119 protein-coding genes, 2 tRNA genes and 4 riboswitches (1 of these 125 running past the window's edge) are annotated in these 115,343 nt (G+C 38.7%); of the genes, 40 read left to right on the top strand and 81 right to left on the bottom strand.

The annotated features are described in order from the left end of the window. The 3 genes from A374_RS19485 to A374_RS07425 all read right to left on the bottom strand — a co-directional run. Nucleotides 1-201: YitT family protein (locus A374_RS19485; RefSeq protein WP_007201584.1), on the bottom strand; the 201-nt coding region annotated here is incomplete at its 3' end. A gap of 25 nt (nucleotides 202-226) precedes the next feature. Continuing rightward, nucleotides 227-526, bottom strand: a complete 300-nt coding sequence (locus A374_RS19490; RefSeq protein WP_007201585.1) for a YitT family protein — start codon at nucleotides 524-526, stop codon at nucleotides 227-229. Between the two features lie 114 nt (nucleotides 527-640). Beyond that, nucleotides 641-1,438: a hypothetical protein gene (locus A374_RS07425; protein WP_007201586.1), complete on the bottom strand. Its 798-nt coding sequence runs from the start codon at nucleotides 1,436-1,438 to the stop codon at nucleotides 641-643. A 153-nt stretch (nucleotides 1,439-1,591) separates the two neighbouring features. On the opposite strand from A374_RS07425, the gene A374_RS07430 reads away from it, so the two are divergent. From A374_RS07430 to A374_RS07455, 7 genes are all read left to right on the top strand, one after another. Beyond that, nucleotides 1,592-2,971 carry a DUF2254 domain-containing protein gene (locus tag A374_RS07430; RefSeq protein ID WP_007201587.1) on the top strand — a complete coding sequence of 460 codons (1,380 nt, stop codon included), beginning with the start codon at nucleotides 1,592-1,594 and terminating at the stop codon, nucleotides 2,969-2,971. Between the two features lie 118 nt (nucleotides 2,972-3,089). Further along, entirely contained in the window at nucleotides 3,090-3,260 is a 171-nt protein-coding gene (locus A374_RS20540; protein ID WP_156793169.1) for a hypothetical protein, read from the top strand. A 129-nt stretch (nucleotides 3,261-3,389) separates the two neighbouring features. Beyond that, on the top strand, nucleotides 3,390-4,289 hold the full coding sequence (locus A374_RS07435) for a VanW family protein (RefSeq protein WP_007201588.1): 900 nt from the start codon (nucleotides 3,390-3,392) through the stop codon (nucleotides 4,287-4,289). Nucleotides 4,290-4,393: 104 nt separating this feature from the next. Further along, a complete protein-coding gene (locus A374_RS07440; protein WP_007201589.1) occupies nucleotides 4,394-4,669 on the top strand; it encodes a hypothetical protein in 276 nt (91 codons plus the stop codon). Between the two features lie 169 nt (nucleotides 4,670-4,838). Continuing rightward, nucleotides 4,839-6,101: an MFS transporter gene (locus A374_RS07445; RefSeq protein ID WP_007201590.1), complete on the top strand. Its 1,263-nt coding sequence runs from the start codon at nucleotides 4,839-4,841 to the stop codon at nucleotides 6,099-6,101. Between the two features lie 73 nt (nucleotides 6,102-6,174). Beyond that, on the top strand, nucleotides 6,175-6,822 hold the full coding sequence (locus tag A374_RS19495) for a winged helix-turn-helix domain-containing protein (RefSeq protein ID WP_007201591.1): 648 nt from the start codon (nucleotides 6,175-6,177) through the stop codon (nucleotides 6,820-6,822). 460 nt (nucleotides 6,823-7,282) lie between these two features. Next, nucleotides 7,283-8,950 (top strand): M4 family metallopeptidase, encoded by a 1,668-nt coding sequence (locus tag A374_RS07455; protein ID WP_007201592.1) that lies wholly within the window; start codon nucleotides 7,283-7,285, stop codon nucleotides 8,948-8,950. 46 nt (nucleotides 8,951-8,996) lie between these two features. Here the strand turns inward: A374_RS07455 and yunB are convergent, their stop codons facing one another. The 5 genes from yunB to A374_RS07480 form a co-directional block, all read right to left on the bottom strand. Next, the gene (yunB, locus tag A374_RS07460) at nucleotides 8,997-9,704 is read right to left on the bottom strand and encodes a sporulation protein YunB (RefSeq protein WP_007201593.1); all 708 of its coding nucleotides are present in this window, start codon (nucleotides 9,702-9,704) and stop codon (nucleotides 8,997-8,999) included. 88 nt (nucleotides 9,705-9,792) lie between these two features. Further along, nucleotides 9,793-10,752, bottom strand: a complete 960-nt coding sequence (locus A374_RS07465) for a cation diffusion facilitator family transporter (protein ID WP_007201594.1) — start codon at nucleotides 10,750-10,752, stop codon at nucleotides 9,793-9,795. A 4-nt stretch (nucleotides 10,753-10,756) separates the two neighbouring features. Next, nucleotides 10,757-12,109, bottom strand: a complete 1,353-nt coding sequence (locus A374_RS07470; RefSeq protein WP_007201595.1) for an amino acid permease — start codon at nucleotides 12,107-12,109, stop codon at nucleotides 10,757-10,759. Nucleotides 12,110-12,250: 141 nt separating this feature from the next. After that, nucleotides 12,251-12,724, bottom strand: coding sequence for a hypothetical protein (locus tag A374_RS07475; RefSeq protein ID WP_007201596.1), 474 nt, complete (start codon nucleotides 12,722-12,724; stop codon nucleotides 12,251-12,253). Between the two features lie 66 nt (nucleotides 12,725-12,790). Next, nucleotides 12,791-14,254 carry a serine hydrolase domain-containing protein gene (locus A374_RS07480; RefSeq protein ID WP_007201597.1) on the bottom strand — a complete coding sequence of 488 codons (1,464 nt, stop codon included), beginning with the start codon at nucleotides 14,252-14,254 and terminating at the stop codon, nucleotides 12,791-12,793. A gap of 421 nt (nucleotides 14,255-14,675) precedes the next feature. Here A374_RS07480 and A374_RS07485 point away from each other — a divergent pair, with 421 nt between their 5' ends. Continuing rightward, on the top strand, nucleotides 14,676-16,319 hold the full coding sequence (locus tag A374_RS07485; protein WP_007201598.1) for a M4 family metallopeptidase: 1,644 nt from the start codon (nucleotides 14,676-14,678) through the stop codon (nucleotides 16,317-16,319). Nucleotides 16,320-16,368: 49 nt separating this feature from the next. Here A374_RS07485 and A374_RS07490 read toward each other — a convergent pair whose 3' ends face one another. Then, a complete protein-coding gene (locus A374_RS07490; RefSeq protein ID WP_007201599.1) occupies nucleotides 16,369-16,800 on the bottom strand; it encodes a MerR family transcriptional regulator in 432 nt (143 codons plus the stop codon). 177 nt (nucleotides 16,801-16,977) lie between these two features. On the opposite strand from A374_RS07490, the gene A374_RS07495 reads away from it, so the two are divergent. Beyond that, the gene (locus A374_RS07495; protein WP_007201600.1) at nucleotides 16,978-18,168 is read left to right on the top strand and encodes an MFS transporter; all 1,191 of its coding nucleotides are present in this window, start codon (nucleotides 16,978-16,980) and stop codon (nucleotides 18,166-18,168) included. A 26-nt stretch (nucleotides 18,169-18,194) separates the two neighbouring features. Continuing rightward, on the top strand, nucleotides 18,195-18,614 hold the full coding sequence (locus tag A374_RS07500) for a universal stress protein (protein ID WP_007201601.1): 420 nt from the start codon (nucleotides 18,195-18,197) through the stop codon (nucleotides 18,612-18,614). 48 nt (nucleotides 18,615-18,662) lie between these two features. Here the strand turns inward: A374_RS07500 and A374_RS07505 are convergent, their stop codons facing one another. After that, complete coding sequence (locus tag A374_RS07505; RefSeq protein WP_007201602.1) at nucleotides 18,663-18,866, bottom strand: hypothetical protein; 204 nt, start codon at nucleotides 18,864-18,866, stop codon at nucleotides 18,663-18,665. Between the two features lie 136 nt (nucleotides 18,867-19,002). Here A374_RS07505 and A374_RS07510 point away from each other — a divergent pair, with 136 nt between their 5' ends. Continuing rightward, nucleotides 19,003-20,979: a YhgE/Pip domain-containing protein gene (locus A374_RS07510; protein ID WP_007201603.1), complete on the top strand. Its 1,977-nt coding sequence runs from the start codon at nucleotides 19,003-19,005 to the stop codon at nucleotides 20,977-20,979. Between the two features lie 10 nt (nucleotides 20,980-20,989). Here A374_RS07510 and A374_RS07515 read toward each other — a convergent pair whose 3' ends face one another. The 3 genes from A374_RS07515 to A374_RS20545 all read right to left on the bottom strand — a co-directional run bounded on the left by A374_RS07515 (nucleotide 20,990) and on the right by A374_RS20545 (nucleotide 22,415). Continuing rightward, nucleotides 20,990-21,496, bottom strand: coding sequence for a DinB family protein (locus A374_RS07515; RefSeq protein ID WP_007201604.1), 507 nt, complete (start codon nucleotides 21,494-21,496; stop codon nucleotides 20,990-20,992). Between the two features lie 24 nt (nucleotides 21,497-21,520). Next, complete coding sequence (locus A374_RS07520) at nucleotides 21,521-22,162, bottom strand: pyridoxamine 5'-phosphate oxidase family protein (RefSeq protein ID WP_007201605.1); 642 nt, start codon at nucleotides 22,160-22,162, stop codon at nucleotides 21,521-21,523. A gap of 115 nt (nucleotides 22,163-22,277) precedes the next feature. Next, on the bottom strand, nucleotides 22,278-22,415 hold the full coding sequence (locus tag A374_RS20545) for a hypothetical protein (protein ID WP_156793170.1): 138 nt from the start codon (nucleotides 22,413-22,415) through the stop codon (nucleotides 22,278-22,280). Nucleotides 22,416-22,644: 229 nt separating this feature from the next. Here A374_RS20545 and A374_RS07525 point away from each other — a divergent pair, with 229 nt between their 5' ends. Further along, on the top strand, nucleotides 22,645-23,493 hold the full coding sequence (locus A374_RS07525; RefSeq protein WP_007201606.1) for a M15 family metallopeptidase: 849 nt from the start codon (nucleotides 22,645-22,647) through the stop codon (nucleotides 23,491-23,493). A 49-nt stretch (nucleotides 23,494-23,542) separates the two neighbouring features. Here A374_RS07525 and A374_RS07530 read toward each other — a convergent pair whose 3' ends face one another. The 5 genes from A374_RS07530 to A374_RS07550 all read right to left on the bottom strand — a co-directional run bounded on the left by A374_RS07530 (nucleotide 23,543) and on the right by A374_RS07550 (nucleotide 28,781). Continuing rightward, nucleotides 23,543-24,166, bottom strand: coding sequence for a nitroreductase family protein (locus tag A374_RS07530; protein WP_007201607.1), 624 nt, complete (start codon nucleotides 24,164-24,166; stop codon nucleotides 23,543-23,545). 172 nt (nucleotides 24,167-24,338) lie between these two features. After that, nucleotides 24,339-25,934, bottom strand: coding sequence for an APC family permease (locus A374_RS07535; RefSeq protein ID WP_007201608.1), 1,596 nt, complete (start codon nucleotides 25,932-25,934; stop codon nucleotides 24,339-24,341). Nucleotides 25,935-26,187: 253 nt separating this feature from the next. Then, complete coding sequence (locus A374_RS07540; RefSeq protein ID WP_007201609.1) at nucleotides 26,188-27,351, bottom strand: FtsW/RodA/SpoVE family cell cycle protein; 1,164 nt, start codon at nucleotides 27,349-27,351, stop codon at nucleotides 26,188-26,190. Between the two features lie 185 nt (nucleotides 27,352-27,536). Further along, nucleotides 27,537-28,175 carry a hypothetical protein gene (locus A374_RS21280; protein WP_007201610.1) on the bottom strand — a complete coding sequence of 213 codons (639 nt, stop codon included), beginning with the start codon at nucleotides 28,173-28,175 and terminating at the stop codon, nucleotides 27,537-27,539. A gap of 168 nt (nucleotides 28,176-28,343) precedes the next feature. After that, a complete protein-coding gene (locus A374_RS07550; RefSeq protein ID WP_007201611.1) occupies nucleotides 28,344-28,781 on the bottom strand; it encodes a MarR family winged helix-turn-helix transcriptional regulator in 438 nt (145 codons plus the stop codon). Between the two features lie 165 nt (nucleotides 28,782-28,946). Here A374_RS07550 and A374_RS07555 point away from each other — a divergent pair, with 165 nt between their 5' ends. Both A374_RS07555 and A374_RS07560 read left to right on the top strand, forming a co-directional pair. Continuing rightward, nucleotides 28,947-29,378 (top strand): organic hydroperoxide resistance protein, encoded by a 432-nt coding sequence (locus A374_RS07555; RefSeq protein ID WP_007201612.1) that lies wholly within the window; start codon nucleotides 28,947-28,949, stop codon nucleotides 29,376-29,378. Nucleotides 29,379-29,730: 352 nt separating this feature from the next. Beyond that, nucleotides 29,731-30,222 (top strand): cupin domain-containing protein, encoded by a 492-nt coding sequence (locus A374_RS07560; protein ID WP_007201613.1) that lies wholly within the window; start codon nucleotides 29,731-29,733, stop codon nucleotides 30,220-30,222. Between the two features lie 26 nt (nucleotides 30,223-30,248). Here the strand turns inward: A374_RS07560 and A374_RS07565 are convergent, their stop codons facing one another. The 8 genes from A374_RS07565 to A374_RS07600 all read right to left on the bottom strand — a co-directional run bounded on the left by A374_RS07565 (nucleotide 30,249) and on the right by A374_RS07600 (nucleotide 37,384). Next, nucleotides 30,249-30,806, bottom strand: a complete 558-nt coding sequence (locus tag A374_RS07565; RefSeq protein WP_007201614.1) for a DUF2238 domain-containing protein — start codon at nucleotides 30,804-30,806, stop codon at nucleotides 30,249-30,251. Between the two features lie 68 nt (nucleotides 30,807-30,874). Beyond that, nucleotides 30,875-31,315 (bottom strand): hypothetical protein, encoded by a 441-nt coding sequence (locus A374_RS07570; RefSeq protein WP_007201615.1) that lies wholly within the window; start codon nucleotides 31,313-31,315, stop codon nucleotides 30,875-30,877. A 325-nt stretch (nucleotides 31,316-31,640) separates the two neighbouring features. Beyond that, complete coding sequence (gene thiC, locus A374_RS07575) at nucleotides 31,641-33,392, bottom strand: phosphomethylpyrimidine synthase ThiC (RefSeq protein WP_007201616.1); 1,752 nt, start codon at nucleotides 33,390-33,392, stop codon at nucleotides 31,641-31,643. Between the two features lie 110 nt (nucleotides 33,393-33,502). Next, nucleotides 33,503-33,611, bottom strand: a riboswitch (TPP riboswitch). 66 nt (nucleotides 33,612-33,677) lie between these two features. After that, nucleotides 33,678-34,307, bottom strand: coding sequence for an SCO family protein (locus tag A374_RS07580; RefSeq protein WP_007201617.1), 630 nt, complete (start codon nucleotides 34,305-34,307; stop codon nucleotides 33,678-33,680). A gap of 400 nt (nucleotides 34,308-34,707) precedes the next feature. Beyond that, nucleotides 34,708-35,178, bottom strand: a complete 471-nt coding sequence (locus A374_RS07585) for a DinB family protein (protein ID WP_007201618.1) — start codon at nucleotides 35,176-35,178, stop codon at nucleotides 34,708-34,710. Nucleotides 35,179-35,256: 78 nt separating this feature from the next. Next, nucleotides 35,257-35,904 carry a sterol desaturase family protein gene (locus A374_RS07590; RefSeq protein WP_007201619.1) on the bottom strand — a complete coding sequence of 216 codons (648 nt, stop codon included), beginning with the start codon at nucleotides 35,902-35,904 and terminating at the stop codon, nucleotides 35,257-35,259. Next, nucleotides 35,894-36,586 carry a GntR family transcriptional regulator gene (locus tag A374_RS07595; RefSeq protein ID WP_007201620.1) on the bottom strand — a complete coding sequence of 231 codons (693 nt, stop codon included), beginning with the start codon at nucleotides 36,584-36,586 and terminating at the stop codon, nucleotides 35,894-35,896. The genes A374_RS07590 and A374_RS07595 overlap by 11 nt, the downstream gene beginning before the upstream one ends. 165 nt (nucleotides 36,587-36,751) lie before the next feature. Next, complete coding sequence (locus A374_RS07600; RefSeq protein WP_007201621.1) at nucleotides 36,752-37,384, bottom strand: SDR family oxidoreductase; 633 nt, start codon at nucleotides 37,382-37,384, stop codon at nucleotides 36,752-36,754. A 255-nt stretch (nucleotides 37,385-37,639) separates the two neighbouring features. On the opposite strand from A374_RS07600, the gene A374_RS21285 reads away from it, so the two are divergent. Together A374_RS21285 and A374_RS07605 are read left to right on the top strand one after the other, a co-directional pair. Continuing rightward, nucleotides 37,640-37,771, top strand: a complete 132-nt coding sequence (locus tag A374_RS21285; RefSeq protein ID WP_274517051.1) for a hypothetical protein — start codon at nucleotides 37,640-37,642, stop codon at nucleotides 37,769-37,771. A 350-nt stretch (nucleotides 37,772-38,121) separates the two neighbouring features. Beyond that, complete coding sequence (locus tag A374_RS07605) at nucleotides 38,122-39,492, top strand: alkaline phosphatase (protein WP_007201622.1); 1,371 nt, start codon at nucleotides 38,122-38,124, stop codon at nucleotides 39,490-39,492. A 339-nt stretch (nucleotides 39,493-39,831) separates the two neighbouring features. Here the strand turns inward: A374_RS07605 and A374_RS07610 are convergent, their stop codons facing one another. Next, on the bottom strand, nucleotides 39,832-40,359 hold the full coding sequence (locus tag A374_RS07610; RefSeq protein WP_007201623.1) for a GNAT family N-acetyltransferase: 528 nt from the start codon (nucleotides 40,357-40,359) through the stop codon (nucleotides 39,832-39,834). Between the two features lie 169 nt (nucleotides 40,360-40,528). On the opposite strand from A374_RS07610, the gene A374_RS07615 reads away from it, so the two are divergent. Continuing rightward, nucleotides 40,529-40,708 carry a hypothetical protein gene (locus tag A374_RS07615; protein WP_040340430.1) on the top strand — a complete coding sequence of 60 codons (180 nt, stop codon included), beginning with the start codon at nucleotides 40,529-40,531 and terminating at the stop codon, nucleotides 40,706-40,708. Between the two features lie 3 nt (nucleotides 40,709-40,711). Then, the gene (locus A374_RS07620; protein WP_007201625.1) at nucleotides 40,712-41,515 is read left to right on the top strand and encodes a serine/threonine protein kinase; all 804 of its coding nucleotides are present in this window, start codon (nucleotides 40,712-40,714) and stop codon (nucleotides 41,513-41,515) included. A gap of 14 nt (nucleotides 41,516-41,529) precedes the next feature. Here A374_RS07620 and A374_RS07625 read toward each other — a convergent pair whose 3' ends face one another. From A374_RS07625 to A374_RS07650, 6 genes are all read right to left on the bottom strand, one after another. Beyond that, complete coding sequence (locus A374_RS07625) at nucleotides 41,530-43,044, bottom strand: MDR family MFS transporter (protein ID WP_007201626.1); 1,515 nt, start codon at nucleotides 43,042-43,044, stop codon at nucleotides 41,530-41,532. An 847-nt stretch (nucleotides 43,045-43,891) separates the two neighbouring features. Further along, nucleotides 43,892-44,734, bottom strand: a complete 843-nt coding sequence (locus A374_RS07630; RefSeq protein WP_007201628.1) for an STAS domain-containing protein — start codon at nucleotides 44,732-44,734, stop codon at nucleotides 43,892-43,894. A gap of 218 nt (nucleotides 44,735-44,952) precedes the next feature. After that, nucleotides 44,953-46,143 carry a M20 metallopeptidase family protein gene (locus tag A374_RS07635; RefSeq protein WP_007201629.1) on the bottom strand — a complete coding sequence of 397 codons (1,191 nt, stop codon included), beginning with the start codon at nucleotides 46,141-46,143 and terminating at the stop codon, nucleotides 44,953-44,955. A gap of 225 nt (nucleotides 46,144-46,368) precedes the next feature. Continuing rightward, the gene (msrA, locus tag A374_RS07640; protein WP_007201630.1) at nucleotides 46,369-46,908 is read right to left on the bottom strand and encodes a peptide-methionine (S)-S-oxide reductase MsrA; all 540 of its coding nucleotides are present in this window, start codon (nucleotides 46,906-46,908) and stop codon (nucleotides 46,369-46,371) included. A 72-nt stretch (nucleotides 46,909-46,980) separates the two neighbouring features. Beyond that, entirely contained in the window at nucleotides 46,981-47,175 is a 195-nt protein-coding gene (locus A374_RS07645; protein ID WP_007201631.1) for a hypothetical protein, read from the bottom strand. Between the two features lie 59 nt (nucleotides 47,176-47,234). Then, nucleotides 47,235-48,041, bottom strand: coding sequence for an aldo/keto reductase family protein (locus A374_RS07650; RefSeq protein WP_007201632.1), 807 nt, complete (start codon nucleotides 48,039-48,041; stop codon nucleotides 47,235-47,237). Nucleotides 48,042-48,228: 187 nt separating this feature from the next. On the opposite strand from A374_RS07650, the gene A374_RS07655 reads away from it, so the two are divergent. From A374_RS07655 to A374_RS07670, 4 genes are all read left to right on the top strand, one after another. After that, nucleotides 48,229-48,795 (top strand): alpha-glucosyltransferase N-terminal domain-containing protein, encoded by a 567-nt coding sequence (locus A374_RS07655; RefSeq protein ID WP_040340431.1) that lies wholly within the window; start codon nucleotides 48,229-48,231, stop codon nucleotides 48,793-48,795. Between the two features lie 65 nt (nucleotides 48,796-48,860). Next, nucleotides 48,861-49,760 (top strand): glycosyltransferase, encoded by a 900-nt coding sequence (locus A374_RS07660; RefSeq protein WP_040340432.1) that lies wholly within the window; start codon nucleotides 48,861-48,863, stop codon nucleotides 49,758-49,760. A 198-nt stretch (nucleotides 49,761-49,958) separates the two neighbouring features. Continuing rightward, nucleotides 49,959-52,055 (top strand): DNA topoisomerase III, encoded by a 2,097-nt coding sequence (locus tag A374_RS07665; RefSeq protein ID WP_007201633.1) that lies wholly within the window; start codon nucleotides 49,959-49,961, stop codon nucleotides 52,053-52,055. Between the two features lie 88 nt (nucleotides 52,056-52,143). Then, nucleotides 52,144-52,434 (top strand): DUF3817 domain-containing protein, encoded by a 291-nt coding sequence (locus tag A374_RS07670; protein ID WP_007201634.1) that lies wholly within the window; start codon nucleotides 52,144-52,146, stop codon nucleotides 52,432-52,434. Nucleotides 52,435-52,510: 76 nt separating this feature from the next. Here the strand turns inward: A374_RS07670 and A374_RS07675 are convergent, their stop codons facing one another. The 3 genes from A374_RS07675 to A374_RS07685 form a co-directional block, all read right to left on the bottom strand. After that, entirely contained in the window at nucleotides 52,511-53,251 is a 741-nt protein-coding gene (locus tag A374_RS07675; protein ID WP_274517052.1) for an amino acid ABC transporter ATP-binding protein, read from the bottom strand. Beyond that, a complete protein-coding gene (locus A374_RS07680; protein ID WP_007201636.1) occupies nucleotides 53,208-53,924 on the bottom strand; it encodes an amino acid ABC transporter permease in 717 nt (238 codons plus the stop codon). The genes A374_RS07675 and A374_RS07680 overlap by 44 nt, the downstream gene beginning before the upstream one ends. Nucleotides 53,925-54,005: 81 nt before the next feature. Further along, a complete protein-coding gene (locus A374_RS07685) occupies nucleotides 54,006-54,788 on the bottom strand; it encodes a transporter substrate-binding domain-containing protein (RefSeq protein ID WP_007201637.1) in 783 nt (260 codons plus the stop codon). A gap of 206 nt (nucleotides 54,789-54,994) precedes the next feature. On the opposite strand from A374_RS07685, the gene A374_RS07690 reads away from it, so the two are divergent. Further along, entirely contained in the window at nucleotides 54,995-55,549 is a 555-nt protein-coding gene (locus A374_RS07690) for a hypothetical protein (RefSeq protein WP_007201638.1), read from the top strand. A gap of 73 nt (nucleotides 55,550-55,622) precedes the next feature. Here A374_RS07690 and ytvA read toward each other — a convergent pair whose 3' ends face one another. The 3 genes from ytvA to A374_RS07705 all read right to left on the bottom strand — a co-directional run bounded on the left by ytvA (nucleotide 55,623) and on the right by A374_RS07705 (nucleotide 57,642). After that, the gene (gene ytvA / locus A374_RS07695; protein WP_007201639.1) at nucleotides 55,623-56,414 is read right to left on the bottom strand and encodes a YtvA family blue-light photoreceptor; all 792 of its coding nucleotides are present in this window, start codon (nucleotides 56,412-56,414) and stop codon (nucleotides 55,623-55,625) included. A 216-nt stretch (nucleotides 56,415-56,630) separates the two neighbouring features. Next, complete coding sequence (locus A374_RS07700; protein WP_007201640.1) at nucleotides 56,631-56,864, bottom strand: hypothetical protein; 234 nt, start codon at nucleotides 56,862-56,864, stop codon at nucleotides 56,631-56,633. Between the two features lie 124 nt (nucleotides 56,865-56,988). Then, nucleotides 56,989-57,642 (bottom strand): type 1 glutamine amidotransferase domain-containing protein, encoded by a 654-nt coding sequence (locus tag A374_RS07705; RefSeq protein WP_007201641.1) that lies wholly within the window; start codon nucleotides 57,640-57,642, stop codon nucleotides 56,989-56,991. A 130-nt stretch (nucleotides 57,643-57,772) separates the two neighbouring features. Here A374_RS07705 and A374_RS07710 point away from each other — a divergent pair, with 130 nt between their 5' ends. Next, nucleotides 57,773-58,216 (top strand): hypothetical protein, encoded by a 444-nt coding sequence (locus A374_RS07710; protein WP_007201642.1) that lies wholly within the window; start codon nucleotides 57,773-57,775, stop codon nucleotides 58,214-58,216. 46 nt (nucleotides 58,217-58,262) lie between these two features. Here the strand turns inward: A374_RS07710 and A374_RS07715 are convergent, their stop codons facing one another. The 12 genes from A374_RS07715 to A374_RS07765 all read right to left on the bottom strand — a co-directional run bounded on the left by A374_RS07715 (nucleotide 58,263) and on the right by A374_RS07765 (nucleotide 71,609). Beyond that, on the bottom strand, nucleotides 58,263-58,499 hold the full coding sequence (locus A374_RS07715) for a DUF2164 domain-containing protein (protein ID WP_007201643.1): 237 nt from the start codon (nucleotides 58,497-58,499) through the stop codon (nucleotides 58,263-58,265). A 12-nt stretch (nucleotides 58,500-58,511) separates the two neighbouring features. After that, nucleotides 58,512-59,744, bottom strand: coding sequence for an ABC transporter permease (locus tag A374_RS07720; protein ID WP_007201644.1), 1,233 nt, complete (start codon nucleotides 59,742-59,744; stop codon nucleotides 58,512-58,514). Further along, nucleotides 59,745-60,629, bottom strand: a complete 885-nt coding sequence (locus tag A374_RS07725; protein WP_007201645.1) for an ABC transporter ATP-binding protein — start codon at nucleotides 60,627-60,629, stop codon at nucleotides 59,745-59,747. Between the two features lie 125 nt (nucleotides 60,630-60,754). Continuing rightward, complete coding sequence (locus A374_RS07730; RefSeq protein ID WP_007201646.1) at nucleotides 60,755-63,565, bottom strand: DEAD/DEAH box helicase; 2,811 nt, start codon at nucleotides 63,563-63,565, stop codon at nucleotides 60,755-60,757. 186 nt (nucleotides 63,566-63,751) lie between these two features. Beyond that, a complete protein-coding gene (gene aceA, locus A374_RS07735) occupies nucleotides 63,752-65,035 on the bottom strand; it encodes an isocitrate lyase (protein WP_007201647.1) in 1,284 nt (427 codons plus the stop codon). Continuing rightward, entirely contained in the window at nucleotides 65,022-66,620 is a 1,599-nt protein-coding gene (gene aceB / locus A374_RS07740) for a malate synthase A (protein WP_007201648.1), read from the bottom strand. The genes aceA and aceB overlap by 14 nt, the downstream gene beginning before the upstream one ends. Nucleotides 66,621-66,635: 15 nt before the next feature. Further along, nucleotides 66,636-66,785, bottom strand: a complete 150-nt coding sequence (locus A374_RS20550) for a hypothetical protein (protein WP_156793173.1) — start codon at nucleotides 66,783-66,785, stop codon at nucleotides 66,636-66,638. A 176-nt stretch (nucleotides 66,786-66,961) separates the two neighbouring features. Further along, nucleotides 66,962-67,786, bottom strand: coding sequence for an aldo/keto reductase (locus A374_RS07745; protein WP_007201649.1), 825 nt, complete (start codon nucleotides 67,784-67,786; stop codon nucleotides 66,962-66,964). A gap of 57 nt (nucleotides 67,787-67,843) precedes the next feature. After that, on the bottom strand, nucleotides 67,844-69,064 hold the full coding sequence (locus A374_RS07750; RefSeq protein WP_007201650.1) for a M20 family metallopeptidase: 1,221 nt from the start codon (nucleotides 69,062-69,064) through the stop codon (nucleotides 67,844-67,846). A gap of 18 nt (nucleotides 69,065-69,082) precedes the next feature. After that, the gene (locus A374_RS07755) at nucleotides 69,083-69,907 is read right to left on the bottom strand and encodes a MetQ/NlpA family ABC transporter substrate-binding protein (protein WP_007201651.1); all 825 of its coding nucleotides are present in this window, start codon (nucleotides 69,905-69,907) and stop codon (nucleotides 69,083-69,085) included. Nucleotides 69,908-69,925: 18 nt separating this feature from the next. Continuing rightward, nucleotides 69,926-70,588 (bottom strand): methionine ABC transporter permease, encoded by a 663-nt coding sequence (locus A374_RS07760; protein ID WP_007201652.1) that lies wholly within the window; start codon nucleotides 70,586-70,588, stop codon nucleotides 69,926-69,928. Continuing rightward, a complete protein-coding gene (locus A374_RS07765) occupies nucleotides 70,578-71,609 on the bottom strand; it encodes a methionine ABC transporter ATP-binding protein (protein WP_007201653.1) in 1,032 nt (343 codons plus the stop codon). Before A374_RS07765 ends, A374_RS07760 begins: the two co-directional genes overlap by 11 nt. Nucleotides 71,610-71,687: 78 nt before the next feature. Beyond that, nucleotides 71,688-71,800, bottom strand: a riboswitch (SAM riboswitch). A 62-nt stretch (nucleotides 71,801-71,862) separates the two neighbouring features. After that, nucleotides 71,863-71,970, bottom strand: a riboswitch (SAM riboswitch). 109 nt (nucleotides 71,971-72,079) lie between these two features. Here A374_RS07765 and A374_RS07770 point away from each other — a divergent pair. Further along, the gene (locus A374_RS07770) at nucleotides 72,080-73,012 is read left to right on the top strand and encodes a glycine-rich domain-containing protein (RefSeq protein ID WP_007201654.1); all 933 of its coding nucleotides are present in this window, start codon (nucleotides 72,080-72,082) and stop codon (nucleotides 73,010-73,012) included. A 45-nt stretch (nucleotides 73,013-73,057) separates the two neighbouring features. Here A374_RS07770 and A374_RS07775 read toward each other — a convergent pair whose 3' ends face one another. Both A374_RS07775 and A374_RS07780 read right to left on the bottom strand, forming a co-directional pair. Further along, entirely contained in the window at nucleotides 73,058-73,516 is a 459-nt protein-coding gene (locus A374_RS07775; RefSeq protein WP_007201655.1) for a YflT domain-containing protein, read from the bottom strand. Between the two features lie 71 nt (nucleotides 73,517-73,587). Further along, nucleotides 73,588-74,781, bottom strand: coding sequence for an ATP-grasp domain-containing protein (locus A374_RS07780; protein WP_007201656.1), 1,194 nt, complete (start codon nucleotides 74,779-74,781; stop codon nucleotides 73,588-73,590). Nucleotides 74,782-74,932: 151 nt separating this feature from the next. Between A374_RS07780 and A374_RS07785 the strand changes: the two genes are divergently transcribed. Next, nucleotides 74,933-75,577, top strand: coding sequence for a phosphatase PAP2 family protein (locus A374_RS07785; RefSeq protein ID WP_007201657.1), 645 nt, complete (start codon nucleotides 74,933-74,935; stop codon nucleotides 75,575-75,577). Between the two features lie 38 nt (nucleotides 75,578-75,615). Here the strand turns inward: A374_RS07785 and cyoE are convergent, their stop codons facing one another. From cyoE to A374_RS07800, 3 genes are all read right to left on the bottom strand, one after another. Further along, the gene (gene cyoE, locus A374_RS07790; RefSeq protein ID WP_040340434.1) at nucleotides 75,616-76,524 is read right to left on the bottom strand and encodes a heme o synthase; all 909 of its coding nucleotides are present in this window, start codon (nucleotides 76,522-76,524) and stop codon (nucleotides 75,616-75,618) included. 159 nt (nucleotides 76,525-76,683) lie between these two features. Further along, nucleotides 76,684-76,759, bottom strand: a tRNA-Arg gene (locus tag A374_RS07795). Between the two features lie 81 nt (nucleotides 76,760-76,840). Beyond that, nucleotides 76,841-76,916: transfer RNA gene (locus A374_RS07800), tRNA-Arg, on the bottom strand. A gap of 124 nt (nucleotides 76,917-77,040) precedes the next feature. Between A374_RS07800 and A374_RS07805 the strand changes: the two genes are divergently transcribed. Next, nucleotides 77,041-78,507, top strand: coding sequence for an aminoacyl-histidine dipeptidase (locus tag A374_RS07805; protein ID WP_007201659.1), 1,467 nt, complete (start codon nucleotides 77,041-77,043; stop codon nucleotides 78,505-78,507). Between the two features lie 47 nt (nucleotides 78,508-78,554). On the opposite strand, the gene A374_RS07810 is transcribed toward A374_RS07805, so the two are convergent. Further along, nucleotides 78,555-79,385 (bottom strand): aldo/keto reductase, encoded by an 831-nt coding sequence (locus A374_RS07810; RefSeq protein ID WP_040340435.1) that lies wholly within the window; start codon nucleotides 79,383-79,385, stop codon nucleotides 78,555-78,557. A gap of 194 nt (nucleotides 79,386-79,579) precedes the next feature. On the opposite strand from A374_RS07810, the gene A374_RS07815 reads away from it, so the two are divergent. Continuing rightward, complete coding sequence (locus tag A374_RS07815) at nucleotides 79,580-79,768, top strand: hypothetical protein (protein ID WP_007201661.1); 189 nt, start codon at nucleotides 79,580-79,582, stop codon at nucleotides 79,766-79,768. Here the strand turns inward: A374_RS07815 and A374_RS07820 are convergent. Both A374_RS07820 and A374_RS07830 read right to left on the bottom strand, forming a co-directional pair. Then, the gene (locus A374_RS07820) at nucleotides 79,765-79,935 is read right to left on the bottom strand and encodes an aspartyl-phosphate phosphatase Spo0E family protein (protein ID WP_007201662.1); all 171 of its coding nucleotides are present in this window, start codon (nucleotides 79,933-79,935) and stop codon (nucleotides 79,765-79,767) included. The two genes, A374_RS07815 and A374_RS07820, sit on opposite strands and share 4 nt — an antisense overlap. Before the next feature lie 334 nt (nucleotides 79,936-80,269). Continuing rightward, nucleotides 80,270-80,806 carry an NADPH-dependent FMN reductase gene (locus A374_RS07830; protein WP_007201663.1) on the bottom strand — a complete coding sequence of 179 codons (537 nt, stop codon included), beginning with the start codon at nucleotides 80,804-80,806 and terminating at the stop codon, nucleotides 80,270-80,272. A gap of 121 nt (nucleotides 80,807-80,927) precedes the next feature. On the opposite strand from A374_RS07830, the gene A374_RS07835 reads away from it, so the two are divergent. Next, nucleotides 80,928-81,266: a hypothetical protein gene (locus tag A374_RS07835; protein ID WP_007201664.1), complete on the top strand. Its 339-nt coding sequence runs from the start codon at nucleotides 80,928-80,930 to the stop codon at nucleotides 81,264-81,266. Nucleotides 81,267-81,355: 89 nt separating this feature from the next. Here the strand turns inward: A374_RS07835 and A374_RS07840 are convergent, their stop codons facing one another. After that, the gene (locus A374_RS07840; protein ID WP_007201665.1) at nucleotides 81,356-81,739 is read right to left on the bottom strand and encodes a hypothetical protein; all 384 of its coding nucleotides are present in this window, start codon (nucleotides 81,737-81,739) and stop codon (nucleotides 81,356-81,358) included. A gap of 255 nt (nucleotides 81,740-81,994) precedes the next feature. On the opposite strand from A374_RS07840, the gene A374_RS07845 reads away from it, so the two are divergent. The 5 genes from A374_RS07845 to A374_RS07865 all read left to right on the top strand — a co-directional run bounded on the left by A374_RS07845 (nucleotide 81,995) and on the right by A374_RS07865 (nucleotide 85,912). Continuing rightward, nucleotides 81,995-82,711, top strand: a complete 717-nt coding sequence (locus tag A374_RS07845) for a hypothetical protein (protein ID WP_007201666.1) — start codon at nucleotides 81,995-81,997, stop codon at nucleotides 82,709-82,711. Between the two features lie 93 nt (nucleotides 82,712-82,804). After that, entirely contained in the window at nucleotides 82,805-83,557 is a 753-nt protein-coding gene (locus tag A374_RS07850) for a TspO/MBR family protein (protein ID WP_007201667.1), read from the top strand. Between the two features lie 181 nt (nucleotides 83,558-83,738). Beyond that, nucleotides 83,739-84,908, top strand: a complete 1,170-nt coding sequence (locus tag A374_RS07855; RefSeq protein WP_007201668.1) for a tetracycline resistance MFS efflux pump — start codon at nucleotides 83,739-83,741, stop codon at nucleotides 84,906-84,908. A gap of 96 nt (nucleotides 84,909-85,004) precedes the next feature. Further along, on the top strand, nucleotides 85,005-85,487 hold the full coding sequence (locus A374_RS07860; protein ID WP_007201669.1) for a glutathione peroxidase: 483 nt from the start codon (nucleotides 85,005-85,007) through the stop codon (nucleotides 85,485-85,487). A 224-nt stretch (nucleotides 85,488-85,711) separates the two neighbouring features. Next, nucleotides 85,712-85,912 carry a YjcZ family sporulation protein gene (locus A374_RS07865; protein WP_050979728.1) on the top strand — a complete coding sequence of 67 codons (201 nt, stop codon included), beginning with the start codon at nucleotides 85,712-85,714 and terminating at the stop codon, nucleotides 85,910-85,912. A 118-nt stretch (nucleotides 85,913-86,030) separates the two neighbouring features. Here the strand turns inward: A374_RS07865 and A374_RS07870 are convergent, their stop codons facing one another. The 12 genes from A374_RS07870 to A374_RS07925 form a co-directional block, all read right to left on the bottom strand. Continuing rightward, the gene (locus A374_RS07870; RefSeq protein WP_007201671.1) at nucleotides 86,031-87,032 is read right to left on the bottom strand and encodes an ABC transporter substrate-binding protein; all 1,002 of its coding nucleotides are present in this window, start codon (nucleotides 87,030-87,032) and stop codon (nucleotides 86,031-86,033) included. Beyond that, nucleotides 87,016-87,807 carry an ABC transporter permease gene (locus tag A374_RS07875; protein WP_007201672.1) on the bottom strand — a complete coding sequence of 264 codons (792 nt, stop codon included), beginning with the start codon at nucleotides 87,805-87,807 and terminating at the stop codon, nucleotides 87,016-87,018. The genes A374_RS07870 and A374_RS07875 overlap by 17 nt, the downstream gene beginning before the upstream one ends. Beyond that, nucleotides 87,794-88,519: an ABC transporter ATP-binding protein gene (locus A374_RS07880; RefSeq protein ID WP_007201673.1), complete on the bottom strand. Its 726-nt coding sequence runs from the start codon at nucleotides 88,517-88,519 to the stop codon at nucleotides 87,794-87,796. Before A374_RS07880 ends, A374_RS07875 begins: the two co-directional genes overlap by 14 nt. 19 nt (nucleotides 88,520-88,538) lie before the next feature. After that, a complete protein-coding gene (gene tenA, locus A374_RS07885; RefSeq protein WP_007201674.1) occupies nucleotides 88,539-89,225 on the bottom strand; it encodes a thiaminase II in 687 nt (228 codons plus the stop codon). Between the two features lie 83 nt (nucleotides 89,226-89,308). Further along, a complete protein-coding gene (locus A374_RS07890; RefSeq protein ID WP_007201675.1) occupies nucleotides 89,309-90,328 on the bottom strand; it encodes a thiazole biosynthesis adenylyltransferase ThiF in 1,020 nt (339 codons plus the stop codon). Continuing rightward, on the bottom strand, nucleotides 90,329-91,093 hold the full coding sequence (locus A374_RS07895; protein WP_007201676.1) for a thiazole synthase: 765 nt from the start codon (nucleotides 91,091-91,093) through the stop codon (nucleotides 90,329-90,331). 4 nt (nucleotides 91,094-91,097) lie between these two features. Then, the gene (gene thiS / locus A374_RS07900) at nucleotides 91,098-91,298 is read right to left on the bottom strand and encodes a sulfur carrier protein ThiS (RefSeq protein ID WP_007201677.1); all 201 of its coding nucleotides are present in this window, start codon (nucleotides 91,296-91,298) and stop codon (nucleotides 91,098-91,100) included. A gap of 4 nt (nucleotides 91,299-91,302) precedes the next feature. Further along, nucleotides 91,303-92,439 carry a glycine oxidase ThiO gene (gene thiO / locus A374_RS07905; RefSeq protein WP_007201678.1) on the bottom strand — a complete coding sequence of 379 codons (1,137 nt, stop codon included), beginning with the start codon at nucleotides 92,437-92,439 and terminating at the stop codon, nucleotides 91,303-91,305. Next, complete coding sequence (locus tag A374_RS07910; RefSeq protein WP_007201679.1) at nucleotides 92,423-93,052, bottom strand: thiamine phosphate synthase; 630 nt, start codon at nucleotides 93,050-93,052, stop codon at nucleotides 92,423-92,425. The genes thiO and A374_RS07910 overlap by 17 nt, the downstream gene beginning before the upstream one ends. 92 nt (nucleotides 93,053-93,144) lie before the next feature. Then, nucleotides 93,145-93,247: riboswitch (TPP riboswitch) on the bottom strand. A 52-nt stretch (nucleotides 93,248-93,299) separates the two neighbouring features. Continuing rightward, on the bottom strand, nucleotides 93,300-94,682 hold the full coding sequence (locus tag A374_RS07915; RefSeq protein WP_007201680.1) for a glycine--tRNA ligase: 1,383 nt from the start codon (nucleotides 94,680-94,682) through the stop codon (nucleotides 93,300-93,302). Between the two features lie 399 nt (nucleotides 94,683-95,081). After that, the gene (locus tag A374_RS20965; RefSeq protein ID WP_007201681.1) at nucleotides 95,082-95,495 is read right to left on the bottom strand and encodes a hypothetical protein; all 414 of its coding nucleotides are present in this window, start codon (nucleotides 95,493-95,495) and stop codon (nucleotides 95,082-95,084) included. A 79-nt stretch (nucleotides 95,496-95,574) separates the two neighbouring features. Continuing rightward, nucleotides 95,575-97,971 (bottom strand): penicillin acylase family protein, encoded by a 2,397-nt coding sequence (locus A374_RS07925; protein ID WP_007201682.1) that lies wholly within the window; start codon nucleotides 97,969-97,971, stop codon nucleotides 95,575-95,577. A gap of 207 nt (nucleotides 97,972-98,178) precedes the next feature. Between A374_RS07925 and A374_RS07930 the strand changes: the two genes are divergently transcribed. Both A374_RS07930 and A374_RS07935 read left to right on the top strand, forming a co-directional pair. Further along, entirely contained in the window at nucleotides 98,179-99,006 is an 828-nt protein-coding gene (locus A374_RS07930) for a GDSL-type esterase/lipase family protein (protein ID WP_007201683.1), read from the top strand. A gap of 429 nt (nucleotides 99,007-99,435) precedes the next feature. Then, a complete protein-coding gene (locus A374_RS07935) occupies nucleotides 99,436-100,182 on the top strand; it encodes a CPBP family intramembrane glutamic endopeptidase (RefSeq protein WP_007201684.1) in 747 nt (248 codons plus the stop codon). 198 nt (nucleotides 100,183-100,380) lie between these two features. Here A374_RS07935 and A374_RS07940 read toward each other — a convergent pair whose 3' ends face one another. After that, nucleotides 100,381-100,644: a hypothetical protein gene (locus tag A374_RS07940; RefSeq protein ID WP_007201685.1), complete on the bottom strand. Its 264-nt coding sequence runs from the start codon at nucleotides 100,642-100,644 to the stop codon at nucleotides 100,381-100,383. A 318-nt stretch (nucleotides 100,645-100,962) separates the two neighbouring features. On the opposite strand from A374_RS07940, the gene A374_RS21445 reads away from it, so the two are divergent. Next, nucleotides 100,963-101,046, top strand: coding sequence for a putative holin-like toxin (locus A374_RS21445; RefSeq protein WP_353051312.1), 84 nt, complete (start codon nucleotides 100,963-100,965; stop codon nucleotides 101,044-101,046). 102 nt (nucleotides 101,047-101,148) lie between these two features. On the opposite strand, the gene A374_RS07945 is transcribed toward A374_RS21445, so the two are convergent. Continuing rightward, the gene (locus A374_RS07945; protein ID WP_007201686.1) at nucleotides 101,149-103,320 is read right to left on the bottom strand and encodes an ATP-dependent Clp protease ATP-binding subunit; all 2,172 of its coding nucleotides are present in this window, start codon (nucleotides 103,318-103,320) and stop codon (nucleotides 101,149-101,151) included. Between the two features lie 246 nt (nucleotides 103,321-103,566). Beyond that, nucleotides 103,567-104,076, bottom strand: a complete 510-nt coding sequence (locus tag A374_RS07950) for a BsuPI-related putative proteinase inhibitor (protein WP_007201687.1) — start codon at nucleotides 104,074-104,076, stop codon at nucleotides 103,567-103,569. Nucleotides 104,077-104,199: 123 nt separating this feature from the next. Here A374_RS07950 and A374_RS07955 point away from each other — a divergent pair, with 123 nt between their 5' ends. After that, the gene (locus tag A374_RS07955) at nucleotides 104,200-105,603 is read left to right on the top strand and encodes an FAD-binding oxidoreductase (protein WP_007201688.1); all 1,404 of its coding nucleotides are present in this window, start codon (nucleotides 104,200-104,202) and stop codon (nucleotides 105,601-105,603) included. A 94-nt stretch (nucleotides 105,604-105,697) separates the two neighbouring features. Here the strand turns inward: A374_RS07955 and A374_RS07960 are convergent, their stop codons facing one another. From A374_RS07960 to A374_RS07985, 6 genes are all read right to left on the bottom strand, one after another. Then, nucleotides 105,698-105,961, bottom strand: a complete 264-nt coding sequence (locus A374_RS07960) for a hypothetical protein (protein WP_007201689.1) — start codon at nucleotides 105,959-105,961, stop codon at nucleotides 105,698-105,700. 41 nt (nucleotides 105,962-106,002) lie between these two features. Further along, on the bottom strand, nucleotides 106,003-107,856 hold the full coding sequence (locus A374_RS19505) for a PAS domain S-box protein (protein WP_007201690.1): 1,854 nt from the start codon (nucleotides 107,854-107,856) through the stop codon (nucleotides 106,003-106,005). A 160-nt stretch (nucleotides 107,857-108,016) separates the two neighbouring features. Next, a complete protein-coding gene (locus tag A374_RS07970; RefSeq protein WP_007201691.1) occupies nucleotides 108,017-108,604 on the bottom strand; it encodes an SMI1/KNR4 family protein in 588 nt (195 codons plus the stop codon). 185 nt (nucleotides 108,605-108,789) lie between these two features. Continuing rightward, complete coding sequence (locus A374_RS07975) at nucleotides 108,790-109,068, bottom strand: HU family DNA-binding protein (protein ID WP_007201692.1); 279 nt, start codon at nucleotides 109,066-109,068, stop codon at nucleotides 108,790-108,792. A gap of 91 nt (nucleotides 109,069-109,159) precedes the next feature. Then, entirely contained in the window at nucleotides 109,160-111,931 is a 2,772-nt protein-coding gene (locus A374_RS07980) for a DEAD/DEAH box helicase (protein WP_007201693.1), read from the bottom strand. Continuing rightward, complete coding sequence (locus A374_RS07985; RefSeq protein ID WP_007201694.1) at nucleotides 111,924-113,564, bottom strand: SWIM zinc finger family protein; 1,641 nt, start codon at nucleotides 113,562-113,564, stop codon at nucleotides 111,924-111,926. The genes A374_RS07980 and A374_RS07985 overlap by 8 nt, the downstream gene beginning before the upstream one ends. A gap of 462 nt (nucleotides 113,565-114,026) precedes the next feature. Between A374_RS07985 and A374_RS19935 the strand changes: the two genes are divergently transcribed. After that, a complete protein-coding gene (locus tag A374_RS19935; RefSeq protein WP_083841985.1) occupies nucleotides 114,027-114,200 on the top strand; it encodes an aspartyl-phosphate phosphatase Spo0E family protein in 174 nt (57 codons plus the stop codon). A gap of 371 nt (nucleotides 114,201-114,571) precedes the next feature. Beyond that, nucleotides 114,572-115,343: the 5' portion of a peptidoglycan-binding protein gene (locus A374_RS21290; RefSeq protein WP_007201696.1), read on the top strand. The gene runs 185 nt beyond the window's last position; the window shows 772 of its 957 coding nt (coding positions 1-772); it begins with the start codon at nucleotides 114,572-114,574; its stop codon lies off the right edge, out of view.

Consider the following 115,343-nt stretch of genomic DNA (forward strand, 5'->3'; position numbering starts at 1 on the left):
CATAGCGGCTTGTACAGTGAAGAGAAGCGCAGAAATAGATATAATAATCATATTCATAATGAGGCCAAATCGAGCAATTGATACATTCTTATACTTGGCAATTATTCTTCCTAACACATCTAGTCCACCATTTGAACCACCAGCTCGAAGCATAATTGCTCCACCCGCAAAGGAAATAACGCCACCAAAGATTGCATTCAAGAGAATATTTTCCGTCCACATACTGTTAATAGGAATAACATGTAAGAAAAAAAGAATCACAAATCACCGCTATAACAGTATACAGAACAAACTTCCGTCCAAGATGAATATAAGCTAATACGAGCAACGGTATGTTAAAAAGAAAATATTGAACACCAACAGAGAGACCCGTAAGCTGATAAATTATCATACAAATCCCCATCAGCCCCCCTGCTAAAAGATGAGAAGGCAATAACAACGTATTAGAGCCAATGGCTACACAAATACTTCCTACAAGTATGAACCCCAACTCTTTTGTGATTTTTATATACATATGTTGTTTCATATTTCACCTCATCTTGGTAGACTACCTCCATTACCCCCTATTATTTTCCTGCTATCCATTAAACATACAAAAAAAGAAGACCTAGTTAAACATAGATCTTCCTGTCTTTCTCCCTTATAAAAGCTTGCTCACATGAATGACTTCTCGATAGCCTGCTCTTGTTAAATGATATTCCTCATCTAAATAGCCTTCTCGATAAAGCGCTTGAAGGGTTTCTAGCGGAATATTGTTTCGCATTTGATCTAATCTTTCATTTATTTCTTGAAGTGAAGCTGTCTCCACCACTTCAGGCGTCATTGCTCGAACAATTCCTTCTAATTTCGCATCACGCTTTTGAAATAATTGCGGCGTTTTAGTAATAGCTTGAGAAATTTTGGCACCAAACTGAATCATATCTTGTTTTAGTTTAGATGCTCGTTTCTCCTTTTCTTCGATTTGTTGCTCAAAAAATTTTTTCTCTTCTTCATTGAGGTCATCTCTCGTGTACAATTGTTGAAAAATTTGTGTTTTATCCATTTCAATTTGACGAAGTTCCTCTTCTTGTAAGCGAATCGTTTCCATTTCTTTTGCACTCGGTGTAAAAGTCACAGTAGGATCAATTCCTTCGAAAAGGTCATTCTTTTGGGTTTGTTCTTCGTTAGAGGATACGACAGAACGTTTTGACGGTTCTTGCTCACTTTGTGCTAGTTGATCTTTCACTTCTGTCATCAACACTAGTAGTTCCTTATACTTACGGTAATACATGAGTGAGACCGCGACAGCAAATAACGAAGCAAATAACGAAATAAAGTCTGAAAAGCGAAAAACAAATGACGAAACAGCAATTTTATATAACAATAGTAATACTACTGCTGCAATCACAATGACTTTAAGCCAACTTTCTCGGTTAGCTATTTGTTCACTTTTCTTCATAAATATGCACCCTTTCTACTGCTTTCTTTCATTAAAATAACGAAAAAGTGTTCTCATGTCCAATGATTATAAGAATAAAGATAATTTGACGTGTGAAAATTTTAAATTAAGGAATACATAGAAGACCCATTACTATAAGGAGTGTTTCTATAGATGCCATCACCATTTCGCCAATTTCATACTCATGTAAATCGTTATCGGCAAATGTCCAAACGAGAACGATTTCATCAATTACATACAAATCTTTGGTTTACTTCTTTACGATTTATCTTATATTCTTTATTTTTATTAACCCTTTCTTTTACACTCGATGATTATTTCACTATAGGGGAACGGTCGTTTTTTTACATTAGCTTCTCTCTCACTCATTCTCTTGTCAGTACATTAACGGCAGGACTATTAACATTAACGACCTTCACTTTTAACTTAGTTCTTGTTGTATTCACCACTTTTTCAAGTCAATTCTCACCACGAATACTTAAAAACTTCATTTCCAACCAAGCAACACAAAGAATTTTAGGTATTTTTTCAGGAAGCTTTCTTTACATGCTTTTTTCTTTTTTTAGTTTAAATACGCAATATACAAAAAAATTTTTAGCTGTTCCTTTAACAGCCGTACTATTAGCCACCTTATCCATGGCAACATTTGTATTTTTCATTCACCATGCGGTCGGTTGGCTCCAAGTAAATAAAATGACAGATGATATGAAAAACGAGTCACTTACCATTGTAGATGGTCCTCTACAAAATGAAATTCAAGCTTATTGTATCGACGATTGTGAACAGATTGAAGCACAGGCAGCACAACTATCAGGGGCAGACGGAACAACGATTACAGCACCTTCATCTGGTTATATTCAATTAATTGACTTCAAAAATATGATTAGCGAAGCACAACAAGATCAACTCATCCTATTACTTCATCAAGATGTAGGAGAATATGTGATACAAAATACGCCCATTATTACGTATTGGAAAAATGGTAGTGGCTATGTTAATAAAGAGAAATACACGGCATTATTCAGCATTGGTAACGCCCAAAAAGAAGTACAAGATATTGGATTCAGCATTAACAAATTAGTAGAGGTTGCGATTCGCTCGCTCGGAAATTACGATCCAAAAACAACCCAAAATGCTTTAAATCATCTTGCGGATCTCTTGGCTTATCTTTCTTCTGTAGCAACGTTCAATCCCTATCTTGTTGATGAAAATGAGCAACTTCGAATGATTACTCCAAAGAAAAATTTTAGTGATTATTTGTATAACAGCTTAGGTTATATTCGCCACTATGCTGGTGAAAATATCATTGTCGGGTTAGAAATTTTAAAGATTTTAAAATTAATTGCAAAAACAGCATCACCTAGAGATTTAGAAGCTATATGGAATTTTTCCGTCTATACAGTAACGGGTTATCAAAAGCTCTTTTTGTTTTCTCTGGATCGGCATAAATTTAATGAAATGCTTTATGAAATTGCTGTAGCAACCAATCATACTGATGATTTCACAAAAATCATTAACGGCAATGAACTATAGCTTCCCATTTTTCTAAAAAAAGGATTTTATTTTCTTCTGCAGAACTGTAATAAGAATACAAATCGTGTTAAAAATAGGTAGCATTCGGGTATAAATAGAGAGAAAGGAGGAAGAGTGAATGACCATTAAATATAAGGTGGTAGAAGCAAGTGGGCGCTTTACCTTTAATCCAGAAACCGTGCCAGAAGCAACTCGTCTTATGACAAAAGAAGAGGCCGAACGTCTTAAAGCTAAATTAGAGGAATGTGTACCTTTTCAGCTTGACATCATAAAAGTAGAAGTAAATTAAAAACAGCTTGAGCTTTTTTGCCCAAGCTGTTTTTTATTGGTTTCAAGGAATAACATGTTAAAATTTCAAAAAAGCTTCATACATATTCAAAAAAGCCTTTCCCAATACTACTTGTTGGGAGGTTACCATATGTTTATATCAACTGTTTTAAGCTTATTACTTGCTACTTCATCTGTTACGCAACCGAAACATCCAGTTCAACCCGTTCAAACGAAAGATAGCATTACCCTTGTTCAAAATGGCCAGACGATTGCCATTGTAGAAAGGCAAAAATTCTCACTTCCTCTTCCAGGAACGCCGATTGTTTCCTCAGAAAAGTATAATGCTTTCCTAAAACAACTGCGTGATCAGTTGTATATTGCTCCTAAAAATGCACGCATTGATGCGTATGGCCGTATTGTGCCAGGTGCCTATGGATCTACGCTGAATGCCCCTCTTTTTAAAGAGTATTTCTACCGTGCTTTCTTTGATCGCAATGCTTCAAAGGTGATTGTACCAACGAGGTTAACATACCCTAAAGTTGACAGTGAATTATTGAGTACGATTCGCAGTAATCAACTCGGTCGCTACATGACATACTTTAATCATTCGAATGCTTCACGAATCCATAATATTTCCTTAGCAGCCAAAGCAATTGATAACCATGTTGTTTTTCCTGGCGAAACATTTTCCTTCAATTCGGTTGTTGGAAAACGCACGAGTAAGCGTGGTTATGAAAAAGCACCCGTTATTATAAAAGGTGAGCTATCAGAAGGTGTAGGTGGTGGGATTTGTCAAGTTTCATCTACTCTTTTTAATGCAGCAGATGCAGCCGGCTTAACCATTGTTCAACGATTTTCTCATAGTCGGAGAGTACCGTACGTTCCTAAAGGACGTGATGCAACTGTAAGTTGGTACGGTCCAGATTTCCGTTTTTATAATCATTATGGACAACCGATTCTGATTCGAGCAAAAGCATACGGCAGCAGTATGGCAGTGTGGATTACTACTTCTGAAGCAGTAAAAAAGGTTCCACGGCGTAAAAAATAATGAGTTTGTGTCAACTTTGTTAACCATTGCACAAACCCATTCCACAAAGGAACGAACGGTGATAGAATACTGGTAGCAAATCATCTTTGGAAAGAAGTGATGATATGAAAAGTCTACCGTTTTTCTATACGCTGTATTTAATTAATGGTTTACTTCTTGCCGGTGGTCTCGTAAGTCCAGCATATTTAATGGCTGCTCGCTGGAGCATGATTTTTTTTAATGTTACTGCTCTTGCTGCCCTCATTTATTATAAAGAACGAAACAATAGAGAAGGTTGGAAACAATTAAAGACGCGAGGGCGATCCATTTGGTGGCTCTTTTTTCTCTTTAATATGGCTGCTGCCATCAATGAAGTACTACATTCAAATTTATTTTCTTAATACGAGTGAAGAAGTCGGGATGATCCGGCTTCTTTTTTTTTGTGAAGTGAGCTGATCGAGTTCCTAAGAACTATCATTTCATGTATTTTCCATAAAACCGTTTACAAAAATATAATTTATCGTTAAAATAAATTTTAACGATAAATTATATTTAAAAGGAGAAATTGCCATGTCCTCTGTCTCATTACCTTCTTTATCAAAAAAAGTGTTACCATCTCGTCCCCTTTTTAAAAACCGTGCCTTCATCTTCTTGCTAACAGCTGGTTTATTTGCTAATCTCGCCTTTTCGCTTTATATAATTAGCGAAACCTGGTATGTTCTTAACACACTACAACAACCTAAAAGATTAGGAACCATTCTTGTTTTTGCCACACTGCCAAGACTTCTACTAATGACATTCGCTGGTGTACTAGGGGATCGTTATTCTAGGCAACGCATTTTAACCGTCACACTTTTTGCACGTAGCCTTCTTTTACTTGGAATCCTGCCTGTATTTTATTACAACTATTTAAACTTTTCGGTTCTTTGTATCTTTACCGTTCTCTTTGGTGCTTTGGATGCTTTTTATTGGCCTATTAGTCAAACATTAATGACGGAACTTGTTTCTAAAGAACAACTTGTCCGTGCTAACTCTCTTAGCATGATGATTTATAATATCACCTCACTAACCGGTCCAATTCTAGCAGGCATTATTTTAACATTTTTCTCCTATGGTATCATTTTCCTGACAACCTCAATCATGCTCATCTTCAGTGCCCTTATTATATATTGTAGCGTGCAAACAAAAAGCGCTTCTCACGAACCACGAAAGGAACGCCAAGATTCATCATTTTTAATGGACTTCAAACAAGGGCTTACTTATGTAAAAAGTATTCCGTTTCTACTGATTATGATGTTTGCCTCCATCATTATAAATTTACTTATTGTTGGGCCACTATCCATCGGCATCCCATTTATCGCTAAACAAACACTACACGGTGACGTCCTGTCGCTCAGCTATATGGAAACTGCGTTTGCAGTCGGTCTTCTTGGTGGGGCTACACTTATTTCCATTACGCAATTACGACGCAAACGACCTCTCGTTCAAATGAGCAGCATCGGTTGCTTAGCACTATGCGTCTTACTTTTAAGCCAAGTTCATATGCTATGGCAGTGCCTCATACTACTTAGTGTGGCGGGAATATTCTTAGGAATCGTTAACAGCCTAGGCCCTGCGCTCGTTCAAGAACAAACCGATCCTATAATGATGAGTCGTGTACAAAGCATACTAGCTACTGGTTCTATGGGGTTTGTACCGTTATCTTTTGCTTTAATGTCCGTTTTACTATCCAGCTTTTCAATTCATACGATTTTACTTTATAGCGGTGCCGCCTTGTTTATTTTTATACTGTGTATTTGTATTAGTAGCCAATCCATTCGTACGATGAATTAATTGTTGCAACATTTCCCTCTTTTATTGGATGTATGGTATCCTTTTTACAAACAACGGTTGAGGTGGGATACTCGTGCAAGTAAAACCAAATTCTATTGAACTTATGAAAATCTTCAGCGACCCTAGACGATTACAAATTTTACATGCTGCTCTTGACGAACCGATTACAGTGAAACAACTTGCAATCGAGCTAAATGAACAACCGTCTAGATTGTATTATCATGTAAAAAAACTAGAAGAAGCTGACCTTCTCGAAGTGACAGAAACTAAGCAACTTGGTAATCTTACTGAAAAATATTATCAAACGGTAAATATGAAGGATACGCTATATCGTGGTAGCCCACAAATTCAAGCCGAACAGCCAGAAGTAACGCTATCACTTACCTATCAATTAATTCAGCCTGCGCTCACGTTATTAGAGAAATCATTAGAGGAGATTCGCAAAGCGAAAGAACAAAATATACATCATACGTCTCACCTCTATCAATTTGATATTAGTTCCGTGAGCGATCGATTAACCGCACAAGAATGGGCTGATTCGATCCCTAAAATAATACAAATGATAGCAAAGAAGGATGAAAACACGATCCCCCTTCCTTCCCGTACCTTTACTGAAGAGGAAGGAAAAGAACAAGGTACGTACCAATATGTTTTACTTAGCTATCGATTAGAAGATGTTGAACACGTGAAAAACGAAAATACGAAAAAACCACCTCTTTAAAATAATGGGGGGGTTTTTCGTGTCATATTCCCTCTAATGTCCTAGCCGACGTACTTTCTCCTCTAGAAGCCTGTGCAACTCCCATTCGATTTAGTAGCCGTTTTTATTACTGTGTAACTATATCCTCATTTTCATTAAACCTTCCTGTTCTCTTAAAAAATAAGGATTATGTTGAGAGGCGTTTCCAAAACAGCAATCTATATTTACCCTGATCATTTCTCAAGTTAATAACCATAAAAATACTTAAATTACACAATAATCAACTGTAAAAAAATAAATTAACAGAAAATTTTAACCTATGATTATACAACTTTTCTCCCATGTTTGCACTTGGGAAAAAATAAGTGCAGAATAGTTTGAATACTGTAATTAAATACTTTGATTTTCCCAATAAAACTTCTTTTACACTGTGATATAGTAATGTACAAGGGCGCCCCCTATAAAAATTCGGAGGGTTAAGATGAAAAAAGGATTAGTAGCAATCGTCTCAGCAACAGTATTATTTGGCTCAGCTTATCAAGCAGCTGCTGCATACGAACCAGGAACAAACGCACAAAAACTAGTAGTAATCGAAAATCATAACAAGAATGCAGCCAACCTACAAGTAACGAAAGAAGGTTACCAGTCTGCTCCCTCATTTATTTCAGGAAATATTTCAAAAGATACATATCTTTCAAAAGAAGATATCTTAACGTTTTTGAAAAATAATAATAAGTTATTTTCCTTTGATGCCAAGAAAAACGTAACGTTTGTTAGCGAAACAAAAGATTCTCTTGGCATGAAACATTACGTATTTAATCTTTCAATTAATGGAGTTCCAGTTGATGATGCACGACTGTTCGTGCATACAGATCAGCATGGTAAAATTACTGCAATTAACCATGACGTGCAAAGTAATCTCCCTACTGATGGGAAGGCTGCAAAAAAGCTAAGCAAAGAAACAGCCATTCAAAAAGCTTGGAAACATGTTGGAGAAGCACCAAAAAAAGAAGTAAAACCATTAGCCGTTAAAGGGGCAAGCCCAAATAGCCTTGGTGAAAAAGCAAAGCTTGTCATGGTGAAAGATGGCAATGATTATAAATTAGCTTATCGTGTTGCGTTGCAATATATTGCACCTACTCCAGCAAATTGGCAAGTATATGTAGATGCTACCGATGGTCATATCATCAAAAGCCGTAATGATATTATGGATGATGGAGCTGAAACCGGCTCAGGAAAAGGTGTCCTTGGCGATACGAAATCACTGAACACAACGTCTTCTAAAGGTAGCTATTATTTATCAGATGGAACAAAGGGTATGGGTGGCAATCATCGAATCGAAACATACGATGCAGCTAACGTTGATTACACAAGTGATCAACTTCCTGGAACATTAATGAAAGATTCTGATAATAAATGGACATCTTCTGAACAAGCAGCAGCTGTTGATGCTCACTTTTACGCAGGAAAGGTATATGATTATTACAAGAAAACATTCGGTCGCAACAGTTTTGACGGAAAAGGCTCATCATTAATTTCTTCCGTACATGTAGGTAGTGATTGGAATAATGCGGTTTGGAACGGTCAGCAAATGCTTTACGGAGATGGCGATGGCAGGGAGTTTGGAAGCCTTGCTGGGGCATTAGATGTAGTAGCTCATGAACTAACGCATGCTGTAACAGAGTACTCCGCTAACTTAAAATACGAAGGTCAATCTGGCGCATTAAATGAGTCAATGTCTGATGTATTTGGTTACTTCCTTGATCCAAGTGATTGGTGGGTGGGAGAAGATGTATACACACCAGGTAAATCTGGAGATGGGCTTCGCAACTTGCAAAAGCCTGAGCTCGGAGCGGATGGTGGTCAACCTTCACATATGAAAAATTATGTAAATACTTCTGAAGATGACGGTGGCGTTCATACAAACAGCGGTATTCCTAATAAAGCTGCTTACTTAACCATTTCTGCAATGGGTCAAGCAAAAGCTGAAAAAGTATACTATCGTGCTTTAACAACTTACATGACGTCTTCAACAAACTTTAGTGGCGCACGTGCTGCACTTTTAAGTGCTACTGCTGATTTATTTGGTAAAGATGGTACAGAATATAATGCTGTGAAGACAGCATGGTCAAATGTTGGTGTGAACTAATTTATTTTTCTTATTATAGGAAAGAGCGGGAATTCCCGCTCTTTTATTATTTTTTTGGTGCTGAAATACTCGGTTGAAAAGACCCACCACCATAATAGTCAGGTACGTCTTGAGGAATAATAAACTGACCGAGTTTTACTTTATTCTTTACCGTTACTTTTTCAGAAGAAAAAGGAACAACTACTTGCAAATGCACCGAAATCACTACATAAATCTCAACAGATGGATTATTGATCCCGACATTAATCGTTTTCGTTTCAAGCTCTGTATCGACATTGCCGATGACGCTCATTTCAACAGGAAGCTTCGGTCCAGCATCCGTCAATAAAGCATTACTAAAAATGGCCCCCATCGGTAAATCATAAACGACAGAATCTAACACTTTGCCATTTGCAATGGTTGATGAATGCTGATCTTTCCGAATTTCATGATGTATGCTTCGTGTAATGCTTACAAGAACTTCACTAAACATTTTATCATTTGGCATATAAACAGGTTTTCCACCTTTAGGTTGCTGTACAATCATTACTTTGTCATTATCAATTTTGCTCATATTGGCAGCAATTGCATCGTTAATTGCAACATCGGCAATATTTCTAACTTCAGATGAGGCAATGTTTTTTAATATTGGTTGGATTTTTTCATCGACAATCCAAAATGAAAAAAGAGTAAGCACAATAAGAATGATAAAAGAATAGAGAAGAACTTTCTTTAAAGGAAGTGGACCTTTTCGCAATTTCATTCGACCGCGCAACCATTATCCCCCCTCCCTTATAGCTACGCCCAAGCCTCCTTATTTATACATGCAAAAAAAGCCTCTTTAAGCAGAAGCTTCTTAATCGCTATGAAGGATTTTTCCAATTTGCCACACCGTCATCTTCATCAAATTGTATCGTAATATCCAGTACACCATGTTCCTTCGTAATTCTCTCAGAAAGACGATCCTTTATATCATCTGCTTCCGCTACCGTTAACGTTGGATCAATTTCCACTTCAAGCTCTGCGTGTAATGCCTCGCCTTCTTTAATAACTGTTACTGATACAATATCTTTCACATCAGGATCCTTCATAAGCAGCTGACTTATTCGTTCCTCCATGATGGAATCTGCTTCTCCTAATGCGCCCGCTGCATTTTCTAAAAAAACCTTTCCCACAACATAAAGCATCATCAGACCAATTATAATAGAAGCAAGTCCCTCCGCTTGATGAAAGGACGTTGCTTTACTAACAACAATTGCTATAATAGCTAGAATACCACCACCAGTAGCTACTAAATCTTCCATAAATACAAGTTTTGTTGCTGGTTTCGCTCGTGAAAGTGCACCAAAACTTTTTACAATGACACCTATACCATTTGTTGGTACATTGGCATCATGAAGCACTTCTTTCATCGCTTTATATAATACGAAAGATTCCAGTAACACACCGACAAAAAGAACGGCGAGATTAATCAGCACACCTTTAGAAGGTGTTGGGTGCAGAACGTGTGACCATCCTTCTTTTATTGTTTCAAAAGCCATAATCCCTACAATTAAAACGGCTCCTAATAATACTAAATGAACGAGGCGTCCAAAACCATTTGGAAATCGTTTTGTCGGGGATTTTTTGCTTAATGCCGAGCCAATATAAACGAAAAATTGATTAGCAGCATCCCCGAGGCTGTGCATCGTTTCTGCAAACATCGCTACATTTCCTGTTACAAAAAAGGCTGTACCTTTTATAAGAGCAATAATCGTATTTACAATAGCTGCTATGCGTGCTGATTTGCTGCCTTTTCTTAATAAAATTAAAAGCTCTTTCATGTCATCACCTCGTATTCTTTTTCCAAACACGATGCATCATAAAAGCTGCCACTCCAATTAAAAGTGCTAACAAAATGCTAATATAAAAGCCTGGTCGAGATTCTGGTTCTGCTAACGTTCCCGTGATGCTACCGACCACTAACGTAGCTGACAGCCATAAAATCCAACGATGCTTACGCTGTTTCTTTAACAGTTTTCGTGAAGAAAACAGGATAAATAACCAATTATATAGCAGGAGAATCCCTGCAGCTGTTGTAATATACTCATAAATCTTCCCAGGCATAATGAGTGCGGCTAGTACTGATACGACTAACCCTGCCGTCCCCAAGCCTAGTGATGCTATAGGTAAATTTCTCAGCTTCTTTACTTTTTTTGCAAAAAGAGCAGGTGCGTCGCGTTCTTCTCCCATCGTACAAAGTAAGTTTGTAACACCAAATAAAGAGGCGGCCATCGTAGAAAAACCAGCAATTATGATGGCTATATTAAAGATATGTGGGAAGAATGGTAAATGATAATCACTTAATGCTATAACAAATGGACTTTTTTTATCGTTAAATTCGTGATGAAATACCATAACGGCGACTAGTAACATTGATATGCCATAAATACCTGCCAAAACACTCAACATAACCTTGCCTGCCTTCGGACCGTCTTCTCGTTTTTTCAACTGTAATGCCATAATGCCAATAACTTCAACACCACCAAAGGCATAAAAAGCATAGATCAGCGAAGACCAAAAGCCCCGTGCTCCATCTGGGAAAAAACCATGCCACGTTGTTGGTAAGCCGGGATGAGTAACCTCTCCATTAAACATTCCAGACAGCGCTAACGTTGCAATAACAATAAACATAACAATTGCCGCTACTTTTATAACCGCAAATATATTTTCGATACGGTCGAAACCTTTCGAGCCCGCGATGACGACAAGAAGCGCCAAACTAGCATACCCTGCTGCAAAAACCCATAAAGGTACGTTAGCAAACCAAAAGCGCGTAAGAATAGATAACGCCGTCAATTGGCTTCCCATCACAAGAACATTAGAAATCCAATAATTCCATCCACACGAAAAACCAGCCCAGCGTCCAAACGCTTTATGTGCATACGCACAAAATGAACCTTTTTGAGGATCATGGACAGTCATTTCTGCTAAAACATGATAAACCCCATACGTTCCAACAGCTGCTAATAAAAAAGATAAAATAATCGACGGACCCGTAATCATTATTCCAATAGATGAGCCTAAAAAATAACCGGTTCCGATTGTACAGCCTATCCCCATTAAAGATAACTGCCACCAAGCTAAATGACCTTTTTGTTGACCGGGATTAGAAGACGTACATCCCTTTGCTTTCGTCATCTCCTACACCCCCTTGTTTTATGAGTTTCTAGAATTAGTGTCTCAAAAAACATAGTGATTATGTATGTAAGTAGCATGGATCAATATGTGGTAGAACGAAAAAAAGTACCGTGTCTCCTAATGTGACAGGGTACTTTAACTTTATTCTTTCTTAAATCCTTCTTCGTCTAAATACTCGGTTGCTTCTTTATAGGATTCAAAAGCTGCTTCTAAGTTCTCTCCGGCATAAATGTTCCATAGTTCGTCTTCATGAATGAGTAGCAAGCGCTCGTCATCTTCTGCAACCCAATATTCCACGATGGTTTCTTGTTGAGACGGCTCTTCAAACGTGTCATCTCCTTGTAAAAAATTCATGGATGCTTCAATGAGATCTATTAATGCTTCTTCTGTATAGTCACGAATATTAATAAGTCCTTTTTCATTACGTTCTTTTTTTGGTAAATGACCCGCATAGACAAAGCCATTTCCATTTGGATGAAGGTTTTGCACGACGATTTTTTTGTCGCGTTTACTTTCTTCAAAGTGATAATTGATCCGGCCTAAAGATATTTCTTTCGCTTCTAATTCCGGAAAATGTTGCTGTATTACTTGTTTCTTTTCTTCAAATGTTAGCATAATTCGCCTCTTCTCTTATACTCTTTCCTTTTGTCAGTATACCACACTAACGCATGTGTCCAATTATTATTTAAAAATCATATTTTTCTTTACGGTAAAGGATGCAAGCAATAAAACAAGTGCTGTTATTGCTAAACAAGTTACAAGGAGTTGTATCAAAAAAGCAAGATCTGGCGCAAAGGCTTTTATAGAATGCCACGGCGCTTCCGAGTTGCGAATATAAAGGGGAATCACAATTATAGAAAGGACTCCTAAACTAATACCCGTTATACGACATGTCCATTTTTTTCGGATTAAGCGCGCTCTTATCTTCAAGATCAGATACACGGTCACTACAAGTAACATAACACAAAGAGCAACCATAATAAGTTGAATGGCAGGAGCTGGTTTAGTAGGTATACTCACTGGTTCTTGTCCGTTCATAAGACGAATTAAGCCTCTCTTTAAAAAAGGTAAGGTACTTTCTTCTTCTGCATGATTTTTGTTCGTTAATATAACGCCACTCCAGCCAGTGTGAGGATACACAAAAAACTCAGCATGAGCATCCGGTGTTGTTCCTGAATGCCAAACCACTTCCTCCTTAGCACCTGGATAAGAGACACGCAATCCAAAACCATAGTATTCATCTGGATCAATTTTATACAAAGGCGATGTATATTTTTTTAAATTTTCAGGTGTTAAATACCCTACCGCATTCATTCCTTGTAAAAAATTCATATATTGAACAAGGTCTAAGGCACTTGCAGCAATATATTCGTAAGGAGTTCCACCATTATCATAGGCAATGACCGTCTTTTTCGGATAGCCAAACCACGATTGATACCCCGGTAAATATCCCTTTTTTTCCGCAGTCTTTTGCTCAGCTGCTGCATGTGTCATGCCTAAGGGACGAAATACTTCCTCACTCATATATCGGCTAAAGGATGTATGCGTAACCGCCTGAATAACCGCACCTAAAATTAGAAAATTTGTATTGCTATATTGATATTTAACACCTGGTTTAGCAATAAGCGTAACGTTCGCTAAGGTTTTAACATCTCTTTTAATGGCTCCAATATCGCGCTCACCCTTATCAGCAATGACTAGTCCCGATTCATAGCTTAAGCCACTCGTATGATCGAGCAATTGCTTAATCGTCATGTGTTCACTTGCCTCTTGGTCTTTTACTCTAAACCAAGAAAGATAATGTTTGACGGGGGCGTTCAATTGAATTTTTTTATCCTGAATTAACTTTGCAATCGCAAGTCCTGTTAACGATTTACTAATAGAGCCGATAATAAAAGGCGTTTGTAATGTAATGGGCTTTTCATGAGCACCAGTAACACCCCACGCTTTTGAATAATACATTTTACCGTTATGTACAAGCGCAATCGATGCACCAGGGATTCGCTGTTCCTTAAAAAACGCTTCCGCATAATGATCAATCTGCTGTATTTTATTTGGAGCTGGTTTTCCTGCTGTCGCTGGCATACAGATGATCAAGAGGAGAATAAGGATTACAACACTGGAAACTAGTTTTTTCTTTAACATCCGGCGGTCACCCAATGGTATAGCAAATCCTTTGTTAGCGTGAATTTTTGTGGCACGAGGATTAGCTCCTTCCTTCAGTCAATGGCATTTTTTATAGTGTAAATGCTCTATAACCATCTTTGCACAATTATGTTTTTTTATACATAGTTTTCCTATGAAAATAAGGTACCACAGCAAGCGCTTTTACACCCATTTTATCCCTTTATTCTTTAAACTGACTGACCGATGCATCCGTTAATGTGTAAAAGTGAAAATGATTAAATTATACTTCTTTTTTACTAGTTTGACACTTGGGAAAATAAATGGGCAGAATAGTTTGAAAACTATAATAAATTACTTTTATTTTCCCAATAACGGTCCTTTTATCCTGTGCTATGATAAAAACAAGGGCGCCCCCCAGTAGAATATCAGGAGGGTAATTATGAAAAAAGGATTAGTTACAGTACTTTCGGCAGGTATATTATTTGGCTCAGCGTATCAAGCATCCGCATCCTACGAACCAGGTACAAAAGCTCAGAAATTAATGGTTGTAGAACAAAATCAAAGCGAGTCTCCGCAATTACTCGTTACCCAAGGATCTGAAAAAGCACCTGCCTTTATTTCTGGAAAAATATCTAAAAAAACGTATGTAACAAAAAAAGCTATTGTTACCTTCTTAAAAGAAAATAAGCATCTCTTTACATTTAATCCTGAGAAAAATTTAACGTTTGTAAAAGCAACCAAAGATCAATTAGGGATGACTCATTATGAATTCAATCAGTCAATCAGCGGAGTAGCTGTAGACAACGCTCGCCTCATTGTTCATACGGACAAAACTGGGAAAATAACGGCCATTAATGGTGATGTATTAACGAATTTACCTACAACAGCAAATACTAAAAAAACGCTTACAGAAGCAAGCGCAATCCAAAAGGCATGGAAACATCTTTCATTAAAACCAAGTAAAGTGGCTAAACCTCTAGCATTTAAAGGTGCCACGCCAAAAAGCTTAGGTGAAAAGGCACATGTAGTTATGGTGAAGGATGGTGCAACGTATAAAGTAGCCTATAAAGTGGAGCTACAATTTATTGATCCAAGTCCCGCTAACTGGCAAATTTATGTTGATGCAAAGAACGGAAACATTATTAGCAGTCATAATGCTATAAATGAGGACGGGCCTACTACTGGCTCTGGAAAAGGTGTTCTTGGCGATACAAAATCTCTAAATACGTATTTATACCAAGGCTCTTATTACTTATTAGATGCGACAAAGCCAATGGGCGGCGATAATGATATTGAAACGTACACTGCCAACAATACGCAAACCCTGCCTGGGAACTATGTAACCGATACTAACAACATTTTTGATTCAACTACTCAAGCTGCTGCCGTTGATGCTCATGCTTACGCAGGTAAAGTGTACGATTATTATAAAAATACATTTGGGCGTAACAGCTATGATAACAAAGGTGCTTCACTCATTTCGACCGTTCATGTTGGCACAAAGTGGAACAATGCAGTATGGAACGGACAACAAATGGTGTATGGAGATGGCGACGGTAAAGAATTTACATACCTCTCTGGTGCACTTGATGTAGTCGCTCATGAATTAACGCATGCTGTTACAGAATATACAGCGAACTTAACGTATAAAAACCAATCGGGTGCATTAAATGAATCCATGTCGGATATTTTTGGTTATTTCCTTGATCCTAGTGATTGGTGGATTGGGGAAGACGTATATACACCTGGTAAAGCAGGCGACGGGCTACGCAATATACAAAACCCTACACTTGCTGGACAGCCCGACAATATGAGTAAATATCTAAATACAACCGCAGATGATGGCGGCGTTCATACCAATAGCGGTATTCCAAATAAGGCAGCTTATTTAACAATAACTGCTGTCGGAAAAGCAAAAGCTGAACAAATTTATTATCGAGCTCTTAGTACGTATATGACTGCTTCTACGAATTTCAGCGGTGCTCGTGCAGCATTGCTTAGTGCTACTGCTGACCTATACGGTAATGGCGGAACCGAATATAATGCTGTTAAATCAGCATGGACAAGTGTTGGTGTAAACTAATACGTACGGCAATAGTGTCCCCTGACTCGCATGTATGCGCTGCAGGGGATTATTTATTTTCTTTAAAGGTATGCAGCGCATTTTTTGCTCGTTCATATAGTGCTGTTAGGTCTTGTTCTACTCTTACAATGCTTTTCTTTTTTTGAGCAATAAGCTTTAGTTGTTCTTCAATTGTTTCTGTTACTTTTTCTAATTTCTCTCTCTGCTGATCCGTCCCTTTAAATTGACGGTAATCGCTACGTTGCTCTTCTAATGTTTCACTCAGTTGAATAAATTCCTGTAGCTCAGTTAATGAAAATCCCATAACTTCTTTTGCGCTAACAATTTTATTTAACATTTCAACATGCGCTTGTGAATAGAGACGAATGCCACCTTCACTTCTAGGCGGGGAGGCTAAAAGGCCAATTTGTTCATAATAGCGAATCGTTCTTTTCGTCAGTCCACTCTGCTTTGCGACATCATCAATTTTTAAGCCTGTCAAACTACCCTCCTCCTTTCACTTTTTGATCCACTTCTTATCCAACGTATCATAACTTATTAAAAATAGAAAGTTTCTTAACGTTGACGTAAAGGTTAAGTTGTACTATACTTCGATACATAGCATTTTTGCATCGTTATTTCATGTTAACGAATACTATTTAGAAAAGGAGTTTTTGTTATGAGTGAACAACCATTAGATCTACAACCATCGTCTAATAAACAACCACTCGTTATTTGGGTTATTTTCTTTGCAACGATTATTTCCTTTATGGGCCTTGGTCTTGTCGATCCAATTTTACCTGCGATTGCTAAACAACTTCATGCGACACCTAGTCAGGTATCATTGTTATTTTCCAGCTATAATTTAATTACAGGAATCGCTATGCTTATTACCGGTGTAGTTTCTAGTCGAATAGGTGTTAAATGGACGTTGTTAACGGGTATTATTTTCATTATTATCTTTTCCGCGCTAGCCGGATCGTCCAACGCTATTTCTCAAATTGTAGCTTTTCGTGGTGGATGGGGACTTGGTAACTCACTATTCATTGCTACTGCCTTATCCGCCATTGTTGGGTTATCTGTTGGCGGTACAGCGAAAGCTATTATTCTTTATGAAGCTGCAATTGGCCTTGGTATTTCTGTCGGACCATTATTAGGAGGAGAACTCGGCTCCATTTCTTGGCGCGGTCCTTTCTTTGGGGTTAGTGTTCTCATGATTATTGCATTTTTGGCCTTGTTATTAAAAATGCCACAAGTAGCAAAACCAAAGGTAAAAAGCTCTGTGCTTGATCCGATTAAAGCTTTAAAATATCCAGGCCTTCTTATTCTCGGCATCACGGCCTTTTTGTATAATATTGGCTTCTTTACACTAATGGCTTATTCTCCCTTTGTAATGAATTTAGATGAACATGGCTTAGGATATGTTTTCTTAGGTTGGGGTCTTTGTTTAGCATTTACCTCTGTATTCGTCGCTCCAAAAGTACAAGCTCGTTTTGGAACGATTAAATCCATGTGTGCTATGTTGATTTTATTTGCTTTGTCTTTACTTGCAATGGGAATTTGGACACACTCAAGTACCGTTGTCATTGTTGCTGTTATTGTAGCAGGATTATTTCTTGGAACGAACAACACTCTCATAACTACTGCTGTTATGCAAGTAGCTCCTGTACAACGTTCAACAGCTTCTGCGGCCTATAGTTTTGTTCGCTTTATCGGTGGAGCCATTGGACCTTGGTTAGCTAATACGTTAGCTGAATCTGTTTCACCTCAAATTCCTTTTATTATGGGTGCTTTTTTCGTTCTCATTGCGATGTTAGTTGTTGCTTTTGGACGCAAAAAACTCGCTCACGTCGATCAAATTTCTCACTAATTGTTAGTGAAAGGATGATGAATCGTATGTATGAAAAAATGATTGTTGCTTTTGATGGTTCGGTTCCAGCAGCTCGTGCTTTGCAACATGCCATCCAGTTAGCTCAAACCGTACACGCTAAACTTGTTACCATTTTACATGTCAACCCTAACTTACCACTTGGTGAACCACTGTTGAATATAGACCTTGATTCACTTGTAGAGGAAGAGAATGAAGCATTACTCATGCCTGCTCTTCGCCAACTTGCGCATTCCGGCATTTCATACGAGAGTCACTCTCTCGATGGAGATCCAGCGGCTGTCATTACTACGTATGCAGATGAACATCGTGCAGATGTCATCTTAATGGGGAGTACCGGTAAGAGCATGATAAAAGAAGCGCTCTTAGGAAGTGTTAGTCATGAAGTTGCTCATACTGCTCATTGTCCAGTCATCATTGTTAAATAAAAAAAAGCACGCGTATAAACCAAATGGTTTATGCGCGTGTTTTTTTATTTAGGCCGTCCAACCCGGTTGATACGAATACAAAATATCGCCTCCACCGCCAGGCACAATAACACCTCGAAACGATTTTTTATCCTCTTGTTTCATTAAAATGTCTCGAAATAGAAAAAAATCTGCTTTTTTTACTACATATTCTTCAATCTTATTGTTTCGAAGTTCATCTAAAAGATCAAGTACCATTTGTTCTGTCACCATCACTGCTCCTTCCTTTAAAAAATCACTGATTTCAGTGAATCATAGGATCACGCCTTCGTCAATGCGAATCTCTGTACATAAACTCCCGAGGAAAAGAAAAACTAACGCTATGACGAAGTGAGAGGACGTTATATGTATGAAAAAAACACTAAAAATCTATCGAGATGATTGGCGAGAAATCGCCTCACTGCCTATAATGATTCTTTTACTAATTGGTCTAACCTTACTTCCTTCCGTATATGCATGGGTCAACATTCGAGCTATGTGGGATCCGTATGAAAATACATCTGGAATAAAAGTAGCCATCGTTAATGAAGATGTGGGAGCTACTATTAAAAATAAACACCTTAACATTGGGAAACAAACTGTCAACAAACTAAAGAAAAATCATAAGTTAGGTTGGACATTTGTCAATAGAGAACAAGCGAAAAAAGGCATTCGCAATGGGACATATTATGCTACGCTTCTTATTCCTCGAAATTTCTCAAAAAAAATTAGTAGCATTGCTTCAAATCATCCAGAAAAGCCAACTGTAACGTTCACAGTGAATGAAAAAATCAATGCTGTGACTCCAAAAATCACAAAATCAGGGGTTTCCACAGTCGTTAACCAAGTCAGTAATAGTTTTACGAAAGGAGTCGGTCAAGTCATCTTTTCAAAATTTAACGAAGCTGGCCTCATGCTACAGAGAAAGCTTCCTCTTATCCGTCAGTTTGAAGATAAGTTGTTTAAGCTGGAACAGTCGTTACCTGAAATTAAAAAAATTGGAACGAAAATTACGATAATTGACCAAAATTTTAACGACATACAAAAAAAGGTCCAAAATGTCTCGAAACTTAAAGCGCTTACTCCTAAATTAGATGAAGCAATTCCGTACTTAGTAAAAGTAAATGAACAGCTTCCTGTTCTAAAAGAAGGCATTGATTCTGCCTCTGATCTTAATAAACGTTTTACAACCGTCAAAAATGAGACTGACTCTCAATTAAACGATATATTAAAAAAGATGATTGCCAATATTGAAGAGGCAAAACAGCAAGCGAAAGACAAAGACCGAGATCAATTACAAGAAATTCAAACCTCATTAGAAGAACTACAAACGTCGCTTCAAAATCAATCACAGTCCATTACAGACCATTTACAACCCCTAAATGATCTTGTGACTTTTAACGAAAATCAGTGGCCTCACCTTGAGGATTCTGTCCAAAAAGCAGCGCTTTTTGCTCAAAATGATTGGCCGAGCGCTCAAGAAAAACTTTCAAAAGCGGAACGTTTTGTTCATGATGAGCTTCCTAAAGCTGGTCTGCTTCTTCATAAAGCAGCACTCGCGGTAAAAAACGATCTACCAGGGCTTGAAGCGGCCGTTACGTCTACAGCTAAAAAAATTCGAGATTTCGAAAAAAACTCAAGTGTTTCTCAAGTCATTACGGCACTGCGTAACGATGCCAAGCTTGAAAGTGACTTTCTAGCTTCGCCTCTTATATTAAAAGAAAAAAAATTATTTCCAGTTCCTAATTATGGATCAGCAATGACACCCTTTTACACGTTGTTAGCGCTATGGGTAGGAGGCATGTTACTTATTTCTTCTTTAAAAGTTGGAAGAGGCGAAATTGAGGATTCTCCTGGGGGGCTTCCATTTTATTACGGACGATTGTTAACGTTTTTAACGATCGGTTTCTTTCAAGGACTGGTCGTTTCCTTAGGTGATCTCTGGATTATTCATGCATACATTAGGCAGCCTTTAGCCTTCGTACTATTTTCCATCATGTTAAGCATCGTTTTTATGATTATTATCTATACATTTTCATCTTTTTTAGGAAACATCGGAAAAGGTTTAGCAGTCATCTTGCTCGTTTTACAATTTTCAAGCTCAGGTGGAACCTTTCCTGTAGCTGTTACCTCATCATTTTTTAAGCATCTAAATCCATTTATGCCATTTACCTATGGCGTTAGCTTATTGCGCGAAGCATCAGGTGGGATTATCACAGAAGTAGTTGTCTCAGATATTGTACACCTACTTCTGTTCCCGTTAATCTTCCTCTTACTTCCTTTACTATTTAAAAACATATTTCAGAAAAAACCTCGAAACAAAAAAAGAGCACGTATTTTTTTGTAAATTTAAAATTTTAGTGTTCAGTAGCGAGTGTCGTGAACAAGTTTTGTTTTATTTCTTCAATTTGTCGAATATGACGTTCCTCATGATAGGGAAGGAAATCAATCCATTGTTGCAGAGATAATAATCCAAAAGCAGGATGAGGATAGCTTCTCTGTAACAATTCTTCTTGTGGTGCATTGGCTATTACACTGAGCATATATTCTCTAGAACTCGCTAATTTTTCTTTTATAGCAGCCAACGTAAGATGACGTTTAGTAGGTACTAAAAAGCTCGGTGCCTCTACTTTATATGAACGATCGACGGCTTTTTCAATAGGCTTCTGATCTGCGCTTGTTTTTTGCTTACTTTTTAATCGATTAGCAACAATAATAGCAATAGACTGTTCCATTAAATACAGATGATGCATCGTTTGCATAATGGACCATGTATCTTTATGTTCTTGTTGATTCAATTGCTGCTGAGATAGCCCCTCAATTACTTCAAATAAGCGTTGACGTGTATTTTCCATGTAGGTCATATACCATTCTCCTTTATGTAGAAGTTAATATAATCTTGTTTGATACCCTTCTTGTAGATCACGTTCAATTCGTTCTTTCGTCATCTCTTCTAACCGAACATGATCAGCCATCATCGAAGGTATATGGGGCAAAGAGTCTTGCATTAACCACTCCTCCTGATCCCATAAATTACTACGAATGAGCGCCTTCGCACAATGGACATAGCATTCTTCCACTTTTACAACGATTCCAAAAGAGGGAACGCGACCATTCACCATACTGTGTTCTAACCATTTTGCATCTCGTGTAATGGCAGCTCTTCCATTAACTCTAAGCGTCTCTCCGAGTCCCGGAATCATAAATAATAAGCCTACATTCGGATTATCCAAAATATTTTCTAAAGAGTCTAAGCGCATATTCCCCGGTCGCTCTGGAATAAAAAGATGTTGTTCATCAATAACTGATACAAATCCAGGAGCATCTCCCCGTGGAGAGGCATCACAGTGACCAGATTGATTGGCTGTTGATAAAATGAGAAAAGGAGATTTGGCTATAAATTGACAACAATGTTCATCTATTACAGAAATCACCTTCCTCCTAGCACGAACACTCGGTGAACCAATTTCATCTCGCAATTGCGCCAAGCCATGGGTTCCCGAAATAATTTCCTTTACTGGCCATTCCATACACCATACACCTCTTCAGTAAATAAAACCCATTATATCATATGAATAGCCTGAATCCTTCGCGTCTTCCGGATTCAGGCTTTCTCAAATAATCATTTTCATAGCTCCTACTATATTAATTTGGGTTCAGGAATGTTAGCTCGTACTCCGGTTTTCTACTTTCATCAGGTTTTTTAGTTGTTCCTTCCGCTATAGCAACTTGTCGTTTTGGAATAGACTGAGATAGTTGCTTTGAATTTGGACTCCATTTCATGGTCCATCCCTCCTTTATTGTTTCTACTCTTTACCCGCTCGCACAAAAAGGTAAACAATTATTCCTAAAATTTATACTATCATACTATATGTTTACATTTTTCTAATGGTTCATTGTACATTTTCGTTACTTTGTCTTACACTAACGATGTATCCTAAAATAACGAGGTTCCTTTTGACAAGATGACAACTTTGCGCACAACGAACGAGAAAAGAAAGGAAGAATTGTAATGAAAATGAAAATCGGATCTAGCGTCGCTTTTGCTTTAAGTATGATGTTAATGGCAGGCTGCTCTGGAGACAAAGAACCAGCAAAAAAAGAAACATCTTCTGAGCACAAACAAGATGGAAAAACAAAAGAAGAAAAACAACCGTCTGGGGGCTCTAAAGGGGGGGTCATGCAAGATCCTGAATCAGCTACTCCGCATAAAAAAAATGATCCAAGTGAACCTCCACAAAACAATAAGAAACCAAAAGGAAGTCCAGTAGTCGTCAGTAATCCTGAAAGTATTCCTGTGCTTGTTAACAAACAATCGAAGCTTCCAGAAAACTACACACCAAAAGATCTGATTTATCCAAACGTGCCGTTTATTTTTGCTGAAAAGATTGAAAAACGAAAAATGCGTAAACCAGCAGCGCAAGCATTAGAAAAGCTTTTCGCAGCTGCAGAAAAAAATGGTGTGCCTTTAAGCGGCGTATCAGCTTATCGTTCACATGCGATCCAAACAGCTGTATTTAATAATTATGTAAAAAAAGACGGCTATCAAAAAGCACGTACGTACAGTGCCTTACCAGGAACAAGTGAGCATGAAACCGGCTTGTCCATTGATGTTACGAGTCGTGATGGAAAATGTCCAGCTCAAGACTGTTTTGATGAAACAAAACAAGCAAAATGGTTAGCTAAACATGCTAGCGAATATGGCTTTATTATTCGTTATCCAAAAGGTAAAGATAACGTAACGGGCTATAAATATGAACCGTGGCATATTCGTTTTGTTGGTAAAGACATTGCCGTAAAAATTGCCGAAAGTAATGGAACGTTAGAAGAGTACTTAAACGCTGTTCCCGTTGCCAAATAAATATGGACAAAAAAACGACCTGTCTTTACTCGACAGGCCGTTTTTTTCATTAAAATTGATTCCAAACAATCGCTTCTTGAATTGGAAAACGAGCTGTGCCATGTGCCGGCTTTGCAGCTTTTCCAACTGAAATTAACATAACTGGCAAGTAACGAGAAGGAATGTTAAATGTAGAAACGAGTGTCTCCGCATTAAAGCCTCCCATAGCACACGTATCTAGACCCTTCGCTTTAGCTGCTAACATGAGTTGCATAGCCGCAAGAGAACCATTACGAATCGCTTCATCTCTAGCCATCTCCGGACGACTCGCATAAGCACTCTTAATTTGTGCTACTAGCGTTGTTTTTACCTCGTCCGTCATAAATCCATTATCAACAGCTTCTTGATAAACACGATCTGCATTTGTATCTGCTTCTAAATCGCCTAATATAGCAATAACTGCCGACGCTTCTACGACTTGCTCTTGATTATATGCAATCGGTAATAATTGTTCTTTTACTTGTTGATCATGAAACACAAGAAACTTCCAATGCTGTAAGTTCCAAGAAGAAGGTGCTTTAGCTGCATCCTCTAATAAGGCTGTAATTTCTTCTGCTGCCAATGAGAAAGAAGCATCATACTTTCTAACTGAGTGACGTTCATTCATTACGGTATCAAATGTATTTGATTTCATTTTCTGTTTTCCCTCCTGTTATCGATCCTAGTGCAAAAAAACACATAAAAACACTCGTAGCATACTGTTTACTTCTTTGTCTTGTCAATTATTTTGCACTATCCACCCTTTTTATAGCGGATGGAAAAAGGTCCACATGATTACTCACATGTGGACCTTACTAGTAGACAGATTATTTTCCCGTGTCCGCTTCAACTGGCGCATCATGATCGCTATCAATAATTGCTTTTGGCAAACCTGAATATTTTGCCCAAAAATAAATGAGCAATGAAACGATCGCTATGATGACTAAATCTAATGGGTTAGAGATGTATTCTCTTCCGCCACTAAAAGAGCCTGCAAACGAAATAATCAACATGATAATATAGTACACAACAAGCCAAAGAGAAGATTTAATTTGTTGCTTAAGTGAGACGTCTTTTTTCGGTACGTACTTCGAAAAGAGTAAATAAATAACGAACATTAACAGTTGTGATCCAATTAACCACGATATCGTTTTCCAACCTGACCAATAGACGATAAATGAAGCAAAGATAAAGGATAATGGAGCAATAATACTCATACCTTTTAAGGTAAATGGCTTTTTAAGGTCTTTTGCATTCACTCTAAAAGCAGCCGACGAAATAGGGGCAATCGCATAGGATAAGATTAAAGCAACAGAACAAACATTAACAAGTGCATTCCAAGATGGGAATGGCAGCGTCCAAAAGATTGAAAGGCCAAACGACAACCAAAGCGATGGACGTGGAATCCCTGTTTTCTTATTAACCTTTGAGAACACATTAAATAAGGTTCCTGTTCGACTCCATGCATAAACCAATCGGGATGTTGTATTCATAAAGATATTTCCGTTACCTCCCGGGGAAATAATTGCATCTAGTACAACAAGCGTTGCTAACCAACCCAGGCCAAGCGCAACAGAAATGTCTTTAAATGGAAGAGGGAATTTTTCTTGAATGCTCTCCCATCCTCCAGCAGTAATCATATCTGTTGGGATGCTTCCGATAAATAACACTTGTAATAACGTGTAAATTATGGCGGCAAGCACAATACAAACAATTAACGCAATTGGAATATTACGCTGGGGATTTTTCACTTCTCCAGCTACAGAGACAATTGGGTGTAATCCTAAATAAGCAAACATAACACCACCTGTTGAAATGGCTGCTTGTACACCATTAAAACCAAATGGAGCAAATCCTTGTACGGTAAAATTTGTGGATTTAAAATGAAAGGCTAAAACAATTATAATCGTGATCGGTACAATGTACTTAAAGAACGAAATGATGAAATTTGATTTAGCAAATGTTTTTACACTCCAATAATTTAATAAGAAGAATAAACTAAGTAAGGCAAACTGTAAAAGCCAACCTGCAATTGTTGGTGAATCCGAGCCTGCTTTCGTCAGTCCCGGTATCCAGTACGCGACATATTGACGCACTGCCGTTACCTCAATTGAAATTAAGCTTGTGTACGCCACAATCGTAATAAATGAGATTAAATAACCGACCAAAGGGCCGTGAGAATATACTGGATATCTTAAGATTCCACCTGTTCTTGGTAAAGCAGCTCCAAGCTCTGCGTATACTAGCCCGATCAATAAGATTATGACCCCACCAATAAACCAGGAAATGCTTCCTAACGGTCCTGCTTTAGACGCAACATTACTTACAGAAAACAGCCAAGCTGATCCGAAGATGGCTCCTAGTCCAATTAAGATAAGATCTGTTAAAGATATCGATTTTTTAAATGGTCCTTTGTCTGACATGACTTCCTCCTTGAGTAATTACTATTCTTTTTCCGGCCTCCCTTACTATTTTTCGATAAGTTGAAACAAATATACATTGGCTATACCCGATTACTATAGATATAAAACCTTTTTAATGCTTCAACTTATTTTTATAAAAAAAAGAGCATACGGAAAACATACCGTCGCTCATTGTTTATAGTTGTAACATGAATAAATCGTATGTTCAAGGGAAAGGGCATGCGTACTTCTTACAAGTAAACGCATACAATCCCTAGTGATCAGGCTTGAAAATATAATCTCCCATTCGTAAACGAATATTGTATATGAGTGCTGCGGCTAATAAATTAGTTATAAGTGCACTGCCTCCATAACTAATAAATGGTAAAGGTATTCCTGTAATTGGAACAACGCCGATCGTCATCCCAATATTTTCAAATATGTGAATGCTGAACAAGGCAATAACCCCTGCGCAAAGAAAAGATTCAAATGGTTCAATCACCTTTAAAGCCGTGCTTGTAATTTTATAAATCAATAAGAAAAAGAGCGTAATGAGCACACTTGAACCGATAAAACCGAATTGTTCAGCGAATATAGGAAAAATAAAATCGGAGTGTGCCTCGGCAATATAAACATCCCCTTGTTGTAGTCCTTTTCCAGAAAACTCTCCGGAACCGACAGCAATTAAAGAACTGACTAAATTGTAGCCTTCGCCATTTCTATAACCGTAAGGATCTAACCATGCATAAATCCGTCCCAATTGATATTCCTTTAATAAATGAGCATGAAAGAAAGCAGGAAATTGAAAATAAGTAAAAACGAATGATCCTACGAATAAAACTCCCATTGCTAACATACCACTTATAATTTTCCAATGAACACCGGCAACGAGCATCATTACAAACGTAATGCCTATCATTACAAGAGCAGTTCCAAGATCAGGTTGCATAAGTACTAGTAGTATTGGAATTCCGCTTGTAAGTAATAACTTTCCTACTAATAACCAACTCTCTTTGAGAGAACTCTCTTGGTATTTTTCTAAGTGACGACTCGCAACAACACTTAAAAAAACAATGAGAATTAATTTCATAAATTCTGATGGTTGTATAGAACCAAAACCAGGAACAATCAACCAGCTTTGAGCACCATTGCGAATAGGTGCGAATGAAACATCGGGTAATAAAACTAACATAAGAAGAACAGCATTACCAAATAAATAAAAGTAAAGAGAAAGGCGACGAATTTGTTGAAAATCTAAAAGAAGGAGAAGAATGCTTATAGCGATCCCAAAAACGTACCAAAAAGCCTGTTTAGCAGCAAAATTTTCTACATATTGGGCGGTTTCTTGAGCTGCATAAATAGAAACAATACTGCAACAAGCAAGCAGTAGTAATATAAGTAGGTATCCGCGATCCCATTGACCTTCTCTTACTTTCATAGCAACCACCACCTTCCATGTTCCCTTTCATTATTACCATTACCATGTAAAATAACATGGCTGCCTTCCTATCATTAGCAATCATTATTCTCGATATTTTATGTTCATTTTTTATCTTTTATCTCTCTTTAAATAGAATCAAAAAAACAAACCCTCTTCTAAAAGGGTTTGTTTTTTAATACACGTTAGTTTACAAGTTCCGATTCATCTGGCTTTTTCACATGGTCTGGTGCTTGAGCAGGAGGTAAATCATCATCATCTGGTTCATCTCTGCCTGGTCCGTCATCATCTCCCGGTTCTGGTGGATGAACGGGAGGTTTCGGTGGCTTTGGTGGTTCTTCCGGTGGTTTTGGTGGCTTCGGCGGCTTCGGTGGATCAGGATGTTCATGAGGTTTTTCTGGTGGCTTTGGTGGCTCGGATTGTGGAGGTTTTGGTAAATCTGGTTTTTCTCCATGATCTTTTCGCGCTTCTTTTTTATCTTTTTTTTCCTCATCATCCTTTTCGTTCGTTTGTGGGTCTTCTTCAACTACCTTTTTCTTTTCATCATTTGTTTCTGTCTTGCTTGATTTTTTTGGATGAGCTGTAGATGCTTCATATGCGTGTGCAACCCAACTTTTTTCTTCATCTGATAAGCCATCTGTTGATACGACTTCTTTAAGTAAAACGGGATCTCGTTTTCCATTTACTAAATTATTTGTGGAAATGGTAACGTTCGATAGGGTGGCCATCGTCGTTTTATTGTGCTGTTCATAAAAATAGCCGCCAACAATTATCATTCCTGCTCCTACAACAGCAAGAGGTAAGGCGTACTTTCGTCTATTCAATGTTTCCCACCTACTTTGTCTCTCATATGTCTCTCGTAAATAAATACCGCAATAGTTTTCATTATAAACGAATTTGTTATGACTGAAAGGGGAAAATTATCTATAAATCAAAAAAAGTAGTAAGTCATGATCGTAACGACCATGAAAGCTTACTACTTTTTCTTATCCTTATTCTTCTTCTTGAATACCCATTAAAATTTTCCCCAGAGATGTATGAAGCATTTTCAATTCTTCTTTATCAATATGGATGGTTTCGATGAGTTCTTGTGGAATACATGCAGCTTTTTCTTGCAATTTTTTGCCTTCTTCTGTTAAAGATACCATTACGCTTCGCTCGTCTTGTTGCGACCGATTTCGATGAATTAAACCATTTGTCTCCATTCTTTTCAACATAGGCGTTAACGTTCCTGAATCTAAATAGAGCTTTTCTCCTAGTGCTTTTACAGTAAGTAATTCTTGTTCCCATAATACAAGTAAAACAAGATACTGAGGATACGTAACATTTAAGTCTTCTAACAACGAGCGGTACATTTTAGTAATTTCTCTTGCAGCAGCATACACTTTGAAACAAATTTGATTTTCTAATTTTAAAGCATCGTTATTCATCGTATTCCCCTTTTTTTTACTTTTTCTATTACTATATGTCATCTTATTAATACCGTCAAATTAAATACTAAAAAATTAAATTGTTGACAATCTAATTGCGGATGCGTTATTATGATTTCAAGAAATTAAATTTTGCACAATACAATTTTAGGAGGATGTTTTAATATGATTACACCACTTTTTACAACGAAAGCAATTGCAGATGGCGGACGCCAAGGGAAAGTAAAATCTGAAAATGGTACGATTGATTTTTCATTATCTATGCCAAAAGCGCTTGGCGGAAAAGAGGAAGCAGGTTCAACGAATCCAGAACAATTGTTTGCTGCTGGCTACGCTGCTTGCTTCGATAGCGCATTAAATATGGTTGCACGCCAAGCACGTAAAAGAATTCAGTCAAGCGTCGCTGCCGAAATTACAATTGGAAAAGATGAAGATGGTGGATTTGGTTTAGCTGCTGCTCTTTATGCTACTGTTACAGGCGTATCACAGGAAGAAGCTGAAATGCTTGTAGAACAAGCACATCAAGCTTGTCCTTATTCAAAAGCAACACGCGGAAATATGGATGTAACCCTTCATGTAACAACAACAAACGAATAACTTCTCTAGATCAAGAGGCTGCGACATAAACAGCCTTAACACATAAAAAAATGGCTTCAGCATCGGATTTCGATGCTGAAGCCATTTTTTTATGTTCCTTGTTATTTTCATTTTCGTTTGCTTGCGTTCAAGTTTCATAAGAGCACTCGGTCCGCACGCAAACAAGACAAATCCCCCTCTGAGCAAGAGCAGGAAATCAAAATGAGAGCAAATTAAGCGCTAAGCTTGGGATGCGCCACAAAACAGAGGAAATATTGTATCCCAAGCCCTTTTTGTTGGGAGCAGACTACGATTAATAACTCATTAATACGGGAATATTGCTATGGAATCGAAATCCTTAGGAGGTATTGTTATGGATATTCAAACCTTTTTATTCGAAGATGATGGTTTCATTCCTAATAACCCTACATTACCAGTATTACTTTATCGCCAAGCCGTTCAAGAACCTATAAGTGTAGAAAGAATTTTCAATCAAAATTTATGGCTAAATAGTTGGACAAATGGTATATTTTCTTATCATCATTATCATAGTACAACGCATGAGGTGCTTGGCGTTAAGGAAGGATTTGCAACTGTTAAAATTGGTGGGAAACAAGGAGAAGAGCTACAAGTTCATGCAGGTGACATTATTGTCTTACCTGCTGGTACAGGTCATATGAATGTTGATTCTTCAGCTGATTTTACTGTTGTTGGCGCCTATCCTAATGGCATGAGTTATGACGTACAAAGAGGCATTGATGGAGAACGCCCTGACGTATTAGTAGCCATAAAAAATGTGCCTATTCCTATCACAGATCCACTGTATGGAGAAGGTGGTCCGCTCACAAAATATTGGAAAGACTAACGGAGAGCGCACTGCTTCTCCGTTAGTTATTTTCCCCGTAACGCAATGAATAGTGCAATGACACCACCTCCGATTGTATCAGCGATAAGGTCTGTCATTGTATCATCGTTTCCACCACCCTGGAGGTGCATACCGAAGAGATGATCCATGCTAAACTCATATACTTCCCATAGTACACCACCAAAAACAGCAAATCCCCAGACAAAAAGTAATATCAACCATACGGAAAGAGGCGAAGAAGCTTCTTTGCCAAGAAGTCTTTCATACAAGGCTACGGCAACAAACGCTAATAAAATTCCACTAAAAAAATGAATGCACGTATCCCACCAACCTAAAGAATAAAAATGTGCCAGAGAGCCCAAAAGTTGCGAGCCTACTAAGAACAGCACATAAGACAAGATCATTGGAGCATTAAAAAATCGCTTTGTTAATCTATTAAGCACGATCGGCATAAGTCCACACACAATACCACCAATTGCAACCTGATAGCTATGAACGTTACCCTTTTCATAAAAATATACCAAGCATAGTACCATGATGACGGTATACAGACCACATAAAAACAGCACACCATTCTTTTTCATAGTCACTCTCCTTTAGCCATTATTATTGCTTGGAAGTGAAAAAATATGAAAAAGATACTCTAGCATCATTACTTATTTCGGTATGGTTCTGTTAGAACAAGCGTAAATGAAATGAGGACAGTAATGAGCAACGCTTCTGTTACATCATTTATTCCTTTATTTAATAGTAGATATTGATCGAGTTGAAAGGAAAGACCTACCGGAACACCAATAAAAATAAAAACTGTCCCAAATAAAACATTTTTCCAGTGAAATAAGGCTGTTTGATGTGCCCAATCTAATAGAGGGAGCGCCGTTGTCCACAAAATAGACATAAGGAGAGCAAAGTTAATCCATGTTAACGTAAATGAGCGCGGCGTTAAACCAATTAAAAATTCATTCTCAACAAGTGCTAAATGCTGATACACGATTACCGTTTCATATAAACCAAAAGCTAAAAAAAGCGACAACAATAGAAAAGAAAGTTCAAGTCCAGGATACCTTTTGACTACATTCTTTATAGCATTCATTTTTCAAGCCCCCTACTAGAAGTAAACTTTCATTTTCATTTATCATACAAAAAAAGACAATTTAATGGTACTGTTTTTTTGCTTTTTTCAGAATTTTACTGTATTTCTAAAAAAAACACCTGTAAGAGAAAAAACTTCTCTTACAGGTGTGATTGCCGCTACTTTCTAGGTAGTACGTACAAAATTTTTTCTTTATAATAACAGCGTAAACAGCTTCGCTCATCTGTTTCTGAAGTCTCCACAAACACGTGCCGACACTGTTTCTGAATGCTTTGTAATTGTTTCTCTAATTGATTTACTCTCTCAAAAAGCGCAGCGGTATTCATCATAAATAAAGATTAGAACCTTGCTTCGTAAATTCTTGTGACTTTTCTTTCATACCAGCTAACGCTTCTTGTTCTTGAACAGGCATATTTCTTAAATCATGAGAAATGCGCATTGAACAAAATTTCGGTCCACACATAGAGCAAAAATGTGCCGTTTTAGCACCTTGGGCTGGAAGGGTTTCATCATGATATTCGCGGGCCCGTTCAGGATCAAGCGATAAATTAAATTGGTCTTCCCACCGGAATTCAAAACGTGCTTTTGATAGTGCATTATCTCTTTTTCTAGCGCCAGGATGACCTTTTGCCAAATCAGCTGCGTGCGCAGCAATTTTATACGCAATAACACCTTCGCGAACATCCTCTTTATTAGGTAATCCTAGATGTTCTTTTGGTGTCACATAACAAAGCATTGCTGTTCCAAACCATCCAATCATCGCAGCTCCAATAGCAGATGTAATATGATCATATCCGGGTGCAATATCTGTTGTTAAAGGTCCCAACGTATAAAAGGGCGCTTCATTACAAATTTCCATTTGCTTGTCTACGTTTTCTTTAATCTGATGCATCGGTACGTGGCCAGGTCCTTCAATCATTACTTGAACATCATGCTTCCAAGCGATTTTTGTTAGCTCTCCGAGTGTCTCTAATTCAGCAAATTGTGCTTCATCATTTGCATCAGCAATTGATCCTGGTCGCAGCCCGTCACCTAGCGACACCGAAATATCATAAGCCTTTAAAATCTCACAAATTTCTTCAAAATGTGTATATAAGAAATTTTCTTCGTGATGCGCTAAACACCATTGTGCCATAATCGAGCCACCACGGGAAACGATTCCTGTCGTTCGTTGAATGGTAAGTGGGATATAACGTAACAATACACCCGCATGAATCGTAAAATAATCCACGCCTTGCTCCGCTTGTTCAATTAACGTATCTCGATAAACCTCCCAAGATAAATCTTCAGCAATTCCATTTACCTTCTCTAATGCTTGATAGATTGGTACTGTACCTACTGGAACTGGTGAATTTCGAATAATCCATTCCCTCGTCGTATGAATATTTTTCCCAGTTGATAAATCCATGATTGTATCTGTACCCCAGCGAGTTGCCCATGTCATTTTTTCAATTTCTTCTTCAATAGACGATGAAACAGCTGAGTTACCAATATTCGCATTAATTTTTACGTGAAAATGACGCCCAATAATCATTGGCTCTAATTCTAAATGATTAATATTTGCAGGAATAATGGCTCTTCCTGCCGCGACTTCCGATCGAACAAATTCTGGATCCATATTTTCACGAATTGCGATATACTCCATTTCTGGAGTAACGATTCCGGCTTTAGCATAGTGCATTTGCGTTACGTTCTTTGCTTCTTTTGCCTTCATTGGCTTTCGATTGTCACTTGGAAAAACAAAAATATGTTCTTTGTCTGTCTTATAACCGTTATCCTCGGGCTTTACTTGACGGCCTTCATAATAGAACGTATCTTGCCGTTCTTCCACCCACTGTTTTCGCAGCAAAGGTAACCCTTTTGTAACATCTACAGTGTACAGCGGATCGGTATACGGTCCACTCGTATCATACGTTAATACAGGTTCATTTTCGATTTCACCATTTTCACTTTCTGTTGAACTTTGGTGAATTGCTCGAATCGGTACTAAAATATCTGATCTTGATCCTTTCAAATACCGCTTTTCACTGTTTGGAAATGACTTTTGTAATGGTAATGTTACTTTTTCACTCTTCATGCAACTGCCTCCTTCATATGATTGGAGTCCAACGTTACACGCAGCATAAAAAAAAGAGTTCTTTTATGAAAAAAGAACCCGGAGATAGACAAAGAACAACAAATAAAGCAAGTCTTTGCTAGCTACTTCCCTACGCTGGTATAAGCCAGATCAGGTTCAAAGGGTCGAGAAATGGTTCATTCTCTCTCAGCCCGCCTACGGACCCCCCTAGTAGAAAACATATTTTGTTTTCAGTGCCATTATATACCTTTATTATCTTCGTTACAATCTTTCTTTTTTTCCTACTTATTCTTCACCTAGTTTTCGTGCGTCTTTTTTAATTTCTTCATACGGTGGATTTTCCACACCACTATACGTTTTTACGATAATACCTTGCTTGTTAACAAGAAAAAAGGTGGTACCATGGATGAATTGGCCAGGATCTGGACTCGGTGATACTGGAACCTTGAACGAATTTTTTGCAAAGGATTCAATTTTCTTTTTACTATATCCCGTTAGTAGCGTCCAAGATTTGAAATCTTCTGTATAGCGCTTCCCAAATTTCTTTAACACTTGTGGCTGATCACGAACTGGATCTACCGAAAAGGAAACGAAATGGAGTGGAATTTTATCCTTTTTAACTATCTTTTGTAGCTGATTTAAATTAGAGGTCATTGGTGGACAGACGGTTTCACATTTAGAGAAAATAAAATCAGCAAGCCAAACTTTGCCTTTTAAATCTTTTAAACCAAAATCTTGATTGTCTTGATTTTTAAATTGAAAAGATTCTACCGGCCAGTGAACCTCCCTTTTTGTAGCTGGTTGCATATGTTGCGAATGGTCTTCATTCTTCATATCTTTTGAAGCAGAATCCTGATTGGAACAAGCGGTGCTAAAACAAATAATAACGAGCATAATTACTAAGTAACGTTTCATTTCCATCCCTCCCTGTAATCTTAACCCTCAACTACCTATTTTTTCATAAATTCTACCTTTACACATCCTCAAACCGAGGGAAAATCGTGACTAAATTGTGACTAGTATGTTGTTTGTTGTTTTGTCTTTTACAAAAAAGGGGATAGAAAAATAAGAGGAAGCACCTATTATGTCTGAACATTCAGAAAGGAAAAAGTGATGGTTAATCGAAGCGAAAAGATCGTATTTATAAAGGAACTTACTGCTTTAACAGAGGAATATTTACGGTGCTCTGACCTTGCCCTGAAACAGCAAATTAAAGAAGATATATTTTTCATTCAAAGTGTCCTACTCTCTCCCTCTATTAAATCATGACCCATAAAAAAAACTTGTAGAGAACAACTCTCTACAAGCGGCAACATTATTTGTGTAATCCTGTACGCGTAGCTACAAGCTTAATAGCATGCAACTGTCCTAAATGGTTACTTTCATGAGATAAAGACAAGCTTGCTAATTCACCATGTGTTTGCAAGCCATGAAATGGTTGGGCAAGAGGTTGTGCTAAGAAATCATCGGAAATATCCTTCATGCGTACTAATTGATCCTTAAGCTGAAGAACAAGTTCTTCTACGGAAGGAACCTCACCAGACCAGTCTGCTGGTTTCGTACCGTTCCCGAACAACTGTAAATACTCTTCTGGAAGGTGAGTAGAAGCCTTAGGAAACCCAAATAAGAATTGTTCAGTAACAGTCAATACATGACCTACATGCCAGTGAATCGTATTATTAAATCCTTCTGGTTGAACGTCTACTATATCAGACGAAATGCCTCCAACCTCTTGCAGTAATTGTCCTCTTGTTATTTCAAATTGCTTGTAAAAAAATGCGTTCATGTGTCTTGTCTCCTTTTTTAAATTAATCTTCTCTTATAATGTATCAAAAAGGAGTACGTAGTTAATAGAAAAAAGAACTTACATTTTAAATTGCTTTTCTTCCGTTACGATCCCCCTTTTCTCAAGATCTCTTGCTGTTGCACTCGTTTCTACTTCTTTTTCATTTTTTAATGTTCCAAATAATGCATCAACAAAAGGTGTTGAAACGCCATACCAGTAATTTTCATTTTTGAAATGATGAAGAGTATGTGTTTTTTTTAGCCACATGCCAAACTTTGTACGCGGTTTAATTGGACGGTGAGCAATATAATGTTTCCACTCATAGACTAAAAGCATAGCAATCAATCCGCTCCCAAAAGCAAGTGAAGCAGGTACATTTCGCACGATGGCATAGAAAATGATCGCTAAAATTGAAAGGTTAGGAATGCTATACCAAATGGGTAAGAATAATAATTTCAAATCATTAGGTGTTTTATGATGATCGTAATGTAAGCGCTTTAAAAATTTTAAAAACCATTGATTTTTTGGCGTTTTTAAATGAAATAAGAATCGGTGAATTCCGTATTCACTAAACATAAACACAACTATCCCTATACCAAAATAAAGCAAGTGAGTCCAAATAGGGTCAATAACAGCTGCACTAATCATACAACCCACCATTAAAATGCCCATCACTACAATATCAAAATGCAAAAAATAATCTAAGTACAATCCCTTACTCTTCATGCAATCCCCTCCTGTCTTTTTTCCACTGCTCTGCACTTTCTCTCATCACTTCTTCTGTAATGATTGCAGCTCGATCTGCCTCATTTTGAATCATACATTCCATTAATTGTTGATAATAATGAAAAGAGGCAATACGATGTTTTTCTTGTGAAAAGTAATAGGTTGCAAGCTTCGGGTATATTTCTTGAAAGCTATTAAATATAAGTAAATAAATAGGATTAGGTGAAAGAGCCGCAAGCCCCTTTTGAAGCTGCCAATCAAATTGAGCATAGGCAGTTGCATCATTAATTAAATGTTCTGTTTCTTTCAATAAAAAATATGCGTTCATTCGCTCAAAAGTAATGCTATCCTTCACACAAACTGGCAGTAGCACAACGCGTAACTCTAACATATATTGCACGAAATGATCTGGTACGTGTTCATAACTACGAAGGATATTAACGATTGTCGAGAGGTTACCTTGTCGCCAAAAATCATTTACAAAAGCTGGCTTACTTTGACGAATTGTAATCCACCCATCGCGTTCTAATCGTTGAAGGGCTTCTCTAACTGCCGGTCGTCCTGAATGAACAAGTTCAGCTAAATCACGTTCTGAAGGTAGTTCTTCGTTTATCATGTACGTCCCCTCTAAAATAGCGGCAATGAGTTTTTGTTCAATTACATCTGTTGAGCGTTGCTTCACTTAATCTCCTCACCTCCTTATTGGTAATACCAATAATTGACTTGGTATTACCAATATAATATGTATGACCAATACAAGTCAAACTATTCCGTAAATTCAAAAATTAAAAGAATACAAAAAAAAACTTACAGAAACCAAATGGTCTCTATAAGTTTTTCACACTTCTTACAATGCCTTTAAAGCATCGTCTATGTTCTGCTCTCCATTTAACATTTCAAATATTTTATGGTTTGTATGTTCTAGCTCCATTGCCTTAACTAATACGCTGGCAACGTCTTCTCGTGTCACACTGCCTCGACCAATTTTTACGCCTGCTTTAATTTTACCCGTTCCAGCCTCATTCGTTAAGGCGCCTGGTCGAACAATGGTATAGTGAAGTCTGCTTGATTCTAAACGCTCATCAGCTTCTGCCTTCATTTCTAAATAATGTTGCAATCCTTCTGGACCATTTTCTGGTTGATCCACACCCATACTACTTAACATTACAAAACGAGAGATTTGTTGCTTCTCTGCTTCCTCAATAAGCGCAATCGCTCCATCACGATCGACTGCAACCGTCTTATCAGGTCCTGTCTTTGAACCGGAACCTGCAGCGAAAATAATAGCATCACTGCCCTTCACTGCTTCTGACAAATCTCCCTCTAAATCGCCGATTACAGGAGTGGCTCCTAATTCTTTCATATCATGGGCTTGTTCCTTATTTCGAATAAGCGCACGCGCTTCATGACCTGCTTTTTGCAATTCCTTTAACACTAAACGCCCTGTTGTTCCATTTGCTCCAGCTACTAATACATTCATCTTAAAAATCGACTCCCTTCTTCTTATACTATTTACGTTTCTTTACGGTTTCAAACCACTGATTTTACGAGGTTATTTACAGAAAATTCTTTTTGCCTCTTATTGCGTAAAGTGCTAGAATTGAGGGGACATTTTATATTTAAACCATTTCGGAGGTGGTCCCGTCTGGTTTCGTTCGTCAATTACGTCTCCCGGCAATGTTCATGGTCAGTTGGACAAGAAGAAATTAAAGGTAAAGAGTACGATTCCGTTCTCGTGGCATTACAAAACTGTGGCAAAAACGAAGTGGTCGTTTGTCGCGTAAATGATGATACGGTCTACGTAACAAAACAAGAAGACATCGAAAAGCTTGAGGAGATTGGCTATAAGATTTTAGCCGCTCATTAATGGCGAAACAATTTCACAGATTTTACAAGAAGATACACCCTCCTGAGAGAGAAAGGGTGTATCTTCTTTTTTATATTTGTTAGCGTTCACATTAAACACTCCTTCAGTAACTTGAAAGCTGCAATAAAAGGATTTTATAGTCTGGAAGAATGGTTCTTGCTTTTTAGAAGACTTTTTTGAAACGATCGGCTACAAGCATCATTTCTCGTGTTGTTTTAACTGTTTTCAACAACGTGTGTTTCCTCTCATCTAGGTGAATTTGCACAGGTTCTAAAAGTCCATTGAGCCTAAATTGGTTTAAGACTATACTGAAATTGGCATATTAAAACAGATATAACAGGAGGGTCCATATGAAACAAAAAAAGTTAAAAACACTTATACCATTCGTACTTCTTGCTGCTATTAGTGGAGGCAGTTTGTCCATATCTTCTACGAATGGGGAAGCAAGAACAGAAACAACAAATAAACAGCCTGAAATACGAAACATTATTTTTATGGTAGGAGATGGCATGGGTCCATCCACTACTACTGCCCTGCGTTATTGGAGAGATAATCATCATACACGTACGATGGAAAAAACAACGTTTGATCGCTACTTTATCGGCAAACAAATGACGTATTCGAACGACTCTAAAGAAAACATAACAGATTCCGCTGCTGCTGCTACCGCAATGGCTACTGGCTACAAAACATACAATGCAGCGATCTCGGTTGATCGCAATAAAAAAGAAGTTAAAACCGTTCTAGAGGCTGCAAAATCAGCAGGTAAATCAACAGGCCTCGTCTCAACATCCGAACTCTCTCATGCGACACCTGGCTCCTATGGTGCACATGATCCAGACCGTAAGCATATGGACAGTATCGCCAATGATTTTTACGATGAAAAGATCAACGGTCACCATAAAATTGATGTGATGTTAGGTGGAGGGCGTTCGAATTTCATTCGCAAAGATCGTCATTTAGTTACGCAATTTAAAAAAGATGGTTATAGCTATATCACTACAAAACAACAATTAACAGCAAACCGTAGCAATCAACTACTCGGTATCTTCTCCAAAGAAGGACTTCCTAAAATGATTGATCGTGAAAAAAGTGTTCCATCGCTAAAAGACATGACTACTGCAGCTGTTGAACGATTAGCTACTAATAAAAAGGGCTTTTTTCTAATGGTGGAAGGAAGTCAAATAGACTGGGCTGAGCATGATAATGATGTTGTTTCAACAATGAGCGAAACACGAGACTTCGAACGAGCTTTTGCAGCAGCTATTGACTTTGCAAAAAAAGATAAGCATACACTTGTTATTGCTACTGCCGACCATGCAACTGGCGGATTTACTGTTGGTGCAAACGGAAATTATAACTGGTTTGCACAGCCTTTGAAAGCGTTTAAACGTACACCAGCCTTTATTAGTCAAAAAATAAATGAAGAAAACAATGTAAAGAAAGTCTTAAAAACGTATATTGATTTGTCCCTAACGCACACAGAAATACAAAGTGTAGAGCAAGCAGCCACTACAAAAGACGTGAAAAAAATCAGTAAAAGTATTAAAAAAATTGCTGACGCTCGGTCTGTGACAGGATGGACAACATCTGGACATACAGGTGAAGACGTGAACGTTTACGGTTATGGTCCAGGCGTTCAAAAATTCTCTGGGCTCCTTGATAACACGGATCAAGCAAAGCATATATTTGAAGCCATTCATAAAGGTCGCCTTCGCTAAAAAAAATGAAATTCTTTAAGCAACGATTCGGGCATGAGTACGGGATAAACCGAACTCATGCCTTTAAATTTTGCTCCTTCCGTTTATTGTTACAGTCATCCATAAAGTTAACTCGTTGAGATAAATACGTTCTTATTTCCAAATTCTATAGAAATTTCTATGAGCGCTTTGTCACCCAATAATGGTAATGACTCCAGCGGACACCTTTCTCTTTGCATTGTTTCGTCCAACAATCGTTTAACTGCCTTTACTTTTTATTCAATTGTAAATTTAGCCAAAAGAAAAACACCGCCAACATTTAGCCTGTGTCTAAATATCAGGGTGCCGTTCGTCTTCTTTTTATTTCTTTTCTTTACAATACATACAAAACCCATTCTTACTCGTACCTTGATAAATAAAGCCTTCTGAGCGATAAAATGCATTTAACGTTTCATTGTTTGCTATGCAATCTAAGCGAATAACTGATTTCCCATGAAAAACAATGCCATCTGTTGCCCACTTTAAAATGTCCCGACCTAGCCCCGCTTCTGATCGATCAATCGCTAATCGATGTAAGTAAATTGCCTTAGGATCATCCTTCATCCATAAATCCAAATCCCACTTACTCGGTTGTTGTACTAACATGACAACGCCCGCTAATTTTCCCTCTTCTGTTCTAAAAACAAAAACATCTCCACGTTCAACTGATTGTGCCATCCCGTGCACGTCTTTACCTTCTAAAAGCTCTCCCCATTGTGTTGAGCCTTTTTGCTGTAGCCATTGAGCCGTTTTAACGAGAAGTTCCATAATTTCAGGTGTATCTTGTGAAACAGCCTGGAATGCTTTTATATGAGGCATGACTTGATGTACTATAATTTCTGGTTTCATGTTAGTCTCCTTCTATGTATGAATAATTCTAACGTATCAACGTTTGCGTTACAAAACAAGGAAAATATCACGTGCCCTTTCATATCTATAACAGTAGGTACTAAAAAACAAATGAAACTTGTTAGCTATTTTAGCCGTATACTTACTAAACTTTAAAGGAGGATATGCTATGTTTAAAAAATTACTTCAGTCCCTCATGGGTGATCACAAAAAGCACCATTATAAAAGTCATAGTAGCAGTCATCATGGCTATAAAAAGTATAGCAGTAGTGACGTTAAAAAATCACATAGTCACGGTCATTCCTACTATAAAAACAAAAAGAAAAAAGGAAGCTTTTTTAGTAGCTAATCAATGACTGTTGCATTTTTCAAATCACTCTTGCGTTCTTTCTATGACGTTACGTTGCCTCGTCAGCAACTCTTGTTTAACCGCTATCGAGTTCATTCTGTACTAGGAATGGGGAGCTATGGAATTACCTATAAAGCCTATGACTGCTCTACACAAAACTATGTAGCCATTAAACATTTACGAAAATCCAAAGCCTGTCGTGCTGTTCATCGAAAGGCTTTTCATCAAGAATATGAAACATTGCGTTCTCTTCCTCAAAGTCCCTCCTTTCCGTCTGTACATGGGGAGTATTATTGTGACGACGGATATTTTTTAATTATGGATTTTATGGAAGGAACGACATTTGAAGACCTCGTCTTTCGTGACGGGATGATCTATTCAGAAGAAGATACTGTCAAACTATTAAATAAATTATTGTCACTCACTGATCTCTTTCACAATGAAGGCATCGTCCATCGTGACCTCCGGCTACCGAACATTCTTTATCATAATCATCGTTTATCTATAATTGACTTCGGTCTTGCTACATCGGTGTCCAAAGCAAGCACGAAATTCTCAAAAAAACATCCCATGCGAACACAAGATATTACGAGTGATTTCTACAATCTTGGTCATTTTTCCCTGTTTCTTCTTTATTCGAATTATGAGCCAACGTCTCAGCTTGAAAGGAGTTGGGAGGAGGAGCTTACCTTAACACCCCTCGTTCATCAAATGATACGAAGGCTATTACAAATAGATGCTCCCTATCGTACCAGTCAGGAGCTGCGCAACGATATAGCCCGTTATGACAGCAAAAAAACAACGTAAGAAGAAAGATCTTCTTACGTTGCTTTTTCTACCCCTTTACTTTTAAGCCGAACGGCGCGTTCTGTTCCCATCATAAAAATAAACAAAAAGGCGAGGACAGATGGCACGAGCGCCCATAAAAAAATATGAGCAATGGAGTCGGATAAAGCGGTTGTAATTTTTTCTAATATAGGAGCTGGAATCATCGCCCTTGCTTTTTCCGATAGTAAATTTTGAGAATTCCCACTTGCTCCTGAAAAACCCTTCATTCCTTTAAAAAGCGAAGCCAATTGTTGGGTAAGATCACTTCGTTGAATAGTACCAAATATCGTGATCCCAAGTGTCATACCAAGTGAACGAATAAAATTATAAGTGGAAGTTGCTGAACCACGTTGCCGCACATCAAAATGATGAATTGAGGCATTGCTAAGCACAGAAAATGAAAAACCTACGCCTACGCCGGTTACAATCATATAGAGTGTGAGTAACAAACGAGGCGTTGATGGTGAAAGTGTACTAAGTAAACTAAATCCAGCTAGTAGAAGAATACCTGAAAGCACCATAATATTTCGATAGCTCATTCGTGGAATGAGAAAGCCACCTACTTGTGCTGATATAACTGAGCCTAACATCATCGGTAATAGAATAAGCCCAGAATTCGTTGCACTTCCTCCATATACACCTTGCACGAAAATAGGAATATATACAGTCGCTGCCATGAATGCAATGCCATAAAATAAACCAACAAGTGTACTTCCTGCAAATAAACGATTAGAAAACATAGAAAAAGCTATAATCGGTTCACGTACTTTTGGTTCAATCCATAAGAACAACCCTAACAATACGATGAACACTCCAAATAAACTAATAATAACAGCTGAATCCCATGCATATTTTTGTCCACCAAGCTCCAACGCAAACATTAAAGAAACGACAGCACCAACAAGCGTGACAGCTCCGCCCCAATCTACTTTTTGCTTGCTGTGAATTGGTGATTCTTTATAAAACATGGAAACAAGCAGTAACGAAACACAACCAATTGGTAAGTTAATATAAAACACCCAATGCCAACTAATGTAATCAGTAATATACGCACCTAAGAGCGGACCAAAAATACTTGAAAAGCCAAAGACAGCTCCAAAAAGTCCTCCCATTTTCCCACGTTTTTCCGGTGGGAAAATATCGAATACAATGGTAAAAGCGATGGGAATAAGCGCTCCACCGCCTATACCTTGAATTGCTCGGTAAATACCTAACTCTAAAATACTAGAAGCAGTACCACATAATGCTGATCCGATCATAAATAATACGAGACCGAATATAAAGAACCGTTTTCTACCATACATATCAGAGAGTTTACCAAATATCGGCATCCCCGCCATCGATGCCACCATATAGGCTGATACAATCCAAATAAAGCTATCTAGACCACCAAGATCGCCTACAATCGTGCCCATTGCCGTTACTACAATCGTATTATCCATCGCCGCTGTTAACATCGCTAACAATAACCCTGTTACAATCCATTTCGTATGAACGGTCTCTTTCATTCTAGCAATCCCCTCGTTTCCCTACAGCCGTATACTCTTCTTAACCTCCAACTGTTGAAAGCTCTCTGAGTATCGTTTTTAAGAAAATTTCTTCTCCCTCAATTACCTGTACACCTAAAATGGCATGCTGACGCGTAAATGGCACATAACTATTTTTTCTTTTCACCGTTATCTTTTTGCCGCCTATTTCTTAAGCCATCCGTTAATAGCAACTAAGCCGCTTGAATGGAAGGTTTCCACTTCAAGATCGCCTCCATTCTTTAGGCCTCCTTTCACTTGCACCTCTTCTCCTACCTCTAATTCTCCAATGATTTTCGTTTATCCTGCTTCAATAGAATCCGTAACCGTTACTTTCCTAACAGCTTTTAAACGCTTCACTTCAAGATTTATACACGTGCCTCTCCATATATATGATGTAGTTCGGCTTTTACGCCACCTTATATGTAAGCCTGTATAAGTCCATGAATTGCTCCACTGCCACTAATGATGCCCTTAGTCAGTGTTACAGAACCATAAATGGTTCCTAATCCATTGCATACCAATGTCTCACAACTAACATCACCATTCATCTTGCTTCTCCCATTAATTTCAACATGAGAAAATTAACGGCCAGTTGAAATAGAAACACGAAGAAGGATTTTCAGTCTTCGTCTGTCACAACAATTCTTTCATTTTCAATCATAAGCCAGCTGTTCATTCTTAAACTTCCTTAGATAGAAAAGCTCGCCCTGGCCTTGTTCGATTTGCCTTCATGCCCTCTCTAACACAGTTACGCATCCAATGAAAAAAAAGATAGTTAGAGAACTATTCACCACTCTTCACGTATGCATTTTTTTGTCCTCATTCATCATAAACTTTTCATTGTAAAATAAGGTGCTAACGTTTGCTCAAGTGTCCCTTTCACGGTTGCATATTCTTCAAAGGATAGACCAAGTTGAATCATTTCATGTACAAGCTCCGCACGTAATCCAGTAATGACGGGAGAGCTTCCCATCAAAGAAATACCAAGCAATACTTTTTCAAATTGATGCATGACTTCTATGTCCATGTCGGTTAGGCCCGATAAATCCATAATTAGTGTTGAAATTTTTAAAGTAGATATATCCGTTAATACCTTTTCCTCTATAATTTGCATACGATACGCATCGATTCTTCCTATTAAGGGTAAGACAGCGATGTTTTTACTTAATGGAATAATAGGTACAGAGAGATGTTCAACCATTTTTCGTTGCTCATTTAAAAGATTATCTTTATACGAAGAGTAACTAATAAAAAAGCCATTAAGAAATTGATCAATACTATCGTTAATGAGTATTTCCATTTCATAAAAATTCGTACGATAGTCTTCCATTTCTTTAAAATGTTGTGTTTGAGAATCAAAGGCGTGCAAAAAATGCCATAAAGTTCGGCGAATGGCATGAACCCACTCAAGCTTTAACGTAATGGTTAAAGCGTGCTCAGCCCATACAATTCCTTCTTTTTTTGCAAAGGAAATAAGCTCATCTTCTCTATTTTTAATCACACATAAAGCAAGCTTTTCTGCATTTTTTATAAGATTAATATTGCCTGTTTGTTGAATGTTTGTAATTTCACTAGCAACATTGACGGCCTCTGCTAGCAATTGTTGTTTAAAATTTTCACGGTTACGAATAATGTACTGAACAAGCTCCTGCTTCCATTCTTTGCTCATATGTGCACCTCATAGTTATTAGTTTCAAGTGTAGTTTCTAACATATTCTTTGTCGTTCCCTGTCGTTCCTTTATTTATCACTAGATTTTCTAGCCCTTACAGCAAGGATTACTAACACTCCTTTCACTAATCTCTTAGGAGAAATAAGAAAAACCGAACGCTGAAGTCCTATTAAGACAACAGTCATTCGGAATTCTTTTAAGTAGTATTAGAGAATGTTATTTTGCTTGAAAAACATGCTCTCTCAAATAGGTAAGTGTTGCTCCCCCGAGCGTATTTGCGGCCACAAGCATTGCTTCTTCTTTTATTTGAAACTTAGGATGGTGGTGTGGGTATGTTTCTTCCCATTGCTCATCTTGTGCACCAGTATAGAAGAATGTCCCTTTTACATGTTGTAGATAATAGGCAAAGTCTTCGCCGCCCATTTGTTGGTCACCTTCTAACACGTGAGTCACTCCTGGAATATCTTTCGCAACTTTAGCTAAAAAGGCCGTCTCCACCTCATGATTAACAACGGCTGGATAACCTCGTTGGTAGTGGACCTTACATGAAGCCCCGACGCCCTTACAGGTTGATTGTGCTAATTGTTCTATTTCCCGTTCAAGCAATGCTCTCACTTCTTCTTTAAATGTACGTACAGTCCCTGTTAGTTTTGCTTTATCTGCAATTACATTAAAGGCATGACCTGCATGAAAGGCACCAACTGTCACGACTGCCGCATCGAGTGGATTAACAGCGCGACTAACAAGTTGCTGTAAATTCACAACAAGCTGTGAACCAATTACAACCGCATCTTTTGTTAGATGGGGTTGTGCCCCATGTCCACCTTTTCCTTGAATTTCAATATCAAACTTATCCGCCGCCGCCATAAATGGACCGGTTCGATGCTCAATATGGCCATAAGGGGTAACCGCCCATAAGTGCGTACCAAAGATCACGTCAACCCCTTCTAAACAGCCATCTTCAATCATGGCAATCGCTCCACCTGGGGCAATTTCTTCTGCATGTTGATGGATAAATACGATCGTTCCTTCAATCTCCTCTTTCATTTCATTCAATGCCTTTGCCAAGACAAGTAAAGTAGCTGTATGACCATCATGACCACAGGCATGCATCACTCCATCTACCGTAGACTTGTATGGCACATCATTCTCTTCTTGAATCGGGAGCGCATCAAAATCAGCACGCAATGCGACTGTTTTCCCAGGTCTTCCACCCCTCAACGTTGCAACAACACCACGTCCCCCCACATTTGTACGTACTTCATGTCCAAGGGCAGCATGATAGTTTGCAATATATTTAGGCGTTTCAACCTCTTCAAAAGAAAGCTCTGGATGAGCGTGTAAATGTCGACGGATCTCGACCATTTCCGGAAAAAGTTCTGTTAAGCGAGCATATAATTTCTCCATCGTCCACGGGCTTCTACCTATTCACACGAAACGCTTACAATGAGTGCTTCTTCGTATGTAGCTAGTCGCCTTCACCTCTCTTTCAATCTGTTTTCATACTACGTTCTTCTTCTACCATACTACGCTTAGGTCGACGAAACAATCAGATTTTTTTAAAAATAGAAGCTATTGGCTTCCTAAAAAAGGAGCGCAGAGAATTCTCTGCGCTCCTTTTTTAGGGGTTACTTAGTTTTTACTCCAGTTTTCTTGAATAAACGTGTCTCGGCCAGATTCTGTCCGCTCTTGTTTATATTTCTCTGGATTCTTTTTATAGAAGCCTTGATGATAGTCTTCTGCTACATAAAAAGGGGTTGCAGGTAAGATTTCTGTGACAATCGGTTTCGCAAAGCGGCCGCTTGCACTTATTTCTTGTTTAGATTGCTCCGCTTCCCTTTTTTGATCAGCATTATGATAAAAAATAGCTGTCTTATATTGACTACCTCGATCAATAAACTGTCCACCATCATCTGTTGGATCTATTTGTGGCCAATACAATTGTAATAGTTTTTTATATGGAAAAACAGTAGGATCAAATGTAATTTCGACGGCCTCAAAGTGTCCCGTCTTTCCTGACTTTACTTGTTCATAGGTGGGGTTCTCTACTGTTCCACCTGTATAGCCAGATACGATCCCATGTATGCCTGGCATTTCATCAAATGGTTTTACCATGCACCAAAAGCAGCCACCGGCAAATACAGCTTTTTCAAGTCTAGTTGTTTCTGTCATGATTCGACACCCTTTCGTAGCAAATTGCTCGTACGTTTATTATAGCGTGTTAGACTTGAAAATCCACGATATTTACTCACCGGGTCCTCTTCGTTTTTCATCATCTAAATAATCTTTTGGTGTCGAGCGACCTCCGCTTTTCCTTTTCTTCCGACGCGATGCACCTACTAAAAGAATAACAACAATAACAAAAAGAAGAACAGTAACGTTTAAAAAGCCACCTAAAAATAATGTAATATCCTTTAGTCCATTTTGAATAGATTCCATGTTGTATTCACCTCTTAAGCGTTACAGTACCCCAATTTCACCTAACCTAATCGCACTCTTTATTCATAATAATAGCGATTAGAAGAATTCTTTTGATAAAACTGTAAATTAACCATATCTTCAAGCGGCAGTTCAAACGTAAACAGAGCGAAATTCTCTTTCATTCTACTTACATCTGTAGATCCGGGTATAATGGCAACACCATTTTGTAACGCCCACCTTAAAACAATTTGTGCTGGTGTTTTTTTATGTTTACGTGCAAGTTCTTGAATAAAAGGTTCATACATCATTTCACCTTGTTTTAACGGCTGACAAGCTTGTATCGTTAGTTGGTGATCGTGGCAAATGTTAACAAGAGATTGATCTAGTCCGAGAGGATGGTATGGCATTTGTAACACATGTGGCTTTATCGAACAACTTTTCAGTAGGTGCTCTAACTGACGATTATTTGCCCCTGTAACACCAATCGCTCGAACATCTCCACGATGATAAAGAATTTCTAATGCGCGCCACGTATCGTCCATTCTACTATGTTCCATGAACGGCATAATGAGCAAATCGATATACTCTAGATTAAGGGAATGACGACTGCTTTCAAAAGCACGCAACGCCTCATGATAACCTTGCTCTTCTAAGCTAAGTTGTGAGGCAATAAACAACAACTGCCTTGAGTAAGGACTTTGGCTTAAAACTCTTCCAATCTCTCGTTCATTTTGATAAATGTGAGCGGTATGAAACGCACGATACCCTACTTCTAGCGCTTCTTCAACAATCCGCTGTACAGCATGTGATCCTTGTAAACGATTTGTTCCAAGTGTAATCAAAGGCATATTTACACCATTTGCAAGCAGCAACTCCTTTTCCATGCGCTTCCCCCCATTTTCCATACTTTCTATAGCCTATGCTGACAACCTGCTCTTCATCTAACATATCTACAAAAACGAATGCGTTATGGTAAGAAAATTGCAATGAAACATCATTGTCATTTACAAGCATGATTGCTGGGCTTTTCGGAAATCGTAAGAAGGACTGAATTTTTTGGAGGAAATGCCGATGTCATCGACCATCTTTTTTCTATTAAACTCCCTGGACGTACAACGAGGTGGTTTAACAAAAGCCTGCTTATTACAAGCAAATACGTTTGCTGAGCAAGGCTTTGGCACCTATATTCTTACCTTTAATTTTGATACAAATTATGATCATATTGTTTCGGAACTACGAACGCTTCATAAGTTGAACAATCGTGTAATCGTTCTTAACATGTATCAACATCTTGGTCAGTGGGCTAATCTTACTACAAAAGGGAATGCTCAAACGCTGTTGCAATCATCACAAGCATGTTTCGAGGTACATCCTAACAAGGCGCATGCCGTTCGCGCTTTTGAAAATGGGATGTATACGAAATTTATTCAATCTACCCCAAATGAGACCATTGAGATAATTGACTATTACAATGAGTCTAGGTATCGCACGAAACGAGAATACTATGACAGCAACGGACATTTACGAAAATCGTTATTTATGGATTACGAACGAAATAAACCTCGGCAAACGATCTATTACGGCCAAAAGGAAGCAGCATATTTACGAAATGGCAATCACCACAAAACGGTGATGTAACGAAAATCCTTTATTTTTCCGAGCAAAAAATAAAAGCAACGTTTTCATCTGAACTGGATTTGAAAGTGTTTTGGCTAGATTCACTTCTTGCTTCATATGAAACGCCAACGGTTGTCTCAGATGCCAGACCGTGTGATGAAATTGTCCTTCGTACGAAAGCGAAGCACGCTGTAACAATGTGGAGATTACATAGTAACCATCTAGAAGAAAATGGAGAGATTGTTGAAAAGGTTGCACCCGGGTTAAAAGAGATTGAACGTTTTGATGTGGCATTAACGTTAACACATCAACAAAAGAAAGATATCGAAACGTTCATAGCACCCGCTAAAGCGAACATTGAAGTCATTCCTCATGCATCGCTAGCCTTTTTACAAAATGAAGCAGTATATGAGCGAAAAATACAGCATACAAAAGCCATCGTAATCAGCCGTTTCTCTGAAATTAAACGGATTGATCATATTTTAGAAGCCTTTCGACTGGTCCTTCAAGAAGTGCCACATGCTATATTGGAGCTTTATGGGATTGGAAGTGAAGAAGACCATTTAAGAACATTGGTTACAAAACATCATTTAGAACATAACGTTCTATTTAGAGGCTATACCTACGAACCTGCTAGCCGCTATACAGAAGCCCTTTTTTCAATATTGGCTAGCAAATCAGAAGGGTTTTCATTAAGTATCTTAGAGAGTATGTCTATGGGTACTCCAGTTATAAGTTATGATATTCATTATGGACCTACTGATTTAATTACGTCTGGCGAAAACGGATGGATTGTTCCTAACGGTGATTATAAAGCACTTGCCACTAAAATGGTTTGGATGTTTCAACATAAGGAGCAAGCGATAGCAATGGGAAAAAGAGCTGCTCTACATATGAAAGAAGTCTTTCATAAAGAGGCATACAGCAAACGTTGGCTAGACGTTGTTTCATGTGCAATCGCTAAAAAGAAACAAAAAAACCTTTAAATTCTGACGAGCACACCGATATAGTAAACAAAGATACATCAATCTAAGAAGAGGAGGCCGACGATCGGTCTCTTTTTTTTGTTATGCTGTGAAAATACACCGATTACTTTAAATATTTTCGTCCTTCCTCTCTTTCAGCTATACTAACTATGGACAGCAAATGTGTTAGAATTACTTGTCTATATGAAAGGAGACGTTATGAAAGCACTTGTTCTTGCAGAAAAACCGAGCGTTGCACGTGACTTAGCACGCGTTCTCGGTTGTACACAAACATCAAAGCATTTCATTGAGGGTCCTCACTACGTTGTTACGTGGGCACTTGGACACCTTGTTGAGCTTAAAATGCCAGAAGACTACAATAAAGAATATAAAACATGGCGCATGGAGGACTTACCTATTATTCCTAAGGAAATGGGGTTAAAGCTCATTTCAGGTGTCCGCCACCAATACAAAGGCATTGAGTCACTTGCCAAACGAAAAGATATCTCATCGTTTATCATAGCAACAGATGCAGGACGTGAAGGAGAGCTTGTCGCTCGTTGGATTCTTGAAAAACTGCGCTGGAAAAAACCTGTCAAACGACTATGGATTTCCTCCCAAACAGATCGCGCTATTAAAGATGGCTTTAAACAATTAAAACCCGCTGCACAGTATGATACCCTCTATCAATCCGCTGTTTGTCGATCAGAAGCAGATTGGTTAATCGGTTTAAACGTGACCCGTGCCCTAACGACGAAGTATAATGAACAGCTATCGGCAGGACGTGTTCAAACGCCGGCACTATCTATGATTCTAGAACGCGAAAAAGAAATTAAAGCATTTGTACCGAAAGAATATTGGACGATTCAAGCAAAGCTAGGGCCTTTTTTAGCAACTTGGGAAAAGAATGGAGAGCGCCGCCTTTTCGATCGTAAAGTAGCAGAAGAGATTGTCGCGCAAGCAAAACAGCAAAAAGCAACGGTGCATTCACTTCAGAAGAAAGAGAAGATAGAATCGCAGCCTCTTCCTTATGATTTAACAGAATTACAACGTGATGCGAATCGCCGCTTTGGATTTTCGGCAAAGAAAACAGCTGGTGTTCTCCAAAATTTATACGAACGCTATAAGCTTGTCACGTATCCACGTACAGATTCAAAGTATTTAACAATCGACATGAAAAATACGATGAACGATCGTCTGCAAGCACTATCTTCTAGCTATCGTGAAGAAGTGCAGCCTGCTCTTAAAAATAAAGGGCAAGTCTTGCTAAAGAAAGTTTTTAACAACGAAAAAGTAACCGATCATCATGCGATTATTCCAACTGATGAGCCTCCTCACCTTGGTGACTTATCGAATGATGAACGAAAAGTATATGATATGATTGTACGCCGCTTTCTCGCCTTGTTTTACGCACCATTTCAGTCAGAAACGGTAACCGCCACTCTTCATGTTAATCGTGAAACATTTTCTGTAAAAGAAACAACCGTTACAAATCTGGGCTTTAAATCTGTTACAGGAAAAGATGCTGAACAACCTCTTAGTACTTCTATTCGTTCAGTAAAAGAAGGTCAAGCGTATACCGTATCATCGTGCGAACTTACAAAAAAACTAACGGAGCCACCTGCTCGCTACAATGAGGCTGATTTATTAAGCAAAATGGAGAAATACGGCTTAGGTACCCCAGCAACCCGTGCTGATATTATTGAACGGTTGCTTAGCACAGAAACCATTGATCGGCAAAACAATCGACTACATCCCACCCCAAAAGGGAAACAACTGATTGATCTTGTTAATGAGGCGTTAAAGTCACCTGAGCTTACAGCTAAGTGGGAAAAAGAGCTTGAAAACATTGCTCGTGGCAAAGGCGATCCACAAGACTTCTTAACGAACATCCGAAACCAAACACAGGCACTTGTATCCGAAATTAAAAAAAGCGATCAAACCTATAAAGCACATAATCTTACAGGCTCAAAATGTCCTGAATGCGGATCTTTCATGAAAGAAGTGAAAGGTCGCGATGGGAAGATGCTAGTATGCTCAAGTCGAGAATGTGGTTATCGAAAACGTAAAGAAGCAAAATTATCAAATCGCCGTTGTCCTCAGTGTAAAAAGAAAATGGAAATGCATAAAGGAAAAGCAGGCCTGTACTTCCAATGCCGACCATGTAACGTTGTCGAAAAAGCAGAAGATAAGAAAAAGAGCGTATCAAAACGTGAAGAACGTCAGCTTATGAAAAAGTATACGGCTAAGGAAGAAGCACCATTAGGGAATAGCTTAGCAGATGCTTTAAAAGCTGCTTTAGAAAATAAAGAATAGATTCACATTTCGTCCACGATTATCGACACCATATACGCTCACACTGTGGTAAATTAAAAGATAGATATTATACAGGAGGTTACCGAGCATGAATACAGCTGTTAAACGTTTTATGCAGGTTGGTATATTTGAAGGAATCTCTTTTCTTCTATTACTCGGTGTAGCAATGCCCCTTAAGTATGCAGCGGGGCTTCCGATTGCCGTTATGATTGTTGGCTCTTTACACGGACTTTTCTTCGTGCTCTATTTAATCACACTCGGCTATGCAGCGTTAACGAATAAATGGCCGTTTACGCGTGTGATGGGTGCACTCGTTGCTTCCGTTTTACCATTTGGTCCGTTCGTTTTTGATGCTTATTTAAAGAAAAATGTAGCCTAAACAAACAAACGGTAAATGGCACGTAAAAAATGAGCGCTCCCACACGAGGAGTGCTCATTTTTTCATGTGTTATGTGTTATAAGATGGCTTGTAAGAATGAACGCGTTCGTTCTTGCTTCGGAGCTGTAAAAAGATCCATCGGTTTACCAGCCTCTACAATTTGTCCATCATGCATATACACAACCAGATCAGCGGCTTCCTTTGCAAAGCCCATTTCATGTGTAACCACAATCATCGTCATTCCTTCTGCAGCAAGATCTTTCATCGTTACTAACACTTCTCCGACCAACTCTGGATCTAAAGCAGATGTTGGTTCATCAAATAACATCACTTTTGGTTTCATCGCTAATGCGCGTGCAATGGCTACACGTTGTTTTTGACCTCCTGAAAGTTTATTCGGATAAACAGCTTCCTTATCAGCTAATCCTACTTTTTCAAGCAACACTCTTGCTTCAGCAATTGCTTGATCTTTCGGAACTTTCTTTACCACAACAGGCGCCTCAATCACATTTTCTAATACCGTCTTATGAGGAAATAAATTAAAATGTTGAAACACCATCCCTACATTTTGACGAAACACATTCAGATTTGTAGATTTTGGTTCAATTTGGACGCCATCAATTTCAATACTGCCACTTTCCTTCATTTCCAAGAAATTAAGACAACGTAACAATGTACTTTTACCAGAGCCACTTGAACCAATCAATACGACAACTTCTTTTTCTGCTACTTGTAAATCAACATCTTTTAATACGTGTAAATCACCAAACGATTTATTGAGCGAGCTGACCTTTACCATGATTTTTCTTTCGATCATATGTTTTCACTCTCTCCTCTCCAGCTGAAAATTTGCGTTCTAATAGGTGAACAATACCTTGGAAAATTAAAACAAGCACAAGATAATAGACAGCTACAATTAATAAATAAGTCATCTCCTCAAACGTTCGTGCGCCTTGTGCGGTAGCGATATTAAACAACTCTGACGACGAAATAAAGGCTGCGAGAGATGAGTCCTTCAAACACGTAATAAATTGATTACCAAGCGGCGGTAAAGCGCGCAAAAAAGCTTGCGGTAGGACGATTCTTCGCATCACTTGTAAGGAGCTCATTCCGAGTGAGCGCCCCGCTTCTGTCTGTCCATGATCAATGGATTGAATCGATCCACGAAAGATTTCGGCAATATATGCACTATTATGCAGAGCTAATCCAATTGTGGCACACCAATAGGCGGAAATACCCAGTTCTGATAAACCAAAATAGAAAAAGAAAATCTGTACAATTAAGGGCGTTCCACGAATGAGTGTAATATATACACCTGCAATAGCACGAAGCACCCTGCTATTAGAGAGCTTAAAGAACGCAACGACTAAACCACCAACAATACCTAGTAAGATAGCAACTACAGTAAGCTCTAAAGTTAAAAGTAATCCTTCAAAAAAAAGCGGATAGCTCTCAAGCATTCGCGAAAAAAAGTTAGAGATGTCAGACACAGGCGTTCATCCTTTCTAGAAACATGCGTAGGATTTTGTAAAAAACAATGTGCGCCTTCATTAGCCGCACATTGTTTTTCATTATGGTTTTTTCGTAATATCAATTCCTGTATACTTTTCACTTAATTTCTTCAGTGTTCCATCTTTCTTTAATTCCTCTAATGCTTTGTCCAAAGCTTTTAATAACGTGTCATTATCCTTACTAACAATAATTCCTTGTTCACTCGTACCAAGTGTTTCTGCTTCTTGAATATTAAAACCTTTTTTCATGGCTTGTTTTCCTGTAATGGAATCGGTAATCGTTCCATCGTGCTTTTTCTCACTTAATGCTTTTAAAGCGGTTACATCACTATCGTAAACAGAAATATCTTTCGTGTATTGTTTCGCTGTTTCTCCATACGTAGATCCTTTTGAAACCGCGATATTCTTTCCTTTTAAATCGGTTGCTTGTTTTACGTTACTTCCCTTTTGCACAAATAATACAGGTCCTGAGTAATAATAGGGTGCTGTAAAGTTTACAGCTTTCTTCCGCTCATCATTTATAGCATGACTGGCAACGGCTGCATCATAGCGTTTCGTTTTGACAGCGGTAACAATTCCATGAAACTTCTGTTTATCCACTTTTGCTTTTAATCCCATCTTTTTAGCTAATGCTTTTCCTACGGCAACATCAAAGCCATCTAGATTTCCGTCTTTATCGACGTAACTAAATGGCGCATACTCACCTGAGACCGCAAAGGAAAAGACCCCTTTTTCTTTTAACGTAACTTCCTCACCGCTTGTTGTTTTCGTCGTATCCGACCCACATCCAGCAAGCATCACAACAGCAAGTACAGCCCCTACCCATAGCTTCATTTTTTTCATTCATCTTTTCTCCTCTCCGTAATGGTAATCCATAAAGAAAGTAACTATTCAAGATGACTGTTCGTAGATGTTACTTATACATACCCGTTTCCTAAACTTTCTATTACTATCAACAAATTCCTTCCTTTTTTTACAGGAATCTGGCTTTCTAATGAAGAATAAGTAAAGGACAAAGTGAATATTTATGAAAATGGAGGGATCATAGAATGACAACCTATGACAAGATTGTGGTGCTCTCTGATTATAAAAAGAAAAAAAAGGACCATCAGAGACCGTCCCGTTTACTTCTTCGTATTACGCTCGCCTTCTTTGCGCTCAGTGTCTTTCTCTTTTTATTGTTTATGTTAGATGACTATCAGAAAACGCATAACCTGTCTTCTAAACCAGGTGAAGCCTTTCAACTACTGAGTAAGAGCGATGAAATGACCCCCCATTTAAAAGACAAGCTCCAGTCTTTTTCTTCTTCCATTCATGAGCTTGAATATTTCGCTGTAATCCCTGCTACTAAGCAGGGATTACAGCAGTCACCCGTCTTCACATACCATCGCGATTCAAAAGAGCGTCTTGCGCCTGTCACCCTACACAATAAACAATGGACCATAACCTATCAATTATCAAAAAAACAACAACCAATTCTTTGGGAAAGCTTTCTCTATCTTTTTCTTCTGACCTCACTTCTCTTGTTCCTCTTCTGGCTGACCCTACTCTTTAAACGACCCAATTCAATTATATTCTCACAACAAATCTCTCATATAAAATGATCTCTCTCAATATAATTGTCCAAAAAAAAGGACTTCACTCATGTTGACGATGAGCAAGTCCATTTTTATTGGTTTAGCCTTCAAATTTAGTTAGCGCTTTAACCGCTTCTTGAACAGTTAAAAATGTAGTTAATTGCTGTAGCTCACCGTTATTACCTGCTTTCATAGCCATCGTTGGTGAAATACCGGTAACAATTAGTTCGGTGCCTAATAGCTTTAACAGATGATACAATTGATCAATTAAGGTTGCTGTATTGCCGTTAAAAGTACTCAACCCTGACAAATCAAGAATCAAATATTCAGCGTTATTCATATTCATTGATGATAGAACGGTAGTTGAAATTTTCTCAAAGCGCTCTTCACTTAAATGCCCGATTAAAGGTAGGACGTGAATATGATCACTCAAAGGGACTAAGGGCGTTGACAAGCGATCGATCTCTTGCAAAGTAGCTTCTAACTTTAGTTGATATTCTCTCTGATTCGTTATATCTTTTTGGACGCCAATAAAATAATAGCGATTTTCTTCCTCCATAAAAAAAGGATCGATCGTCAGTTCATTCCAAAAAAAAGTACCATTTTTTTTATAATTTTTAATGGTTACAGAGATCCGTTCTTTCTTTAACAGTTTTTCTCGAATGGTAGCGACAATAGATCGATCGGTATCAATGCCTTGTAGAAAACGACAATTCAAACCAAGTACCTCGTCTTCTGAATACCCTGTCATCGTTAAAAAACCCTCATTTACATATACAATAGGGTTATCTTCTAAGGATGCATCGGTAATAGCAATACCTACTCTTGAATAATCCATTGCCCGTTCTAACAAAATAAGTTTATCTTGAAATACTTTAGAAAGTGATTTCATTCCATCTAACTCCCTTCTGGAGAGAATCATCCGCTAGGTATCTTTAGTATAGCATTTCTCCTAACGCTTTCCTAACGCTCTTCCTTATTTCGCCATCTATCGCTTATTATTTCCCGGAAAATGGTGAATCATAACATTTTTTGACTGGCATCACGTACTTGTCCTATAAAAAAAGAAAGACCAGTCATGTACTGAGCTGATCAATCCTTATATCACTCATCCTCCTAGAGGACGAAACCGAACAACTTCACAAAAGGGATAAGCATACGAGCGATGGTTATACCCTACATGAGGAGAAATGTACATCGTTTCACTATCAAACTCACGAAGCATTCCTTGATGGATTTGGCCACCTTGTAATTCAATTTCCACACGTTGTCCTTTAAAATACTGACATAATTTATAATAATGAAAAGGGACGTGTGTTTGTTTTTTCACGGAGTCTCTCATTGTAAACCTCCTTTATCCTTTTCATCGTATTCTGTGTTCAGCAGGATTGTCTCATTAAACACCTATTAGACATGAAAATGGACGACTTCATTACGAAGTCGCCACCTTTTCACTATTACTTTTCCTATTTTTCAAGCACTTCAATGACTTTTAGTGCAGTGCTTTTACTTGATTGTGGATTTTGTCCTGTAACTAATCGGCCATCAATAACAGAGACGTCAGACCAATTATCCCCTTTAACGATATTTGCACCGAGTTCACGTAAGCGTGTTTCTAATAGGAACGGTACTTCCTTTTCTAAGCCCGTTTCTAGTTCTTCTGCATCTGTAAAGGCTGCTACTTTCTTTCCTTTAACGATTGGTGTTCCGTCCTCGTATGTGGCTGTCACAAGACCCGCAGGTCCATGACACACAGCGCTAACTACTTTATCGTCTTGAGCCATTTGGGAAACGACTACTTGTAAGTTACGACTATTTGGGAAGTCAAACACTGTTCCGTGACCACCCGGTAAGAAAATAGCATCAAATCCATGTGCATCCTCTCTTGTTAAAGCGGCTGTATTCTTCAGCAATTCTTTTTCTTGATCAAACTGTCCGTGGTCATCTGCAAGACTGTTCTCATCAAGTGGCACCTCTCCGCCCTCGATACTTACTACTTTGACTTCATATCCTTGTTTTTTAAACTCTTGATAAGGAACGGCAAATTCTTCTAACCATAAGCCTGTTTTTCCTTCACCAATTTTTGCATGATTCGTAACAACCATAAGTATTTTTTTCATTTTAACCACTCCTCTTTAATTACTCCATGTGTACTATTCCTTTCTTTCTTTCGATTAAAACGTAAAATGTCCAAGCAGTTTTTTCCATCGGGACATACGATGCAATACGTCAATCATTTAAGGTGTTTACATGAACTTATATTTTGGAAACGCTAAAACAATTGCTAAATCAGGCAGTGCACTTTATCCAAAGCTGCAAGTGACAAAAGATGCAGAGTTAAATAGGCCAAGCGACTGGTTGCCAGCACATGTTGAAGTACCTCTTCTCACGGTCCATTTCACACGATTAGCGCCCGGCAATGTTGCTGAAGGCGAAGGATCCATTGGTTATGAAAGCCGTGGAGATTCACCAACGAACCTTACACTTTCCATTCGTAGAGATCCTTCTATAAAGGTGGCTAGCCATACACTTTCAATTGATAACCAACAAAAGAAACTCACTTCCGTTACTGGTTCAGAGTGGTTAGAAGATGGCGCTGCCCTTGCTGTTTATCGTTTATATGCTTCGACAACTGTTCCAAATACAGTACGATTACTAGGACCTGTTCACTTTACAATCATCATCCGTCTTTAATAAAAAAAGCCTGAGACAACAAATGCTGCCTTAGGCTTACTTGTAATTATTTTCTTTCTAATGCATACAAATCGTCTTCAATACTTTGTAGTCGGTCATTTACCATCCGACGAGCATCCTTTAGTCCTTCGTTATAGTAATAAGGACCGAGTGCTGTACCAACAAAGTCAAGCATCGCCTCGGCAGCAATTACACCAATTTCCTCACCACGTTCATCATAAAAAAATTGTTGAATACTGCGAATAGCTTCCTGTTTTTCTGCTTGCTTCCAGTTCATTAACATAAAAAGCTCCTTTTATTGATTTTTTGCCATTTGAATCATGTCTTTTATTTTTATTTTACCACCATATCTCATAACTCCGTTTACATATATACGGCTCGCAACAAAATTAATACAAACAATCGTAATGAGAAGAATACCAATTGTAATGCCTGTTTCAATCCAACCTGCTTCGCCTGCTACAATACGTGAAAATGTCGCAATGGGCGAAAAGAATGGAATGTAGGAACTAATAACAACGAGCGTACTATTCGGTGCAAATAGAGAGTTCATACCGATGAAAAATGCCCCCATGATTAGCATAATAACAGGTAAAACAGCGCTACCTAAATCCTCAATGCGACTAACCATGGAACCAACTGTTGCATACATCATCGCATAAATAATGTACCCTAATGCAAAGTAGACGACAAAGGAAATAATGATACGTGGTGTCAATGCAGACAAGTCAATGCCCAATCCAAATAAGGACAGTTGATCAGGATTTAACCATCCTACTGCATAAGCAACGAGCCCTCCTATGAAAATGGTCGCAAATTGTATGCAAGCAACCGTTAAAATGGCGGCAATTTTTCCATACATCATATACAATGGCTTTACTTTAGGAATCATAATTTCCATAACCCGGGATGATTTTTCGGACGCTACGGCAGTCGCAATCATTTGTCCGTACGATAAAATAAAAAGATACATTAAAAAAACGAAAGCATATACAATACCAACTGTTTTTTCATGATGATCTTCTTTTACGACCTCATTTTTTACAGCTATTGGTGTGAGGAGGTTGCTGGCGACTTTCTCATTCACTTTATTTTCTTTCACAATGGTAGCAACGTATTTTTTTTGTAATTGCTGCGTCACGAGACTAACTTCTTCTCCATTTGCACCTGCTCGATTATTAATGGCTGTAACGATCGGCCGGTTGTTCTGTTCTGAAATAAGTAAGAGACCACTTAAGTCCTCGTTTTTCACCTCATCACGCAGTTTCTTTTCTGCTGACTTTTCTTTTTCAATTAACTTCGTCGTAGACAATTGTTTATTAATCGATTGTAAATCAAGTGAATAATGAGTGCTCAGATTGATCACACCCACTTCATCTTTACTTATAGCATCTTGTGACGAAGACCAGTGAGAGAAACCAAAAAAGGCGAGAACTGCTGCAAACATAATCACCATGGAAATTTTTGTTGACTTTGCTTTAATCGCTTCTTTCACATGAAATTTATAAACCGTTAACAGCTTGTTCATTTATTTCACCTTCTCTAAAAAGATTTCATGAAGTGTTGGTTCTAACAGTTTGAAAGACCGTACGTGTACTTCAGCTGCCTTCAATTTTTCAAAGATGGCAAATGCTTCTTCATCGTTTTTTACTCGTACGACCAATTCATTTACCTTTTGTTCATATGGTAGAGCCGCATTCATAAGAACACGTTCAACAGCTGCTTCATGAGGAATCGATACGTTTCGATAGCCATAATTTTCTTTAATTTCCCGTAATCGGCCTGCAGATACGACAGCACCATTTTTCAGTAAACATACATTTTCGCAAAATGGTTCGATTTGATCCATACGATGAGAAGATAGGATGACTGTTTTTTTCTGTTTTACTAGTTCTTCTATAATGGAAGAAAGCAAATTCGCATTAATCGGATCGAGTCCACTGAATGGTTCATCTAAAATAAGCAGCTCTGGATCATGCATTAACGTTGCAATAAGTTGGATTTTTTGTTGATTTCCTTTTGATAGATCGCCTGCTTTTTTATTCCTATGCTCGGTAATTTCTAATTTTTCAAGCCAATGGTCAATGGCTTGTAAGCTACGTTTCTTACTCATTCCTTCTAATTGTGCAAAATAACTCAATTGATCTACCACTGTACTTTTTTGATATAACCCGCGTTCTTCTGGAAGATACCCAATAGAGAGATGATCCCGATGAAACGACGCACCTTTCCAGCGAATTTCCCCTTGTTCATGTCGAAGTAACCCAAGGATGATTTTAATCGTTGTTGTTTTGCCTGCACCGTTGCGTCCGAGCAATCCTAATACTTCACCTTCAGCTAACGTAAACGATACGTTGCTTACAGCTTTTGTTGAGCCGAATGACTTATGAATATGTTGTAGTTCTAATGTCAAAAGTTTCTCCCCCTTCACTTACTATAAATCCTAATTTTCTCACAAATAATAATAAATGGGAACACCTTTTCATTTTCACATACTTACTACACATTCACACAAAATAGACTTCTCGCGTGAGAAGTCTATACAGGAAGAATAAATTCATTATAAAGACTAGTAGGTACTTCATACTCTAGCTCTAATGTAACGGTAATCGGTTTTTCACCTTCATATGCAATTGTATTTCCTTTACCAATATAAATAAATGGCTCTGTTTTACCATCAAGCTTGCTATATTTACGAATAAACAAATGAAGATGAACGCCCCTTGCCTCATTGTGAATAATGTTCTGTCCACGTTCAGATTGCTGCGTTGTATTATTAACAGATTGCCATTGAAAGTGACGCTCATCAAGAAATGTATCTTTGTATTGTAGACTTTCCTTCACGTGTTCTTCTTTATGAAGATCAATATAAAGAAAATATTCTTTACCATTGGTCAATAAACCGGATCCCCGAAAGGAACTATGCGTTTTTCGATAATTCGATAATAAAGCAGCATCTGCCATTTGATATTGCTCATAGCGCTTTAAATGAGGAATGCCATAGGGTTTTTCCTTAAATATTTTTTCATAGCGAAACATACCATATTGGATAATATCTTCTATATAAGTAGAGTAAATCGGATTTTCTACTAGTTCCTTAAAGAGGGGCGTTTTACGAAGCACTCCACTTTGTAGACTAAACAGCTTCGGCTTTACTTTCTTTTGCCCACTATCATAATAATTTTGATTCAGACATTCCATAGCATGTACGATCGTATCATGGTCGCTATGCTTCACGTACTTTTCTATTTCCTGCTGCGCTACTTGCAATGAAATTTGCTCATGAGAAAGTAAATAGTGAGCGATAACAAACTCATGGATGCGCTTAATGGGTAGCATACTCGATAATTCCTTCAGCGCACCTTCCAAGCGCACATCACTTAAATAGCGCTTTAATTGTTCTTCCTTCTCAACTTTTGCTACAAAGTGAAGATACGACTTTTCTCTAGATACAAAAGAAAGCGGATCAGGAGCACCATCATACTTTAAATAATCAACGAGATAATAAGGAGTATGTCCACCATTTAACTTCTTAAATTCGGTGTATGCCTCTCGCAAATATTTCATTGAATGAAAGTTCTCAGCGTCTATTTGTTCCAGTATCCGTTCTTGCGCAATGCGATCCATAACAATATGCGTACATCCTGGAACATTTGCAAATTTTGTTACAATCGCTACTTTTAAACTTTTTTTATCATAATAACGATTACCGTTCAGTGCCATTGCCACAAGGAATGCCTTATTATGATTTCCGATAAAATCTAGTACCGTTAAAAAGGTTTTCGTTTCATGACGTCTTAATCCGCGACCTAACTGCTGAATAAAAACAACCGGAGAATTTGTTGGTCGCAACATAAGAACAAGATTAACAGATGGAATATCCACGCCCTCATTAAAAATATCCACTGTGAAAATAAATTGTAGAGGATCCTCCTCATTTTCTAAACGCACGATTGCTTCATTACGCTCTTTCACAGAATGCCCTCCTGATAAACAAAGACTAGGAAGACCTCGAGCGTTAAATTGCTCCGCCATATAGAGGGCATGCTCAATACTTGCGCAAAAACCTAAACATTTACGCTTGTCTCCATCATGTCCATAAAACCTCATTTTTTCGATGATAAAATCTACTCGTTCATTCACCTTTAATCGCTTTGTAATTTCAGCAATATTATCTATCTCTATAGTACTTAAATCAATAGTATCTACATCCGTAATGCCAAAGTAATGAAAGGGAATGATTAAGTCTTCTGCTAACGCATCATGTAAACGCACTTCTAACGCTATATTATGATCAAACACTTCAAAAACATTTCCATGATCACATCGCTCTGGTGTGGCTGTCATCCCCAGCATAAAAGCCGGCGTGAAATAATCTAATACTTTTTGATAAGACGGGCTCGTAGCATGGTGCGCCTCATCAAGAACAATATAATCAAAGTGGTCTGGTTGAAAATGATGCATCCATTGCGATAGCGTTTGCACAGTCGCAAATATATAATCAGCCTCCACCTCTTTACTCGTACCCGTTAATAGCCCAAACGTATAGTGTGTATTCGGTAACAATTTTTGAAATGTTTCTTTTGCTTTCCGAACGATTTCCTCTCGATGTACGACGAAAAGCAGTCGCCGTGGTCGATCGTTTTTTACATGAAAGGCGGCCATGTACGTTTTACCCGTTCCAGTCGCAGCAATAACTAACGCTCTCTTTGCCCCATAATTTCGCAAGCGCGTTAAATTTTCAATTGCTTCTCTTTGCATACGATTTGGAAGAATATACTCGTTATTTTCATAAATGGCGTAAACGGCTGGTCGATCCCTTTTTAGTGACTTTAGAAAATCTTCATAATGACGAATGAAGGCAGTAGTAGCAGTTGTGGCATGAGCCCATAAATTTTGGTATTCGTACATTACTTTGCGAACAAATTGAGCTTCTTCCTTAGCAATTACCTGAACATTCCATTCCACATTACTTTTTAATGCGCTTTGCGTAATATTTGAAGAACCGATAATAATCTTAAAATAATCATCGTATTCGAAAATATATGCCTTCGTATGAAAACCCATTTCCTTATCTGTAATAAATACTTTTAATTCTATATTTCTAAAAGCAGCTAATCGTTCTAAAGCTTTTGCATCGGTAAAATTCAAATAGGTAGAGGTAATTATTTTACCTTTTACTCCCCGTTCCTCTGCTGCTTTTAATGAATCTAGCAAAAGCTGAATACCGCTAAAGTTCACAAACGCTACACTAAAATAAAACGAAACACATTCATTCAATGATTTATCGAGTTCAGCAAGTAAGTTTTCTTTATCAGAGTTTACAATTAAGTTTTTTTCAGCAATCATCACGCGCTCCAACCTTCCGTTTCTTGTGCTGCATAACAGACGTATGATCATTATAACATCACGTTAACCATTTAAAGGGTAGATCACCAGAAATAAGCAGTTAAGTAAGTCTCCACGCCACTTCTCTAGCACGTTTACTAAAAACGGAAAAAAAGCGAGGAAGATCTTCCATCGCTTTTTCTACTATTATGATTGAGTATGAAATTGCTCTTCCTCCGTTGACCCATTTAATGCTGTCGTTGACGAACGGCCACCTGCTATAATTTGAGCCACTTCATCAAAATATCCGGTTCCCACTTCTCGTTGATGTCGCGTTGCGGAATAGCCTAATGGTTCACTTGCAAACTCGCGTTGCTGTAACTCCGAATAGGCTGCCATTCCTTGTGTTTTATACTGATGTGCTAATTCAAACATACTATGGTTTAACGCATGGAAACCAGCAAGTGTTACAAATTGAAATTTATACCCCATTCCTGCTAATTGTTGTTGAAACGTCGCAATGGTGTCATCATCTAATTTGCGCTTCCAATTAAATGAAGGCGAACAATTATAGGCGAGTAACTTGCCTGGGAATTGTTTATGAATAGCTTGAGCAAATATCCGCGCTTCCTCTAAAGAGGGCTCTGACGTTTCACACCAAATTAAATCAGCATACGGTGCATACGCTAATCCGCGAGCAATGGCCTGCTCAATTCCTGCTGTCGTTACATAAAATCCTTCTCGCGTCCGTTCACCTGTTAAAAAACGGTGATCATATGGATCAATATCACTCGTAAGTAGATTGGCTGCATTTGCATCTGTTCTTGCAATAAGAACTGTTTCTACACCTAATACGTCTGCAGCTAGGCGTGCTGAAATCAAATGCTTTACGGCTTGCTGCGTTGGGAGAAGTACTTTTCCACCTAAGTGACCACATTTCTTTTCAGAAGAAAGTTGATCCTCAAAGTGTACCCCTGCCGCTCCCGCTTCAATCATTGCCTTCATCATTTCAAATACATTTAGAGCGCCACCAAATCCTGCTTCCGCATCGGCAACGATGGGGACAAACCAGTCAAGATCGCTTTTCCCTTCAGCATGATAAATTTGGTCCGCTCGTTGTAAGGCTTGATTTATTTTCTTGACGACATTCGGTACACTATTCGCAGGGTATAAGCTTTGATCAGGGTACATGTGTCCGGCTAAGTTGGCATCGGCTGCTACTTGCCATCCACTTAAATAAATTGCTAGTAAGCCCGCTTTTACTTGTTGCACGGCTTGATTTCCTGTTAAAGCTCCAAGGGCATGCACATAATCACGACTGTGTAACTGCTCCCAAAGACGCTTAGCTCCACGTTTAGCAAGTGTTTGCTCTACTAGCAATGAACCGCGCAATTTCAATACATCATCTGCCGAATACGGTCGTGTAATCCCTTCCCATCTTTTTTGTTGCCATGCATCTTCTATAGCTTTTTTCATCTCATTTATCGTCATCATTAGCCGCTCCCTTATCCATTTTTTCATAACCTATTGTTGTTAAAAATGGCTCAAACGTGTCGTTATGAACAAGGGTAGTAAAAAGAGCAAGACTGTCCTCATAGCGCCCACTTTGCCATTGATTGTCGCTCATTGTCTTTTTTAGTTTTTCTAGTTCTTCTTCCGTATACATTGCTACAAGCGCAGCATTCACTTCTCTACCATCTTCTAACATACCTTGAGGATGTTTGATCCATTGCCAAATCTGAGCACGAGAAATTTCTGCGGTTGCCGCATCTTCCATAAGATGATAAAGAGGTACTGCCCCTCTTCCGCATAACCATGCAGCTATATATTGAATGCTAATAGAGATGTTCATTCTTAATCCATGTTCTGTAATGTGACCAACTGGGGGTTGTAATAACTCTGCTGCTGTTACTTTTACATGATCTAACTTTTTATCAATTTGGTTAGCTTCAGGCATAATGTTATTAAATACCTCTTTAACAATGGGGACAAGCGCAGGATGAGCTACCCAGCTACCATCGTGTCCATCTAACGCCTCACGCTCTTTATCACTTCTTACTTTTTGTAACGCTTGTTCATTAGCTTGTTCATTATTTTTTATCGGAATTTGTGCTGCCATACCCCCGATCGCATGGGCACCTCGTTTATGACATACGGAAATGACATACTGTGTATACGCACGCATAAACGGAACTGTCATCGTGACAAGTGCACGGTCAGGAAGAACATAAGAAGCATGATTTTTTAACTTTTTAATATAGCTAAAAATATAATCCCATCGGCCACAATTCAACCCTGCACAATGATCTTTTAAACTATATATCATTTCTTCTGCTTCAAAACACGCTGTAATCGTTTCAATTAACACGGTTGCTTTAATTGTGCCATATGGAATCTTTAAGGCTTCTTGAGCATACGTAAACACATCATTCCATAGCTCTGCCTCTTGGTAACTTTCAAGCTTTGGCAAATATACGTAAGGTCCTGATCCATTTTGTAACAGGCGATGCGCATTGTGAAAGAAAAACAAGCCAAAGTCTACTAAACTGGCGGCCATAGGCTTACCTTGAAACAGAAGATGCTTTTCTTGTAAATGCCATCCACGAGGACGTACGACTATAACGGCACGCGTTTCATTAAGTACGTAGTGCTTTCCTTGCGGTGAAGTATACGTTAACGTTCCTTCAATCGCTTGTTTCACATACACTTGTCCGAGGAAGGAATTTTTTCTAGTAGGAGAATTGGCATCTTCAAAATCTACCATAAAGATATGTGCTCCTGAATTTAAGGCATTTATGACCATTTTGGGGTCACCGGCAGGTCCTGTAATTTCAACACGACGATCTTGTAAATCATTTGGAACAGAAGCAATTTGCCATTCACTTTCTCGTATGTGTGTAGTCTCCTGCAAGAAATCTGGAAGCGCACCCTCATCGATTGCTCGTTCACGTTCTAGTCTTGCTTGTAATATCTGTTGACGTCTCTTTTCAAAGCGTTCATGAAGTTTTTCAAGAAAAGAAAGAGCGTCAACCGTAAGAATTTCGGCTTCTCGTTCTACCTGCTTATTCTGTATCACTTCATCAGCTCCCTACTAATCAATAATGCCAATACCATTACAGCGCTTACAACATGTGCAACCTTCTCCTTGACACTGTTCACAATACTCATTACACTGCTTACCTGAACCGTTACAAACCGTGCATACTTCTTCACCATTTCCTTGACAGAAACCACAATTCATTTGATATCCTCCTTAAGGCGAAACTGTTATAAAACAGTTTTTAAACTTGTTTTATACTATATAACAATTTCTCGAAAGTGTGCAACGTTTTTTATAACAACATAAAAAATAGGTAATCTGTTCTATAACAGAGGAAATAAAAAAAGAGCGTCCGGCGTTCGGACAGCTCTTACCATTTAAAATTCATCTGGATCAGGACCATTGCGCTTATTTTCATTTAATTCATCAATAGCCTTCATTTCCTCATGTGTTAGTTCAAAATCAAATAGATTAGCATTTTCTTGAATGCGCGTTTCATTAACTGATTTTGGTATCGTAATTACACCGTGTTGGAGATCCCAACGTAAAATAACTTGTGCAGGTGTTTTTTGATGTTTTTTTGCAATGCTTGTAATAACTGGTTCTGAGAAAATTTCACCTTTTAATAACGGGCGCCATGCTTCTACAGCAATTTCGTGTTTTTTGCAATAAGCTAGCACCTCTTTTTGTGTCAAACGAGGATGAAATTCGATTTGATTAATCATCGGCTTAATTTCACAATCAGCCATTAAGTCATCGAGGTGATGCGGCTTAAAATTACAAACACCTATCGCCTTTACTTTGCCCTCTTTATAAAGTGTTTCAAGCGCTCTCCAAGTGTCTTTATATTTACCTGAAACAGGCCAATGAATTAAGAATAAATCAAGATAATCCACACCAAGACGCTGTCTACTTTCTTCAAATGAAAGGAGAGTACTTTCATATCCTTGTTGATCATTCCATACTTTTGTTGTAATAAAAAGCTCTTCACGCGGCACATCTACGTGGCGAATCGCTTCCCCAACACCTTCTTCATTTTTATAAAAAGCTGCTGTATCTATACTGCGATAGCCCGCCTGAACAGCATATGAAATAGCGTTAATAACTTCCTGTCCATCCTCAGCTTTATACACACCAAGTCCTAAGACTGGCATTTTCACGCCGTTTGCTAGCTGTACTGTATCGTTTATACTACGAATCATGGTAACGCCTCCTTGTTGCCATACTACCATGATTTATAGTGAAGCAAAAGAATGTTGCTATTTTTCAGTTCTAGCTTGAGTCGTTACATTATGATGAAACTCATCGGTAATGGCTTGCAATGCTTCTGAATCAAGCAACAAAGAAAGCCCCGTAAGAGCTAATGCCTTCGCTCCCAAAAGTAACGCTTGATCTCCTCTTTCAGAAATGGCAGCTTCTTTAAATTCAACCGTATGACCGACTAAATCGTCTGATCCTATCGATAAGTATGGATGAATGGTTGGAACAACTTGAGAAATGTTGCCTGCATCCGTTGATCCCAGTCCTTTCCGATGAGCTGTATCAATCTCTTCTCCAAGTTCTCTAATTGCTTTTACAAATAACTGATCAAACGTACGGTTTAATAAAAGGTTATCTACTTTATTTTGAAAAGGAATGATGTTTAAGGTAGCGCCCGTAGCCAGCGCTGCGCCTTCTGCTATTCGCTTTACTTTCTTAGTAACTTCATCTAACTTTGGTCGATTAGCTGCGCGAATATAAAATCGAGCTTTTGCATATTCCGGAACAACATTAGGTGCATCGCCACCGTGTGTTATAATCCCATGAATGCTAACATCATCCGTTACATGTTGTCGCAAAGCATTAATTCCTACAAAAAGTTGAATTACAGCATCCAGCGCATTAATTCCTTGTTCAGGCGCGGAAGCCGCATGGGCTGCTTTCCCAATATACTCGAAATCTAATGGATCAACAGCAAGTGATGTACCGGTAATACGGTTCTCATGTCCCGGATGAAACATGAGCGCTGCACGAATGCCCTGCAACTTCCCTTGCTCTACAAAGCTCCCTTTTGCACTTCCGTTTTCACCACCTTCTTCAGCAGGTGTGCCCAATACAACAATTTCACCTCCCACTTCATCAATCGTGGCGCCAAGAGCAATTGCTGCTGCAATACTAGCTGTACCAATAATATTATGACCACAAGCATGACCAATTCCTGGTAAAGCATCATATTCTGCTAGAAACGCAATGGAGGGACCATCTAGTAGCGATTTTTTTCTTGCAATAAATGCTGTTTCATGACCGTCGATCCCGTGCTCAATTAAAAAACCTTCTTTTTCAAGTAATGAGGTTAATACGCTAGCGGCAAATACTTCTTCGTTACCAATTTCAGGATTTTCATGAATTTGATGTGACGTTTGTAAATAAACGAGCGAATGGTCATCTACATGTTGTTTTACGAATGCTTTGAGTGTATCCTCACTTGTACGAATGGTCATACATCATCATTTCCTTTCCTATTTTTCTCCGATTTCACTAAGAGGTACGAAGGTTGGGATTGTGGCACCATCATAGATTTTTTTAATTTCTTGCGCCGTTCCCTTCGTTTGATAAATACGAGCGAGCTTTTTAAGGTTCTTTTTATTTTTGTCTTCTGTTCTCACTGCAATAATGTTGATATAGTCTTTTGCTGCTTTACTTTCAAGAAAAATAGCATCTTTATTCGGATGAAGTCCCGCATCAATAGCTACACCGTTATTAATAATAGAGGCTGCTACATCATCCATTACACGTGGTGTTTGCGCAGCTATAATAGGTTTAAATTTTAAATGCTTTTTGTTTTCTACAATCTTTTTCAGAGAACCATTGCCATCGAAGTTTTTCTCCAGTTTAATGAGTCCTGCTTTTTGTAATAAGAGAAGTCCACGCCCCATATTCGTCGCTTCATTCGGTAATGCGATCGTTGAACCATCAGGGATATCCTTACTATTTTTATATTTATTAGAGTAAATCCCCATCGGTGCAATGACCGTGGTTGCTAATGGCGATAGTTTCATATGATGTGCTTTTTTGAATGCATTAAAATACGAAATGGTTTGAAAAGAATTAGCATCAAGATCGCCATCATTTAAGGCTTGATTCGGACGTACATAGTCTGAGAATTCTTGAATTTCCACATTAATTCCCTCTTTTTTCGCTTCTTTTGCAACATATTTCCACACATCACCATCTGTACTACTCACACCAACTTTTACTGTGTTTTCATCTGATTTTCCACACCCTGCTAACGCAAGTGATAGTGCGATACCCGACACAATGGTTGCTAACATTTTCTTTTTCATCAACTACTTCACTCCTTGTTATCTTCTTCTTAATTTCTTAGATAGTACGTTCCCAATACTTTGTAGTCCTTGAACAAATACAATTAGTAAAATAACAGTCACAATCATGACATCTGTTTCAAATCGTTGATAGCCATAAGAAATGGCAAGATCACCAAGACCACCCCCACCAATGGTACCTGCCATCGCGGACGCGCCGACAAGACCCACTGTTGCAATTGTTACGGATAATACTAATGAGCTAAAGGCTTCTGGCAGCATAATTCGAAAAATGGTTTGCCATGGCGTGGCGCCCATTGCTTCGGCTGCTTCAATAATACCCGGATCAATATCAAGCAAATTCGTTTCAACAAGTCTTGCAATATACGGTCCTGCATATACAATCAATGGTACGACGGCTGCTGCCGTCCCAATTGAAGATCCTACAATGAAGCGTGTAAACGGAATAATCGCCACCATGAGAATAATAAATGGTACGGAGCGAAAAATATTAATAATGATACTTAACAAACGGAATAGCCATTTGTTCTGTAGTAAGTGTCCTTCTCTCGTTACGACAAGAGCGATGCCTAGTGGTATACCAATTAATACGGAAAAAAGTAAAGAAAAAACGACCATTGTCACGGTTTGCCCCGTTGCCTCTAACATATCTTGATAAAATGTATTCCAATCAACTTGCATGACTAACAACCTCCCTTACCTCTACAGCTTGATCCTGAATATACGCAAGCGTTTTTGAAATTTCATTTGCCTCTCCCTTAAGCTGAACAACTAAATTACCAAATGGAGTGCCTTGCAATTCTGTTACGTGACCATATAGAACACTCACATCTACATGAAAGTTCTTTGCTACTTGTGATAACAGCGGTTGCCCCGTAGATTCACCAGTAAAGACAATTCGGTAAATTTGATGCGTTTCATCTTGCTTATACAACATTTGTTGAAGAGAAAGTGGCAATTCATCCTGTAGTACGGATGAGACAAAGCGACGTGCTGTAGCCGTTTTCGGATAGGCGAATACGTCAAAGACACTTCCTGTCTCAATTACTCTGCCGTTCTCCATCACAGCAACAGAGTCACAAATTTCTTGAATGACATTCATTTCATGGGTAATGATTAAAATCGTAATGTTATACGCAGCGTTTATTTTTTTTAATAGCGCTAAAATACTTGATGTTGTTTGCGGATCAAGCGCTGATGTTGCCTCATCACAGAGAAGAATGCTTGGATCAGTTGCTAGTGCGCGCGCAATGCCAACACGTTGTTTTTGACCACCCGATAACTGATCTGGATATTTGTGCGCTTGCTCGGATAACTCAACAAACGATAAAAGCTCTCTTACTTTATTTTTTACATCTCTTTTTTTATAACCTAGTAAATAAAGAGGAATAGCAATATTATCAAATACCGTTTTCGCTTGTAATAAATTGAAATGTTGAAAAATCATGCCGATTGTTTTTCTTTTTTTACGGAGTTGCTTTGGCGAAAGAGTGGCTAATAAATCACCCCCAACTAACACTTCTCCCTCGCTCGGTGTTTCTAACGCATTCACACATCGAAGTAACGTACTCTTGCCAGCTCCGCTAAATCCAATAACACCGAATATTTCTCCTTCTTTAATTTCTAACGTAACTTGATCGAGCGCAGTAATGGTTTGGGCACCACTGTTATACACTTTAGAAATATTGTTAAACGTAATCATGCTACTTCCCCTTTCCTTCCAATAAAAAAAACCTCTTCTATCGCTAAGATAAGAAGAGATTAGCTAAAAAAAGCACTCTTCTTATCTCGCAAACCTATTGTTTGCCGGAATTGGCACAGTATCTTATGCATCACATAAGACCCGCTGCCGAGGTTTCATAGGGCCAGTCCCTCCACCTCTCTGGATAAGAAAAAAATACGTATGAAATTAAAAAAACACTTCGAAAGATTCGAAGAGTTTCATAAATAGACTCTTCTTATCTTCCAAACCTTGTTAGGTTTGCTGGATTTGGCACAGTGTTTACGTAAACCTGCTGCCGAGACTTCATAGGGCCATATCCCTCCATCTCTCTCGATAAGAATACAATTTAATTGGATGTGCTTAAGCTTATCGTCCTTTTTATCATCTGTCAATACCTATTACTTATTTTCCATTTTTAGTATACTATTTTTAAAAGGACGGTGACTTCATTGATCTATACAATTGTATTTAGTATTCTTGCATTTATTCTAGGATTTTCGTGTTCGCATAAACTTAAAAAAAAACCACTGACTCGCATGTTCACCAATACCACGCTTCCGTCGCAATTAGGCCTCCTTCCTCATACAGGCTTAGAAGAAGTAGTCGCTCAATTAGAAGCCTCTTGGAACCCCGCATTCGCTCAACACGTTCGGGCACGTGTGCTGAAAAAAGGCGTGATTCATCCAGATGATTATCCTATTTATGAATTGGAGTTAAAGCGCTTTTTCATCTTGACGAGCATTATGAAGGAAGTACCAATGTACAGTACAGCTGTTGATTCATTGTGGCATGAGATGCTTTTGTTTACAAAAGAGTATGATCAGTTCTCCCAACACTTTTTAGGACAAATGATTCATCACACGCCGTATGTTACTACAGAAGACACAGAAGCACGTCATCGTGACCGCGTTTGGTTTGAGTATGTGTATACACATGTTTTTAAAACAAACCAAACGGTCATGAAACTATATGGGGAATTTTTTAAATCACAAACAGTCTCCTTTGTCGACACTATTCGTAATCATTCTATTGATGAACTGTCGTCACTTCTATTTGCACCAAAAACAGACGTAGCCAGTCAAGCCGTTCAGACACTTGTTGCAAAAATGAAAAACGAAATACATCATGTAGAGCAAGCGATGCTAACAGAGCGTCCATCCTTTTTACGTTCAATCGTTCCTTACCGTAACAGTCATTCAAACAGCTGGATGCTAACCAAAACAATTCTGTTCTCACTATACGGGACCTCTGTCTTACATCCTTATTTACCAAATAACACATCTACTTCTAGCGATTCTTCTTTTGTAGATGGCGGTTCTTGTGATCATTCTTGCGGAAGTTCTTGTGGAAGTTCGTGCGGAGGAGGATGTGGCGGATCGTAAAAAAAAACAGTGAGCGATTGGTGTTTTTCACCAATCGCTCACTGTTTAATATGTATCTGAATGCGTTTGCTTTGCTTTTTTTTCTAAAAAGACGAGAATATTTCCTTGTTCAATTTCTTTTACATAACGCTCTGCCTCATGTTGATCAATCCCAATCGACATAAATAATTCTCTTAAGTCCTCTTCTGTACTCTCAGGAAACATGGAAACGAACGGTCCAGCTGCAAGGAGTGGACCAATGCCCGGTACACCAAGACCTGGCACAGCAATTGCCCCACCAATTCCACTTAAAAATCCTGCAATCGTACCATAAGCTGCTGTTTCCATTTCTTCATTTACATGTTCTTCAAGGACTTTCGTATCATCTGCAATATGATCCATTTTCGCTTCATCTTTAGCTAAGATCGAAATATCTTTCGGGTGAAACCCTTTTGTTACGAGCAATCGAATTTGTTGAATGGCTTCTTGCTCAGAATCATAAACACCGATTACATCTTTGCTCATGAGAACATCCTCCTTTTATTACTTTGATTGTCAATACCCTGTATTCTTTTCCTATAAACAAACCCTCATACTTAGTAAATATGTGCTTGTGTAAACTTTTTTTCAATCGCTGCAATTTCATGTTCAGAAGAACCTAGCAACAGGCCTTGTACTAGCGAATCGCTTGGATTGTATATGCCTACGTTGCCATCATAAATGGAGAGTGGAATAAACAACCGATTGGCCACACCTTCCTGTAACAAATCATACAAAGGCGCCATTCCATTGTGTGATTTCCAGGAAACATACTTTATTTCTGTAGCTCCTAGTTGCTCATTTATACTATCTTTTAATAGCAATGCTGCCGTTGAACCATTGACGCGAAAATTCAAATCAAAGGCAACCGCTCTTCCCTCGTCTGTTACGGCAATATCTATACCTGCAATCCCACGATAGCCTTTCTTTACCCCTTCCTTCATAATAGCTTTGCCCATCTCGATGACGTGACGTGCTGGTTCTGCATGCTCTCCAATCCAGTTTCCTTTATATTTCCCTTTTTCATCAATATTTTGCAATGCTGTCCCTAAATAAGTTAGATCTCCGTTCTGATGAGAGGCAAACTGTACACAATAATTTTTCTCGATGTTTAAGTATTCTTCAATTACGAGTTCTTCATCAGCCGCAAACTTCGCATGCGCTCGTTGAAACTCTTCTTCGTCATGACAAATCCATACATCAAAACCTGCAGCATTTGCTTCATTCGTAGCTGCCTTCAACACAAAAGGAAAGGGAAAATTTTTTTTTGCTTGTATAACATCACAGGCTTGTACTGTTAAACGTTTGGGCGAATCTCCCTGTGGCACAAGCTCACTAAGATTAGCCTTATTATTTAAATACTGCACAAGTTTCGGATCAATCCAATAACTCTCAAATGACAATTCACCTTCTGGATGAATATGCTGTACGACCGCTTTCTTTTGCTTCTGAGCAAAAGACGCTAATAGAGCGCGGTATTCGTTTTCCGTTGTATATTCATAGCGAGGTGCTTCTATTTCCAAGCCTGCCTCATTATAAAGTGACAATGATCTCTGCGACACTACCCCTACATTACAGATTGTCGGCATGGATCCTAAAACAGCAAGTTGACTTCCTGTTAATAAATCCATTTTCACTGGACAGTCTGGAATCCATTTATGATGTGAAAAGGATGGACGCGGATTATACACAACATCTGTTCCATAAATATCTGAAAATGAGAGCGAAGGCTTGATTACGAGATTAGACATTCATTTTTCCACCTTTAAAAATAAGATACTTACATTACTACTCTTTCCACAAAATGACGGATTTTTAACAACATCTTTTCTCCCATTTTTATTAAAGTGGTGTATACTAGAGGATGGCTAATTGGTGATCGGTATTTTTAGGGGGAACATTATGAAAAAAAAGATAAAAAGGCTCTTACCGTTAACCTCAATCTGTATTTTGCCGTTTCTAGCATTGTTCTATCCATTAGTCAATCACGCTGGTAGCGGAGACGTGTATAGCCTTGAAAGTACATTTGATAAGGCGATTCCTTTTTCACCTATTTTTGCTGTCCCTTATTTACTATGGACTGCTTATATATATGGAACGCTCATTTATTTCTTCTTTAAAGATAAAAAAACCTACTTTAAAGCTTTATTTACGTATGCAGCAGGACTTGTTATATGCTATGCCATCTACAGCTTTTTTCAAACGACAGTGGGACGACCGATTGTTGTCGGTACGGCTTTTCCTGAAAATCTTGTGCTGTGGATTTATGAAAATGATGCGCCATTTAATGCCTTTCCAAGCATCCATTGCTTTACGAGTTATTTAATGATTCGCATTGTGACACATTCACCGATCTTAACCAAATGGAACTACAGAATTATCTTAACATCATCTTCGCTTATTATTCTTTCCACTTTGCTTGTAAAACAACATGTTTTACTTGATGTAATGGGAGCACTATTACTAGCTGAGGCCGTTTGCTTCTTAGCAGAAAGAAACTGGGCTACCGCTCCAGCTATGAAAACAAAACGAGAAATTAGTCAATAACTAAAAAGCACGCGGGGAAAGACGTTCCCCGCGTGCTTTTATTGAAATACAGGTGCAAACATCATTGCTGCAAACATTAATGTTAAATACATAATCGAAAATTTAAACATAGACGTAGACCAAGCAATTTCTTTCTCTTTTTCGTTATATTTAAACGATTGAAGCGCTCGATAGAGAAAAATCACACCTAAAATACCAGCTACGACTAAATACCATACACCAAGTATATGGAAAAAATAAAGAAGTAAGGAGGCAGCCACAGCAAAAATTGTATAAATTAAAATGTGTACTTTCGTTTGTTGAAAACCAACCTTATTAGGTAACATTGGTACATTCACTGCCTTGTACTCGTCCGCTCGTTTCATGGCAAGCGCAAAGAAATGAGGCGGCTGCCAAGCAAACATAAAAATAAATAATAAAAGTGCAATATAATCAAACTCACCTGTGATCGCTGTATACCCTATAATGGGAGGCGTAGCGCCTGAAATACAACCGATTTCTGTATTCACAACCGTAACGCGCTTTGACATCGTATAAACAAATGCATAAAAGACAAAACCTGCTAAACCAACGAGCGCTGCCGTACGATTAACCAACGTAAAGAGAACAACTTCTCCAATGACAATTAATAGACTTGAAAAAAGTAAGGCTTTACCTTTAGAGATACGGCCATTTGTAATGGGACGGTCTTTTGTCCGCTCCATGTATTGATCAATGTCGGCATCATATACATTATTAATAATAGCACTCGCTCCGATTACGAAAATGGTCCCAACTACTGTCCATAAAAAAAGACTCCAAAGCGATAAGCTTGCCGACATAGATCGCGCTGCAATACAAAAGCCGGCAATTGTTCCTAATAAATTAGAAAATATAATTCCCGGTTTCGTAATTTCTATATAATCCTTCCATGTTCCGTTAGCATTTCTCCCCATAACATTCACCATCTTTTCATTGATCACTTTACTTCAATTGTATTGTAGCAAAGTCCATTAAGTTTGTGATAAATGTCACAATATGTTCTTACTCTGTTCAGAAAATGTTCAAAATAAGCATTTTTCCATATAAAAAAAACACTGTCATCAGTGTTTTGTTACTAAACAATATGGTGGCCCCGACAGGAATCGAACCTGCGACGCACGGCTTCGGAAACCGACGCTCTATCCACTGAGCTACGGAGCCATCTGTTTTTTCTTCATTATGTAAAAGGTTGCTTTTCTATTATAACTGAGACCGTTCAAAAAAGAAAGGAACAATTAATGATGGCGGCCCCGGCAGGAATTGAACCTGCGACGCACGGTTTAGGAAACCGACGCTCTATCCACTGAGCTACGGAGCCAACAAATACCATTATACAAAAGCATCGAGCAGTTGAAAAGAAATATGACGGTTGCGTGTTGTGCTTTGTTTCATTACTCTTAAAGTAGTAAGAAGACTACATTCCTACAAAAGGAGAAAATGCTATGAATACATCAATTGAAGAATTAATTGTTCATCCCGTTTTTCATTACTTTTACGAAATTTCAAAAATACCAAGAAGTTCTGGAAATGAACGAGAGATCAGTAACTATCTTGTACAATTCGCGACAAAACGTAACTTAGAAGTGATTCAAGACGAAGCGCTCAATGTCATTATTAAAAAACCAGCTAGTCCAGGCTATGAACATGTTCCTGCCGTCATTATCCAAGGACATATGGATATGGTTTGTGAAAAAAATAAAGCAACACTTCACGATTTTTCAAAAGACCACATTAAGTGGCAACGAAAAGACGACTTTCTTTATGCGACCGAAACAACACTTGGCGCTGACAATGGAATTGCTGTCGCTTATGCTCTCGCATTGCTTGATGATGACTCGCTCGCTCATCCAGCATTGGAAATTGTCATTACGACAGAAGAAGAAACGTCTATGAAAGGTGCGTTAGAAGTAGCACCACAACACTTTTCCGGTGAAATTTTTATTAATTTAGATTCAGAGGAAGAAGGAACGTTGTTAGTAAGCTCTGCAGGTGGTGTAACTGCTGTGCAAACATTGCCAGTTAACAAACAAGCCATTCCACCTTCTTCTGTTCAAATAACGTTAACCGTTAAAGGCTTATTCGGTGGACATTCTGGGATGTCCATTCAGAAAGGCCGCGGAAATGCTAATAAAATAATGGGTCGATTATTATATGATTTAGATCGCGTCACTTCTTACTCCATCGCTACCATTTCTGGTGGGTTAAAATCCAATGCGATTCCTCGAGAAGCAGCAGCAACACTTGTCATTCCAGCTGTTTTTGAAGAGCAATTACCATCCTTTATTGCAAATTGGAATGAAACGTTACGCAATGAATACCGTTCAAGTGATGCTGGGGTTACCGTTCACTGTGAAGTAGAGGAACACACATTTACTACTACATATGATGAGATCACAACGAAGCGAATTATTACCTCGCTTATGCTGACCCCGAATGGTGTGCAATCAATGAGTCAAGAAATTGAAGGTCTCGTTGAAAGCTCCACTAATCTTGGCGTGGTGGCAGTGGACGAGGAAGGTGTTTCTTTTATTAGTGAAATTCGCAGCTCGGTCAAATCATTAAAAAAGCGCACGGTCGCAGAGGTCGAACAGATTGCTGAGCTTACCTCTTCCCATTTTCATCTAGAAGCCGATTATCCAGAATGGCCCTATCGAAAAGATTCGGTTGTAAGAACGCTCTTTCGTGATACGTATACAAATTTGTATACTACACCACCTAAAATTGAAGCGATTCACGCCGGCTTAGAGTGTGGCATATTTACTGAAAAATTACCTCATGTGGATGCCATTTCTTTAGGACCAACAATGCACGATGTTCATACACCAAATGAGCATGTAAGTATTTCTTCAACACTGTCTACGTGGAATTATTTTATTGAGGCATTAAAAACAATGAAAAATTACTATTAAACCTAAAAGACGAGTAGCGATGAAGCGCCACTCGTCTTTGTCTTCATTTAGAAATCGAAATGATCGGGATCAGGCCCAATGCGTTTATCTTCATTTAAAGAACTAATTTTTTGCATATCATCCATACTTAATTCAAAATCAAAAATGGCCGCATTAGATTGAATACGGTCTTCTTTTACTGATTTAGGAATAGTAACCACTCCATTTTGGAGATCCCAACGTAAAATGATTTGTGCGGTAGATTTATTGTAACGTTCCGCGATTTCTGTAAGTACAGGATGATTCAATAACTCCCCTTGCATAAGTGGGCTCCATGCTTCCATTTGTATGTTATTTTCTTTACAGAAATTTAGAAGCTCTTGTTGCGTAAGGCGTGGGTGATATTCTACTTGGTTTACCATAGGCATAATTTCTGCACTAGCCATTACATCTTTTAAATGATGAATTTGGAAATTACTTACCCCAATGGCTCTTACTTTTTTCTCTTTGTACAGCGTTTCAAGCGCACGCCATGTATCTTTATACTTTCCTTCCACTGGCCAGTGAATTAAATAGAGATCCACATAATCTAGTTGGAGTTTCTTTAATGATTCTTCAAACGCCGCAAGTGTCGTATCGTAACCTTGATCAGCATTCCATACTTTCGTTGTTACGAATAACTCGTCTCGAGCAATGCCACTATCCTTGATGGCGCGCCCTACACCTTCTTCATTTTTGTAAACAGCCGCTGTATCAATGCTCTTATAGCCTAGCTTAATGGCAGATTTCACGGATTGATAAACTTCATCACCGTCTTCTACTTTAAAAACCCCTAAGCCAAACCAAGGCATTTTGACTCCATTATGCAATGTTGTTGTATCTTGAAGATGATTCAACATGTTAATCACTCCTTTTATTATGTACTATCATCATTTTTACATAGATTACAAAAGATGAAAAAGAATATGCTTATCGCTCTTTTTTCTACACATGAAAATGAATAATTATAAATAATTATACAATTACATGCAGGATTTTATTATTTCATATGGAATAACAGGTTCATGAGAGACTGTCTATTGGAGGGATCCTGATGAAAAATAATATCATTCACTTCCCCGTTAAACTAAGTACAGAAGATGCTTTAGCCAGTGAAGTTGACTTAATAGAAGAAATAAGGGGATTATTGCGTGAGTTTCAGAACGATTACTCAAACCTTATTAAACGAGCGATTTTGACGAGAATCGATTTATTAACAAAGCTATTAGTATCACGCTCTTAGCAAACTTGACGTTGATAGTCATTTAACAATTCATCGAGCTCCTGACTGCACTGAACAGTTTCCCAACTCGTAAAGCCTCTTAAGAAAGCGATCTTAATTAACTCTTCTTTCTTCATACCAATGGATTCCAAAAGCTGTTTATTAGTGTCTACATTACTTACACACATTTGCACATTGCTCCCCTTTTCTATCATTTCTTACATTTTTTGATCACACTTCTGATATTATCTATAAAAATACAGCGTTTGAGAAGAGTTTCAACAAAAGAAGTGATAATGTTACAAAAGAATACAATCTTCCCTGTATTGTTTGATTTTCTTGCTTTTATTTGGTCATACTATGTACAAAAAGACTGGAGAAAATCAATGAAATTCGTAAAATATGTCGTTCTATTTTTAGGTTGTGTGGTCATTGCTGGCGTTTGGTATTTTGAAATTGCCCACTATTTTTCAAAATAACTAAAAAAACACCGACAAGTAGAAACATGTCGATGTCTATGTATTATTTAAAGGCGACGGTTGAGGTAAGTGATGTTAGTTGTTCAACAAGTGCTTTAACGCGAAGAACTGCTAATTCTTCAACAAGCTCCTGCTCGTCATTAAAATGAAGCGGATCTGCTACAAACTGATCTGGTAGTACGAGCGCATACAATCCTCGTAAAACCGTACGAAGATTATTTAAAGCATTTATTCCACCTTTTCCACCACCTGCTGCTGCAGCAATTGCTGCTGGTTTGTTTTTAAAATGGCTACCACTTAAGAAATCCAATGCATTCTTTAGGGCACCGCTCATTCCGCTATGATATTCTGGCGTACAAATGAAAAAGCCTTGTGCTTCTTCAGCTAGTTGCGTCAGTCTTTTAACTTCTTCATGTTCACGCTCTGACATATCACCCGTAAATAGTGGCAATTTATTTTTTCCAGCATCAAAGAACGTTACATGAATCCCTTGTTCTTTCAACACTTTTTCAGCATATTCTGCAATCCCTCGTGTTCGAGAAGCTACCGTTGGACTTCCATTCATAACTAATATCTTCATGCTAAATTCCCCTTTATTTATTCATTCTTTTCTTAATTATAACGCTTTCATTAGTGATTCACCATTACTTAGGCTTTTGCATATACTGCATCGTTCTTAACGTTAAGCGAGGTGAGAAATTGTGCATCCTTATTCACGTGCAATGCCACCATACCCTGGCCCAGGTGCGATGCCACCGCCACCCCAACCCGGGATGTACCCCCATCACCCACCAAATGCACCCGGTGGTTCGTATTATACACCGTATAATCACCCATTAAAGCTCTCTACATTAACATCTGTAGAAGCATTCGTTCAATGGGGAATTGAACATGCCGGCAAAACAAGCTATGAGCAAGCACTTCGTGAAGCTTGCGCGATGGCCTTTCTTTATGGCAAAGGCTATCCTCAACAAACTGCCTATCAAATGGTGGAGTCTTGGGATGTTGGACAGAAGATGTATCCTGGTGATCGGGAATAAGAAGCATGGAATGTACGAAACATTTACAAAAAAAACGAGCGATGTTGGAAGGAACTATATTCAACCTTCAACACCGTTCGTTTTTTGTTTTATTGTAAGAGTGACTTCGCTTTATAATTAACGCCTAAACCACGAGCTTTGGCATCGCCATCCTCAATTATTCGGATGTAATAATCACCGTCATTCTCAAGTTTAAATATTTTTTGATAGCCGACCCCTGTTGCAGAAACCCACTTCGTCTCTCCGACCATTTCATCTGAGAGTAAAACACGCTCTCTCCATAATTGCAACTTTACCTTTCCATCTCCTTTTTTCTTTTTTATAGAAATGGTTGCATATGAATCTTTAAACATCGCGGTTGAGGATGAAGCATCTTCTCCCGTTGAAATTACTTCTAATGGTGCTTTTGCAAAAACAGTGCTGGCCATCATCATAAAAATCACTGCCGTTAGCATGACTACTTTACTTTTCATTTTAAATCCACCCCAATCGGTCCTATTCTGACATAACAACAATACGCATAACCTTTTGCTGTTTATCCTTTAATACTTATGTACCCATTACTATTTTTGTAGTGAGACAGTAAGCTGTTAAATTTTTTACTATAACTCTATTGTAAAGGACTTTTCCGAGGAATGGTCTTTCATTTTATTTACAAAAATATTTCAAAGATGTATGAGTTTATAACAGCGTGACATATTAAATATAAGAAAAAAGGAGGTTACATAATGAAGTTTAAGACAATACTGACACTCCTAACGATGATCATCTGTAGCATGCTATTAGCTACTCCTTCCGGTTATTCACAGCTGCATTCATCACCGCGTGTTCTACTCAAGAAAACAATTGAAATAACGGGTGACAAATATGAAGATCAAATCGTTATATTACAACCACATAACGGAATATTAAAAGTGATGTTTCGCGACGGGTTTTTAAATCGTAGCGATCAGCTTTCCATTCATGCTGAATCGATAGACGTAATCCGTTTCGTTGATTTTACCGGCGATCATTTACCAGAATTATTTCTTACAACGAAAACAAAGGATCAAAAGAAAAGCTATCATGTGGTTAGTGGTCAAGGACATCGCTTAACATCACTTCCGATCCCCTTAACCTTACAACTTTCAGGTCGTTTTCTGGACGGCTATCGCGCAGTTGTCTTGAATGAAAATACGGGCGTATTAACGACAGTAAATTTAGCACATAAAAAAACAAACTATGAGCAGGCAGCTATTTATAAGCAGGGCAAACTCATTAAGCCGATTAAACTATCTTCAACATCACCTACGTTAATACCGATGGACCTTGACGGCGACGGCATTTTTGAGTTGCAAAGTAAGCAACAAGTGACCGCTTCTAATCAGACGATTGCTTATTCAACTTCACAATGGAAAATGGAAGACGCGGGTTGGCGTTTGCTATCAAGTTCTGTTCACAAATAGTCATCAACTGCTTTCATTCCAAAAAAGAAGGCGTAACTGGCGCTTATAAGGGTATATACGTTAAGAAGCGTTCAAATGAAAGGAGATGCAAGTATGAAGCATGACACACTGCGCGCTTACGGTAATATCCTTGCTTTTATCGTTATGGTTGCCGTTAATTCACTATCTTCCACACTCCCTTTAAACGGAAAAACGGATAAAGAATTATCCGACGCGTACAATTTACTCATCACACCTGCTGGCTACGTATTTTCCATTTGGGGTATGATCTACATCATGCTGGCCATTTGGTGTATTTATCAGGTTTTACCTCGGCATCGATCGGATGACGTATTCCGCTCAATTTCCTTTTGGTTTATCCTAAATGCCCTTTTAAATGCGGCCTGGATTTTCGTTTGGCACTATCAATGGGTAGATGCCTCCATTCTAATTATGTACGGCCTACTTGCTACGCTCATTATTATTTATAACGTTACACGTAAAACAACGACTAGTTTTTGGCTAGTAGTGCCGTTCTCTATCTATATTGGTTGGGTAAGTGTTGCTGCCATTGTAAACACACAAACAGTGTTTGTATATCACGGCTGGGATCAACTAAACGTCAGCGGCATTACCGTTGCTCTTATTACCTTACTACTCGCCACTGTGCTTGCATTTTATGTGACGTCCCGAACAAGAGATATTTTTTATTCTCTCGTCTTTATCTGGGCCTTCATTGGCATCGGTGTTAGACAGTCTGAATTTCACGATATTACACTGGCTGTAATCGTTGTAACCATTGCCCTTTTTAGTTCTGTCATCTATGCTTTGTATCGTAAGAAAGGCACTTTTCAAATTTATAGGTAATATCATTTGCGTAGCTCCTATTCTGATAAGGAGCTATGCTTTTTTTATGCTACTTTCCTCCGCTAATAGTTGATAAAATTCAACAAACATTGTACGTTTATAGAAGGAAAAGATAGGTAACATTACATTCTTTTCACTTATACATAAAAATGATCATCATCGTTGTGGGAGGGATTAACGATTGAACAATAAAAAAGCGTTGCCGATCTTATTTTTAGTCATGTTTCTCGTTATGGTTGGCTTTGGCATTATTATTCCTGTCTTGCCATTTTACGCAGAAAAGATTGGCGCATCACCAGCAGAACTCGGTATGCTTATGGCGGTATATTCACTTATGCAGCTGCTTTTTGCTCCTATTTGGGGAAAGATCTCTGACCGCATCGGCCGTAAACCTGTTATGCTCATTGGTATTGCCGGATTAGCGCTCTCCTTCTTTCTTATGGCCGTGTCAAATGCGCTCTGGATGTTGTTTGCTGCGCGAATCATCGGAGGTCTGTTGTCGTCTGCAAATATGCCAACAACGATGGCCTACGTAGCTGATATTACAACGCCTGAAAATCGTGGAAAAGGGATGGGAATAATCGGTGCTGCTGTGGGACTCGGCTTTATTTTCGGCCCTGCAATCGGTGGAATTTTTGCAAAGACTAGCTTGCATTTACCTTTTTATTTAGCAGCAGGCTCATCTGTCCTAACGTTCTTCCTTGTTCTCTTTGTATTGAAGGAATCCTTATCAAAAGAACAACGCGAAACCAATAGTACACAAGCATCATCACGTTGGGCTGCATTTTCTGGGCCGCATGCCATTTTATTTATTTTACAGCTTTTTGTTTCTCTATCGTTATCAGGTCTTGAAGCTACATTTGCCTACTATGCAGCCGAGAAAGCGGGACTAGGTACGAGACAGCTTGGCTATATTTTTATGATTATGGGGTTTGCCGGAGCACTCGTGCAGGGGGGCTTAGTTGGACGCCTTACTAAAAAATTTGGTGAAGGTCGCGTTATTCAACTAGGTATTATCGTATCGGCAATCGGGTTTGCTCTCATTCTACTTGTACACGATTTTGCCACTGCCGCCCTTTATCTTTCAATCTTTGGTATTGGTAATGGCGTGATTCGTCCAAGCGTATCTGCGCTCTTAACGAAATCGTCGACTGCGGGTCATGGCTCAGTAACTGGATTATTATCTTCATTTGACTCACTTGGTCGTATTGTAGGCCCACCACTTGGTGGCTGGCTGTTCGCCTATACATTCAACCTTCCGTATCTATCAGGAATTGTATTATCCTTCATTGCTCTCGTATTATTCCAAGTATATAGCGGTGCATCAAAATCAGCGCTTAAAGGGCAATAACAACGGGTATTACATATAATGCTTTTTATTTTCCTTTCTGTTAGAAAAGCTATACACTAAAAAAAACACACTAATGCTACTGGGAGGCTCAATTTTATGTCTGTTTATGAGTTTAAAGCAAAAACCATCATGGGTGAAGAGAAATCTCTTTCTGAGTATGAAGGCAAAGTATTGCTTATTGTAAACACCGCCAGCAAATGTGGCTTTACCCCACAATTTAAAGAATTACAAGCATTGTACGAAGAATACAATGACAGTGGGCTTGAAATTCTCGGCTTTCCATGCAATCAATTTGCAAGTCAAGATCCTGGAAATGAACAAGAAATTCAAGAGTTTTGTCAATTGAATTACGGTGTCTCTTTCCCAATGTTTGCAAAAGTTGATGTAAAAGGTGATCAAGCGCATCCTCTATTTCAATACTTAGCAAAAGAAGCCCCAGGTCTATTAGGATCAAAGGCCATCAAATGGAATTTCACGAAATTCCTCGTCGATACTCGTGGTAATGTCGTTTCTCGCCATTCGCCACAAACATCACCAAAAGACATGAAAAAAGATATTGAATCCTTAATTGCACAATAATACATTCTTTAACTAACTATCCAACACTTCTTGGATAGTTTTTTTTATGCCTTCAAATTGACGTCTTAAAAATTCGGGCTTATTTACCCGGGCAAATGTCTACACCGTGGACAGGGGGCTACATATACTATCTTGAGAATGTTGGAATAGTATTTGAAGGAGGAACTAACATGTATGCAAATTCACCAATGAATGCCCCGATGAACGCGCCGATGAACGCGCCAATGAATGCCCCGTTATTGAATGCACCAATTACGGCTTCTTATAGCTATGGCGGTGGCTATGGTTATGGTGGCGGCTGTGGTGGCGGTTACGGTGGTAGAGGATTCGCGATTATTATCGTTCTCTTCATCCTCTTAATCATCATCGGTTGCTCTTGCTGGTATGGCTACGGCAAGGAAGAAAGTAGCAGCTGCTGTCGTTAATTGATCGTAGCGTACCCGGTAATCCTTTGGATACCGGGTATTTTTTATACTTTCGTAAATAGGAGGTACACCTAAAACAAGCAGGCATTCTACGGTGTAGAGTACCTGCTTGTTACCATTAATCCATAATATTCACAAAAGCTTTTTTAACATCAATGTCCCGTTTGGCAGCGCCTTGTTTATACATCCAATGTGCAACATCGCGCCAGCTAGCTTCTTCTTGATAGCCAAACGGCTTTTTACCACTATCCATGAGCGGTAATAACACTTGTAGACTTTTCTTCTCTACATCTGCATCCAGCTTAAAGCTCTTATCTTCATGCTGTAATAATTGTTGCAAAGTCTTATCTGGATTCTTTTTCGTATTCTCTTGACCTTTCGATAATGCACGCCAAAACTTCTTATACATCTCTTTATTTTTACTTATACCTTCTTCGCTAGCAATAGCGACTAGTTCGTAATAATCCGGCACACCATACTCCGCTGGATTAAAAGCTGTAATTTTATGACCTTCTTTTTCTAATAAAATTTTCTCATGATTAATATAGGCACCATCAATGGCATCCACGCGATCGGTAGCTAATGATGGAATTAAATTAAAGCCAACATCACGCTTTTTAACCTTAGTTGGATCGCCACCATCGTGTTTAATCACCGTATCAATGAGCGCTTCACCAACAGGCGCAGAGGAAGAGCCTAACACTTTTCCTTCTAAATCTTTCGGACGTTTAATACCACTTGAAGATTTCACCATTAAATAGTCGAGCGGGTGACGAACGACCGCCCCAATAGACACAACAGGAATGTCTTGTGCTCGTGAAACGATGACTTGCGTTTGATAGGAAATAGCAATGTCAATCTTATTCGCTGCCACTAGCTTAATTGGATCATTCGTTTCAGCAGGCATCTTTACTTCTACATCTAAGCCTTCTTTTTCAAAATAGCCTTTTTCAATTGCGTCATATAGTGCTGTATGAACAGCATTTGGATACCAATCAAGCATGACCGTAACCGTTGTTAAGTTTTTTCCATTTTTCTTGTCATCTTTAGATGAGCAAGCCCCTAACGCGAGAACAATACATAGGGTTAGGAGTAACGGCGCTTTAACCCATGACTTCATGTTTTTTTTCCTCTCTTTCAAACTTCCATTTTAATACGCGTTTTTCAATAATTGCGACGACCACAAAAAATAACATACCGAGAATGGATAGAAGGAAAATCGCTGAAAATACAGCTTCAGCATTTAGATTCCCAGACATTCGTCGCGTATAATAGCCAAGACCAGCATCCGCTCCTAACCATTCGCCAATCGTTGCCCCAACGACCGAAAATACCGCCACGAGCTTTAAGCCCGAAAAGATGGACGGTAATGCCATGGGTAACTGTACTTTTCGAAATATCTGCATGCGCTTTGCGCCCATGGAGCGCAATAAATCTACGTATTCTTTATCATGCTGATTTAGCCCATCGTACACGCTGACGACAATCGGGAAAAAAGCAGTTAGAACGGCAATGCCTACTTTACTCCAAATGCTATAACCGAACCACATTACGAAAATAGGTGAAAGAGCAATCGTAGGAATCGTTTGGGAAATAAGTACAGCTGGATAGGTCATCCGTTCAATCGGACGAAAGAAAAACATAGCTATACCGAGGGCGCTTCCGGCAATGATTGAAATACTAAATCCAAGCAGCGACTCTTGTAATGTGGCCCATGTATCTTCCATTAACATCTCACGATTTTCAATAAGCGAATCAAGAATGCCCGACGGAGCAGGCAGTATAAAAGGAGGCACCTTCCCTGATTGAACGATCCATTCCCAAACCGCAAGAACGATGACCACTGCAAGTATAAACAAATAATATTCCTTGAACAATCTGCTAATTTTCTTCATGGGTAATCATACTCTCCAATGTATTCATCAGTTCAGCTATTTCAGGTGTCATTTGTTTACTCCTAGGTCGTGGCACGTCAATCTTCACTTCATCCATCGTACCATTTTCATGTAGTACCATGACTCGATCACTCAAGAAAACCGCCTCAAATAAATCATGGGTAACGAGAACAATTGTTTTGTTCAGTTCCTGCCATAATGAAGAAATCCACGTGTGCATTTCTTTTTTTGTCATCGCATCTAATGCACCAAATGGTTCATCAAGCAACAAGACCTCTTTTCCTGTTAAAATCGTCCGTAAAAAAGCCACACGTTGACGCATTCCACCTGATAACTCATGCGGATAAGCATCTCGATACTCAAATAACCCAACTCGCTGTAGCCACATTTCAGCTTCTTGCCTCTTTTGTTGCTTCTTTTTTTGAATTTCAGCTGCTAATAATAAGTTATCAAAGACCGTTCGCCAAGGCATTAATAAATCCTTTTGTGGCATAAACCCTGCTGCACCGAGGCTGGTTGCTGTTTCTTGAATTGTAATGGATCCGTGATCGGGCGTTAATAAGCCTGCAGCTAGTTTAAGAATGGTACTTTTTCCAGTTCCACTCTTGCCAACGATGGATAGAAATTCTCCATCCATCGCCTGCAAACTTACATTGCTTAAAATTCTTTTTTTCTTAATGGAATATGATAACTCTTTTATTTCTAATGACAAAGCATTGGCCTCCTATCCTCTATACTGGCCATTCATGCCCATAATACGACATATCCCAGAACATAAATTCAAATTTTGAGGTAATGATAAAATGATTTTCTAAGCGCTGAAGCTCTTCCTCATTTTTCCCATCAGCAAAAGCGTTCATGAATTGAAGGCTTTCTTCTACCATGACATCAAAACCTTCTGAAGAGTACATTTCAATCCACGCTCTATAAGGATGACCTTCTAAATCACCAACCGCTTCTTTTAAACGCATCCCAATTTCATAATAACTCCATGCACATGGCAATAAACAAGCCATTACATCGGCGATCGAACCTTGTTGTGCTGCACTTAACATATAATGTGTATAAGCAAGGTTACTCGGAGCTGCTTGTTCCTTTTCTAGTTCCTCACGAGATACACCAATTTCTGCACAATATTGACGATGTAGATCCATTTCACGATTCAACGTTCCGTCAAGATGACTCGCAAACCACCCCATCGTCGTTAAATCATTAGCTTTTACAGCTCCAATCGCAAATAACTTAGCATACTCTATTAAATACACATAATCTTGCTTCATATAATACATAAATCGTTCCATAGGCAATGTTCCGTCCTTAATGCCTTGAACGAAAGGATGGGCAAAAATAGCTTCCCACACATCATCTGCGCTTTGACGCAATCTTTCTGCAAACGTACCTTTTTTAACAAGTGTCATACGATGCACTCCTTTTTATCAGATTGAAATCTATAGTTTATGAACTTATAGTAACTTCATCGCTGTTCCTTACGATCATGCAACTAGCCTATCAAGCTATAATATAAATTTTTTGCTTGGGCAATATCTTTTGTTCCATGCACAAGTACTCGTCCATCTTTAAAAAAGACGAGGCGATGCTCTCCCTTGCTATAAGAAAGAAGATACGGATTTTGTTCTACTTTCCCGTCCAATTTCATAAGTGCAGAGGAAAGCGCTTCTAAATTGCGTTCTTCAGTAAGCGTTGGTCGAATTTGCACTGTGTTTCTTCCGCAAAGCACGGCTGTTTTCGTTTGTTGATCAGGCTGTAAGTATGGATAAACAGGCTGTTCACCGCATGACGGACAATCAGCTTTTTTCAGTTTTTGCACATCCATACTAATATATTGATTGTTCCACATATCAAAAGAAACAAGCTTCCTTTTTAATGCAGCTTTATTTCCCGTTAACAGCTTTAGTGCCTCTGCAGTTTGATGAGCGACAACCATTCCAACAGCTGGAGCAATGATTCCTGCCGTATCACACGTTGCTCCTCCCATAGGAACTTTTTCTAACAAGCAACTTAAACATGGTGTCTCCTCGGGAAGAATGACATAACTTAAGCCATAGCTTCCTACACATGCTCCGTAGATCCATGGAATGCCTCGTTGTTGAGCGATATCATTAATAATGAGGCGTGTATCAAAGTTATCCGTAGCATCAATAATTAAATCAGCAAATTCCGTAAGCTCTCGCAGCTCTTCTGGACCAACATCCATGACTTGTCCTTCAATGCGCACGTCAGAATTAATAAGTTCCAAGCGTTCGCGAGCTGCGACAGCTTTTGGCATACGATACTTGGCATCTTCTTCTGAGAACAACTGTTGTCGTTGCAAATTACTCCATTCGACGTAATCGCGATCAGCAATCGTTACATGACCGACTCCTGCGCGAACGAGTATTTCCGCATTGCCTGTACCAAGTGCACCAGCGCCAATAATGACGACGTGTTGATCGGCTAGCTTACGTTGTCCTTCTTCTCCTATGGGCTCAAATAATTGTTGCCTGGAGTAGCGATCGTTCATTTAAACACTCATTCCCTCCAGCGGACTACTTGCCGTTGCATAGCGTTTCTTCGGGATTCTTCCTGCTTCAAATCCTAGTCTTCCTGCTTGAATTGCTAGTTTCATTGCTTCAGCCATCTTCACAGGATCCTTTGCTCCTGACACTGCTGTGTTTAACAGTACACCATCCGCTCCAAGCTCCATGGCAATCGCTACGTCAGCTGGAGAACCGATGCCGGCATCCACAATAACTGGAACATTTGCTTGCTCAATAATCAAACTCATATTCAATGGATTGACAATTCCAAGACCAGACCCGATTGGAGAAGCTCCCGGCATAATCGCATGCACACCAAGTTCCTCTAATTTTCGTGCAAGAAGCACGTCATCTGAAGTATACGGCAGCACCGTAAACCCTTCTTCAAGCAACATTTCCGATGCTTTTAACGTTTCAACCGGATCAGGAAGTAGGGTTGTAAAGTCACCAATCACTTCTACCTTAATCATATCACAGAGCCCACTTGCTTTTGCTAGTTTCGCAATGCGAACAGCTTCTTCTGCTGTTTTTGCGCCAGCCGTATTTGGTAGTAAAGTAAAACGTTTTGCATCTAACTTTTCTAAGAAATTCGGTTGCTCTGGATCAAATATATTCATTCTTCTTACTGCAAACGTCAGTATTTCCGTCTCAGAAATGTCGACTGCTTTTTTTTGTATATCAAAATCAGGAAATTTCCCTGTACCTAGTAATAAGCGCGATTGAAATTCATAGCTTCCTATTTTCAACATGCTGTCATCCTCCTCCTACAAAGTGAACAATTTCTACTTTGTCTCCGTTACTTAATCTTGTTTGTGCATGCGCACTCTTATCTAATATTTCTTGATTGAGCTCGACGATGGCCCCTTTATTAGCTAACTTTAATTCCAACAGCATATCTTCTACCGTTTCTGCACCCTCAAGGTCTAGATGATTTCCATTAATGAATAGTTTCATTTTCTTACCTCATTCCTTTGTTTTCTTGCAGCATACTCACACGGTTTGGAGAAAATGCCTCCATTGCTAAAGGAGCATGACCAAGTATTGCTTGTGCTATCCATTCTCCGGTCAAAGGGCTTAAAAGAATGCCATTTCGGTAATGACCCGCAGCAAAATACAGCGAATCATTTTCCGGATGAGCACCTAAGTAAGGTAGACCGTCAATCGTTTGTGGGCGAAAGCCTGTCCAAGCTTTTTCCCATTGCCCTAATTTCACCTCTGGCACAAGTGTTGTTGCTTGATCCAATAATTCTAGTACGCCGCCAGCAGTTACTTTTTTATCAAATGTATCTGGACGCATCGTCGCCCCAATTAAGAGACGTCCTCCTCGTTTTGGAACGAGGTAACAGTGCCCCGAGATCACCGTTGAGGCGATGGGTGGCTTTGGAAATGTTAAGGATAGGCACTCCCCTTTAACAGGATAGAGCGGCAATGACAGATCTGTTAATTTTGCAAGTTGTTCTGTCCAAACACCTGAAGCAGCTACAAATTTTTCTGCAAAGTATTCACCTGCATTACTTCCTACCTTGACGCCATGTGCTGTCACTTCAATCTTTTGTACTTCTGCATACTCGCAAATCGTTGCTCCGCGCTCAATGGCACCTTGGGCAAAGGCTTTTGTAAGACGAGCAGCACTAACTTGACCATCTTTCGGTAAATACAAAGCACCGAATAACTCACCGTTTAGGTGGGGCTCCATTGACTTTAACTGTCGGGAATCCACCCACTCTGCAGGCTGATGATTATTTGTATGAAACGCCCTTATGGACTGTAAATAAGCAGCGTCTTCCTCATTCCAGGCGACTTTCAAAAGACCACGATCAACAAACTCGATATCGATTCCACTGCTTTCTTTTAGTTCATGGGCTAGCATAGGAAAGCGACTTCGACTTTCACGAGCCATTTCATATAAAGGACCTGTTTCATGAATCTCAGCTTGGGCCCCAAGCATTCCCCCAGCCGCCATGGACGCCTCGCATCCTATGGTCTGGCGCTCGAGTACGAGAACAGATAACGAAGAATACTTTCTTAAATGATAAGCAATTGAACAGCCTATTACACCGCCACCAGCAATAATGACATCATATCGTTTGTTCAATCTGTTTCACCCTTCCGTTCAGTGCCTCATAATAACGTTTAACAGCCTGTAGAGCATTCGGTGCATTCCACACGCCACTCATAACAGCAATGCCACTAGCCCCTGCTGCAATAACTTCAGAAACATTTTCAGGAGCAATCCCTCCAATAGCAATAACAGGAATACTTAGCTTGCTTGCTATTTCTTGGAGCTGTAGTAGCCCTCGAGCCGGTAAATTTTGTTTACTATTCGTTTGAAACACATGACCGAATAACACATAATCTGCTCCTTGAAACTCTGCTTCCTTACCTTCAGAAAGGGAATGAACAGAACGACCTATTCTCATCGTACCGTAATGATCTTTAGCTAAAGCTACTGGCAAGCTCGTTCCTTTTAAATGCAGGCCACCAGCATCAACAGCACTAGCCGCCTCTGCACAGTGATTAATAACAAGGGAAGAAGAATGAAAACCTGCTCTTAATAAGGCTTGGGCATAATGGTATATTTCACTACCGCTGCATCCATTTTCACGAAGATGAACATAGGACACGTACGGAGCAATTTTCATAGCCTTTTCTGTTAACGTATCAACATTTTGAATGCCATTGGTGATTACGTGAAATTCGTATTCCACCCTTTTTCTCCTTCTTTCCATACAAAAAAGCCGCATCTCCCGAAGGAAAAGCGGCTTATCATCAAATTTATTCAACAGCAGCTTACTTCGTTAAGTGCTGCTTGCCACTTCCCTCCGCCGGTTTCAACCGGATCAGGTTCAAAGAGTTTAGAACAGTTGTTCAGTCTCAGCCTTAAGGCTCCCCTAGTGATGCTATTTAGATTTCATTACACTCTATATCTTACCACTGCAGGAAAAAATGTAAAGGTTAGAAGCTAATTTTTTCATCTAAGAACGTACGAAGCTCTGCAATCGGCATACGAACTTGTTCCATCGTATCACGATCACGAACTGTTACTTGACCGTCTTCTTTCGAATCAAAATCATACGTAATACAATATGGTGTTCCAATTTCATCTTGGCGGCGATAGCGTTTACCAATAGAACCTGTTTCATCATAATCAACCATAAAATCTTTTGCCAACCCAGCAAACACGTCACGCGCTTCATCAGATAGCTTCTTAGATAATGGTAGAATGGCTGCTTTAAAAGGAGCAAGCGCTGGGTGTAAATGAAGAACCGCACGCGTGTCGCCACCTTCTAATTCCTCTTCTTCATAAGCATCAATTAAAAAGGCAAGCGTGACACGATCCGCTCCAAGAGATGGTTCAATGCAATAAGGAATGTAGCGTTCATTCGTTTCTTGATCAATATAGTTAAAGTCTTCACCAGAATGTTCACTATGACGTTTTAAATCAAAGTCTGTTCGTGATGCAATACCCCAAAGCTCACCCCATCCAAATGGGAATTTATATTCAAAGTCTGTTGTTGCATTGCTGTAATGAGACAATTCTTCAGACTCATGATCGCGCAGGCGTAAAGAATCTTGCTTCATGCCAAGATTTAATAAAAAGTCATGTGCATACTGCTTCCAGAAATCAAACCACTTTAATTCCTCACCTGGTTTACAGAAAAATTCAAGTTCCATTTGCTCAAATTCGCGAGTACGGAATGTAAAGTTTCCAGGCGTGATTTCGTTACGGAAGCTTTTACCGACTTGCGCAATACCAAACGGAAGCTTTTTACGCATCGTACGTTGGACATTTTTAAAGTTCACAAAAATCCCTTGCGCTGTCTCTGGGCGAAGATAAATTTCATTGCTGCTTGATTCTGTTACTCCTTGGAACGTTTTAAACATCAGATTAAACTGGCGGATAGACGTAAAATCATGCTCTCCACACTCAGGACAAGCAATATTGTTTTCTTCAACAAGCTTTTCCATCTCTTCAAAAGAAAGACCATCTACGATTTTTTCAACGCCTTTTTCTAATAAAGCATCTTCAATTAACTTGTCAGCACGATGGCGCGCCTTACACTTCTTACAATCAATCATTGGATCATTAAAGTTACCGATATGTCCAGAAGCTACCCATGTCTTTGGGTTCATTAAAATAGCAGCATCTAATCCAACGTTATATGGGGATTCTTGTACGAATTTTTTCCACCATGCTTTTTTAACATTGTTCTTAAGTTCAACACCAAGTGGACCATAATCCCACGTATTCGATAATCCTCCATAAATTTCTGAACCCGGAAAAACATATCCGCGTTGTTTTGCCATATTGACAACTTGCTCCATCGTTACACTCATCATGATCTCTCCTTTTTTCTACAATCGTACGTTCTTCAACGAACGAAAGCTATGACAATAAAAAAAGCCTTCATCCCTAGACAATTTCTTGTCTAGGGACGAAAGCTTATATGCTCACGCGGTTCCACCCTAATTGATGTGTACGTTTATACACATCCGCTCAAGTTACATAATCGCTCGAGACTGCCGTTTCTCTGAACATTTTTTTCAGGCTCTCACCGCCCCTGAATCGCTACTAAAAAGTGGCTCAGATACTATAGGTCTGTCATAGCTTTTCAACTTTTAGATTATGGGAAAAATAGTACATTTTTTAAGAGTAATTGTCAAGTACCTTTTAAGATTATCCTTTCCCACACCTCAAGTCTCCATACATTAGGATGAGCATATGAGTGATGTGCGTTAGTAGCTGTAATTATAGCCTTGACTATAACCAGCTCCACCATAGGCTCCCGGTCCACCAAATCCTCCTGGTGTTCCTGGTCCTCCAAACCCACCGTACGCACCTGGATAGCCACCGTAGCTACCAGGATAGCCATATGGCCCCGGAGCTACCCCTCCGTAATTATAACCATAGCCGTAGCCATATACCGGCGGTCGCGGCCGGGCTATCGCAAATCCAGCAATGGATCCTAATCCTAATCCGAGCAAGGCACCACCTAAAAGTGGAAAAAACCGATCGCGTTCTTGCCATAAATAGACATTATCTGCATCTACATGATGAATAACACCTGTATGCATTTGTCCATCATGTGTTGCAATCTCTACCTGCTGACCAATGTGAGCACAACATAAATCATAATAGCGTTCTCGCAAAGAAGGTCCCTCCTTTTCATTTAATTCTATTTAGTCTATGCATTTATAAACAAACGGTGTTGTCACGAAACAAGCTTCATTATTTACTAGGAACCAAGGTTAGCGTCGTTCCCTTTTTAAAAGCACGTTCATCTGTGTACGTCCTATGGTAATTACCATCCACCCAATCGCTGATTTGATCATCATACCATTCACTTAAAACATGGCCAGATTGCCCAGGAGCAACCACATTATCACTTTGATTGGGTTTTGCCATATCTATAACTGTTCGCCAAGCAGCACCATGATCAACGCTTCCCGTTTCTTCATCCCAACCAGCAGCTCCAACTGTTACCCGACTGCCGCCAACAGCATACGGTTTCGGGTTAAAAAAGAGATTCAGCGGCTTAATCGCTGCTAATGGATGTGTAAACCGCGCAACATGATATTCTCCCCACTGCCACTTATCAAGATCTGTTCCTTGCATCTTTTCAATAGCGGCAACTGTGTGTTTAAAGCTTTTTTCAGCAACACGTTGCAACCCACCGGCTTCCTTCATCCAAGGACCAGGCTTTCCTTTAGCTGCCCGTCGAATCAGTTGATCCGTTACTTGTGCTTGCCCATCAAACATTCGTAACACTTTTTTATTGATTTTTTTCGCAAATAAAACGCGTGGCAAATCTTCCATCCATAAATTAAAAAGTAAAGGTGCCGCTAAATGCGCATCATCCTTTTGATTCCATTTTTCCAAGAGGGCGATCGCTTTCTTTTCCTGTGAAGTAAGGGAGGACTTTTTCAATAATGGTACTAAAATTGGTAGCATCTCTCTAGCTTGTAAATTATGATGATCGGTTTGGAGACTTTTCATATCTGCTAGGGAAAATTGTTTCTTACTTCTCAGCACTTCCTTAATACGTGCTTCACGATAAGGCTGCGCCCATGTGTCGGTTAAATGATACGGATACTCCTTCCCAATAACCTGATTATTAGCCGTAGCGATAAATCCTTCTTTCGGATTAACAACGGTCGGCAGCTTTTCCCATGGAATATACCCTTTCCATTCATAACGATCATTCCATCCCGGAACTGGCAGCGAGGTATACGGCTGTTTTCGAATTGGAATTAATCCGTTGGCACGATAAGCAATTGTTCCATCTGTAGAGGCAAACACAAAATTTTGAGCAGGCGTATGAAAATAAGTTAACGCTGCCTTAAATTCATTCCAATTTGTTGCTTTGTTATATTGTAAGACACCTTGCAGCTCTGCTGATGGTTGTAACGCCGTCCATTTCATAGCAAGTACCTTATCACTAGAAGAATGCTGAGCAAACTCCGACATAACCGGTCCATGTCTCGTAATCGTCACTTCATATGGAATCGTGGACTCTCCCTTTACTTTAATCGGCTCTGACACCGTTGTGGCTCTCTCCCACTTTCCTTTATAAAGAAATTCATGTTTATTTTTAGGATTTCGTTTTTCAATATATAAGTCTTGAACATCTGGTCCGACATTCGTTACTCCCCATGCTATGTGATCATTAGACCCAAGAATTACACCGGGTACTCCAGCAAAAACAACACCTCTCACATTTTGAGTATCATCTTGTAAATGGGTTTCATACCAGATCGACGGTGTAGCTAAGCCAAGATGCGGATCGTCAGCTAAAAATGGTTTACCAGATGCTGTTTTTTCCCCACTTACTACCCAGTTATTAGAACCATTAAAGCGATGAGGGATCACGGCTTTTGCCATACTTTTCGTAACATCAATATTGGACTGCTGTGCAGCTTCAATAACATCAGGTGCACCAGTAGGATAGGAAGGAAACAAGTCGAAAGCTTGTTCTTTAGAGAAATGTTGTAGCAGATAATAGCGGAACGCTTGACCTTCCCAATGGCCACCAAGATCAAACGCCATATATTTACCAATGGTTAATGAATCAATTGGCGTCCATGCGCTTGGCTCATAGCCTGCGAGTATAAATTCAATCGGAAGTGCATGATTCCCTTTTGCTTCTTTTAAATAGGCGTTTACACCATCTGCATACCATTGTAGCGCCTGCTTTGCCTGAGTTGAATAGTGTTTATAAGAAGCTTGCGCCGCTCTTCGTAATCCAAGTGTGCGGAAATAGCGGTCTTTATCAATCGTCTTTTTGCCTATTACTTCACTTAGTTCACCCGATGCTTGTCTTCTACTTAAATCCATCTGAAACATGCGGTCTTGCGCTGTTACATATCCTTGAACCATATACAAATCTTTGGTGCTTTTTGCTTTAATGTGGGGAACGCCTTTTGTATCTCGTATTGCAGAAACCTTATAATCAAGCCCATCGATTACAACTTCTCCACTAATTACGGGTTTACTTTTATTCACTTTCCAATAGGCAACGGAGCTCCCTATACCAAGAAGCATAACGAGTGAAGCTAACAGTATAATGGTGATTTTCCACCATTTTCTTGATGGCGTTTTTTTGTAATCCGTTACGACTTTTGCCATTAGATTCCCCCCTTTTTCTATTGGTTCTCTTTTTATTGTCTATTTCCTTCATCGCCCACTGAGCAACTAAATCCATCATTTGAATTTCTGATCAGTATTAGACGAAACTTCTATGGTGCTAATAGCGCATATCTTAAAAAAGAAGATAATATATTTGAAAGGTGAGACGGGTATCGTTTACAATGGGACGTTGAAAGGGGGACGCTCATGAAAAAATGGGTTCTCATTCCACTCATCCTGCTTCTTATTTGTTTAGGAGGCGCGGGAGCTTGGTATTACTATCCTCAATATAAAATTAATAAGATGAAAGCTGCTAATTCAGTAGAAAACGATGATAGCAATCACAAAGCTTCATCTAAAGATTCCTATATTAACCACTTAAAGAAAGCTAAGAGTCATAACCTTCATCACTTAGCACTTGGCGATTCTGTTATTCAAGGTCGCGGTTCTTCTAAAGGAGGATTTGTGAAAGAAGCCAATCAACAATTGATGAAGCTTACGGGCAAAAAAATCATACTAGATAATGAAGGAATCTCGGGAGCCACTAGTAAAGACTTACTTACATTTGTGCAATCCCCAAAAATGAGAGAGCGCCTTCACGAGGCCGATTTAATCACGATTAATATTGGCGGCAATGATCTTGTTAAGTTAGCTCTTAAAGAGGGTGTCATCCAAGCCCTTCAAGATTATCAACAAGTGAAGTCCTCCTATGAAGAAAACTTAACAGCCATTTTTCAGTACATTCGTAAAGAAAATCCCAATGCCATTCTTGTTTATGACGAATTGTACAATGCCATCGATTCCGAAGAATCCTTTTATCCTGCGACAAAAAAACTGCTAAATGATTGGAATTTAATTGCCTATGAAGTAACGGATCAATATCGTCCGTCTGTCGTTATTCCTAGTAGTGAAGCTTTAACAACAGACGACCGCAAAGACTGGATTTATGATTCGATTCATCCAAACGAAACAGGGCATAAACGTATTGCCGCCAAAATGGTTCGTGCTCTTCAATCGCCCTATAAAAAAGAATGACTACAAAAAAAACGTCAATCGCTTCTTGCTGAAACGATTGACGTTTTTTAGCTCATTATACCTTGCTTTTCGTTGTATACCTTCATTACAAAAATCCGATAATTTCGTCAAAATGGAGAAAAATCACGATCTCATAGTTCAGGAACCATTGATATCAGAAATCTTACCGCTAGTTGACCGCTTTTGTGTTCTCCAATTTTTGAAGTTTCTAAATCAGGCAAGTTCGTAGCTGCCAACCCGTCAATCCTCACTTTAACCAAATAAAGAGGAAAGTGTATCTATTGACTAAATCTGAGCTCTTTTTGCACAGTCACTTTATACTCCATCTTCACTATAGCTTGATTTAACATACGTACGTTAGCCTCTTTCCTTTCTCTTCCTTTTTTGTTGTAATGAAAGAAGGAACTTTATACATTCAAGGAGGGCTTCATGAATAATCCACAAGCCGAGTTACAAACAATTGATATTGAGTATAAAGGAAAACGAAGCAATACTGCCCCCATCTCATGGGGTGAACTTTTTGGCTTTATTGGTACATATATTGGCTTTAGCATTGTGAGTTATTTACTTGCACTTCTTTTTTCTCTATCCTATGGCATTACCTTTCACTTATCGTTAGAGGACTTACAAGGAAATCCTCTGTTTGAATTATTAGATGGCGTAACGTTCCTTTGTACCATTCTCGTTTTTAAACGCGTACGGCAGTTTGTGTGGCGAAGTGTCTCCTTTGCTGCTTTAAAGAAAGGAAAAACGTACTTCCTGATCCTTCTTGCCCTTGTGCTCTGTCAAACACTACAATATTTAATTTTCCAAGTGTGGGGAATTGAAACACCGCAAGCTGACAATGACAGTAACATTCTACTCCCTAAAGCACTCGAATTGATCTTTTTTATCATTAGCACATGTATTGTCGCTCCCATTACAGAAGAATTGTTTTTTCGAGGCATTCTCTATCGCTTTGTGACAGATAAATTTCACTTTACACTTGGCATTCTTGTTTCAGCGGCTGTATTTGGATCATTGCATTTCGGCTATCCACTTGCCGCGGGATTAATGGGCGTAATTTTTGCTTTACTTTACTACTTAACGAAATCACTTGTTCCAGGAATTGTTGTTCATGCATTATGGAATAGTTATGTGACGGTGTCTGCTATTATAGCCACGTACAGTTTCTAAAACACAATAAAAAAAGAGGCGCTAACTGCAGCAGCGCCTCCTATGTATAGGGGACCTTTATTATCTCATTCATTTTTAATAATGGTAAGAATCGACAGCCTTGCGTCCACATGCCTATACAATCTTAAAATGAAAAGCGAATGGAGAAAAAAGGGGCCGATCTTACCCTTTTTGTACATATTTTCTCTATGTGGTTTGTCACAAATAACGTACTTGTTGCTTAATATAGCGTCGAACATACCGATAAAATGCCATAAAGTCCTGTTTATTTGTAAAAATATTTTTCATGGACTGTACTTGCGGTAAAATACCGTGTTGATTAAACAACACAGATGTAATACCTCGATAAAATTCTTGTCCATCACTTTTATAGATTGTAGTCTCAATATAAACGATTTTAGTAGACGCCACGGGATGATCATTAACTGGTTGAACGTCCAAAACAGAAAGTTTATATTTCATAAAGATTCATCTCCTCTTTCGACGGCTATCGCTAGTAGATAAATCGTGCTTTTTCGTCTTCTTATTATGTTTTTTGTCCCGAAAAAAAGATAGGTCTAAAGGCTTGTTTTCGACATGTCTGACCTCATGTTTTTATAGGACAAATTTATCAACATAGGAATTTAGACATATAGACCTACTAACATTTTTTTGAATTAGTCGCAACGTCGCTTGTTATAAATTAACAATCGGGATAAAATAGTAACATACGTAATAGCCGCTATCGCCCATTTCCATCAGTCATTCTCGTCCGGACTTGGTTATAGGGGAGGGTATGGTATGACAGTATTCGAAGCAATGTCATTAATGATCGGTTTTTCAATGCTCGTTCTCACCATTATTCGCTCCAAGGATAACGACTAAAAAACATAATTGTTCATGCTTATAGTATAAGTCATGCGTCAACATGGCTTTCCTACCTAAAAAACACACCAAGGATTTTCTCCTGGTGTGTTTTCTCATGATTTAATTTTGTGCAACTACATCAGACTGTACACTAATTGTATCATCACTTAGGCTAACTGTGATCACTTTAGGATTCTCTTCTTCTAAAAGAACATCCGCAATTTGATCTTCTACTTTTTCTTGAATGACTCGACGTAACGGACGAGCACCGAATGCTGGATGGTAACCGAGCTCAGCAATTTTCTTTTTCGCTTCATCTGTAAAGGTAATCGTAATACCTTGTTCACCTACATTGTCAATAAGCTCTTCTAGCATTAGATTAACAATTTGGATTAGATCTTGCTCTTTTAAAGACTGGAATTGAACGATACTATCAAAGCGATTCAAAAATTCTGGTTTAAAATAGGAGCCAATCGCATCAAGAATGTTTGTTTCTTTTTCAACAGCTGCAAGCTCATTTGTAAAACCTAATTGACGCGTTTGTTTTACACCAGATCCCGCATTGCTTGTCATAATAATTACGGTATCTTTAAAGCTTACTGTGCGTCCTTGACTATCAGTTAGACGACCATCCTCCATAATTTGTAGAAACATATGCTGTACATCTGGATGTGCTTTTTCTATTTCATCTAATAAAATAATGCTGTAAGGCTTGCGACGAACAATTTCTGTTAGCTGTCCTGCTTCCTCATGGCCAACATAGCCTGGAGGTGAACCAATTAATTTTGAAACGGCATGTTTCTCCATATATTCACTCATATCAAGACGAATCATTGCATCTTGATCACCAAATAGTTCGCCTGCTAACGACTTCGTAAGCTCGGTTTTCCCGACACCTGTTGGTCCTACAAATAGAAAGGATCCAATCGGACGGTTTTTCGCTTTTAAACCGGCGCGACTTCTACGAATTGCTTTGGCCACTTTATGAACCGCTTCCTCTTGTCCAATCACACGTTGCGCTAAGTTGTGAGCTAAATCTTTTAATTTAGCTTGCTCATCACCTTGAAGTTTACGAACCGGAATGCCTGTTTTTTGTTCAACAATTTTTTGAATATCTTCAATCGTCACTTCTGCTTTTTGTTGTTCACCAGCTTCAGCTAGTTTCTCTTGAATTTGAAGCTCTTCTTGGCGAAGTTTTGCTGCTTTTTCATAATTTTCTTGTGCGGCAGCTGCTTCTTTTTCTTGTGCAATAGTTGCCAATCGTTCTTCTAATTGTGCGCTTTCTGTCCCTGAATGTAACAGATTAATTTTTGAACCAGCTTCATCCATTAAATCAATGGCTTTGTCTGGTAAAAAACGATCTTGAATATAACGATGTGACAGTGTTACACATGCTTGTAGAACTTCTGTTGAAAAAGTAACCTCATGAAAAGCTTCATATTTAGGCGCTAACCCTTTAAGAATTTCAAATGCTTTTTCTGGTGTTGGTTCATGAACAAGCACCGGTTGAAAACGGCGTTCTAGAGCAGCATCTTTTTCAATTTTACGATATTCCTTTAGCGTCGTTGCACCAACAAGCTGTAATTCACCACGTGCTAGTGCTGGTTTTAAAATATTGCCTGCATCCATCGAGCCTTCCGCAGAACCTGCACCAACGATTTGATGAATCTCATCGATAAACAAGATGACATTTTTTCGTTTTTGCAACTCACTAATTAATTGTTTCATTCGTTCTTCAAATTGTCCACGCACCCCTGTATCTGCCACTAAGGAAGCAACATCTAACAAGTACACTTCTTTAGAAGCTAATTTAGCAGGTACGGTTCCCTCAACAATCTTCATTGCTAATCCTTCTGCGATTGCTGTTTTACCAACACCAGGTTCTCCAATAAGAACGGGATTATTTTTATTGCGTCGATTTAAAATCTCAATAACACGATTTATTTCCTCTTCACGACCAATAACAGGATCAATCAGTCCCGCTTTTGCTAAGGATGTTACATTTTTACCAAAATGATCGAGAAATCCTCCACCACCATTGCCATCTTCTTGTGTTTTTGACTGTTTTTGTTGTTGTTGAAAATTAGCTGAATTCATACTACCGAACATTTGTTTAATCAAGTCATCAAAAGATGAGAATTGGTTCATGCCATTTCCTCCTCCTGTTGCTTTCAAATATTGAGTAGCTTCGTTATAACATGATGAACAAAGCGTAACTTCTTTATGTTTTTGATTAATCATGACATTTAATTGAATGGTTGCAGGATTTACTTTACATTGTTCACATAACATTAGAAAATCCTCCTTTAAAGTAACGTAGGTCTATTTGATTTGACTTTGACTATCTTTGACCTTGTGATTTCATTATACTTTGACCTTTTTTGACTTTCAAGTATTTTGCTTAAGTTTTTTTTCAAACTGTCATCACAAGAACACCTCGTTTTGAAGAGAATACACGCATTGTCCTCTAAAATCAAATGAGATGCTGACTCTTTTTGTTTAAATAAAAAAGAGAACCGGATGACCGGTTCCCTTTCGTTATTTAATTTCAAAATTTTGTGTTTGACGATAGTCATCATGCTCATCTTTTGCTGTAAGCCATACTTCAAGTGTATAGCTACCCGCAGGCAGGCCACTAACCATAATATCTTGTGTAAAGCTTGCACCTTGTTTGACTGTCGTTTTAGTTAATGCTTGCGTAAACATATGATTTTTACTGTACTCATATACCGTTTTTCCTTCTTTATTTTTAATACGATAGTCAAATTTCTTACCGCTCGTAAAATGGAACGTTTTTTCTTTTTCCATCTGATTTTTTATTTCATAACGCAATACTGCCTTCCCTTTTTTCTCTTCAACTACTTTTAAAGAAGGATCCATTTTTCCTTGGACGATTCCTTGATTTCCACGATGATCTTGATGCTTCTGCTTGTCTTTCTGTCCGTCACTCATAGTAGGCGCTCCCTTCTCTTCCTTCTGCTCTGATTTTGAACTACAAGCTCCAAGAACGAGTACGACCGCCACTACTAGTACTAACCATTTCTTCATGTTCATTCACCTCGTTTATAGAAGATGTCCTTTATATGAATAATCATACAAGGATTTTCTTGCTTAATCTATAAATACCCTTATATAAACCTTTTTAAAATACAGCTAAGGGAGGATTTTATCATGAAACAAACGTGTGAATATTTACTTACAAAAATGAAAAATTTAACTAGTGAAAAAAGAGCAACAACGAATGAAGCTATATTAAGACAACATAGTATGGATGAGTCACATCATACCCCTTCACTTCCTGATGTTGTCGTGTTCCCTGAAACGACAGAAGAGATCTCGTCCATTCTTGCATTTGCCAATCAAGAAAACATTCCGGTTGTGCCGTTTGGAGCAGGATCTAGTCTTGAAGGGCACTCCATTCCTTTACATGGGGGGATCACTCTTAGTTTCCAACGAATGAACGCGATTCTTGAAGTACGTCCGGACGATTTTCTCGTTACGTTGCAACCAGGGGTAACGACTTCACAATTAAATAACGCATTAAAGAAATACGGATTATTTTTTCCCGTTGATCCTGGGGCTGATGCGACGCTTGGTGGCATGGCCGCTACAAATGCTAGTGGTACGACAAGTGTCAAATATGGAATCATGCGATCACAAGTCCTTAATTTACAAGTTGTATTAGCCGATGGCAACATTATTCAAACAGGTGGATTAGCTGCTAAATCAAGCGCTGGTTATCACTTAAGCAGTTTATTTGTCGGATCAGAAGGCACGCTTGGTATATTTAGTGAACTCACTCTAAAGGTTTACGGTATTTCAGAAACGATCATTGCTGGACGTGCTGTCTTCCCTTCTGTGAAAGCAGCGACACAAGGTGCGATTGCTTTATTAGGTAGCACTCCTTCACTAGCGCGTGTGGAACTGGTTGATCCAGCCTCTATAGCACAAGTAAATCTTCATAGTGAAACGAATTATCCGGAACAACCCACCCTCTTTCTTGAATTTCATGGAAACGAACAAGGAACGAACCAAGATGCCCATTTTGCCAATGAACTACTGCTGACATATGGATGCAAAGCTATTGATTTTGAACGAGATTCTGCAAAACGAGCGAAATTATGGGAAGCACGCCATCATCTTGCCTATGCATTTAAACACGGATATCCTACAAAACAAATGATGTTAACTGATGTGTGCGTTCCCCGTTCCAAACTGGCCGATGCCGTAGAATATGCCGCCACACTGATTGCTCAGTCTAGTCTCAATGGTGGTGTTTTAGGACATGTCGGTGACGGAAATTTTCATTCTATTATCATGTTTAATAAAAAGACAAAAGAAGAAGCGCAAATGGCTCATTCCATAAATGATTCAATCGTTCAATATGCCCTTGCTCATGGAGGAAGCTGTACAGGGGAACACGGCATTGGTATGGGAAAAATATCGTTTTTAGAACAGGAGCATCACGATACACTTCACTTAATGAAAATGATCAAACAGCAATTAGATCCTAAAGGCATCTTAAATCCAGGAAAAATCTTTAGAGAGGGTTTAAAAGATTCTCCTACTATATAGAAATTAATGACTCTTAAACATTGGCTCTATATTGATTAAAAAACGAACGAAAGGAATACATACGTGTTCCTTTCGTTCGTTTTCCTATCTATTACTATTCGTTCGCTGCTTGATGAAACGAAGTTGGTTCCCATCGTGCTAAATCGTAGACCCCTGCTTCAATGTTCTTTTTTTCAGCTTCTAACAAGGTAAGCAATTGAAGGGGTAACACGTGAGGCGTTTGTTGTAAATCAATAATTCCATTTGGTGCATAGAGCAGCACAGTAAACAAACGTTTCTCCTTCATATCCATTCCATGAGCATATACATAATGCAAATCACGCACACGATAGACGAAAAAAAGCCGGTAAGCGTCCATTCGGACCTCCTGTTTTTATAACCAGTATGGCCCTTTTTTACTTATTTCACACGTACAAATGGATAAATGGGCAATGTTACAGTAACGGTCGTTCCTTTTCCTTCTATACTCTCAAAATGAATGTGTCCATTATGTTCTTTGACAATCTTACAACAAACCATCAAACCAAGGCCTGTTCCTTTTTCTTTTGTTGTGTAAAAAGGCTCTCCAAGCTTATCTAAGCGATCATTTGGTATACCAACACCCTCATCTTTTACAGTCACAATGATATTTCCTTTTTTCTTTGTTAGTGATAATACAATGTTTCCACCATGATCCATTGCTTCTAACGCGTTTTTTAGCAAATTAATAAATAGTTGCTTTAATTGATTTTCCACGCAATACAATAAGGGTGTTTCCTCTTCTAACGATAAGTGAATTTGAATATTTTTAATGATTGCTTGCGTATTTAATAAGCGCACGACACTCTCTAGCATGTCTGTAATCGAACTATATTCAAAATGCACAGCTTGAGGCTTCGCTACTAACATAAGCTCTCCAACAATTTCATTGATTCGCTTTAGTTCATTTAACATAATATCTGTATAGCGCTCATTCATTGGTGCGTTTCCTTCTTTTAAGAGTTGCGCGAACCCTATTAAAGAAGTGAGCGGATTTCTTATTTCATGAGCAACACCTGCCGCAAGTTCTCCAAGTACAGTAAGCTTTTCAGATTTGCGTATAATTTCTTCCGTTTCTTTCGTTGCTGTAATATCTCTTGATATGGTAACAAAGCTTTCAATTTCGTCCCATTCATTCATTACTGGCACAGCATTCGTTTCCATTACTACCCAGTTCCCTTTATGGTGCAATAATCGATATTCAAAAGTAAAAGGTTTCTTTTTAATATTTGCTTTACTAAAACAAGCACGTAAAAATTCAAAATCATCACGATGAATTCTAGAAAACAGAACAGCATTAATTTCTTTATAATCTGCCAAACCAAAAACAGCCTGGTGCGAAGGCGAACAGTAAAGCAAACCACCCTTTGTATCCGATACGGAAATTAAATCTTTAGAATGTTCGGCTATGACGCGATATTTTGCCTCACTTTCGCGGAGTGCGCGTTCCACTTTTTTTCGCTCCGAAATATCGCGATAAATTAAACAAAATCCAATAACGTCATCTTGGAGATTGCGAATCGCCGAAAATGAAATAGACACATCAATGCGTGTTCGATTTTTTCGTAATCGTTGGGTTTCAAAAGAAGGAACCGTACTGCCTTCACGCAATAAGTTAATGATGCTTTTTGATTCTGCTATAAATTCTTCCGGGATAATAATAGAAGTATCCATTTCCTCATCATGTATAAGAGACCCTTCTTCCCAGCCAAACATGCGCTCAAAAGAATGATTCACTTTAATCATTTGCTCATTCGTATCTAGTATTAAAATAGCATCTGTTGTTCCTTCTAAAACAGACTCTAATAGCTCTAGGGCAACGCTTAACTCTTCTTCCTTTTCCTTATGCTGTGTAATATCACGTCCCGTAACGAATAAAAACAACGGTTCCTTTTCGGTCGTGAAAATGGGTTGTTTATTTAGTTCTAAATAAATATACGTTCCATCGGATTGCTTAATAGCTTGTTCAATTTTTACACATTTCCCTGTTTCCCAAGCTTGTTGATCACTTTTAATTAATTGATCTGTGGTCCAATTGGAAAAATATGAAGGTAGTTCATGTAACGTTTTTCCTTTATACGCTTGCTGATCAATGCCACATGTCTTTAATGCAAAATCATTGGCTTCAATCCACTTGCCGTCTCTGCTTACAATGCAAATAAATTCCGGTAATGTATCAATAAACTGCTTAAGACTTCTAAGCCAAGGAAATACCTCTTCTTCCATTAGTACCATAAGTCATCTCATCCTCGTCGTAGTATGATTAACCTCCTACTTATTAGATGAAGTCATCGCGATTCCTCCCATTAATTAACGACAAATAAACACTTTTTCTGACAAATGTTTACTATAACAGGCTGTCAACGCAAGACTTGTAAGAAGGAATCGGCTGATTTTATTCCTCCTCTTCCTTTAGGAAAGCAAAAACATTGTCAATCAGCTGTTGCAAATACTCATCAAAACTGTTGGCAATAACTTTATATTCATCAGGATCATGGAAAAAGCGAATGATTTGACCACTTACCCCCTCATGAGAAGGGTTAAAATCAATAAAGAGTCTTGATGTCCCACCATTATTCATGCAATCTGAAAAATGAATATACGTCCCAGGGAGAAGTCCCTCTGAATTAATTTGTGAATCAACTGCTTCATCATCTCCCTCTTCTAGAAGATAAGAGATGTCCTCTTCTTCTTTTGAACTATGAAGCATTTGTTGTATAGACAGTAAATAATAAGGATATTCAATGTCCTTGTCCCCAGACCCTAACATATAAACGGCAATTTTGTTATTTCCATAATCCCTATGGTATGTTCCATCTACCTTTTCCAATAGCGAAATAAGTGATGTAGGACAATGGGGATACGCTAATTGAAGAAGATCAACATCCTCTTTTGTAGCACCCCACGCTGTATTCAATTGTTGTAGGTCATGCGTTGATAATGACGGTTTTACGTCATGTAAAAGGTGGTTTACCAAGTCCATTTGTTCCTCCTCCTATTACTCATCCTTATGTACTGCATGGTTAAAAATCCTCTTATTTCCTTTATTGTAGCAAATTTCAAGTATGCCTCGTTATTGGTTACTCAAGAATCTTCTACGTTTACGCACATAAAAAAAGCAACAGACGATTTGTCTATTGCTTCTTTTTGCGCATTTCATATATACACTTAAACAGCTCTAACTGCTTCTTTTAAGGATTTCCCAGGCTTAAATGCCGGTACATTGCTAGCAGCAATCATAATTTCTTCACCCGTTGAAGGATTGCGTCCTTTACGTGCATTACGGCTGCGTGTTTCAAATGTTCCAAAGCCAATTAACTGAACACTGTCACCTTGCTTTAAAGCATTTGTAATTGACTCAAGGACAGCTTCCACTGCAAGCAGTGATTCTTTTTTATTCATACTTGTTGCCGATCTTACTGCATCTACTAAATCTTGCTTTCTCATCATAAATTCCTCCCGGCGATTCAATTATTCTTGTTTCTAGCAACCATTATCGCCGGTAATACTCTACTTTATACCAATATGGACTTAAAAATTACGCTTCACCCTCTACCCATTCTTTTCGCAGAACAAATAATTCTCGAAGCTCTTGAGTAGATAGTTCTGTAATCCAATTTTCACTTGTAATTACTTTTTCACTTAATTCTTTTTTACTTTCGAGCATATCATCAATACGCTCTTCTAATGTACCTAGTGATATCATCTTATGAACTGTTACATAACGCTTCTGACCGATTCGGTGGGCGCGATCGGTTGCTTGATTTTCTACCGCTGGATTCCACCAGCGATCAAAATGAATGACATGATTGGCTTCGGTTAAATTCAAGCCCGTACCGCCAGCCTTTAACGATAAAATAAAGATGCGTTTCTCGTTATTTTGGAATTGCTCAATCATCTCATCACGTTTTGTTTTAGGAACACCACCGTGTAAGAAGTACGCTTCTTCACCAAAGCGTTCACTAACAAAGCGCTGGATCATAGCACCCATCGATAAAAATTGCGTAAAGATTAAACACCCTTCATTCTTTTCAAGAATATCTTCAAGCAATTCTTCTAGCTTAGAAAGCTTATTCGATCGCTTCACAAGCTTAGCCTTTTTATCTTCCTTTAAATACAGTGCAGGATGATCACAAATTTGTTTTAATTTACCTAAAAGCGCTAATATCAAGCCCCGTCGCTTCATGCCAGCTTCTTTTTCCAGCCTAGCAAACGTATCTTGAATCACGCGTTCATAGAGTGATGCTTGCTCTGCTGTCAGCGGAACAAACTCCTTAATTTCTTGCTTTTCTGGTAAATTCAATTGCACATGCGGATCTTGTTTCGTGCGTCTCAATAAAAAAGGCTGGACTAATTGTTGTAGTTGGCGCAGCATTTTATCATCTCGATCACGTTCCACCGCTACCACAAACCGCTTTTTAAAGGCCGACTCACTTCCTAAATAGCCAGGATTAAGAAAGTCAAAAATAGCCCATAGCTCTAACAAACGATTCTCTACCGGTGTGCCTGTCAAAGCAATCTTATGATAACCAGATAAGCTCCGAATACTTCTCGACTGCTTCGTTGCACTGTTTTTTATATTTTGTGCCTCATCTATAATCACACTGTCCCATACAATCGCTCGAAATAATTCTATATCAAGTTGCGCTGTTGTATACGTCGTTAGCACTAGATCATACCCTTGAAAAGCACTTTGAAAGTCAGTACCTTTTGCGCGCGTAGCACCATAGTGAACGGCTACCTTTAGCGTCGGTGCAAACTGCTCTAACTCTTTTTGCCAATTGCCTAAAACACTCGTTGGACAAATAAGTAATGCCGGCGAAGCATTTTGCCGGTTTTCACGCGCTAGCAATAAATAATCGATGGTTTGAATTGTTTTTCCTAACCCCATATCATCCGCTAAGCAACCACCTAAACCGAACTTTCTTAAGAACAAAAGCCATGAGCTACCTGTCTTTTGATAATCTCGTAAAGAGCCTTGAAAGTGAGTAGATGGTGCTTTGATTGGAACTTCGTTGACTTTACCTAACTGTTCTACCATCTTAGCTAAGTCTTTATTTAGTTCAATGTTTACGTAACGAAGCGGAGACGTACTCCCTTCATCATCTTCTTTATTCGTTGTGCTTTGTAACAAATGTTGCTCTAACACATCTCTAAGATGAAGGCCATTGCGGTTTACATTGTTCATCACATGACGAACTTCGCGAATGAAGGCTGGATCTAACTTTAACCATGTACCTTTCACTTTTACTAGACGACGGCGGCCATTTACAAGCTTCATAAACTCTTCTTCAGAAAGTTCCAAATCCCCTGTTGATACTTTCCAATCAAACTGAACAATCGTATTTAAGCCAAGAAAAGAAGGCGCATAGCCTGCTGAAGATGTTTTTACCTTTGCCTTTAAGTCTGGCTGAAGATCTTTAAGCGCCTCCCACCATTCTGGAAGCATAACGCCAATCCCCGCTTCTTCAAGTAACCGAGCTTTTTCATTTAAAAAATCCCATGCTTCATTCTCAGAAAATGTCGATACAAATGCTCCGTTTTTTCCTCTTAAAGAAGGAACAAGGGTACTGGCAAATTGAAGTTCTTCTTCAATTAATGGTACATAGCGCCGCCAATCAGATGGAATCACAGTGTTCTCACGGTCCCATTGATACTCATCTGCTGTTGCTGCATCGCGTAGAAAGACACGAATTTGCCACAGCTGTTCATCCTCTGCTGGCTCCTCTAATTGAATGAGCAAATCAAAGGGTTTATCGTCTTCATCCCAACCAATTTTAATTAACCAGGACTCCTCTGATAAGTCAGCAAACAACCCCACTTGATCCAATAAATGATCAAAAGGAAATCGTTCAAAAAATGCTTCGCTTCCTGCAAGATGCTCTGGCTCGGCAACAACAAGTTCGTCCATTGCATAGGAAATCCATTCAGAAGAACGTGCTCCATTTACTTTCCATCCCCACTTCCCTTCCTTCCAAGCAGCAAAGCTTGGTTGGATTCTCTCGTTAAGAATGGCATCCTGCAATTGGCGCGCTTCATCAATCATGGATTTGCTAGTTTCTGTCCAACACTCACCGAGAAAATAATGGGGATAGGACGTAAACAAGCGATAAGCATCCAAGGCATTCATATAGACTGTGTGAGCATCATCTCGTTCTAGGAACGTGCCATAAAACGACGATTCATGCCACGCAAATAACAACGGTACCCAATCATTGCTATGAATTCTTTCTCCATGGTGCTCTCCCCAGAGCGTAATTTGCTCATCACTCCATTTGGTATGAAGGACGAGGGCATTTACATCAATCATTGATGAATTTTCCTTTCCTTAACTCTTCTTGAAATGCCCGCAGTCTGTTATACTCCGATGACAATTTCTCAATATAATTCATAAAGCGCTCACTGTTTTTTTGTTTTTTATAAATGGTCCGAAGCTTCTTTAAATAGCGCACAGCAAGCTTATATGATTTTCGATTCTTTTCTTCTATAAGTCGATGAACAGCCTGATGATATAATGGTAGTAACACTGTCATATCAATCTTTTCTACATCTACTAGCTCTCCAGAATCGATTAAGGCAGGTGAATAGCCCATTAACAATTGCACCTCTGCCCAACGTCGTACTTCTTGCTCGACTAATAAATAATCATTATATTCATAAAGCGTAACGGGTAAAAAAGCAACAAGCATCTGTTCATAGGCTTCTTCCTCACCTGTATATTGTGCGTACTTCCAAAAATAATGAATATAATCGTGAAAATGTTCACGAAGCTCGACATTTTTATAATAAGAATTTCGTTGCTCATGCAGGATTGGTTGTAGCACCAATAGCCATGCTAATAAACGATCCCACGCTTTCCAATGTAGGAGCAGTTTTAGCCATAACATAGCATGCTTTAACGTGAAATCATTCGTTTGCTTCATGCGCTCAAATGCTACATCATCTTTCTTTTGTAAAAACGCAAAGTGAATCAATGCCATATCTAATAACTTAGCTTTTGAGCCTGTTTCCTTTTGTTTCATCAATTGCGCCTCATAGGAAGCAATCCATTTTTGAACGTCATAAAGTGTTGCCCAACTTATAAGAAACACATGAAAGAATTGTGAAAAATATCGATGGACGAGCTGAAACGTTTCCTGAAAGGCACTTAAACTAGCTTCTACGAGTTCAGGAGCCTTCTCTCGTAGTTGTTGTGTATCCATTTCTAACAATGTTTTTTCCATTGCAGTTGTCATTTGTTGAACGATCATTTCAAAATGAGAAGTAAGAAACGCCTGTACCCCATACGTTTCTTCATATTTAATAAGTTGTTTAAACGTTTCAAGCTGAGCATGAAATCGATACAAGCTGCCTAGATCCTTGTCATCAAAGTGACCTGCATTTAACAAACTCGGATAAAACTCTTTATGAATGTGCATAAAAGTATATCCTTCGCCACGCTCTAGCTCTACAAAGGATAAATGTTGCATTTTCTTTTTTTCAAACGCATCAAAACGCTCTTGAAAGAACGTACGCCATTTTTCCATTGAGCACTCATTTTCAAGCTTTTGCTGTCCAGTAGGTGAAAGCACGGTATGCGAAGGTCTCTTCTCTTGTTGCAAAATTACTTCACTTCCCTTAGCCTGTTTCCAATTTAGGATGAGCTGATAAGGCGGTCCAAATGAAGCATACAATTGAAAAAAGAGAGCTAGCATATGGGCGCAAGGTTTCTCCCTTGCACATGAGCACTCACTCTTTTCAAAAGCGTTAAGATGAACGTGAACATCGTATCGTTCTTCATCGGACACAGCACCAGAAATCATCTCTGAGGATCCTTCTACATTATATACGTTTCCGGACTGAAACAAAGAATACCCTTCTTGGATGGTCGCTGATTCAAAATGATGCAAAACGGACTCTCCAAGCGCTAACACCACTTGTTTCGGAATCTGTTTACTTAACATGTCAGCCTCCAATATATAGTACTTTCCATTATAGCAAAATTCACGGTATTCCATTCAATCATGTGCTTAAAAAGTCTTCCTATATAGAAAATGCTTAGCCACCGTTTTATTCCATGAATAACCGTAGCATAAATAACGGTATGAAAAAAGGAATCTACCAATCTTCATGCTTACGCTCATTGTGTCAGCATGAAGATTGGCGTAGTTTGCAAAAAGACTGTTGTGCAAGAATTAACGCTACTGTTATGAACCTGATCTATGAATAGGCAAGTATTGAAAAAAGAGACTACCATCATTCGACATTTCTAACGCTTCTACGCTTGTAAATGTAACAGTCTTAAGGAACATAGACGGATTTCTTGTAACATTTTGACTTTTTTTAGCAAAACGCTTTCACAATTTGGAATTTTAAGGCATACTAATCACTGTGACAAAAATCCACATGAAAGCTGTGAATGACAGATGCTTCTACAGATGATTGAAAAAAAGCGCGAAGTTTTGCTTTGTCTTGGAAAAACATACGGATTAACGGCAAATGTCACCGTACAATGCAGCCAAGAGCTAGATCATTTGCTAAACGTCTTTGACCGAGTGAATACGGACAACCTTCGAAATGCTTATGTTAAGCAAGCATAATGACAAAGATTACGCGCTATTAAACAATGAAAAAAACGGCATCTTGCCGTTTTTTTCTCATTTTACTCCTAAATATTTCTTTTTTATAAAAAAATATCCTCATAAAGAAGGACTTTTTCACGATGATAATATTCTTAAAATTTAAAAGAATTACAAGAAGATAATCATACAGAAAACAGTAGAGTCAACCGGTTCGGAAAAAATTACCGCATCATTATTATCCCTTTTCAGCTATTTTGAAATAATATGTAACCAATTTGTTACATCACTCTAACGTCCTTGTCATACTCACCCTGTAGAATGGCAATTGGCTAAGGGGATTACAACATCCTCTAAAAACAAAACTTACCGTACTTGAGGAGGTACTACATATGTTAAAAAAAGTAATTGCAACTGGAGCGATCGCTGGAGTAATGATGGGTTCTCCACTAGTGGGGGAAGCTGCATTTGGGGACCATACGCTAAAGAACGGATCATCCGATCAAGACGTTAAAGAACTACAAAACAAATTAAAAGAAAAAGGTTTTTTCCACTATACACGTACAACAAACTATTTTGGTGATATTACAGAATCAGCTGTTAAAGACTTTCAAAAGAAAAATCATTTGAATGTGGATGGCATCGCTGGTAAAGATACAATGAAAGCCTTAAAGAAATCACATAGTGCTTCATTAGGCTCTCATTTATTAAAAGTTGGTAGCAAAGGATACGCAGTATCAACTTTACAAAAAGAATTAAAAGAAAAAGGCTACTATCACTATCACGTAGATGGTATTTACGGGCCTATTACAGAACGTGCCGTTCGTGCACTTCAACGTGATGCTGGTATTGGCGTAGATGGCATTACTGGTACTAATACGATTAATGCTTTGTATAATGGTCATCATCAAGCTGTACAACAGCCAAAACATACACAACAAAAGCATGTTGTAAAACATAAAGTAGCACCAAAACAAGTACATCATGCAAAAAAAGCAAGAAACGTTTCTTCTGAAAGCAATAACACACCAAAACCAGCTACAAAAAATGAAAGTCCAAGTGGAAAAACGATGACAGTCGAAGCGACTGCATATAGTGCAAATTGCTCTGGATGCAGTGGTGTAACAGCGGATGGTACTAACTTACGTTCAGGTAACCCGAAAG

It is taken from the genome of Fictibacillus macauensis ZFHKF-1 (assembly GCF_000269865.1).
In the GTDB taxonomy this organism is placed as follows: Bacteria; Bacillota; Bacilli; order Bacillales; family Fictibacillaceae; genus Fictibacillus_C; species Fictibacillus_C macauensis.

Bases quoted from the DNA above. Each gene is read 5' to 3' on its own strand.
- A374_RS07485 (WP_007201598.1), top strand. From the start codon at position 14,676: ATGAAAAAAGGATTAGTTACAGTACTTTCGGCAGGTATATTATTTGGC.
- A374_RS07535 (WP_007201608.1), bottom strand. From the start codon at position 25,934: ATGTCAGACAAAGGACCATTTAAAAAATCGATATCTTTAACAGATCTT.
- A374_RS07950 (WP_007201687.1), bottom strand. From the start codon at position 104,076: ATGAAGAAATGGTTAGTACTAGTAGTGGCGGTCGTACTCGTTCTTGGA.
- A374_RS07940 (WP_007201685.1), bottom strand. From the start codon at position 100,644: ATGAAATATAAACTTTCTGTTTTGGACGTTCAACCAGTTAATGATCAT.
- A374_RS07430 (WP_007201587.1), top strand. From the start codon at position 1,592: ATGCCATCACCATTTCGCCAATTTCATACTCATGTAAATCGTTATCGG.
- A374_RS07650 (WP_007201632.1), bottom strand. From the start codon at position 48,041: ATGGAAAAGGAGTTGCTGCTTGCAAATGGTGTAAATATGCCTTTGATT.
- A374_RS07745 (WP_007201649.1), bottom strand. From the start codon at position 67,786: ATGATTCGTAGTATAAACGATACAGTACAGCTAGCAAACGGCGTGAAA.
- A374_RS07580 (WP_007201617.1), bottom strand. From the start codon at position 34,307: ATGAAACGTTACTTAGTAATTATGCTCGTTATTATTTGTTTTAGCACC.
- A374_RS07890 (WP_007201675.1), bottom strand. From the start codon at position 90,328: ATGAACGATCGCTACTCCAGGCAACAATTATTTGAGCCCATAGGAGAA.
- A374_RS07845 (WP_007201666.1), top strand. From the start codon at position 81,995: ATGAAGTTTAAGACAATACTGACACTCCTAACGATGATCATCTGTAGC.
- A374_RS19505 (WP_007201690.1), bottom strand. From the start codon at position 107,856: ATGGTACTAATGGAAGAAGAGGTATTTCCTTGGCTTAGAAGTCTTAAG.
- ytvA (WP_007201639.1), bottom strand. From the start codon at position 56,414: ATGAAATCACTTTCTAAAGTATTTCAAGATAAACTTATTTTGTTAGAA.
- A374_RS07665 (WP_007201633.1), top strand. From the start codon at position 49,959: ATGAAAGCACTTGTTCTTGCAGAAAAACCGAGCGTTGCACGTGACTTA.
- A374_RS07895 (WP_007201676.1), bottom strand. From the start codon at position 91,093: ATGTTGAAAATAGGAAGCTATGAATTTCAATCGCGCTTATTACTAGGT.
- thiS (WP_007201677.1), bottom strand. From the start codon at position 91,298: ATGAAACTATTCATTAATGGAAATCATCTAGACCTTGAGGGTGCAGAA.
- A374_RS07850 (WP_007201667.1), top strand. From the start codon at position 82,805: ATGAAGCATGACACACTGCGCGCTTACGGTAATATCCTTGCTTTTATC.
- A374_RS07630 (WP_007201628.1), bottom strand. From the start codon at position 44,734: ATGAGCAAAGAATGGAAGCAGGAGCTTGTTCAGTACATTATTCGTAAC.
- A374_RS07720 (WP_007201644.1), bottom strand. From the start codon at position 59,744: ATGAACAAGCTGTTAACGGTTTATAAATTTCATGTGAAAGAAGCGATT.
- A374_RS07465 (WP_007201594.1), bottom strand. From the start codon at position 10,752: ATGAAAGAGCTTTTAATTTTATTAAGAAAAGGCAGCAAATCAGCACGC.
- A374_RS07670 (WP_007201634.1), top strand. From the start codon at position 52,144: ATGAATACAGCTGTTAAACGTTTTATGCAGGTTGGTATATTTGAAGGA.
- A374_RS07600 (WP_007201621.1), bottom strand. From the start codon at position 37,384: ATGAATGTATTAGTAGCTGGAGCAAATGGAACAACAGGGCGTTTAGTG.
- A374_RS07750 (WP_007201650.1), bottom strand. From the start codon at position 69,064: ATGACCATTCGTACAAGTGAGGATACACTCAAAGCATTCGTAAAACAA.
- A374_RS07820 (WP_007201662.1), bottom strand. From the start codon at position 79,935: ATGTGTGTAAGTAATGTAGACACTAATAAACAGCTTTTGGAATCCATT.
- A374_RS07610 (WP_007201623.1), bottom strand. From the start codon at position 40,359: ATGAAACCAGAAATTATAGTACATCAAGTCATGCCTCATATAAAAGCA.
- A374_RS21445 (WP_353051312.1), top strand. From the start codon at position 100,963: ATGACAGTATTCGAAGCAATGTCATTAATGATCGGTTTTTCAATGCTC.
- A374_RS07525 (WP_007201606.1), top strand. From the start codon at position 22,645: ATGAAAATGAAAATCGGATCTAGCGTCGCTTTTGCTTTAAGTATGATG.
- A374_RS07470 (WP_007201595.1), bottom strand. From the start codon at position 12,109: ATGACGAAAGCAAAGGGATGTACGTCTTCTAATCCCGGTCAACAAAAA.
- A374_RS07700 (WP_007201640.1), bottom strand. From the start codon at position 56,864: ATGAGAGACTCCGTGAAAAAACAAACACACGTCCCTTTTCATTATTAT.
- A374_RS07480 (WP_007201597.1), bottom strand. From the start codon at position 14,254: ATGTTAAAGAAAAAACTAGTTTCCAGTGTTGTAATCCTTATTCTCCTC.
- A374_RS07810 (WP_040340435.1), bottom strand. From the start codon at position 79,385: ATGTTGAATCATCTTCAAGATACAACAACATTGCATAATGGAGTCAAA.
- A374_RS07515 (WP_007201604.1), bottom strand. From the start codon at position 21,496: ATGACCTACATGGAAAATACACGTCAACGCTTATTTGAAGTAATTGAG.
- A374_RS07560 (WP_007201613.1), top strand. From the start codon at position 29,731: ATGGATATTCAAACCTTTTTATTCGAAGATGATGGTTTCATTCCTAAT.
- A374_RS07685 (WP_007201637.1), bottom strand. From the start codon at position 54,788: ATGAAAAAAATGAAGCTATGGGTAGGGGCTGTACTTGCTGTTGTGATG.
- A374_RS07505 (WP_007201602.1), bottom strand. From the start codon at position 18,866: ATGGTGACAGAACAAATGGTACTTGATCTTTTAGATGAACTTCGAAAC.
- A374_RS07550 (WP_007201611.1), bottom strand. From the start codon at position 28,781: ATGAATAACGATGCTTTAAAATTAGAAAATCAAATTTGTTTCAAAGTG.
- A374_RS07875 (WP_007201672.1), bottom strand. From the start codon at position 87,807: ATGAAGAAAATTAGCAGATTGTTCAAGGAATATTATTTGTTTATACTT.
- msrA (WP_007201630.1), bottom strand. From the start codon at position 46,908: ATGACAGAAACAACTAGACTTGAAAAAGCTGTATTTGCCGGTGGCTGC.
- A374_RS07500 (WP_007201601.1), top strand. From the start codon at position 18,195: ATGTATGAAAAAATGATTGTTGCTTTTGATGGTTCGGTTCCAGCAGCT.
- A374_RS07830 (WP_007201663.1), bottom strand. From the start codon at position 80,806: ATGAAGATATTAGTTATGAATGGAAGTCCAACGGTAGCTTCTCGAACA.
- A374_RS07690 (WP_007201638.1), top strand. From the start codon at position 54,995: ATGACAACCTATGACAAGATTGTGGTGCTCTCTGATTATAAAAAGAAA.
- A374_RS07765 (WP_007201653.1), bottom strand. From the start codon at position 71,609: ATGATTACGTTTAACAATATTTCTAAAGTGTATAACAGTGGTGCCCAA.
- A374_RS20550 (WP_156793173.1), bottom strand. From the start codon at position 66,785: ATGAATTGTGGTTTCTGTCAAGGAAATGGTGAAGAAGTATGCACGGTT.
- cyoE (WP_040340434.1), bottom strand. From the start codon at position 76,524: ATGGTGAATGTTATGGGGAGAAATGCTAACGGAACATGGAAGGATTAT.
- A374_RS20540 (WP_156793169.1), top strand. From the start codon at position 3,090: ATGACCATTAAATATAAGGTGGTAGAAGCAAGTGGGCGCTTTACCTTT.
- A374_RS07955 (WP_007201688.1), top strand. From the start codon at position 104,200: ATGAAACAAACGTGTGAATATTTACTTACAAAAATGAAAAATTTAACT.
- A374_RS07620 (WP_007201625.1), top strand. From the start codon at position 40,712: ATGACTGTTGCATTTTTCAAATCACTCTTGCGTTCTTTCTATGACGTT.
- A374_RS07860 (WP_007201669.1), top strand. From the start codon at position 85,005: ATGTCTGTTTATGAGTTTAAAGCAAAAACCATCATGGGTGAAGAGAAA.
- A374_RS07935 (WP_007201684.1), top strand. From the start codon at position 99,436: ATGAATAATCCACAAGCCGAGTTACAAACAATTGATATTGAGTATAAA.
- A374_RS07840 (WP_007201665.1), bottom strand. From the start codon at position 81,739: ATGAAAAGTAAAGTAGTCATGCTAACGGCAGTGATTTTTATGATGATG.
- A374_RS07605 (WP_007201622.1), top strand. From the start codon at position 38,122: ATGAAACAAAAAAAGTTAAAAACACTTATACCATTCGTACTTCTTGCT.
- A374_RS20545 (WP_156793170.1), bottom strand. From the start codon at position 22,415: ATGAAATGGAGTCCAAATTCAAAGCAACTATCTCAGTCTATTCCAAAA.
- A374_RS07510 (WP_007201603.1), top strand. From the start codon at position 19,003: ATGAAAAAAACACTAAAAATCTATCGAGATGATTGGCGAGAAATCGCC.
- A374_RS07775 (WP_007201655.1), bottom strand. From the start codon at position 73,516: ATGAGCAAAGATGTAATCGGTGTTTATGATTCTGAGCAAGAAGCCATT.
- A374_RS07925 (WP_007201682.1), bottom strand. From the start codon at position 97,971: ATGGCAAAAGTCGTAACGGATTACAAAAAAACGCCATCAAGAAAATGG.
- A374_RS07585 (WP_007201618.1), bottom strand. From the start codon at position 35,178: ATGAACGCATTTTTTTACAAGCAATTTGAAATAACAAGAGGACAATTA.
- A374_RS07730 (WP_007201646.1), bottom strand. From the start codon at position 63,565: ATGATTGCTGAAAAAAACTTAATTGTAAACTCTGATAAAGAAAACTTA.
- A374_RS07675 (WP_274517052.1), bottom strand. From the start codon at position 53,251: ATGATCGAAAGAAAAATCATGGTAAAGGTCAGCTCGCTCAATAAATCG.
- A374_RS07760 (WP_007201652.1), bottom strand. From the start codon at position 70,588: ATGCAAGTTGATTGGAATACATTTTATCAAGATATGTTAGAGGCAACG.
- A374_RS07780 (WP_007201656.1), bottom strand. From the start codon at position 74,781: ATGTCTAATCTCGTAATCAAGCCTTCGCTCTCATTTTCAGATATTTAT.
- A374_RS07815 (WP_007201661.1), top strand. From the start codon at position 79,580: ATGAAAAATAATATCATTCACTTCCCCGTTAAACTAAGTACAGAAGAT.
- A374_RS19935 (WP_083841985.1), top strand. From the start codon at position 114,027: ATGCTTCTACAGATGATTGAAAAAAAGCGCGAAGTTTTGCTTTGTCTT.
- A374_RS07520 (WP_007201605.1), bottom strand. From the start codon at position 22,162: ATGGAATGGCCAGTAAAGGAAATTATTTCGGGAACCCATGGCTTGGCG.
- A374_RS07985 (WP_007201694.1), bottom strand. From the start codon at position 113,564: ATGTTAAGTAAACAGATTCCGAAACAAGTGGTGTTAGCGCTTGGAGAG.
- A374_RS07960 (WP_007201689.1), bottom strand. From the start codon at position 105,961: ATGGACGCTTACCGGCTTTTTTTCGTCTATCGTGTGCGTGATTTGCAT.
- A374_RS07615 (WP_040340430.1), top strand. From the start codon at position 40,529: ATGTTTAAAAAATTACTTCAGTCCCTCATGGGTGATCACAAAAAGCAC.
- A374_RS07785 (WP_007201657.1), top strand. From the start codon at position 74,933: ATGAAAAAAAAGATAAAAAGGCTCTTACCGTTAACCTCAATCTGTATT.
- A374_RS07590 (WP_007201619.1), bottom strand. From the start codon at position 35,904: ATGAAGAGTAAGGGATTGTACTTAGATTATTTTTTGCATTTTGATATT.
- tenA (WP_007201674.1), bottom strand. From the start codon at position 89,225: ATGACACTTGTTAAAAAAGGTACGTTTGCAGAAAGATTGCGTCAAAGC.
- A374_RS07865 (WP_050979728.1), top strand. From the start codon at position 85,712: ATGAATGCCCCGTTATTGAATGCACCAATTACGGCTTCTTATAGCTAT.
- A374_RS07475 (WP_007201596.1), bottom strand. From the start codon at position 12,724: ATGCTAACATTTGAAGAAAAGAAACAAGTAATACAGCAACATTTTCCG.
- A374_RS07540 (WP_007201609.1), bottom strand. From the start codon at position 27,351: ATGAAAGTAAGAGAAGGTCAATGGGATCGCGGATACCTACTTATATTA.
- A374_RS07530 (WP_007201607.1), bottom strand. From the start codon at position 24,166: ATGAAATCAAATACATTTGATACCGTAATGAATGAACGTCACTCAGTT.
- A374_RS07445 (WP_007201590.1), top strand. From the start codon at position 4,839: ATGTCCTCTGTCTCATTACCTTCTTTATCAAAAAAAGTGTTACCATCT.
- A374_RS07755 (WP_007201651.1), bottom strand. From the start codon at position 69,907: ATGAAAAAGAAAATGTTAGCAACCATTGTGTCGGGTATCGCACTATCA.
- A374_RS07625 (WP_007201626.1), bottom strand. From the start codon at position 43,044: ATGAAAGAGACCGTTCATACGAAATGGATTGTAACAGGGTTATTGTTA.
- A374_RS07495 (WP_007201600.1), top strand. From the start codon at position 16,978: ATGAGTGAACAACCATTAGATCTACAACCATCGTCTAATAAACAACCA.
- A374_RS07555 (WP_007201612.1), top strand. From the start codon at position 28,947: ATGATTACACCACTTTTTACAACGAAAGCAATTGCAGATGGCGGACGC.
- A374_RS07570 (WP_007201615.1), bottom strand. From the start codon at position 31,315: ATGAATGCTATAAAGAATGTAGTCAAAAGGTATCCTGGACTTGAACTT.
- A374_RS07435 (WP_007201588.1), top strand. From the start codon at position 3,390: ATGTTTATATCAACTGTTTTAAGCTTATTACTTGCTACTTCATCTGTT.
- A374_RS07980 (WP_007201693.1), bottom strand. From the start codon at position 111,931: ATGATTGATGTAAATGCCCTCGTCCTTCATACCAAATGGAGTGATGAG.
- A374_RS19490 (WP_007201585.1), bottom strand. From the start codon at position 526: ATGAAACAACATATGTATATAAAAATCACAAAAGAGTTGGGGTTCATA.
- A374_RS07645 (WP_007201631.1), bottom strand. From the start codon at position 47,175: ATGGAATCTATTCAAAATGGACTAAAGGATATTACATTATTTTTAGGT.
- A374_RS07975 (WP_007201692.1), bottom strand. From the start codon at position 109,068: ATGAGAAAGCAAGATTTAGTAGATGCAGTAAGATCGGCAACAAGTATG.
- A374_RS07970 (WP_007201691.1), bottom strand. From the start codon at position 108,604: ATGGACTTGGTAAACCACCTTTTACATGACGTAAAACCGTCATTATCA.
- A374_RS07455 (WP_007201592.1), top strand. From the start codon at position 7,283: ATGAAAAAAGGATTAGTAGCAATCGTCTCAGCAACAGTATTATTTGGC.
- A374_RS07805 (WP_007201659.1), top strand. From the start codon at position 77,041: ATGAATACATCAATTGAAGAATTAATTGTTCATCCCGTTTTTCATTAC.
- A374_RS07655 (WP_040340431.1), top strand. From the start codon at position 48,229: ATGTCATCGACCATCTTTTTTCTATTAAACTCCCTGGACGTACAACGA.
- A374_RS07565 (WP_007201614.1), bottom strand. From the start codon at position 30,806: ATGAAAAAGAATGGTGTGCTGTTTTTATGTGGTCTGTATACCGTCATC.
- A374_RS07425 (WP_007201586.1), bottom strand. From the start codon at position 1,438: ATGAAGAAAAGTGAACAAATAGCTAACCGAGAAAGTTGGCTTAAAGTC.
- A374_RS07635 (WP_007201629.1), bottom strand. From the start codon at position 46,143: ATGGAGAAATTATATGCTCGCTTAACAGAACTTTTTCCGGAAATGGTC.
- A374_RS07930 (WP_007201683.1), top strand. From the start codon at position 98,179: ATGAAAAAATGGGTTCTCATTCCACTCATCCTGCTTCTTATTTGTTTA.
- A374_RS07440 (WP_007201589.1), top strand. From the start codon at position 4,394: ATGAAAAGTCTACCGTTTTTCTATACGCTGTATTTAATTAATGGTTTA.
- A374_RS07870 (WP_007201671.1), bottom strand. From the start codon at position 87,032: ATGAAGTCATGGGTTAAAGCGCCGTTACTCCTAACCCTATGTATTGTT.
- A374_RS07715 (WP_007201643.1), bottom strand. From the start codon at position 58,499: ATGTTAATGAACTGGAAGCAAGCAGAAAAACAGGAAGCTATTCGCAGT.
- A374_RS07705 (WP_007201641.1), bottom strand. From the start codon at position 57,642: ATGAAAAAAATACTTATGGTTGTTACGAATCATGCAAAAATTGGTGAA.
- aceA (WP_007201647.1), bottom strand. From the start codon at position 65,035: ATGACGATAAATGAGATGAAAAAAGCTATAGAAGATGCATGGCAACAA.
- A374_RS07710 (WP_007201642.1), top strand. From the start codon at position 57,773: ATGAACTTATATTTTGGAAACGCTAAAACAATTGCTAAATCAGGCAGT.
- A374_RS07915 (WP_007201680.1), bottom strand. From the start codon at position 94,682: ATGAGTGTAACGATGGAGCAAGTTGTCAATATGGCAAAACAACGCGGA.
- A374_RS07945 (WP_007201686.1), bottom strand. From the start codon at position 103,320: ATGTTATGTGAACAATGTAAAGTAAATCCTGCAACCATTCAATTAAAT.
- thiC (WP_007201616.1), bottom strand. From the start codon at position 33,392: ATGAAGAGTGAAAAAGTAACATTACCATTACAAAAGTCATTTCCAAAC.